This is a genomic window from Halioglobus maricola (genome assembly GCF_009388985.1).
Taxonomy (GTDB): domain Bacteria; phylum Pseudomonadota; class Gammaproteobacteria; order Pseudomonadales; family Halieaceae; genus Halioglobus; species Halioglobus maricola.
Map to the genome: position 1 here is coordinate 2,030,854 of NZ_CP036422.1, position 115,343 is coordinate 2,146,196.

Sequence of the window (115,343 nt, forward strand, 5' to 3'; positions counted from 1 at the left end):
GTCGGTGCTGATTTCGCCACAGGTGAGTGCGTAGTGTACGGTGTCGTCGATCAGGTCAAGGAATGTGTGCAGCTCGAATGTTCCGAACTCTGTCTCAACAGACTTGGAGTTACGCAACTCGATGGACTGCTCATGCATCGCCCGGTACTCAATCAGGTCGGCGATGGTCCCCATCTTCAGGCCGTGCTTCTCGGCAAAAACTTCAAGTTCGGGACGACGCGCCATGGTGCCGTCCTCATTCATAATCTCCACAATCAGCGCAGCGGGCTCGAAGCCTGCCATTCGTGCGAGGTCAACGCCGGCTTCCGTATGGCCCGCTCTGCGCAGCACTCCACCGGGTTTGGCGACCAGCGGGAAGATGTGCCCCGGCTGGATGATGTCGCTGGGGCCAGCTCCGGGTGCAACGGCTTTGAGTGCGGTATGGGCTCGCTGGACTGAACTGATGCCTGGGCCCTTTTTCTCGGAGGCATCGATAGAAACAGTGAAGTTTGTTTCATGCTGGGAACGGTTGTCACGCACCATCAGTGGGAGTTGCAACTGGCGGGCGCGCTCTTCAGTGATGGGCATGCAGATCAAACCGCAGGCTTCGCTGGAAAAGAAAGTGATGATCTCGGGTGTTGCTGCCTCGGCGGCGATGATCAGGTCGCCTTCATTCTCACGGTCTTCGTCATCCATCAGGATAACCATCTTACCGGCGCGAATATCGTCCAGGATGTCAGGTACGCTGGAGAGAGACATAGTTATTCCTCGATCAGTTCAATAGCGACAGCGGTGGCTTCACCGCCGCCAATACAGAGCGCGGCTACGCCACGCTTTTTGCCCAGCTTTTTCAGGGCGTACATCAGGCTGACCATGATGCGCGAGCCAGTGGAGCCGATAGGATGGCCCTGAGCGCATGCGCCGCCATGCACGTTGACCTTGCTGTGGTCCAGACCAAGGTCTTCGATAGCAAGCATGGTCACCATGGCGAACGCCTCATTGATTTCAAACAGGTCAATGTCGGCTATCTGCCAGCCGGTCTTGTCCATGAGCTTCTGGATTGCGCCAATAGGTGCAATTGTGAATTCACCCGGTGCCTGGCTGTGGCGAGCGTGCGCTACGATTCGTGCTAGCGGTTTGAGCCCGCGGGCCGTGGCCTCGGAACCTGCCATCAGCACGAGAGCGCTGGCCCCGTCTGAAATAGAGCTGGCGTTGGCGGCGGTGATGGTGCCGTCTTTGGCAAAGGCCGGCCGCAGCTTTGGAATTTTGTCGACGGCAGCCTTGTGCGGCTGTTCGTCATCTTCCACCAGGGTTTCGCCGCGCCGGGTTACCACGTTAACCGGTGCTATTTCTGCAGCCAGCGAGCCGTTTTCGATAGCCGCTTTGGCGCGTGAAAGAGACTCGACCGCGAAGGCGTCCATCTGCTCGCGGGTGATACCGCGTTCGTTGGCCGTCTCCTGAGCAAAACTGCCCATTGCGCGACCGGTATAGGCATCTTCCAGGCCGTCGAGAAACATGTGGTCAAAGAGTTGGCCGTGGCCTGTACGCAGCCCGCTGCGGCTGCCTGGAGGTAGCAGGTGAGGGGCATTGGACATGCTCTCCATACCGCCCGCGACAACCACTTTGTTGGTCCCTGCCATGATGCTGTCATAGCCGAAAATCGCCGCCTGCATGCCGCTGCCACAGGCCTTGTTCACGGTGACCGCGCCTGTGGCCACAGGAATGTCTGCGCCTATGGCCGCCTGACGAGCGGGGCACTGCTTCAGCCCGGCGGGCAGTACACAGCCCATAAACACTTCATCCACCGCCTCGCCGGATATGCCACTTTTGCTCAGCGCGGCGCGCACCGCGGTGCTGGCGAGCTCGGGTGCCGGAACAGCGCTGAGGCTGCCCTGCAGGCCGCCCATGGGTGTGCGGGCGCCATCGACAATGACTACTGATTCTTCACTCATTTGCGGGTCCGTTGATGCGTGCCGGGGTGGCGGCGAAAAAGGGCGCTAATTTAGCCACAAGCGTCGGGTTTACTCAAGGTACACCTGGTGTGAAAAGCTTGCCTCGCACGGCCTCGCGGTACTTCGCCGGGGTGATGCCCACCGCGCGTTTGAATACTTTGCCAAAGTGGCTGGCGTCGCTAATACCAACCTGCCAGGCAACTTCGTTGGTGGGAAGGTTGCTGTGGCGCAGGAGCTCTCGAGCCTGGGTTATGCGGAGATTTTCCAGCCATGCGCGTGGACTGGTGCCGCAAGCCTGGTGGAAGCGTCTGTTGAGGCTGCGGTCGCTGATGCCCAGCCGCGCGGCAATGTCCCTGAGGGTGACAGGGTGGCTGAGCTGTTCGCGCAGGATGTCCTGTGCCTGTGCGACTAGCTCGTCGTGGTGGCTGTCATCCGGGCCGGTCTGGTAGGCCGCGGCGCGAAATGGCTGTCTGATCTCTGGCGAGAACTGGTTCTCCACGGCCCGGGCGATGCTGTCTCCGTACCATTCCTCGATAAGGTGTACCGCCATGTCGGCAATCGAATTAACACTGCCCACACAATATATGGTGTCACTTTGGGTAATGAGGTGGCGGCTCTTAAGCTGCACCTTGGGGTAGCGCCTGGCGAACTCATCGCGGTAGTTCCAATGCGTCGTCGCGGGGCGCCCATCGAGCAATCCAGCCTCTGCCAGTAAGCAGGCGCCGGTTCCTACCGCGCACAGACGCGTGCCAGCATCGGCAAACTCCCTGAGCTTGGGCAGCCATGGCGCGGCAGCGGCGACGATGGGCTGAGGGTTGCGCCAGATTGCCGGAATGATCAGCAGGTCCAGTTCATCGAGATCCTGGTAGTGCGTTTCGGGCGTCAGCGTTAAACCGCCGAACAGAGTGATTGGCGTCAGTTCAGGTGCCGCGAGAACCGTGCTCACACTGGCACTGTGCCGCGAGCGCACCCGGGCGAGTTGTGCCGCAGCCTGTAGTATTTCAAGTGGCAGGGTGATGCTGGTGGCAAGAGCCTGAGGGTAGAGCAGGGCGCCTACACGGTACATGGCATATTTTCTCTCTGGCAGATAAGGCGCATTATATGACAGATTTGCCATATCTCGTACCCGAAGCTGACTTTACACTGCTTTCAGGTTTTTTCGCGCAAATAGCATAAGGGTTTCAGAAGCATGTCCAAAGAGCGGTTACCAGTTGTTGTCAGCCTTGGCGGTATCAATGGAGCGGGGCGGGCTTCAGGGCATCACGGTGTGGCGCGCATGGCCTACGATGCACTTGGGGCTGCTGAGCAGCAGCGAACGCTGGCGTCGCTCGCAAGCATGATGGGACTCGATGGCGTGAGTGGGAATGAGCAGTACATCCTCGAGCACACCCTGATCCGTAAAATCGAAGAGCAGCACTTCGACGCTGACGCGGTGCTGTGGAACCAGCGCTTTCCCACTGAGAGCAACGGCCACCCGGTGAATTTTGATATCGAGCGACGTCACCTGCCGGACGCTATTCCCCCCAGTTGGAAAGTCACAAACACCTCGGTGACCCATGTAAACGTCAATATCGTCGGTCATCAGGAATTTCTGTTGCCGACGGCCCGGGACTTCGAAGTCAAGGCAGCGGGGCAGTTACCGACCGGTTATGAACCGGGCACTTTGTATCCATCGCGCAGCCATCCTCGGGGCCTGCAAATGACTGTCTGCGCTGCATCAGATGCGCTCGGTAATCTCGGTCTGGACTGGGAAATGCTGCAGGGCAAGGTACCGGCCGACCAGATCAGCGTTTACGCCGGCAGTGCCATGGGCCAGCTCGACAGCGCGGGCGCGGGCGGTATGCTCAAGGCGCGCTATAACGGCAAACGCGTGACATCCAAGTACTGCCCATTGAGTCTGGCTGAGATGCCGTCGGATTTTATTAACGCCTATATTCTCGGCACCATGGGCGCCACCGGTGCGACCCTCGGCGCCTGCGCTTCCTTTTTGTATAACCTGCGTATGGGGATCGCTGATATCCGCGCCGGGCGTGCTCGGATAGCCTTTATCGGGTCGGCGGAGGCGCCGATCAATGCCGAAGTGATGGAGGGCTACGCCGCAATGGGTGCGCTGGCAACTGACAAGGAGCTGCGCGCTCTCGATGGCCTGGGTGAAGGAGCCTCCGCCGATCATCGCCGGGCATGTCGCCCCTTCGCAGATAACTGTGGTTTCACCATCGCTGAGTCGTCACAGATGATTGTGCTGTTTGACGATGCTCTGGCAATGGAGATGGGCGCCACAGTCTTCGGTGCTGCGACGGATGTTTTTGTCAATGCAGACGGTTACAAGAAGTCTATCTCCGGGCCGGGCGTGGGGAACTACATCACAATGGCCAAGGCCACCGCGTCTGCGCGCGCGATTGTAGGCGACGAAGCGTTGCGCAGTGGCGGAATTGTCCAGGCCCACGGGACAGGAACGCCGCAGAATCGCACCAGTGAATCTGAAATTCTTTCGCGCGTAGCGGGTGCCTTTGGCATAGAAAACTGGCCTGTCGCTGCGCTCAAGAGTTACCTGGGGCACTCTCTCGGGGCGGCATCGGGCGACCAGGTGACTTCTGCACTGGGTATCTGGCATCACGGCATCATCCCGGGCATTACGACCATTAATGATATAGCGGACGACGTTAAGCAGGAAAACCTGGCCTTCAGTCGCGAGCATCGTGAATTTGATCCAGCCGAATCAGCCTATGCAATCATTAATTCCAAGGGGTTTGGGGGCAACAATGCGTCAGCCACCATGCTCAGCCCGGTTGTGACAAGGCGGATGATGCAGGCCCGCTATTCGGCGGCGGAGTGGCAGGCGTACGAGGCCGCGAACCAGAAGGTTCTAGAGGCGCAGAGTTGCTACGATGAAGGCATGACCGCAGGGACAATAGATCCTGTGTATCGTTTCGACCATGGTGTACTTCAAGACGGCGACGTGGATCTGGATGATCGCAGAATCACGGTCGGTGGCTATGCCGTAGATCTCGATCTCGAGTCGCCTTTCGGGGATATGACGCCTGCCTAGCCGTGGCAATAGTGCCGTGATTGATGCTCCAGCGGGCGTCTGTATTGGGTTATTATTTGCGCCGTTCCCCTTCGTTGCAGAGTTGAAATAATCATGCGTACTTCTTCCGCCGCCATCGCGCTTTGCGCAGTGGCCTTCGCGAGTCATGCGAGTGCCTCCAGTTTGGCACAGTGTTCCGCGATAGGTGACAATCAGCAACGCCTCGCCTGTTATGACGCGCTTGCCACTGAAGCTGAGCAGATTTCGGTCGAGTCTATCGAGCCGGCGCCGGCTGTCGTGGAAGCGGAGAGTGAGCCGGGTCTTGTCGTGGCTCGACTGGATGCGGATGAGGAAAGTGGCGAAGAAGTCTGGGCGATAACCCCACACAAGCGCAATTACCTGCTGCCGGTTACGTACAATAGTACGCCCAATGAAGAGGCCTGGACCGACATTTATCCCGATGCAGAGATGGATAAACTGGAGGCTAAATTCCAGATCAGCTTCAAGGCAATGATGTGGAAAGACATATTGGGTGAGGGCACGAATCTCTGGGCCGCCTATACACAGGAAAACTGGTGGCAGGTGTATAACTCTGATGAGTCAGCACCTTTTCGCGAGACCAATTACCAGCCCGAACTGATTTTCACCGTGGAAAACGATTGGGAAATTCTGGGTTTCCAGAACACCCTTCTGGGGCTCAGCATTAATCACCAGTCCAATGGCCGTGGAGAGATCTTGTCTCGCAGTTGGAACCGGGCAATTGGTTCTGCAGCGTTTGAACGAAACAACTTCGCCCTGATAGCCCGTGCCTGGTACCGATTCCCGGAAGATGAAGAGGACGATGATAATCCTCGCATGTACAAGTACATGGGTTACGGTGACCTGAATGGCGTCTGGAAGTTGGGTGAGCACGAGCTCGGCTTCACTCTGCGCAATAATCTGAATACTGATGATAACAATGGCGCCATCCAGATCGACTGGACGTTCCCACTCTGGGGTACCGACCGCTTCCGTGGTTATGTGCAGTACTTTAATGGCTACGGTGAAAGCCTGATCGATTACGATGAATCAACCAATCGTATCGGTATCGGCTTCTCCATGAGCGATATTCTCTAGCATTTCCTGGCGATATACATCCCGTAGCTGAAGTCGCCGCTGTACTTTTCGTGCAGCGCGATCTCAGCGCGGTTCTCCGCGACAATTGCGCTGGCAGCCTCGCTGTCCTCGTGGCGCTTTAGAAAGGGTTCAAATTCAGCTGCAAGCGGCGCATAGTAGTGCTCGGTCCAGCATTCTTCCGGTAGCAAAAAGTAGCCGATTGGACTGTAGCCGTTTGCTTCCAATACCCTGATTTTATTGCCTGCAGTGTCCACTTCCGGGTACGCCCGCTGCCAGAATGCCCGCAGCTCATCCGCCGGAGCAGAGTGGCTCCACGTAATTTCAGAAACAACCAGCAGGCCGCCAGGTTTAAGAAAAGGATGCCAGGCCTTTACGCCACTGGCGAACCCCATGTTGTAGATCGCGCCTTCTGACCAGAGCATATCCATGCTGTTTGCGGCGAAGGGCAGAGCGCCCATTGAACAGCACAGGGTGTGTATTTTGCTGGCGAGGCCGGCATCCAATGCGGTGGCATCGAGGCGGGCAAGAAACCGTGGCAGGAAATCGACGGCGGTGATGCTGGCATTGAGTATTTGGGCGAGCTGGAGGGTCGAGGCGCCCGTGCCGCAGCCAATATCTGCTACCTGTAGCTCACTTGCGGCATCCAGCGCGCAGAGTTCCAGCGCGCGCCGCACAGTGTCGGGGCTGCCGGGTCCCTGTCGTGGTGTGCCCAGAAACAGGTCTTCCAATAGTGCGAGCTCGTCCATGGCAGATACGCCTAGAGCAGCGCGATCAGGACACCGTAAAACAGGATGAGAAAGCCGCCTATCTCTGCCGTAATCAGAGACCACATAAACACCCGGACCGCTGCCGATGCATTGTGCACCTGGTTGTCAGTGTTCTGTTTCAAACCCGCCAACATGTAAGTGAGTATGGCAATTGCGAAGTACGTCACCAGCATCAATGATGCAATCAGCTCAAGGGTCGCGCCTAGTTGGCTGATATTCACAAAGACGGCCAGCAGGATACAGGCGAAGGCGTACATCAGTGAGGCGCGGTGCGCGGTATCTACGTAAATGTGTGCGTGACCTGATTCGCTATCGACCATTTGCAGATACTTCCAGACACCGGTTAGCAGGGCATTCAGGAAAAAAACGCCGGAGGCAATAATCACTAGGTTGTGGGCATTCATCATTCGATCCTTATTATGTGTCTTAATCCTAGCGGTTTTTTCGCCGTCTTCCACCCAGGTCGTGTTTGCGTACCATGCCGCGTAACTGGTCATAGCTCAGTCCGAGAGCTTCAGCAGTTCGGCGCTGGTTGCCCGCGTTGTCTGCGAGTGCAGAGGCGAGTAGTTCTCGCTCAATCTGCTCCATGCGTGTACTAAAATCGGCTTCCGGTTTCGTCGCCGAGCTCGGCGCCTCAACGATAGTTGCTTCAGAAGCATCCTGGTACGGCGATTCAAAGGGATCCAGGACAACTTCGTCGATTTCTGCTTCAGCATTGCCCCAGCGATAAAGTGACCGCTCGACAACATTTTTGAGCTCCCGCACGTTGCCTGGCCAGCGGTGGCCAACGAGAGCGGCCATCGCCCGCTCGGAAAATCCGGGAAAGAGCTCCCAGCCCAGCTCCGAGCTCATGCCGATGGCGAAATGGGACGCCAGTTCCGGGATGTCTTCCTGCCTGTGTCGAAGCGGCGGTAAGTGCACGACATCGAAACTCAGGCGGTCGAGCAGGTCGGCGCGGAATTCTCCCTTTTCCGCCAGGGTCGGGAGGTCGGCGTTTGTTGCAGCTATCACGCGTACATCCACCTGCAGTGTTTGCTGCCCACCGAGGCGCTCGAATTCACCGTATTCAACCAGACGCAGCATTTTTTCTTGCAGGCGCAGCGACATGGTGCCCAGTTCGTCCAGGAATAATGTGCCACCATCTGCGCGTTCAAAGCGGCCCCGGTGGGTTTTGGTGGCACCCGTGAACGCGCCCGGTTCGTGGCCGAAGAGTTCAGATTCGAGTAATGATTCAGCGATGGCGCCGCAGTTGGTCTTGAGGAGTGGGGCGTCCCAGCGCGTCGACAAGTAGTGCAATCTGTCGGCCGCCAGCTCCTTACCGGTCCCTCGCTCGCCCAGAATCAGCACGGGACGATTGATGGGCGCCAGTAGCGATACCCGGTCCAGGGCGGCAGCAAGCGCGGCTGAGTTGCCGATCATACTTTCTTGAGGTCTATTCATAGGTCAAATATACCTATATAGGAGGCTTAATAAACCAAATATTTGGGTAAATTAAGCCTAATAGGAGTTCAAAATCTAGCGTGATTTCGATTAAAGCTGTTATTTATCAATAGCATACAGATTCTGGCACGGATTCTGTAATAGATTGCCCGTAAGACAAAAAAACACTAAACCAACGTAGGGAACAATCGATGAACAGATGGGGTGAGAGGTTTCTTATCTACATGGCACTTGCAGTGCTATGTGTGATGACAGCCGCTTTCGCCGGGACCGCAGCCGCTGTGTGGAGCTTTATGCAGGTGGTGGCGGTGATTGAACTGATTTACTGGATCGCCCGGCCTGTGGCAAAAACACAGGTCAAGGGTTGAGATTAAAGAAGCAGGAGACGTAAAAATGGGTATTTTTTCCCGCATGACCGACATTATCAACTCAAACCTAAATTCTTTGCTGGATCAGGCTGAGGACCCTGAAAAAATGATTCGTCTGATCATTCAGGAGATGGAGGACACCCTTGTAGAGGTCCGTTCTTCATCTGCCAAAGTACTGGCCGATCGCAAGGGGGCTGCCCGCCGCCTGGAGCAGGTCCAGGCCGAAGCTGAGACCTGGGAAGAAAAGGCAAAGCTGGCCATCAGTAAGGGCCGCGAAGACCTTGCTCGCGCTGCGCTGCAGGAGAAGCACACGATTGAGGACGAGGTCGTTGCTGTTGAGGCCGAACTGAAAGCCACCGACGAGCATATCGAACAGCTGAACACTGAGGTGGCCCAGTTGCAGCAGAAACTGTCCGATGCCAAGGCGAAGCAGAAAGCGCTCATGATGCGCACCAAGACGGTAGAGTCTCGTATCAAGGTGAAACGCCAGATGCACCGCGACGCACTGGACACTGCGTTCCAGCGTTTCGAGCACTTCGAGCGCCGCATGGACACCCTGGAAAGTCAGCTTGAGTCGATGGATGTCGGCCGCGATGTGCCGCCAGACCTGGCCGCTGAGATCAATGCACTGGCCGAGGATGATCGCATTAACGATGAGCTGAGCCGGCTCAAATCTGAAGTTGGCGGTGACAAGGAAGCGTGACCACACCGTTGAATTTGGCTCAACGAGGTAACAATGGCAGCATGGGCTCGTTGAGCCCCGCCCAAGGAATGCATTAATGGAATTTTGGCAATTCATGTTCGTCCCCACCATTTTGTTCATGGTGGTTGTAGCGCCGATCTGGATCAGCATGCACTACCGCAGCGTGAACCGTTCGGCGAAGGGCCTGTCCAGCGAGGACAGGGAAACTGTCGAGCACATGCTGGTGACAGTGGATAAATTGACGGATCGAATTGAGACCCTGGAGAAACTGCTGGACGCCGACCACGGTGGCTGGCGCAAGGGAGCTCAAGAAGAATCCCGGGAGGGTAAGTGATGAGTCGCAAGTATCACAATCGCCGCCGCAGGAGTGGTGGCCACGCTAGGAAGTTTTACAGTAACAAGCGCGGGGGCTGGAATATGGGGCTTTACCGCAACACACGGGAAGGCAAGGTTGCAGGTGTTTGCGCTGGCCTGGCAGACCACTGGGATATTGCCCATTGGGTGATGCGCCTGATCTGGATTGGCGGCTTTATTTTTACCGGCACTCTGGCGCTCTGGGTGTATCTCGGCGCCTGGATTCTCCTGGCGCCGCGGCCTACACGGCGCAGCGATGACGATGGTTATAGCTGGCAGGAGCCAGACTACGAGGACGTGGAAGTGGAGATGGAGTACGACGAGCGCTACCACGACTATCGGCCGCGCAAAGTCTTTCGCTATTCTGATTCCAGCAGTGTCCGCTTGAATCGCGCCAAGGACCGTCTCGATGCGGCTTTGCGCAGAGTTGAGGACATGGAATCTTATGTCACCTCCCGCAAATACAAGCTAAATCGAGAGTTCTCCAAGCTCTAACTGCCTGTCTGGGCTTATCGATCGGGCGCGCTCGCGCCCATCATCATTTTTTGGCGCGCGCTGTGCCATCACATTTTGTACACAAATACAGTGCCTGGACCCCTTGGGCGATGGCAAGCTTTGCTTTACGCTGACACTTGGTTAAGAGGGGTGGGCATGGAGCACGATTCAGAACTTCAACATTCAGTGCTTGGGAGCATGGTGTTGCCGCTCGCGCAGGCGATGCGTCTATACGGTATGTCGCCCCTGGACGTTTTTCAGCAAGTGGGTCTGGACAGCGCCAAGCTGGCCAATCCGGACTGGCGTGTGCCCCAGCAGGTGTTCAATGAGTTGCTGGCGTATTGCGTCGAAGAGACAGGCGAAGAGGCGTTTGGGTTGGTGGCTGCCGAGCAGCTCCAGGCGCAGGTGTTGCATGGTTTGGGTTTGGCGTGGCTGGCCAGCGATACTGTGTTTGAAGGACTACAGCGTCTTGTGCGGTTCGGTAAACTGCTTACCACCTCCGCCGATACTAGTCTGGTAGAGGAAGGGGAGATGGTGCGCCTCGACTTCGGTCGTATCCCTTTTAGCGAGAACTACCACCCTGCAGTGCGTGATTTTGGTGTAGGGATCGTGTCGCGTATGTGTAATCTCGCTCTCGGTGATTTTATTGCCCCGGTGGCCGTGATCATGGAGCGGCCTGCGCCCGACGATCCGTCGCGCTGGGAGTCGCTATTGAGTACTGCTGTCAGTTTCGATTCGGACGTGACCAGCATGTCCTGGTACGGCGCGGATATTCGCGAACCACTGATCACCGGTGACCCGGCCCTGGCGCGCGCCAACGACGAGCAAACCCAGGCTTATCTCGCGGGCTTCCTCAATCATTCAATGTCTCGTGATGTCGTCGACAAGATTGTCGAGTACCTGCCAGATGGCGCTCCCAGTCAGCAGCAGATCGCCGATGCAATGCATGTGAGTAATCGGACCCTGCAGCGCAAGTTAAAGGAGGAGGGCACGAGTTTTATGGACCTGGTGCAGGATACCCGTCTGCAACTAGCGCAGAAGTATCTCAGTACTCCGAATCGCTCGGTTGTAGAGACAGCGTATCTACTGGGGTTCTCGGAGCCAAGCACATTCTCTCGTGCCTTCAAGCGCTGGACAGGCGTGGCCCCGGCCGATTTTCGCGCGTCGGTTCAGCCGGAAACCTAGCCTGGCGCAATGGCGCCGTTAGTCATGCAGTTGGCGCGACTTGCCATGCGCACTCAGCCTGGACAGGCGTATCTTGCTCTTGTATTCACCAAGGAGCGAGCTATGAATAATCCAATCACTGTTATGACTGACAAGGTCATGCGCATGATCAAGTCCATGGTTTATATGGCAATGCGAGTATCTCATCGCGCTGGCGCTACCAGTGACGACATCGCGCGTTTTCTCTCCCAGTGGAATCCAGAGGGAGGCGACTTTTATCACCAGGGCATAGTGGAGCGTATGTTGGTCGACTTGCAAGGCGACGGCCTGGTGACACGCCAGGGCATGCGCTGGTACCCCGTTAATGCTGGCTAATTGATCTACACCACTTTCCACTGCGACCCAAAGCCCTATAATCTCAATGGCAAACTACCAGAGAGAAAAAGTATATGGGCAAACTTCTGATTGTCGCCGACCTCGAAGGCAAGGGTATCGCTACACGCCGCGGCCTCGACATTGCAGCACGGCACGGGTTTGACGCAGAAGTCGTATCTTTCGTCTATGCGCCCCTCAAGTCCATCAACGTTAGCGCAGAAGAACGCGTAAAAATTAAGCAGAAACTGATCGAGGACAAGCGCCTCGAGGTGCAGGGCCGGGTCGATGAAAGCGCGAAGCAAGGGCAGAAGGTCAAGCTGACCGTCGTGTGGGAGAAAGACCTCGCCGCCTGGGTTTCCCGCCGCTGCACCAGCACCCGCTATGAAATGGTTGTGAAAACCGGCCGTCGATCTGACACACTTGCGCACACTTCAACCGACTGGCAGCTTCTGCGGGAGTGCCCGGCTCCTGTGCTTGTTATCGCCGAGAACAAGTGGGCTCGAACCAAGCCAGTACTGGCTGCCTTGGATCTGCGCAGCAAGGTGGCGATCAAGAAAAAACTGAATGTTGAAATTCTGCAGCGCGCAGCGGCACTCGCCAGCGCAATGGATACCAGCGTCGAAATTGTCAGCGCTATCGAGGTTCCCGTACTGCTGGCAGATCTGGACCTGGTTGATCCGGCGACTTTCGCCGCGGATGCCAAGCGCGACATGCAGCCCCAGATCAAGGCATTGGCGAAGCAGTTTGGTATTCCCGAAAAGCGCTTTGTTGTTAAAAGAGGCCCAGTTGAAAAAGTCATCGCGAGCCAGGCAGCCGCCAAACGAGCGCAAATCGTGGTTATGGGCACGGTGGGGCGCAAGGGCGTGAAAGCTCGCCTTATGGGCAATACGGCAGAGCGCGTTCTGCGCCACCTCAGGACTGACGTACTGGCCCTCAAGCCGTGATTGGCGAAATTTTGAGCGAATAATTTGCTATTTGGCCAGAGCGGACTATTTTCTAATTAGCACGTTGCTCCCTGCACGTGCTAACACGTCCCCTGGCCGATGTTTCTGCCCCGAAACATACGGCTGTTAGCCCGCCCGTCATCTGACGTGCGGGCTTTTTTAATCCATTTCAAGTACTTAGGTTTATTACTTCAGTAATTTTCTAGAAGTATGCTGCGTGCGTTGTAGGGTTGGCGCGAATGGCCATGCCTTTGGCGTAGCCTGCCATGTGGTGAAACAGCCTGGGCCCCTAATATACCTCCCATGCACAGCGCACTGACGACAAGAGCGCAGAACTGATAGGGAGAACAGACATGCACGAACTAGTAGAACGAATCAAAGAACCTGAGCTCTGTTATGTGTTCGCCAAGAACGCCATTCAGCGGGGCCACCCTGAACTGGCTATCCAGGCCTACCGCAAAGCGGTTGATCTGAGGGCAGAACGGCACGAGACAACAAGCGAAGCGGAGTTCGCTGCGGTACGCGCCATTTACGCCTACGAAGAAGCCCTCAGCTACGCCAAGGGTAAGCGCACAAGAGCCACAGGCACCTGGCAGTTGGTAAACCGGCATGGCTTGATGGCTGCCATCGACAAACGAATCAGCTCCAAGGGCGGAGAAGAGGTAAAGCCAGTGCTCGCGGAGTTGGGCATGGAAGATTACAGCTTTGACGCGGTAGGCGCGGCCTACCCTGAAGACGTCCAACAGGCTGCGGCCTGAAGGATACAGCGGATTTAGAGATCCCTACCTTGGCTCGCCCCAGCGGTAACGGGGAATAAACGGGCCTTTTTTACACCGCAGCTGGCTTTTTGAGACGAAAAGCGCAGCCGCAACCAGACTATCCCTGTAGGTAATATCCCTACTTTAGCCCGGCCTTAGTGCCGGGCTTTTTTTGTCATATTCCCGCGCTATCGCTCTGCCTCAAAATGTACTAGATTCAACTGCTTAACCACGGCAGGAACATCATGGCGAATCCGATCAAAACTCGCGTAGCAGACTTGCGTGAGAGCGACCTCTTTTTCCCGCGCGAACTCAGCTGGCTAAGCTTCAATGCCCGTGTGCTGCAAGAGGCGGCCGATGAGACGGTGCCTATCATCGAGAGGCTGCGCTATCTCGGCATATTTTCCAACAATGCGGATGAGTTTTTCCGCGTGCGGGTCGCAGAAGTAAGGCGCCTGATTTCGGTGTCTTCCGGGGCAAATCGGCAGCACTTTAAAGATCTCCTGGCGGCTATCGTAGAGCGCGTCGCAGAGCTACAGAAAGAGTTTGACCGAATTTACAGCCTGATTATGGCGGAGTTGGCCCGGCGCAAGATTTACCTGGTTAACGAACGGCAACTTGATGAAGGCCAGGCAGCCTTCGTGCAAAGCTATTTCACGTCGACGGTACTACCGGAACTGGAACCGATACTTCTGCGCGATGATCGCGCGATTCCCGTCTTGAATGACGAGTCACTTTATCTGGCGATAGACATCAAGTCCGGTGATAGCTACGAGTATGCTGTGGTCGAAGTGCCCACTGACAGGTTGGATCGCTTCGTTGAAATTCCCCGGCGCAGGGGCAAGAGTGGCAAGGTTTTTATCGTACTCGACAACATGATGCGCGCCTGCCTGCCACAGATGTTTCGCGGCGTAATTTCGATAGATGAGGCCGCCGCTTACTGTTTTAAATTTTCCCGAGATGCCGAACTGGAAATAGATACCGGAATTTCCCAGAGCCTGATTGATAAGATGGCCAAGAGCCTGAAGCAGCGCAAAAAAGCTGATGCGGTGCGTATGGTGTACGACGGAAAGATGCCGGAGCGACTGCTCAGCCACATCAGTGCACGCTTCGGTTTCGGCAAATACGACAGCCTGATTGCCGGTGGCCGCTATCACAACTCGAAGGACTTCATGAGTTTTCCGAACGTTGGGCCCAAGTATCTGGAGTTCAAGCCGCTGGCGACGATTCGTGTGCCCAGACTAGACGAGGCGGGGAGTATTTTCGACAAAGTGCGGGAGAAGGATGTCTTTCTTTACTATCCCTACCACCCTTTCGATTACGTTGTTGATCTACTAAAAACGGCGGCGCTTGACCCTTATGTCACCGATATAAAAATATGCCTTTATCGCGTGGCCAAGAACTCGCGGGTGATTGATGCATTGGTCAATGCTGTCGACAACGGCAAGCGCGTTCTTGCGGTGGTGGAACTCGCGGCTCGTTTTGATGAAGAGGCAAATATCAGTTGGGCGCAGCGGCTAACCGAGAATGGCATCAATGTGATTTTTGGCATACCCGGTCTCAAGGTTCACAGTAAGCTGATTCTGATCGAGCGCAAAGAGGGCGGCGCGCGCCGCTACTACAGCCATATAGGTACGGGTAATTTCAACGAGAAGACGGCGCGTATTTACACTGATTTTACGCTTATTACGCATGATCAGAACGTGGGCAAGGATGTCTATCAGGTTTTCGATTTCCTCCAGTACACCTATCGTCGGCCTGACTATAAGCTGTTGCTGGTGTCGCCTCACAGTAGCAGGCCGGGATTGATCGGTTTGATTGAACAGGAGATCGAAAATGCCCGGGCGGGCTATCGGGCCGAGATGACGCTCAAGTGTAACAACCTGGTTGATGCCAAGCTGGTCAAGAAGCTCTACGAAGCCAGCGAAGCGGGCGTGCAGATTCATCTGATAGTACGCGGCATGTGTTCGCTATTGCCGGGTGTGAAGGGGCTCTCGGAGAACATTCATGCCATCAGCATTGTCGATCGCTACCTGGAACATCCTCGGGTGTATGTCTTTTATAACCGCGGAAATCCTCGCTACCTTATAGGTTCTGCCGATCTTATGACCCGCAATCTGGACTACCGGGTTGAGGTGATGGCTCCCATCTTCGACCAGGATGCGCAGGAGATGATTCAGTCCGTGCTAGACCAGCAGTGGCACGACAATATCAAGGCGCGTGTAATCGATGTTAACCAGGACAATCACTTCGTCCGTACAGCGAAGAAATCCGCCAGGATTCGATCGCAGGAGAGCATTCACCGCTTCCTTTCAAGCGGAAAGCTCCCGCGCTATCCAAGCTCCAGGATGAAAGTCCTGGCCAAGCGTCGGCGCAAGAAAATTTAGCGATACCGCATTAGCAGGGCGTTGCCGCCGTTTTCTGCCAGACCGTGGCCCTCTGGCAGGGGGATCGTTACCACATGGCCTGATCCGGGCGCTTCATTTACGGCCTGGCCACGCTTGTTGGTGATCTGTTGCAGGGTAAAACTTTGGTTCCCCGCAGGGCTTATCAGTTCCAGCGTGTCTCCCACCTCGAAGTAGTTCTTTACATCCACCGTCATTGTTTCAGCGTCGCATGCCACTGCTTCGCCAACAAACTGTTGATTCGGGTTGCTAGAGTTGCCCACTTCATAATTCTGGTACTCGTCGGGCACGTGACGTCGATAGAAACCCTCGGTATACCCCCGATTCGCTAGATGCTCCAGCTCAGACATCAGCCCCATATCAAAGGATTTACCCGCGACGGCGTTGTCGATCGCGCTGCGGTACACCTGTGCCGTGCGCGCGACATAGTAGTGGCTCTTGGTGCGGCCTTCGATCTTGAGCGAGTGAATGCCCATTTTTACCAGGCGCTCCACATGTTGCACAGCACGCAAGTCCTTGGAATTCATAATGTAGGTCCCGTGCTCGTCCTCGTAGGCGGGCATGTACTCGCCAGGACGGCTTTTTTCCTGCAACAGGACGGGCTCATTGGCGTCGGGATGGTGCTGCCTGACACCGGCGTCAACCGCGATGATGTCGCCAGTCTCTGTTTCCTTTGCCTCATGGGTATTGTATTCCCAGCGGCAGGAGTTGGTGCAGGCGCCCTGGTTGGAATCGCGGTGGGTCATATAGCCAGAGAGCAGGCAGCGGCCGGAGTAGGCGATGCACAACGCGCCGTGAACAAACACTTCGAGTTCCACCTCGGGGCACTGCTGACGGATCTCTTCGATTTCATCCAGCCCCAGCTCGCGGGAAAGAATGACGCGGCTGATGCCTTGCCTGTGCCAGAATTTAACGCTGGCCCAGTTTACTGCGTTGGCCTGTACCGAGAGATGCACCTCCTGTTCTGGCCAGCGTTCTTTTACCAGCATGATCAGGCCTGGGTCTGACATGATCAGCGCGTCCGGGCCCATTTCGATCACGGGCTCGAGGTCGCGAACATAAGAGCGAACCTTGTCGTTATGCGGTGAGATATTGGACGCCAGATAGAATTTTTTGCCGAGTTGATGTGCCTCATCGACGGCGGCGGCGAGGTTTTCCAGTTTGTTAAATTCATTGTTGCGCACGCGCAGGCTGTAGCGCGGCTGGCCTGCGTATACGGCGTCCGCGCCGTAGGCGAAGGCGTAGCGCATCGCCTTCAGGGTGCCGGCAGGAGAGAGCAGTTCTGTAGGGCCTTGGGTCGTCATAAGCGGGTTGAGCTGGTCAAAAAATAGGCGCGCATTGTACAAAGAACAACGCTGCGCAACTAGTGTTTTGCCAGTCAAAAAGGCACACTCCCTTGGTATCGAACCTTAGGGAGTACATCATGGCAGGATCCAGTCTGCTGGTTTTGATAGATGATATAGCGGCAGTACTCGATGACGTATCGCTTATGACCAAGGTCGCGGCGAAGAAGACCGCCGGCGTCCTTGGGGACGATCTCGCCGTCAATGCCGAGAAGGTCACAGGCGTCAGGGCAGAGCGCGAGCTGCCTGTCGTTTGGGCCGTCGCCAAGGGTTCGATGCTCAACAAGGCGATTCTGGTACCTGCGGCGCTCGTCATTTCCTTTATCGCGCCCTGGTTGATAACTCCGGCACTGATGGCTGGCGGGCTTTATCTCTGTTTTGAGGGGTTTGAAAAAGTCTCCCACAAGTTCCTGCACGGCGCTGAGCATGCAGAAGCGGAAACAGAGGCTTTGCTAAAGCAGGTTGCTGACCCGAATGTCGACCTGGTCGAGTTCGAGCGGCAAAAGATCAAAGGTGCCATACGGACGGACTTTATTCTGTCAGCAGAAATCATCGTGCTTACCCTTGGTATCGTTGCCGACGCGGACCTTTTGATTCGTGTGCTTACGCTGGTGGGTATCGCACTCATCATGACCGTCGGAGTCTACGGGCTAGTCGCAGGAATCGTAAAACTGGATGACGCGGGATTGTACCTGCACCAGAGCGAGGGCGATGGTGTGTGGGCACGTTTCAAGCGCTGGTTTGGCATGCGCCTGATTAACTTTGCACCCTGGCTGATGAAGGCGTTGGGCGTTATAGGCACGATCGCGATGTTTATGGTGGGTGGCGGAATCCTGTTGCACGGGATTCATCCGCTGGGAGTGGCGGTGGAACAGTTTGCCCTGGGTGTGGGGCCGCTCATGGCAGCGCTCACGCCAACCCTGGCAGGCCTTGCCATTGGCTTCGTGGCAGGCGCTATCGTCGTTGCCGTCGTGGAGATGGGCAAGAAGTTGCGCGGCAGCGCGCCCGGGTAACGGGCGCGTAGCCATTCAAGGTCGTCGTTAACCTGCGGGGCGCTCTGTGGCATTCCCAGCAAGAGAACGTTTCTCAGCAATATAGGCATTAACCTGCGCTTCGAGTACGTTCAGCGGGACAGCGCCATTGCGCAGCACGGCCTCGTGAAAATCGCGGATGTCAAAGTCTGAGGCCAGGGCGGCTTGTGCTTTGTTGCGCTCTTCGAGAATCTTGAGCATCCCGATTTTGTAAGCTGTAGCCTGTGCGGGCATCACTGCGTGGCGCTCGACCATCTTGACCGCATCGGCTTCTGCGTTCGGTGTGTTGCTCACGTAGAAATCGATGGAGACTTCTCGGCTCCATCCCCGGGTGTGCATGCCGGTGTCGACCACCAGACGCACGGCGCGCCACAATTCCATGGCCAGGCGGCCGAAGTCGGAGTAGGGGTCTTGATACAGGCCAATCTCCTTGGGCAGTAACTCAGAGTAGAGCCCCCAGCCCTCACTGTAGGCGATGACACTGCCGAAGCGGCGGAACTTGGGCAATTCGCTCAGCTCCTGCTTGATGGCAATTTGCATATGGTGGCCGGGTAAACCTTCATGGTACGCCAGAGCCTCCAATTGATAGGTCGGCATCTGGGTCATATCGTACAGGTTGGCGTAGTATTTGCCTGGACGACTGCCGTCCGCCGCAGGCATTTGGTAGAACGCCTTTCCGGCAGACTTCTCGCGGAACTCTTCTACCCGTTTTACCTCAAGCGAGGCTTTAGGTTGGGTAATAAACAATTCGTCCAGCCGTGATTGAATGTCTTCCAGCACGACACGAGCCTCGGAGAGATATTGATCGCGGCCCTCATCGGTGTTGGGTAGATAGAATTGCTTGTCGGTGCGCATGAACTGCATAAATTCCTGCAGCGTGCCTTCGAATCCGACTCGCTGTTGGATGGCGCGCATCTCGCCGTGGATACGTGCGACTTCTGCGAGGCCCAGCTCGTGCACTTCATCCGCCGTCAGATCGGTTGTGGTGATGCGGGCAAGGCGATTCTTGTAGAACGCGTCGCCCTCAGGCAGCTTCGCAACGCCTGCTTCGTGCGAGCTCTTGTCCTGTAGCTCCTCGAGATAGGCAATCAGCTTGCGGTAGCCTGGCTCGAAGCTTTCCAGCAGCGCCATCTCGGCTTCCCGGCTCAGCGTGTTGCGCTGGGTAGGCGTGATATCCAGGTCGCCTATTTTTTTGTTGAAGTCAGCCATCAGGGTGCTGGGCTCGGAGCCGTCAAAGGGAGCACCCTTAAGGAGGTTGCGAGAGTCGGAGATGACGTGTGGCAGAACGAAATCGGGGGCGATGATGCCCTTGCGTTCGCGGATCTCCAACTGCTCAATCAGCTGTGCCATCAATGGCGCAATGCCGTTCAGGCGCGCGATATAGGCGTGGGCGTCATCGATGGACCTGATGTTGTGCTGATTGATAAGAAAGGCGGGTATACCAGAATGTTTGCCGAACATCTGGTTTACAGGGTAGCTGTGGTGGCGCCAATGGTAGTCCGCAATGCGGTTTTTCAAGTCCTGTTCCATCAGGCGATAGCTGAGCAGCGTTTGTTCGTCCAGCTGGTCGACATTGATCGACTTGAGGGATTCCAGGTCCGCCTTATTGTGGGCTAGCTCGCTGGCGTAGCGCTCTTCGCTAAGGGGCGTCCATTTGTCGTAATCCGTTTTTATACCCAGGTAGCTCTGATACTCGGGGTCTCGGGCTACCCGGCGATCGAAGATGTCGTCGAACAGGCGTATCGCCCTGGTGGCTTCGTTGAGTGACTGGGCTTCAGATCGAGGAGATTCGGTATTTGCTTTGGCAAAAACGGAAAGGGTAGGCATAGTTGTGCCAAGCAGGGCGGCGAGAGCCGCTCCGATTACAATTCGGTTCATATTGTTGCTATCATTTTGCAGGAAACAGGGCCCGAAAACGCCTGGGTAAGGCGGCTTCCGAACGCGATTTCATATAAATTTTAGCCAGGGTCACTGGCCGTTCGCGCGCGGCACTATACACGTGCGTCAGCAAAAAAACCAGCGGGTTTCCGCGACGATAAAAAACCGAAATAGGGGTATTCAGATGGTGGTTTTACACCAGTTTCATATGTCGCCGTTCAACGAGAAGTTGCAGCGAATGATGCGCTTTAAAGGCGTCGCATTTGAAGAGAATTACTGGCGGCTGACAGAGCAGGGCAAACTCAAGAAAAAACATAACCCCACGGGCAAATTGCCAGCGCTGGAACACGATGGGCATTGGGTCTGCGACTCCACTGATGTGGCTCACTATATCGAGGAGAATTTCCCCGGACCCCGGCTCATTCCCGAAGACCCGGCGGCGGCAGGCCTGGTGCATGCGCTGGAGGATTGGGCGGATGAGAGCCTCTATTTCTATGAGATGCATATGCGCTTTACTACCGACCGCAACTGGGAGCGCAACCTGCCGCGGATGTTCGAGCGTGAGTGTTGGTTCATGAAGTCGGTGCTGGCGGGAAAAATGCCGGGGCAGATTCGTAAAGGCATCCGTAAAATCACTGGTACACAGGGTATCGGCCGCAAAACCGAGGCTCAGTTACTGGTGGACTGCCGCCGGCATATCTCGGCGGTCGCGGGAATGCTCAATGATTCCGATTTTCTTGTGGCCGGTCAGCTCACCCTCGCCGACCTGGCAGTATATGCAATGTTTCTCTGCTTTCTGGATACCGAAGAGCTTGCTTCGATAATGTCAGAATACGCTGCAGTGGGCGCCTGGATGAGCAGGGTGGAACAGCTGACTGACGGCTGACATCATTTCAGTAGTGAACCCAGGATACCCCTGAACAGCTCCCGTCCGGCGGTAGAACCAAGGCTGCGTGCGACACTCTTCAGAAAGGCCTCGCCCACACTCTGGCGATTACTGCTGCGGGCTTTGGGTTTACCTTGCGCTTTTGCTGCGCGTTCCTTCAGTTCCGCTTCCTGTTGTTGCTCGAGTCGAGCCTGAGTGCGCTCCGACAGCACCTCATGAGCTGAACGTGGGTCAATAGATTCGCCGTAGCGGCGCATATTCGGGTCGCGATCCATCAGGGCTTTACGTTCGGCGAGGGTCGCCTTGCCCATCCGCGAGCAGGGTGGTCTGACGAGTACGCGCTCTACGGGCGAGGGGACACCTTTTTTCTGCAGAGTGGATACAAGTGCCTCGCCGACGCCGAGCTCAGTGATCGCGGTCACAGTGTCGAGTTTTGGATTGGCCCGGAATGACTGGGCAGCCACCCGCACAGCTTTTTGCTCTTTGGGCGTATACGCGCGCAGGGCGTGTTGTATGCGATTGCCCAGCTGCCCCAGAACACTATCGGGAATGTCACTGGGGCTCTGGCTGATGAAGTAAACGCCTACGCCTTTGGAGCGAATAAGCCGAACCACCTGCTCAATTTTTTCCAGTAACGGCTTGGGAGCATCGCGAAACAGCAGGTGTGCTTCGTCGAAGAAGAACACCAGCACCGGTTGTTCCGGGTCGCCGAGTTCGGGCAGGGTCTCAAATAACTCCGAGAGCAACCATAACAAGAATGTCGAGTAGACTCGGGGGCTCATAATCAGTTGGTCGGCCGCCAGAATATTAATGATCCCGCGACCATCGCGGGCCACCTGCATGAAATCTTCGAGTTCCAGGGCCGGTTCGCCGAAAAACTTTTTTCCCCCTTCTCGTTCCAGCATCAACAGGCGACGCAGAATAGCGTTTATTGATGCCTTGGAAACACCGTAGCCGGTTCCCATTTGTTTGCCGTTTTCGCCGAGGAATTCCAGCGTAGTTCGCAGATCCTTGAGATCCACCAGCAGGATTCCCTCGTTGTCGGCGAATTCAAACACCAGGGTCATAATGCTTTCCTGGGTCTCGTTCAAATCCAGCAATCGCGACAGTAGTTGCGGCCCCATCTCTGATACAGTCGAGCGTACCGGTGTCCCTTTCTTGCCGAACAAATCCCAGAAAGCCACGGGGTAGGCATGCTGAGAGTAGCCCTCGATGCCGATGCTCTCGACGCGCTCGTCTACCTTGGGATGAGGTTTGCCTGGCTGACTCATGCCGGAAATGTCGCCTTTAACATCGGCGAGAAAGACAGGGACCCCCAGATCCGAAAAACCTTCAGCGAGGCATTGCAGTGTTACTGTCTTCCCTGTGCCTGTGGCGCCAGCCACCAGGCCGTGTCGATTGGCAAATTTTGGGTCCAGGGAAATTTGGCCGCTCTCGCTGCCGCCGATCAGTATGCTCATGCCGCTGTTCTCGTGGTGTCTGCAAAGACTTTCAGAGTATATTCATCGCACGGCCCTTGCCAGTTTTTTGCACCCTGCTAGATTGAATGAGGAAGGAGAGGAATTATGCGTTGGCAAGATCGCAGACGAAGTGACAATGTAGAAGACAGGCGCGGAAGTTCGCCCAGCTATGCGGCAGCGGGCGCGGCACCTCTGTTACTGCGGTTTCTGCCGGGGCTGCTGCGCAGCAAGACCGGGCGTTTCCTGTTGATTGGGGGGCTGCTGGCAATCTTTGGTGGTCGCATGCTGGGCATTGACGTACTGGGCCTGTTTCTTGGTGGCGCCCAGCCGACCACGCAGCAGGCGAGCTTTAGCCCGGAGGAGGAGCAACTCGCCCAATTCGTTTCGGTGGTGCTCGCAGAGACCGAGGACACCTGGAATGAGGTATTTGCCGCCAACGGGCAGCGCTACAGTGAGCCTACCCTGGTGTTGTTCAGCGGCAGGGTCAATTCCGCCTGCGGTATGGCGAGCTCGGCGGTCGGGCCGTTCTACTGCCCGGGTGATCAGAACCTCTATATTGATCTGAGTTTCTTCCACGATCTGGCCACGCGTCACGGCGCCCCGGGTGATTTTGCTCAGGCCTATGTTGTGGCTCATGAGGTGGGGCACCATGTTCAGACCCTGCTCGGTATCAGTCAGCAGGTGCGACAGGCCGGCAGCGGGCGCAGCAAGGAAGAGGTCAATGCGCTATCCGTGCGGCAGGAATTGCAGGCGGATTGTTTCGCGGGGATCTGGGGCTACCACGCCAATCGCAAGGAGCAGATTCTTGATCCAGGCGATCTCGAGGAGGCTTTACGCGCCGCTACAGCGATTGGCGACGATCGTCTGCAGCGAGAAGCGGGGCAGCGAGTGGTCCCTGACAGCTTTACCCACGGCAGCTCGAAGCAACGGGTGCGCTGGTTCAAAACCGGCTTCGAGGGCGGCTCGGTAGCCGCTTGCGACACCTTCAGCGCCAAGACAATTTAGTCGATTGCGTCTGGGCACCTGTCGCGTTTTCAAACGCATCCAAAAAGCGACAGATCGTCCTGCTTGAAGCGCTAGCGCACTATGGGCACTCATCTACAGGAGAGCCCCAATGACACTTGCCCGCGCTGTTGAATACCGCATTATTCGTGAACGAATCTCCCATCGTGACCTGGCACCCACGCCTGATGAAACTCGGCTGGCCGAGCGGATCATAAGCATTGTTGCTGTCACCATTGCGCTGTTGCTGGGTGGTAGCTACCTGCCGGAACTGGTAACTGCAGCCGTGGCGGCCAGCGGCCTGTGGGTGACTGCTGCCGGATGAGGGTTGCTAGCGCAGTAAGCGGTCCATACCGCGGATAAAGTCCTGCTTGCCGCCGTATGAGGGGTGGCGAATTGCGTAGAAGGTTTGCCCGGGTAGAGCGCGCTCCAGAGCCACTGCGGCTTTGCCACCGACCGCTGCAATTCGATCCGGCCGATACGCCGATACTAACTGACGCAGGAAGTCCTCCCCCAGGCGCAGGTCCGCGGCTGTCGGCGCCCGATTGCTGGCAACAGAGGAGGGCAGATGAGGATGAAAGGGCAGGCCATTCCAGCACAGCGGTATTCGCCGACGGGCGGCGAGGTAGTCCCAGACGATGCTGGCCGTGGCCTCTGATACATCGCTCTCAATCTGTAGTTCTTTGCGCAGATCGCGCCAGAATGGATGTCGCGACTGGCGCGCAAGGCGAGCACTGCTGAAAGGAATGCCCGTATGTACGCCTCCGCGGTAACCCAGGGCCTCGCCCACCAGCAAGACGCGCCTGCCAGGCTGGTTAAAGACCTTTTGCAGATACACCCGGAGGTTGTTGCAAAGGCGCTCATCGGCATAGGGATTGGCGATGATGTCAGACGGTGGGCATGCTGCTAGCGTGGCGATGTAATGGCTAATGAATTCCATTTAATTCATATATAACAATAATATAGGTCGACTTATTAAAGTCACTTATAGTGATAGGAAGTTGCGGTTGTGGCGTGTAGGATAAGTCAAACCCGAGCTCAGCTACAGCCATATGACTGACCCTGTAATTACCCTGTCCCTGCCGCGTCTGGCGCTGGCCTTCGTCCCCGTGGTCATTGCCCTGCTAATCCTGTTTCGTTGGTCATATGGCACCGGTAACGCACTTTATGCGCTCGGCCGGATGCTGGTGCAACTGCTGGCCATTGGCTATGTGCTGGCATGGATTTTCGGTGCCGATGATGGGCTGCTGATACTGCTGGTGCTGGCGATAATGATGACGGCCTCTGCCTGGATTGCTGTCGGCACCGTACCTGAGCACCGTTGGCAACTGCTCGGAGCGTCCTGGCTGGCTATAGTGCTGGGCGGCGGCTTGACCCTGATACTGATCACCCAGCTCGTGCTGCAAGTGGATCCGTGGTACATGCCGCGTTACGTGATTCCCCTCGCCGGGATGGCATTTGCCAATAGCATGACCGCGGTCAGCCTTGCGGCGGAGCGCTTGTACAGTGAACTGGAGCATGGGCTTTCGGTCGCGGAGGCACGCATGAAGGCCTATCAGGCAGCTATGATCCCGGTCGTCAATTCGCTGTTCGCTGTGGGCCTGGTGTCGTTGCCGGGTATGATGACAGGGCAGATCCTGTCCGGGGTTTCACCGTTGGTTGCTGCCCGCTATCAGATCATGGTGATGTGCCTGATTTTTGCTGCGGCCGGCATCTCCACCGCAGTTTTTCTCAGCCTGGTAATGCGCCGGCTGAAAAAAGTCTGATTTCTCAAGCTCGGGCATTTTCCTGCTCTACTTCCTGTTCCCAGTGATCCAGGCTCTTCTGCGCTGTCGTCTTTGCAGCCATTTTCTCCAGCATCCCGGGATAGTGTTTGCTGAATGTATCCATAAGTTCGGTAAAGGGAAGGTCCAGCGATTGGCCGCGATCCTTGAGATACTCCATGTGGCGGTTGCCGGTTTCGTCGAAGGCGTGAAAGATGCTGTCTTCGCGGCCATTGAACTCCAGGGGCTGCAAGCCAAAGCGCTCGCAGAGGCTCAGGTTGAACGCGGGCGTTGCCTTGACCCACTGGCCTTCGAGATAAATCGCCGTGTAGCCGTGGAAGTAAAATATATCGGTTGTCATCGCCGCGCGTAAATCAGCGGTAGAGAGATGATTGCGAACGTCGGCAAAGCCCAGGCGGGCGGGTATAGCCACAGCGCGGCACAGCGCCGCAAGTAGAATCGCCTTGGTGACGCACCAACCTTCGCGGGCCGCCAGTGTCTTTGAGGCGAGGTAATCATCGAGTTCTGCGCTCGCGGCGTATGGGTTGTAGCGAACCTCGTCCCGGCACCAGTAGTAGAGGGATATTGCGTTCTCGATGTCGCGGGCACCGGGTGACGTCAGGGACTGTGCCAATGCACAGATCTCCGGGTGGGTGCTGTCGATTGTCGTCGAGGCCTGGGTGTAGGGCAGCAGTTCTGCTGTCGTGGACATATAATCAATTCCTGCTTTTCTAGCGGCTGATGGATTTGGTCAGGCTGATCGCCCCGCGCACCTGGCCGGCAGTGTAGCCGGTGGCCATGTCATCCGGATAATACAACTCCAGGGCTTCATTGACGGTCGGTGCCAGATCTTTGCCGTGACACATGAGGCACAGGCCTTCTGCGCCCTGGGCCTGGAGGTGGCGGTAGTGCGAGGGCGTGGTCTCGCTGTAGTGAATCGTCACTGGACTTTCTCCGGCTGCGGCGCGGCGGTCAAAATCCTCCAGCACCGCGCGCTCCCATTGGTCCGGAACTGCTCGGCTGGCGTTGCGCGACTTGAGGCTGACACGTTTGATGATCCACCCGGACTCTGCACTCAATGTATCTGCAATAAGCGGCGCCTGGTGAGAGCAGACTTCGATAGCCATGCCTGGCCCACCTTCTTCCATGGCCTGCTTGAGTTGTGGTTGTAAACGCCCGACAAATTCCTGGGCCAGCGATGCCGCCTCGTCATCCAGGGCTGTGGTGTGGGCGAGGGCACTGCAGAGGGTAAGTGCCAGTGTGGACACGACCGCGAAGGCTCTGTACATCAGGGGGCTCCTGTACTTGAACTGACAGCATAGGCGAGGGCCGCCCCGGCCGTATTGACTGAGGTCACGCCGGGCATGAGTTTCACGCACCGCTCTGTTCGTCATCGGAGCCAAACCAGCTCTCCAGCTTTGCTGCCGTCTTGGTCCTGACGTCGTCGTTGATATAGCGGGTGACAGCGGCAATGGCGAGAGCCAGTACGCCAAGGTCGTCGGCATAGCCAACGGCGGGAGTCAGGTCGGCAATGGCGTCGAGAGGGACAATGAAGTAGCCCAGAGCACCAGCGATAGTGGCCTTGGCCCAGGCAGGGGCTTCTTCCTCTTGCATCGCGTAGTACAGGAGAAGTGCTTTCTCTACGACTTCCCGACCGGCTGTCTTGGCGTACTGTTTCAGCTTGCTCCAGAAACCCGTGTCAGAGAATGCATCTTCATATTCGTTGTGTTCGCTCATGGTCGTTAACCGAATAGCCAGGGTTCGAGTTCGTCCCGATTCGCCACCACAATCTGCTGGGCGGTCGGGTCTTCGAATTGTTCACGGGGATTAATGTGCAGCAGGCGCAGGGCATAGGGTACCAATTTACCCCGGGTGGCGATCCGGAGCTCGCCTTTCTCCATGCCGTAGTCAGTTTCAACCACCTCGCGTTGAGCCGGGCTCAGGCGGGGGTCCGCGATAATGCGGATATCTGCAGGCGTGTTCCACTCGGTGTCATCGCCAGCGCCCTGAGATGATGTGTCCATCAACTCAGGAGTATCGCGGAAACGGCTGAGAACGAAATCGCGGTATTCCTGGTTTTTCTCACACCAGGCTCTCACATGCCAACGCAAGCCGGTGTATACCAGAGTGTGAGGGACGATGATGCGACCCTCGCGGTCAGGATTGTTCAGAGAGACGTAGTCGCAGTCCAGGCGGCGTTGTTGTCGTGCGGCCTGCATAATAGGCCGGAGCACCTCAGGTTTTACATCGCGAACAGGATGGTGGAGTACCTCGACATTGCCGACATTCAGAGCCAGTGATTCGAACATGTTCATGAGTTCGTTGTTGCGCGCCATCAGATGCAGATACTCATCGGCGAGCCCCTGCGTCACCTGCGGGGCAAACTCGGGGGTAGGCTTGTAGCCTTTGAGATACTTGTCGTATTCGAGATTGCCCTTGCCGACTTCGCGCAGGTAGTTGTTGATATCCTTGCTCGCTTGCTGCCTGCCAATGCCGAAAGTGTCACATAGATGGCGGGTGGTGAGGCGGCCCTCCCACAGGGCAATAGTTTCAATGTAGCGATATCGGAGGAGGAGGTCCCAGCGAAAGGGCCATTTTGAAGCTGCCTGCGGCATCGGATACTCCGTGATCGTAAATGAGAATGTACATGTATATCACAGGTACATGTCGTTTTTGTGGTCCAGGGTATATTATTTGAACCTCGCCCCCATTCTACTGTCAGTTCCTGCATGCCTTATCGCACTGCCCATATCCTCAGGCGCCTGCCGGTGCTTGCCCTGTGTCTATTGCTATTGTCACCCGGCGCGGCAGCCGTTCGCCTGTCAGAATGCCAGGGCAACTTTGAGGCTATCCGCGGCCCTGCATACAGTTTCTCCCTGCAGTCTGAGCGAGACGTGCTGCCCGCGGCGCAACTCGGCGACATTGAGGCGAGCGCCAACGCAATTTATCAACACTGGGCGGCGCTAATCGCGGCACCGGTGCCGTTTGTGGTGGATGTGCGTCTGGCGTTGTTCTCTGGCCTCGCTGATTTCGAGCAGCGCAAGATGGCGCTGGCGCCAGAACTACCGGATGTCACCGGCTTTTATGCCTGGGATGAACGATTAGCGGTCGCCCTGACGCATCCTACTCGACCAGAGCAAACTCGACGCAGGGCGCTACACGAGATTTCCCACCTCATTACCGTGTCGCAGCTCGGCGGCGCACCTCACTGGCTTGCGGAAGGACTGGCCGAAGTGCATGAAATGGTGGTGGTGACTGCTGATGGCCCGGAGTTTCAAGTGAATGAACGGCACCGTTCCTGGTTGACAGCTACTGATCAACAAGCACTGGCGGAGCTATTCCTGGCGCAGCCTGAGGCCTGGTATGCGTCTGATAGCCAGCGGCTCTATGCCTTGTCCTGGTCGCTGGTGTATTTTTTGCTGCAGAGCACTGAAGGCAGGGGAGCGCTGGGGTTTACCTTACAGCAAGCGTCCACGCATTCCTGTGGCAGCTACGATGCCAGCGCATTCTTGATCCGTGCCTACCCAGGCGGTGGCTCTGCGCTCGCCCGCGACTGGGCGCGCTGGTTGAGAACTGTATAATGCGCCCCTCTTTCGGGCCGCGACCGTCAACTCAATGAAGTTCCTGTCACTCACCACCTTGCGCGAACTCGCGCGCCTGTCGCTGCCCATGGTGGTGTCGCAGGGGACGTTCGCGGTGATGATTTTCACCGACCGCTGGTTTCTTTCAAGCCTGAGTTCTGCACATATAGCAGCGGCTCTGGGCGGTGGCGTTGCGGCCATGTTCTGTATGTCATTTTTCTCTGGACTGATCAGCTACGCCAATGCGCTGGTGGCGCAGTATCACGGCGCCGGCAAGATGGAGCGTTGCACCAAAGTGGTGACCCAGGGCTTTTACCTGACGCTGGCGACCGTGCCTGTGTTCGCGACAGTGGCGCTGCTTGCTGGAGGGCTCTTTGCCCGGTTGGGGCACGACCCAAGCCTGGTGCCTCTCGAGCGAGCCTATTTCTACACGTTGATGGCCGGTGGGCCACTGATGGTCGGTAAGACACTACTTGCCTGCTATTTCGTGGGTATTGGCCGTTCTCGCGTTGTCATGCTGGTGGATGTGGTTGGCATAGTGGTGAATATTCCGCTCACCTGGGCGCTGATTTTCGGCAAGTTCGGCTTGCCTGAACTGGGAATCGTCGGTGCGGGTATCGGCACGGTAACGGCCCAGGGCCTGGCGATTGTGCTGTTCCTGTTCTTCTATTTCGAGCGCGCGCATGTTTCCCAGTTTGCGGTAAAACGTTCATGGGGTTATGAGCCAGGGGTGATGAAGCGCTTTCTGCGGCTGGGCCTCCCCTCGGCCATGGAAGCGTTTATGAACACGGCGACGTTTAACGTCTTCCTGTTGATGTTTCAGTCCTACGGCGTCGCTGAGGGCGCGGCCATGGCCATCGTATTTAACTGGGACATGCTGTCGTTTGTACCCATGATCGGGCTGAGCATCGGGGTGACCACCCTGATTGGGCGCTCGGTAGGCGCCGGAGAAATCGATCGAGCTAACCAGATGATTTCTTCGGGCTTCATTATGGCTCTCGGCTATTCGGGAACCCTCGCGGTGCTTTTCTTTATATTCCGGGTTGAACTTATCGACGTGTTCTCTACTCCCGACGACGATTTTCAGCGCGTGCGCGAGTTGGGCCAGGCCATGATTGTGGGTTTGTGTTCCTATATGTTGGCGGATGCCACGATCCTGATTTCAGGCGGTGCGCTGCGTGGTGCAGGAGATACCCGCTGGGTAATGATTACCTCCACGTCCCTGCATATGGCGATGTTGGTGGCTCAATACTTTGTCATCGTCCAATGGCAGATGTCGCCACTGGTTTCCTGGTGGGTGTTTGTCACCATGCTGATAAGTATTGCGATATGCTTTGTCGCACGCCTGGGGGGAGGCCGCTGGCGGCGGCCTGAGCGACTTGCGCGAGTGATGGCCGAGCACTGACGCGCGCTTGCAGCGGGAAGCTACAGCGTCAGCAGGCGCCGTATCAAACCATCCTTACCCTGATTCTGGGCGCGGGCAACCAGCAGCTCGCCCAACTGCGTATCAATATTGTCCGCAACTTCCGCACGAATTTTTTCCAGCTGCCGTTTGCCCGGAGTGCGTCCCTTGAAAGCCGATAGATCGACCGGATCACCAAAACCGATGTAGCAGCGCTGGGGGCGAGGAAATAACGTTCCGAGTGCACCTCTGGGGATAGGTGGCAGCATGTCGGAGCGCGTGTTTTCATCGAGCATACCCGCGCGCTTGAGCACCTGACCCAGCCGCGAGTCAGGTATGTCTTCACCCTCGATCATATGGGCATAGAACTCGTCGGGTCCGACCACGCCGAAAGGCATGATGGTGTAGCCATGCCGGGCGGCCAGCTTCACAAACCCGTAGCGTTCCTTCCACTGCAGTTCATACATCTGGCGCGCTGGCTTGACTGCCTCGTGAGCGCCGCCGGGGAATACCATCAAATCGTGGCCTTCTTCCATCAGGGCGGCGCAAACCTCGGGGTGGCCCATGACTGGGCCAAAACGGACCAATCGATCGCCGATGGCAGGCACGGTGAACAGAAATTTGTCACCCAGGCCGCGGATAAAGCGTCCCAGTTCCTTCATCATGACCGGCCCCAGGACCCAGCCATCAAGTGCGAAAAGTGAGTGGTTGCCGACGAATAGACAGGGCTTGTCGGGAATATTATCGCCACCCATCACCACTGGGTTGAATAGCGCCTTGACCACGCGGTAGGAGTTCTCCAGCATCGGACCGCTGGGTGGTTCGACAGCGAGCGCCGCCTCTATATGCTGGGCCAGCGCCTCCTCTGTGCCTAGAGGTTGATTGTCTTTGTCGAAGATGGCCATGAAACGATTTACCAGAGAGAGTGAGCTGCTAGTATAGCTGTTCATATTGCTTGCTGGCAGTGACAGATTTCACAGAGGGTTGTTTATGGTTCGCGTGGTGTTTTTTCTGCTTGGTTTGTTTGGCAGTGCGTCGGGATTAACTGCTGAAACAAGAGTGTTCGAATTCAACTATCGAATGCTGGCCAATGAATTCCTCAGCACAGAGGCTGTGGATATCTATATCCCGCTGCCACTGGAAGACGGCAGTCAACGCATTCTCGAACAGACGATCCGCTCATCTATTCCCGGCGAGAGTGGAGTTGAGGCGCGCTATGGCAATGGCTACTTCCATATACATCGCCCTGCCAATATCAATAACCCGATAGACGCCGATCTCAGCTGGACCGTGGAGCGCCGCGTAGCGGGTGATGTAGATGAACCGCTGACGGCGCAAGAGCGAGAACAATTCCTTGCGCCCAACCAGTTGGTGCCCGTAGGGCATGAAGTGCTCGAGCCCATTCTGGCCGAGGTGCATGCGATGCGAGTGGATGAGTCGCCGGCGGCAACCGCAAGGGCGATTTACGATTGGGTGGTGGACAATGTCGAATATAAAAAGGTCGGCACCGGCTGGGGCAATGGCGATACTTTCTGGGCTTGCAGTGAGCGCTATGGCAACTGCACGGACTTTCACGCCCTGTTTATTTCACTGGCGCGCTCCGAGGGTATTCCGGCCCGGTTCGAAATCGGCTTTCCAGTGCCAGACTCACGCGAGGAGGGTGAAATCGGAGGCTATCACTGCTGGGTTCGCTTCCACTTGCCCGACAGGGGCTGGGTGCCAATTGACGCCTCCGAGGCGGCTAAAAACCCTGCACAGCGGGAACTGTTCTACGGCACTCAGCCAGCGGACAGAATCCATTTCTCAACCGGGCGTGATCTGGTGTTGACCGAGGCGAGCAAACGCCAACCCCTCAACTATTTTATCTACCCCTATGTCGAGCTTGGTGGAATTCCCTGGCGTGCCAAAGTAGAGACGAGCTTTTCGTTCCGCGAAGTCACAGGTGGCTGAACGGCAGTAAGTTGATCTGGCGCAATTCATTATTTTTCCCCGGCGTTACATTTGACACTGGCAGATTGTGACTTCATGCGGGGAAGCTCATGGCGGCCTACGCCATCGTAGACGTCCACATTTTCGATATCGCTGACTACCTCGACTACCAGCAGGCTCTCGGCCCCTTGTTGCGTGAGGCGGGTGCGCGATATCTCGCGCGCGGTGGTGAGTTTGAAGTTTTCGCCGGGCACATGCAGCCTGAGCGTTTGATTATTCTTGAGTTCCCTTCCCACGACAGGCTGCGCCAGTTCTTTCAGGGCGACGACTATCAGGCGCTTTTGCCGCAGCAGGAGGCCTGCTGCAGGGCTTGTGTGATCGGCGTTAGCGGCCTTCCGGAACCGACTCTCCCTTAAGCCTGATTCGGATCAATATCCCCGGGGCGATAGGCGCTTATAGTCAAACCTGTGCCATTGCCGTGCGAGGAATGCGCTATGAGTTCAGATGTGAGTTCAGTATCGAAAGCCGTAATCGACGGCAACCAGGCTGCCGCCACCATTGCCCACCTGTGCAATGAGGTGATCGCGATATACCCGATTACGCCATCATCCAATATGGGTGAGTTGGCAGATGAATGGTCGGCCAGTGGCCGGGTGAATCTGTGGGGAAGTGTACCAACGGTAGTCGAGATGCAGAGCGAGGGCGGAGCAGCCGGGGCCATTCACGGCGCTCTGCAAGCGGGCGCATTGTCGACGACGTTTACAGCCTCGCAGGGCCTTCTGCTGATGATCCCCAATATGTACAAGATTGCCGGCGAGCTGACGCCCACGGTCTTCCACATTGCGGCGCGTTCACTGGCTTGTCAGGGCTTGTCGATCTTCGGTGATCACTCGGATGTGATGTCTACTCGACAGACGGGCTTCGCCATGCTGGCGTCCAATTGCCCGCAAGAGGTCATGGACCTGGCGCTGGTTGCCCAGGCTGTAACTCTCGAGAGTCGAGTGCCTTTTCTGCACTTCTTCGACGGATTTCGTACCTCTCACGAAGTGGCAAAGATCGACACGCTGCCGGAAGATATTGTCCGGCGAATGATTGACGACAGCTGGATTCAAAACCATCGCGAGCGCGCTTTGTCGCCGGCCCATCCGGTATTGCGCGGCAGCTCCCAGAATCCCGATGTCTATTTCCAGGCCAGGGAGACCGTCAACCCCTACTATCAAAAGTTGCCATCTATGGTGCAGGCAGCGATGGATAAACTCGCGGGACTCACCGGCCGGCGCTACGAATTATTTGAGTATGTCGGAGCAGCAGATGCGGAGGATGTTGTTATCCTCATGGGGTCGGGGGCTGAAGCTGCACACGAGACTGTGGATCATCTCAACGCCGCTGGCCAGAATCTGGGTCTGTTGAAGGTGCGCTTGTATCGACCTTTCTCAGCGGAGCATATGCTGGCGGCCTTACCTGCAAGTACGCGACGTATTGCCGTGTTGGACCGCACCAAGGAGCCCGGCTCGGACGGCGAACCGCTGTATAAGGATGTTGTGACAGCGATCGCCCAAAATGTCTGCGGCAATAACCCTCGATTTGCATCAATGCCGCGGATTATTGGTGGGCGCTATGGGCTCTCATCGAAGGAGTTCACGCCCGGAATGATCCAGGCCGTTTTCTCAGAATTGGGGCGGGAGCGACCAAAGAATCCGTTCACCATCGGTATCCACGATGATCTCAGTCACACCAGCCTCGACTGGGATGAGAGCTTTCGCACGTGTGCCCATGACGATACATTTCAGGCAGTTTTTTATGGGCTGGGCAGCGATGGGACCGTGTCTGCGAACAAGAATACCATAAAGATTATTGGTGAAAGCACGGAGCTGGAGGCTCAGGGCTATTTTGTCTATGACTCGAAAAAATCCGGCGCTGTTACGATTTCTCATCTGCGCTTTGGCCCGGACCATATTCGTTCCAGCTATCTGATCGGGGCAGGGGACGCTCGCTTCGTTGGCTGCCACCAGCCGACGTTCCTGGAGAAATATGACGTGCTGGAATATGCTGCAAACGAGGCGGTATTCCTGCTCAATTCTCCCGCTACAGCAGATCAGGTATGGGAAACCCTGACACCTGAAGTGCAACAGCAAATGCTTGATAAGAACATCCGGTTTTTTGCCATCGACGCGTACGGTGTGGCCGAGCGAAGCGGTATGGGTAAGCGCATCAACACGATCATGCAGACCTGTTTCTTCGCAATTTCAGGCATATTGCCGCGGGATCAGGCCATTGCTTCGATCAAGGAAGCAGTAGTAAAAACCTACGGGAGAAAGGGGCGCCGAATCGTCGAGCTTAACAATCGTGCGATCGACGAAACTCTGGCATGCTTGCATGAGATTCCGTTGGGACAACCGACAGCAACTGCCGTTGCGCAGCCCGATCGCTTTGTCGGTGCTTCTGCGTTTGTCAAAGACGTTACCGCAGAAATTATCGCCGGTCGTGGTGACATGATAGCCGTCAGCCAGATGCCGGACGATGGTAGTTTTCCGCTGGGCACTGGCGCCTATGAAAAACGAAATCTAGCACTGGAGATTCCCGTATGGGATACCGAGCTCTGTACCCAGTGTGGTAAATGTCCTTTTGTGTGCCCGCACAGCGCCATTCGATCAAAAGTATTTCCCGCATCAGCGCTACAGGATGCGCCAATCGGGTTCAAGTCCGCCCCGGTGAAAGCCAAGGGGTATCCTGAGGGATACCACATCAGTTATCAGGTGGCTCCAGAGGACTGTACCGGCTGTACGCTCTGTGTAGATATCTGTCCGATACGCGACAAGTCCAATGTAAGCCGCAAAGCGCTTAATATGGCAGAGCAGAAGCCTTTGCTGGATAACGAGAGAGAGAACTGGGCGTTTTTTGTAGGCTTGCCTGAGTTTGATCGCCGCCAGCTCAAGCGCAACACGATCGCCGGGTCCATGGTGATGCAGCCTCTGTTCGAGTTTTCCGGCGCCTGCGTAGGCTGTGGTGAAACACCCTATGTGAAGTTGGTTTCACAACTTTTCGGCGACCGCATGTTAGTAGCTAACGCAACGGGTTGTTCCTCGATCTACGGCGGTAACCTGCCCACGACCCCCTGGGCGACGACGCCGGATGGGCGGGGCCCCGCCTGGTGCAACTCGCTGTTTGAAGACAATGCCGAATTCGGTCTTGGCATGCGTCTCGCAGTTGACCAACAGCGCCTGGCAGCCCGCGAGCAGTTGCAGCGGTTCGCGGAGGAGCTGGACAGTGATCTAGTGCTCGAGATACTGCACGCAGAGGAACACAGCGAAGCGGATATTTATGAGCAGCGGCAACGCATCGCTCAGCTCGATAGCGCATTGCAGGCCCTGGGCACGCCTGAAGCTCTCCGCCTGCTCTCATTGACAGAGAACCTGTGTCGTAAGTCGGTGTGGATTGTCGGCGGTGATGGCTGGGCCTACGATATCGGCTACGGCGGTGTAGATCATGTGCTAGCCAGTGGCGCCGACGTCAATCTGTTGGTTCTGGACACGGAGGTCTATTCCAATACTGGCGGGCAAACCTCTAAGGCCACGCCCCGTGGAGCGGTCGCCAAGTTTTCCTCTGCTGGCAAGGCGACAGGTAAGAAGGATCTGGCGTTGCTGGCGATGGAATATGAGAACGTCTACGTCGCGCGTGTGGCCTACGGAGCCAAGGACACGCAGACGCTGAACGCTCTGCTCGAGGCTGAGGCCCACCCGGGCCCCAGCCTGGTTATCGCGCTGTCACCCTGTATCGCGCACGGAGTGGATATGTCCTTCAACCATCGCCAGCAGGGGATGGCGGTGAACAGCGGGCACTGGCCGTTGTTTCGCTTCAATCCTGCCCAGATCGAAAAAGGGCGGCCGCCGATGAAGATGGACTCCAGGGCGCCGAGCATTCCCTATCGCGATTATGTCCAGACCGAGACCCGATTCAGCATGCTGTGGCATACGCACCCTGAGGTGGCTGAGTCGCTCGTTGAAGAGGAGCAGCGTTTCGTTAATCACCGCTATCACTACTATAAGCAGCTGTCGGAACTGGATTGGAGCGATGGCGAGGCTGTTGCCACTGCCAAGGCGGAACGCAAGATATCACCCAGCTCGGAAAAAGAGGTATAGATATGGCTGATCTCACAACGGAATACATGGGTCTGGCGCTGAAAAACCCTTTGGTACCGTCTTCTTCGCCGCTGAGCCGACATCTGGATTCGGCCAGGCGTCTCGAAGATGCTGGCGCGTCAGCGTTGGTCCTCCACTCGCTGTTTGAGGAGAAAATTGAAGAAGAGGACGCTCACTTTGATCGTTTCTACAATCAACAATCCCTCGGACACGGGGAGGCAGACAGCTTTCATCCGGTACCGGACAATCACGTCAGTTACGAGGAGAAGTACCTCGAGCACCTGAGCAGTGTTAAGCAGGCACTGGATATACCTGTAGTCGCCAGCCTGAACGGCACGACCCCTGGGGGCTGGGTGAGCTATGCCTCGGAGCTGGAAAAGGCTGGGGCAGATGCGCTGGAGTTGAATGTCTTTTACGTGCCGGCGTCTCCGAACGAGGATTGCTGCGCCGTAGAACAGCGCTACCTTGATGTACTGACAGCCGTTCGTGCCGAAGTACAGATTCCTATCGCGATGAAACTCTCGCCTCAGTTCAGCGCACTGGTGCATTTTGCCACTCGACTGGAAGCTGCAGGTGCAAATGGGCTGGTACTGTTCAATCGATTTTACCAGCCGGATATCGAGCTTGAAACTCTGGAGGTGACACCACAGCTGGAGCTTTCGAGTTCAGAGGAGTCCTTGTTGCGGATTCGGTGGCTGGCGATTCTGCATGGGAGGCTGCAATCATCGTTGGCGATCACTGGTGGGGTGCACAACACACGCGATGTGATCAAGTCATTGCTGGCAGGTGCGGATGTCACGCATATGTGCAGTGCCCTGTTGCGAAGAGGACCAGGTCATCTTGCGGTGGTGCTCAAATCGCTGGAAGAATGGCTGGACGAGCATGAGTACACTTCAGTTGCACAGCTAAAAGGGAGTGTTAGTCAGCGCACGGCAACCGACTCTGCAGCCTTTCTACGCGCGAACTATGTGTCCGTGCTGGACAGCTATCAACCGCCGCCCGGCGTGCGGTGGTAGCTGTCAGGCGCTCGCACTGAAGGGTAGGGCAGCAACAGGCGAGTTGTCGAGAACCGCAGAGTAGGTTTGCTCCAATTCTGCGCAGCATTTACGTATGCCGCGCATGTCTTCGGGCGCGATAGGCGGTAGCACGCTCACTCGAATAGTCGCCGAACGAATCACCTTGCCCCCTTTAGGCAAAGCATCCTTGACGTTGTGCAATACGATAGGTACCAATGGCACGCCGGCTTTACGGGCCAGAATGAACGCTCCCATCTTGAACGGCTGGACCTTGCCCAGTGTGCTGCGGGTGCCTTCGGGTGCAATTACCAATGAGCGTCCACTGGCGAGAACTTCCAGAGCGCGATGAATGACATCGCTCTGGTCCCGGTCATCGCGATCCACGAAGATGGTATCGACCTGCTTGAGCAGGGGACCAATGAGTGGGTTTGAGGCCATTTCTTTCTTACACAGGGCGACCACGTCGTCGCGCAGGAGGTGGGCCATTACCATGGAGTCGAGCAGACTCTGGTGATTGAAGACGTACACCGCTGGTCGCTGGGAACGCAGGTGTTCACGCCCATCAACTTCGTATTCCAGCCCTGCAATGCCTGAACCAATGTCACCGAATAATCGGGTAAGGCGGTTGGCATTGTTCAGTCTCGAAGTTCCAAGTGCGAGTGAGGCCCGTCCGGCCAGTGTCGTTGTGAGCAGCGCCTGGGCGACTGCGCCTGTGCGCGCAATCTGCTCGATGCCCGGTTGTCCGCGGCTGGAAAATTCGAGCTGTGGCCACTTGTGATTGCGCGCGTGGACGGCGAGCTTGTCTGAGGCATTGACCGCGACAGGATGGCCCACAGCCTGCAAAAGTGGCAGGTCTGCACTTGAATCTGTGTAGAACCAGCTGCGCGACAGTGTTGCTTTCTGTTGCCGGACTACCCGGCGTGCTGAGAGACTTTTCCCCTCGCCATAACACAGCGGCGCAACGACCTCGCCTGTGAAGCAGCCGTTTTGTACCTCGAGTTGAGTACAGCAGATTTCATCCACGCCGAGGATATCTGCGAGCGGCTCGACCTGGTAACGCGTTGCAGCAGTGACAATAACAAGGTAGTCGCCAGCGTTGCGATGCGTTTCTATCAACTCGATGGCTTCGCGGTATAGGGTGCGCTCGAGGTGTCGGGAGCAGGCGCGTTGGCCGAGGTCGGTCAGGGTGGCCTCGGACAGGCCGGTGATCGCGCGAGCGACGCGTTTTACCACCCGGTGATAGTTGCCGCCGGCCGGGTCGACTTTTTGCCGAACCACATCTCTGATGAGCCTGGCCGACTGACGTAAGTCACCCGTGGAGGCTGCATGGCGAGCTGTTTCTTGAGCCAGAGCCATGATCGAGTAGCCACTGATCAGGGTACGATCGAGGTCAAAGAATGCAACGCGCCTCCCGGCGCCATGTTGCAGCGAGGGGATCTTGTCGAGGTGTTCACTGAACGGGGTCATTTGTTCCTCCTCGGAAGACATGAGTGCAGTGCAAAATTTGTACAGCAATAAGCTTGCCAGCCCCACAACTCTGGCCTGATTACGTGACAAGGCGATGACATGATCAAAAATCGTGCCGATATTCCCGAGCGATGCACCGAAATGGTGCGAACTGAGATTGAGTTCACGCTGCCGTGGCGGGCGATGCACCGCTTGGTTAAGATGACGGTATGACCATTCCCGCCGCTGACGACCTGCCTATCGGTAAGGTTCTGACTGAACTCATCCTGACTCTTGCAGGGCGCAATGAGGTTGTATTGCAGGCACCGCCCGGCGCAGGTAAAACAACGATAGTCCCGTTGGCTCTGCTCAACGAGCGCTGGCTGGCTGGGCGCAAAATCCTGATGCTGGAACCACGGCGCATGGCTGCCCGAGCCGCCGCCACACGCATGGCGCAGTTGCTCGGTGAGAAGGTCGGCCACACCGTTGGCTACCGCATCCGGCTGGATGCCTGTGTCTCTGCTGCCACCCGTATCGAAGTCATCACCGAAGGCATTCTCACCCGTCGGCTGCAAAGTGACCCAGGCCTTGAGGATGTCGGCCTTGTTATATTCGATGAATTTCACGAACGCAGTCTCGACTCAGACTTGTGCCTCGCCCTCTGTCAGCAGGGCAGGGAATTATTCAGGGAAGGTAGCGCCCTCAAGCTGTTGGTGATGTCAGCAACCCTGGATGGAGCGGCGGTGGCTGAGTTGCTCGATAACGCGCCGCTAATCACCTCAGAGGGTCGCCAGCATCCTGTGACCACCCATTTTGGTCGCACCCTGAAATTACAGGAGCCGATCGCCCCGCTGGTTGCCAATACAGTGGTGGAAGCGTTATTGGCGGCAGAAGGCAGTGCCCTGGTGTTTCTCCCCGGGCAACGGGAGATTCGCGCGGTAGCATTAGCCTTGGCTGAGCGGCTCCCACCCGCTGCGGGGCAGGTGGATATTTGTCCACTCTATGGCAGCCTGAAACTCGAGCAACAGCAGCGTGCCATTGAACCGGCTGCCACAGGCCGTCGCAAGGTGGTTCTGGCCACTAACGTCGCGGAAACCAGTCTCACGATCGAGGGCGTGAATATCGTGGTCGATTCGGGCCTCGCGCGCGAAGCGAGCTTTGACCCGGTCACGGGGACAAGCCGGCTAGTGACCCGGCGAATATCAAAGGCCTCGGCAGAACAGCGCCGGGGCCGGGCAGGGCGCCTGGGGCCGGGGCACTGCTATCGACTCTGGTCGCACGAGCAGCAGGATCGCATCGTCGGTCACAGCAGTCCTGAAATATTGCAGGCAGACCTGGCGCCTCTGGCGCTTCAACTGTTGGCCTGGGGGGCGAGTGCGCCCGGTGAATTGAACTGGCTTGATGAGCCGCCATTACCGGCGTGGGAGCAGGCCCTCGCGGTGCTGGAACAGTGTAGTGCCGTGTTTACCAATGCCCAGAGTGGCCTGCAATTAACGCCTCATGGGGTGCGCCTGGCGCAGGTGCCTCTGCACCCCCGGCTCGCGCATATGCTGCTGGTGGGTTGTGATATCAATGCGCGGGAAACAGCGTGCCTGCTGGCGGCCGTACTTTCCGAGCGTAATCCGATGGGTAGTGACGGCGCGGACATAGGTGATGTGGTTGCACTGCTGATGGGAGACCGAAAGTGTCCGCAGAAGCTGCAGGGTTGGTTTAAGCGTGTTTGGCAACTCGCGCGCCGTTACGCCCGTATTGCGACAGAAGTGCATGCCCCGCGGGGGCCCGGCATCGAAGTTCCCCCTGAAGATGTCTGTGGCATCCTGTTGGCCAGCGCCTACCCTGACCGTATCGCTCGGCGCCGCAGTGAGGGTGGCTTTCAACTGGCAAATGGGCGCAGTGCCAGAATCATCGCCTCGGATCCGCTGTCATCCGAACAGTGGCTCGCAGTTGCCGACATCGGCGGCGAGCGCGACAGCACTAGCGACAGGATTTTCAGCGCTACCCGGCTCAGCGCGAGGGCCTTCGAGGGCATTCTCTCCGATCTGGTGAGGCGCGAGGAGTTGGTTGAATGGAATCAACGTGCCGAACGTTTTACCGCTCAACGGCGGCAGATGATCGGGGCCATCGAGTTGACCTCGGAGCCGTTGCTGGAGGTGTCCGCCGAGGCGAGGACGAAAGCCTTGCTCGGTGTGGTGCGGCGCCGAGGCCTGCAAATGCTGCCCTGGGACAGTCAGACGGAGCAGTGGCGCGCGCGCGTCCAGCTCTTGCATGACAGTTTCAGTCAGGAAGAAAATTCGCCCTGGCCGGACTTGAGCGACGCAGCACTGCTCGCACAGCTGGAAGAGTGGCTGGGGCCCTGGCTGGACCCGATTCGCAAGTTGGATGATTTCGCCAGGCTCGATCTCAAGGCGATTTTAACCGGCATGCTGGCCTGGCCGCTGCCGTTGGATCTCGAGCGGCTCGCGCCCGAGCGGCTCTCCGTACCTTCCGGGTCCTCTATTCGTATCGACTATACCCAGACCCCGCCAGTATTGGCGGTAAAACTGCAGGAAATGTTTGGCTGCGAAGATACGCCCAGTGTCGCCGGTGGCAGGGTTCCATTGATGATTCACTTGCTGTCGCCCGCCCAGCGGCCGCTGCAGATTACCCAGGATCTAGCTGGATTCTGGCGCGGCAGTTATCAGGATGTGAAAAAGGATATGAAAGGGCGCTATCCCAAGCACCCCTGGCCGGAAAATCCACTCGAAGCCCCGGCCACTCGGTACACCAAGCAGCGCAGCGGTGTTTAGTCAGCCAGCTGTTTGACCGGTGGGCTTTTACGTTCTTTACCCAGCAGCTGCAGGATGTCTTCCTGAATCATATATAAACAGGGCACCAGGAACAGGGTGATGATGGTTCCCATCAGCACACCAAAGGCCAGTGAAGCCGACATCGGTCGGAACATAAGCAATGAAATACTCTTTTCGGCCATCAATGGCGCCAGTCCGATAAAGGTAGTGACACTGGTCAGGACAATCGGGCGAAACCGCACCGTGCCCGCGTGGGTAATCGCATAGTAAAGATCCTGCCCGGCGTCCCTTTGCTTGTTGATATAGTCGACGAGTACCAGGCTCGAATTCACCACGACACCGGAGAGCGCGATAATTCCCAGCAGTGAGAAAAATACCAGATCTATCCCCAGTATCAGGTGGCCGATAATCGCCCCTACAACGCCGAAGGGTATAACGCTCATGATAACCAGAGGCTGCAGATACGATTTCAATGGGATGGCGAGTAAGGCATAAATGATCAACATCGCAACTGCCGCCAACGAGATGAGCCCGCCTATGGATTCACTGCGTGACTCTGCTTCGCCAGCAAGCCCGTAGCTGACACCGGGATAGCGTTGCAGAATCTCTGTTAATTCAGACTGCTTTAACGACTCGAGCACAGCCTCAGGCGAAGTCACATTGCGATTCACATCAGCGATAACTCTTACAACGCGCTGACCATCCGTGCGCTGGATGGTGGTGTAGCCGCGGCCGAGAGTTACCTCTGCCACTGAACTGAAGGGGACCTCAGTTCCGTCCGCGGTGCGGATACGCATGCCCTCGAGATCGCCCAGCGATTTCCGCTGTTCCTCGGGGTAGCGCACCATCACCTTAATGTCGTCTTTGCCACGCTGAATTCGCTGGGCCTCGTAGCCGTAGAACGCCTGGCGTACTTGTGAACCCAGATCTTTCATCGTCAATCCCAGGCTGCGGGCCTCAGGCTTGAGCTTGAGCTGGACTTCCTGTTTGCCTGCACGGAAGGTGTCGGTGATGTCGATCACCCCTGCGTAGGTTTCCAGTGCCGCGCGTAACTCAGCAGCGACGGAGCGTAACTGGTCGAAATCAGGGCCAAATATTTCAATATCGATGGCATCGCCCGCGCCAAAAGCGGCAGCGTCGAAAGTCTGTTCGACGGCGTCGGGAATTGCGCCGGTCAACTCTCGCCAGCGGTTGGCGTAGGAGGCTGTTGATATGCCGTGGTAGTCCGGGGGTAGGTTGAGCTCAATGCCCACTTCTGCCACGTTGCTCTGGCCACTGCCGGAGGAGCCTATTGAACCCTTGGGGAGAGCGCCGCCCAATACAGAATAGATATGGTTGATCCCGCTAGCTTCACCCTGTTCATTGTCGGCATCGAGTTCACGCCGCAGCTTCTCGGCGGAAGCCTCCAGTTGTTTGACGGCCTCTTCGGTCCGCTCTATGGGGGTGCCCTCGGGCAGCGTAATCGATGCGTACAGCCTGGGGCCTTCTACCGGTGGGAAGAATTGCATTTCGAGGCGGCCGCTACTGAAACCCGCCATTGTCACCGCAAGCACTACGATACCTGCGGCAGCGGTGAGATAGCGCCATTCCAATGCGATGTTCACCGCAGGTTGATAGTAGCGTTTCGCGAACACAAGCAGGCTGCCGGAAATTTTGTCTTGCAGGCGCAGCCAGCGATCGACCAGCGGGTGATCCCCTGTTTCCTTTTCAGCTTTCCGGTGGGCCAGATGAACGGGAAGAATCATCTGGGACTCTACTACGCTGAAAAACAGCGCGATGATGACCGTCGCGCCGATCGACATGGCGAAACCGCTCATATCTCCAGGCACCAGTAGAATCGGGAGAAACGTGGTCATGGTCGTAAGAACGCCGAAAACCACAGGAATCGAGACTTCCTGGGTGCCGTCTATGGCTGCCGTATTGCGATCCTTGCCGAGTTGTTCGTGCGCATAAACCCTTTCGCCCACGACGATGGCGTCATCAACCAGAATACCCAACGCCAGAATAAAACCCATGATCGACATCGTGCTTATGGAGATACCAAAAGCCGGGAAGGTTGCGATGGTACCTAGCATCGCTACCGGAATGCCGGCGGCGACCCACAAAGCCAGGCGAAAGCGGAGGAAAAGGGTGAGTACCAGCAGCACGAGTAACAATCCGCTGCGGGCGTTTTTCAGCAATGTCTCCACGCGATTTTCGAGATCCTGCGATTCGTCCTGCCAGACCAGTAGTTCAATGCCTTCGGGGACTTCCAATCGCTTTCGTTCCAGATATGCCGTTACTTGTTCCGCAATTAGCAGAATATCTTCCTCGCCAATGCGGGACACCTTTATTGCGACGGAGGGTTCACCGTCCAGCCGTGAATAGAGGTCTGAATCTTGGAACCCATCAATGACAGTGGCGATATCGCCTACCGTCAGCAGAGTGCCGTCGGTTCTGGTCAGGACGACAATGTCTTCGAATTCCTGCGCCCGATAGGCCTGGCCAATAGTTCGCAACAATATTTCCCCGCCATCGGTTTTTAGCGAGCCGCCGGGTACGTCCAGTGAGCTGTTGCTGATAGCCTCGCCAACCTCTTTTAGCGTAAGGCCGTGTCGGCGCAAGGTCTGCTCGGATACCTCGATGGAGATTTCATACGGCCGGGAGTAGAGCAGATCTACCTGGGACACTTCCGGTAGCGCAGCAATGTCGTCACGAATTTGCTGGCCCAGTAAGCGCAAGGTGTGCTCGTCGGCGTGGCCGGCAACGGCGATCTGCAGCACTGTAGCTGTAATGGTGACTTCTGCGCTGATCGGTTTTTCAGTTTCCGAGGGGAAGGAGTCGATCGCATCGACCTTACTCTTGATGTCATTTGCGATTTTGTTTTTATCGACGCCATCAATGAGCTCGATCAAAACCGAGCAATAGCCTTCGGAGGCGGTGGATTTGATCGTGTCCACTCCCTCGCTGCCGCGCACAGCTTCTTCAATTCTGACGCAGACGGCTGTTTCGACTTCTTCCGGTGCCGCGCCGAGATAGGGCACTTGAACCCGCACAGCGTCGACTGCCATGTTCGGGAATTCTTCCTGGTGAATCCTCGGCAGTGCGAGCAAGCCACTGACGACAAGGATCAGCATTAGCAGGTTGGCCGCAACCGGGTTGTAGACGAACCAGGCAATAATTCTGTGCATGGTTAGCGACTACTCCTGAACCGGATCGATTTGCATGCCATCGACCACGGTCTGGATTGCAGAAATGCAGATTAGTTCGCCATCTTCCAGGCCTGAATTCACCAGCACCTCGTCATGTTCCAGGCGGAGAATGCTGATCTTGCGAAAACGCAGGCGATTCTCCTCGTCCACGACCAGTACCTGATCGTTGTCGCGCAGCGCCGAACGGGGCAGCCGCACGGCATTCTCTACCAGGGCGCCCTGTATTTCGGCGTGAACAAACAGGCCGACGGGTATCGACTCCGTGTGGCTGGTGGCGTCGAATTCCACCCTGGCGACGCCATATATCATGCGTGAGCGCTCGTCGATTTCTGCCTCGGTGCGCACCAACTCTCCTTCCCAGAGTAGTCGCGTGGTGCCGAATTCAGCCGATAGCAGAACAGGGAGGCGCGCACTCTCAGGGACAGGGCCACGATGAGCGACATCGAGCCCCAGGAACCGCAACTGGTCACCGGCGATAGGCAAGCGAACTTCTACAAAATCTGTCGCGTAGATCGTGGCAATACTGTTGCCGCGACTCACGAACTGCCCGACATCGACCTGCTCGTTGCGCACCAGCCCATCGAAAGGCGCAGTGATTTCTGTTCGCTGGAGATCTCGTGTGGCCTGATTCAGGGCCGCCTGGCTCTCGCTGAGATTGGCCTCGGCGATCCTGGCACTGCGCTGGGTGCCGTCCAGTTGGGATTGGCTGGCCAGGTTCTGGCGGTGCAGTTTTTCCATGCGTGCAAGCTCATCGCGGGTGAATTCATACTCCACCTGGGCTCGGTCACTCGCGGCCTGGGCTCGTTTCAATGCGGTGCGATAGTCGTCGCTGTTGACCCGCAGCAGCACATCGCCCTGAACAAAAGAGCCGCCACCGACGAGAGAGGGCGACATCCACTCAACGCGCCCGGAGACTTCTGGGATGAGCTCGCTCTGGCTGCGAGGTTGGACGCTGCCCTGGGAGGTGATGATCAGGTGCTCGTCTTCGGCCTGGACCGGCATGACGCGCACACTGCGCAGAGTGCGCTCCTGTGCGGCTAGTTCGCGCTCTGGGGAGCTGTTGGCTAGCAAGTAGGCGAGGGCGAGGCCCACGAGCAGGACGGCGCCAGTATAGATCGTTTTCTTGTTCATACAGTCTCCGGAGGAAGCAAACGCATGATACTTAAAAACGGCGGCTATATTTCTGATTATTAACGAATATTCAGAAAACTAAAGATGGGCGGAAGCGATGCGCCGCGTCACACACCAGAGAGGTGCGCTAGCGGCGGCGACCGGGCTTGCGTTTGGGGTTCCGTGGCAGGCCGTTGTGCTGCGTGGCAAAGGATTTTCCGCCTGGTTCCACCACAGCGTGCCGCTTGCCGGGTTGGCGGGGAGGAACAAGGTGCATCTTGCCACTGCCGATCAGATCGGTGCGGCCCAACTGTTTAAGCGCCTTGCGTAACACTGGCCAGTTTTCGGGGTCGTGGTAGCGTAAAAACGCTTTGTGCAGCCGGCGTTGGTTGAGGCCGCGCACGGTGGGCATTGTGTCGCCATTGCGAGAGATTCGCTGCAGCGGATTTTTACCGCTGTAGTACATGGCAGTCGCGCTGGCCATGGGTGAGGGATAAAACGTCTGCACCTGATCTGCGCGATACTTGTTGCGTTTGAGCCACAGAGCCAGATTCATCATATCGCGGTCGGACGTCCCGGGGTGGGCCGCAATGAAATAAGGAATCAGGTACTGTTCTTTACCGGCGGCCTTCGAGTACTTTTCGAACATTGCCTTGAAGCGGTCATAGGACCCGATGCCCGGTTTCATCATCTTGTTGAGCGGGCCTTCCTCGGTGTGCTCAGGAGCGATTTTCAGATAACCGCCCACGTGGTGGGTAACCAGTTCTTCAACGTACTCGGGCGTTTCTACCGCGATGTCGTAGCGCAGGCCTGAAGCGATCAGTACTTTCTTCACCCCGGGCAATTCGCGCGCTTTGCGGTACAGCTCAACCAGGGGTTTTTGATTAGTATCGAGGTTTTTGCAGATGCCTGGAAATACGCAGCTCAGTTTGCGGCACTTGGCCTCGATCTCCCGGCTCTTGCAGGCCAGGCGCCACATGTTTGCCGTAGGGCCGCCCAGATCGGAAATTACCCCGGTGAACGCGGGTGAAGTATCGCGTATGGCTTCTACCTCGCGCAGGATGGATCCCTCTGAGCGATTCTGGATGATTCGGCCCTCATGCTCGGTAATGGAGCAGAAAGTACAACCACCGAAGCATCCACGCATGATGTTCACGGAATGACGAATCATCTCGTAGGCGGGGATGCGCGCATCACCATAGCTGCTGTGGGGCAGACGGGTATAGGGTAGCTCGAACACCCAGTCCAGTTCGTCCGTCTCCAGAGGGATAGGCGGAGAGTTCAGCCATACTTCGCGGTCGCCGTGGGCCTGGATCAGGGGCCGAGCGTTGTGCGGGTTAGTCTCTTTGTGCAGCACGCGAGAGGCGTGCGCATACAGTACCGCATCGTCCTTTACTGTTTCGTAGGAAGGAATGCGGATAACGGCGGGGCGGTCGTCGTCGACGCGATCGAGGATACGAACAACGTCTTCCCCCTGTTGTACGGCGATTTCATCAGGTTCGCATTCGGGGCCCTGAGGTGTCTCATAGGGATTGGTTTTTGGCGCAGTTGCGCCGATGGCATCGATAGAGCTGGAATCGATCACGCGCCAACCTTCCGGTACCCGTTTGCGCACAAAACCGGTGCCGCGAAGGTCGCGAATATTGTGGACGCTTTCACCGGCGGCGAGGCGATGGGCGATATCGACAATAGCGCGTTCGGCATTGCCATAAAGGAGCAGGTCGGCGCGGCTATCGAGTAAGACAGAGCGCCGCACTTTGTCGCTCCAGTAATCGTAGTGAGCTATGCGCCGCAGGCTTGCCTCGATGCTGCCGATGATAAGCGGCACATCCTTGTAGGCCTCGCGTACCCGCTGGCTGTAGACAACAACCGCGCGATCAGGGCGTTTTCCGCCTTCATTGTTTGGCGTGTAGGCATCGTCGTTACGGCGTTTGCGATCAGCGGTATAGCGGTTGATCATCGAATCCATATTCCCGGCTGCGACGCCGAAAAACAGATTTGGTCGGCCCAGGCGCTTGAATTCTTCATCGCTGGTCCAGTCCGGTTGGGCGATGATGCCGACACGGAACCCCTGGGCTTCCAGTACGCGGCCGATCACGGCCATGCCGAAGGAGGGGTGGTCTACGTAGGCGTCGCCTGTCACCAGGATAATATCGCAGGAATCCCAGCCGAGCGCGTCCATCTCCGCCCGGGTCATGGGAAGCTCTGGGGCCGGGCCGAAACATTCGGCCCAGTATTTACGATAGGAGTGTACGGGGTTGGGCATACGCGCCACCGGGTTCAACGGGGCGCGCAGTATAGCAGAAACCGGCGCTAGAAATCCTTGCGTACGGTGAGGCCCCAGGTACGGGGTTCTTCGTAGTAGGCAATGAAGCGGCCAGTCTGGGCGGGAGTGTCTGCAATTGTGCCGGTGTAGTCCTCGTCCGTCAGGTTGCGACCCCACAGAGTGACGTAGGTATCCCAGGGCTCATAACGCACGCCAGCGCGCATGTTCAGCAGGTAATAATCGCCGTCATATTTGACCGGGTCGTTGTTCACGTCGGTCATACGGTCGTCGACCCAGGAATATTCGCCGTAGAGGAAACCGGTCATGGTGTCGCTGAGAATGAAGTCCTGATTGGCCGTGACGACTACGATATTCTCTGCGTTACCTGAGAGATCGCCGCCGGAGCGATCACAGCTGCCATCTTCATTCTGGCCGGGATCGGGCTCGCCTGTGTGGAAGGGGGTGCCGGTCCAGCAGGGGCCGTTCTCGAAGTCAGAATACTCGCCGTTGTTATAGGCGTAACCCAGCGTCAAGGTGGTGTTGTCCGTGGGCGCCCAGTAGAGATCGGCTTCAAGACCGTAAGTTTCCGCTACACCGGCGTTCGACAAGAAGAAACCGCCGCCCTGGAAGGAACTGGTCTGCAGGTCGTCGGTATCGGTACGGTGTACGGCCAGATTCAGGCGCATCGCCTGCTCCGGGAAGTCTGCCTTCATGCCGATTTCATAGGATTCGGATTCTTCAGCGTCAAACGCTACGGCGAATGCCGGATCGATCCTGTCGGCATTCACACCGCCGGATTTATAGCCGGTGCCGTAGGAGGCGTAGAACATGGTGTCGTCATTGAAGAACCAGCTGAGCTTGATCGCGCCGGTGATGCGGTCGTCGTCGAAGCTTTCACTGACGTCGGGTGTGGGGGTCAGAGGGGGGAAGAAGTAAAAGCCCCAGTTGTCCTGGGAAAAGTCCAGGCTCGGGGGCGCATCGTCGGTATAGATGTTTTCGAGATCCTTGTCTTCGTAAGTCCAACGCAGGCCAGTAGTCAGCACCAGATTGTCGCTGAGGTTAAAATCAACCTGGCCAAAGGCCGCGTAGCTGGTGTGCTCCTGGGTGTTGGTGTCGTGAGAGCCATCGCCGCCGACGAACGCGTTTGGTGGCAAGCCGAGCATGGCGGCAAGGTCGTCGCCAACGATAGTGTCGCGCTCGTTGTCCAGTTCCTGTTCGTAGTAGTAGAGGCCGGCAACGTAGCTGTAACGCTCTGCTTCGTTGGCAATACGCAGTTCCTGGGTGAACTGTGACTGCTCCGCATCGTTAATGCGGTAAGCGCCATCGAGATTGTTGAAGGCGATATCGGCATCGTCATATGAATCGTGTTCACGATAGGCGGTGATACTGGTCAGCGTGAAATTGTCAGTTTCCCAGTCTATTTGCATAGACAGGCCGGCATCTTCGTTCTGCGATACCGGGGCTCTGGCGACGCTGATTTCGCGGTCGTAGAAGTCGTCCTGATCAACCACAATGCCGCCTGCGGCGGTAATTGTCGTGTCTGTGCCAAAAACTGGCGGGGAACCCGGTGCCATGTCCTGGGCAACGAAGTTGTTCTTGAACGAGCCCGCGGCACAGCACTTTTCATCCACTTCGGAATAGTCTGCGATAAGTCGCACGGTGATGTCGTCTGTGGGCAGGTAGAGCGCCTGGAGGCGAGCGCCCCAGCGGTCGCGGTCGTTGATAACGTCATCTTCACCCTCGGCGATGGAGATATGGCCGTCTCGCTGCATACCAAAGCCCGTCACCCGAAAGGCGAGTTCGTCTTCAATCGCTGTGAAAGATTTCGCGCCGCTCACGCCGTACAGGTCGTAGTCACCTGCGGTGCCTTCGAGGAAGCCTGTGCCTTCGAAATCAGGCGCAGCGGTGGTCATCGTGATTGCACCCGCCGGGGTGTTGCGACCGAACAGGGTGCCCTGGGGGCCACGCAGTACTTCGATGCTGGCGATGTCTACGAGATTGTTGATCATGGAGCCCTGTCGCGCCCGGTAAACACCGTCCACGTAGAGGCCGACAGAGGGTTCAAGGCCAAAGTTCTGGCTGCTGGTAAATACACCGCGAATGGCGAAAGTCGTGGTGGTGGATGTCTGGCTGGCGCCGACTCGCAGGCTGGGGGCGTTAACCTGCAGATCGAACATGTCTTTGACGCCCGACTTCTCCAGCTGTTGGGCGGAAAAGGCCGTTACGGCGACGGGAACGTCCTGCATGCTCTGTTCGCGCTTCTGCGCTGTAACAATAACTTCTTCCAGCTGACCCTGGGCCTGGGCAAGGCTGGGGAGGAGCAGCAGTGATGCAGAAGCCACAGCGGTGGCTATGGCGGTTGGCTTAAACGCGGTCATGGATAGTGCCTTTATAGAGTCTTGTAGATGTTTTTGGTATGAAAGTGTTCAGTTAGTTCACTGGTTCGTGGCCGGGGGCGGGGAGCTCGCTGCCACAGTGCCTACAGTAGTGCGCCTTGGGGTCAGTTTCAACACTCGCGCAAGTGGAACAATTACGAGATTGACGGGTGATATTGTCGTTTTTTAGTGCCTGCGCCAGGGTGAGTTCTGCGGTGACGATCCCTGTCGGCACGGCGATCACCGCGTAACCGATCAGCATCCCGATAGAAGCAATAAACTGGCCCATTGGCGTCAGCGGGGTGACGTCACCATAGCCCACGGTGGTAATGGTAACGATGGCCCAGTAAATACTGTGCGGAATGCTGTGGAAGCCATTCTCATTACCTTCGATGACATACATAAGACAGCCGAAAATGGTGGCGAGAATGATCATCAGGCTGAAGAAGATGAATATTTTTCGCGCAGATCGCTGCAGGGCGCTCGCCAGTTCATTGGCTTCCCTGAGCAGCGGTAGCAGGCGCAGCACGCGAAAGATCCGCAGGATTCGCAGTAAACGGATGATCAGCAGCGGTGCGGCCTGAGGCAGCAACAGGGAGATATAGGTAGGGGCGAGGGCGAGGAGATCGACGACGCCATAGATGCTGCGGGCGTAGGCGCTGCGATTGGGAGAACACCAAAGACGGATGGCATACTCGATGGTAAAGAATATGGTGAAACCCCACTCGGCCTGAAGAAAAGCGGTGCCATGACGGGCGTGGTACTCCGGAATGGAATCGAACAGCACAACCATGACGCTGGCCAGGATGACGATAATCAGGAGGATGTCGAAGGTTTTTCCGGCAGCGCTCTCGGTGCCAAAAATGACATCGTAGACCTTCTTTTGTGCCGCTGTCTGTTCGCGTACAGCCATATTGTTATTTTTTACTTTCCCCGGGCTCTCAGCTGTCACTATATTTAACACCCAAACAATCACAAAGCTACGGGTGCGTAACGTGAATATCCCCATCTACCAGGTCGATGCATTTACCTCTTCTGTTTTCGGCGGCAACCCCGCTGCAGTCATGCCATTGGAGCAGTGGCTGGCCGACGAGCAATTGCAGGCAATTGCAGCGGAAAACAATCTGTCAGAAACGGCCTTCCTCGTAGCCAGTGATGCGGGCTGGGAGCTGCGCTGGTTTACGCCTTCAACGGAGGTGGACCTGTGCGGCCATGCGACACTGGCCAGCGCGCACGCTCTGGCTGCACATATGGGTGTTGATGCTGCCGAGATGAAGTTTGCTACGCGCAGTGGGGAACTGCTGGTGCGGCGCTCGGGTGATAGCTACACACTGGATTTCCCGGCCTATACGGTGACTGCTGACGCAGTGGATGTTGCCGTGTGTGATGCTCTCGGTGGCATGGCGAGTGAGGTGTGGTTTGCCGAGGGTACGCGCAAGAAACTCTTTGTGTTCGAGTTTGAGGAGGATGTGGCGAAGCTGACGCCGGATTTTGCCGCGCTTGCTGCAGCCTCAGAATTCAATGTCATCGCAACAGCTCCCGGTGATGAATGCGATTTTGTCTCTCGTTTCTTTGGCCCCCATGTGGGGATCAATGAAGATCCGGTAACAGGGTCAGCCCACTGTGCGCTGGTGCCATACTGGGCTCGACGGCTCGATGTGGCCAGCCTGTCTGCGCGGCAAATTTCAGCCCGCGGCGGTGAGCTCGAATGCGAGCTACTGGGTGACAGGGTGCTTATGACCGGCAGGGGCGTGACCTTTATGACAGGTGAAGTGGTGCTTTGAGCCTACTGTTTAAAGCCTGGAGACCACGTCGATCATGCCTGCAGTCACAGTCGCCACGTCGTCGCTGTTCATGACCAGCGGCGGCATGGTGTAGACCAGCTTGCCGAAAGGGCGTATCCAGATGCCGCGTTCTACAAACATAGGCTGCACCTCGCGCATGTTTACCGCCTCTCGAAGCTCGATAACGCCGATCGCGCCAAGCGTCCGTACGTCGGCGACCTGCGGTAGATCACGCGCGGGGGCGAGGCCAGTCGCGAGTTCATCGTGAATGCGTTGCACCGTGCGTTGCCAGGGCTGGGACAGCAATAGTTCGATGCTGGCAATCGCAGTAGCGCAGGCCAGGGGGTTGGCCATGAATGTAGGCCCGTGCATAAATGCGCCAGCGTCGCCGCTATCGATACCCTCACTTACGCGTTTATTGGCAAGCGTAGCGGCCAGTGTCATGTAGCCGCCGGTCAGGGATTTGCCCAGACAGAGCAGGTCGGGCTCTACATCCGCGTGTTCGAGCGCAAACAACTTGCCTGTGCGGCCAAACCCGGTTGCGATCTCATCGAAGATCAGCAGTACATCGAAAGCATCACATAAGGCGCGCAACTTACGCAGGTAGTCTGGCGAGTAGAATCGCATGCCGCCCGCTCCCTGTACCACAGGTTCGACAATGACCGCCGCGATCTCGTTGTGATGTTGCGCCAGGATGTCGCTGATCTCCGCCATGTCGCTTTCCGGGCAAGGGCCGTCGAAAGGGCTCTGGGGCGCGGGTGCAAAAAATTGTTTGTTTAGCACCTCGCCAAACAAGTGATGCATGCCTGTGACGGGATCACACACAGACATAGTGGCCAGTGTGTCGCCGTGATAGCCGCTGCGCAGCGCCACCATTTTCTGCTTGCTCTGACGGCCGATGGCCTGCCAGTACTGAATGGCCATTTTCATGGCGACTTCTACGGCAACCGAACCCGAATCGCTGAAGAAGACCCGGTCGAGTGAGGCGGGGGTGAGGTCGGCTAACATTTTTGCCAGCTTCACCGCCGGCGGGTGAGTGATGCCGCCGAACATGACGTGCGACATCGTCTCAAGCTGTGCAGTGACAGCGCGGTTCATCACCGGGTGATTGTAGCCGTGAATTGCGCACCACCAGGACGCCATGCCATCGATCAATTCGCGGCCGTCAGCCAGTTGCAGACGCACACCGCTGGCCGCAACGACCGGGGCGATGTAACCGGGGTCGGCTGCCTGTGCATAGGGATGCCAGACGTGGGCGCCATCGCCCTCCAGCAACTCCGCCCATGTATCGCTGGCCAGTGTCATGGCAGAGCCTCCAGAATGGCCGGGTAGACAGCGTCGAGCATGGTTTGTTGCGCACTGGCCTTGGGATGGATGCCGTCGTCCTGCATCAGCTCTGGGTGGACGGCGACGTCCTCCAGGATAAAGGGTGCCAGCTGGCTCCCCGATGTCTCGGCGACGAGGGTGAAACTCTCGCGAAATCCACGGGTGTAGCGGGATCCATAGTTTGGCGGTATTTCCATGGGGAGGAACAGGACCGCGGCACCCGCGCCCTGCGACACACGGGCGAGTTCACTGAGATTGTCGCGGAACGCGCTGAGTGGGAAACCGCGCAAGCCGTCGTTTCCGCCCAGCTCTACAATGACCAGTGTCGGTTCATGTTCCTCCAGCAGTGCCGGCAGACGACGCAGGGCTCCGCCGGTGGTTTCCCCGCTGATACTGCTGTTGACCACCACGGTACCGGGGTGGTCCTGGGCAATTTGTCGCTCGAGCAGGGCAACCCATCCCTCCTGTAAAGACATGCCATAGGCCGCACTGATACTATCACCGAGCACCAAAATGCTGTTGCCGGTTTGCTGGGCGGTGGCCAAAGAAGGTGCGAGAAGGAATCCAAGCACAGCAACAATACGTAACAGGCGGTAAAGGGAACACTGCATGATAAAGGCCGAAAATCTCCAGAAGTCTGTCCCCGTGGCCGGGGGCGAGCTGGAGATACTGAAAGGGATCACACTGGAAATCAAGTCGGGGGAGAGTGTCGCTATCGTCGGCGCCTCCGGTTCGGGCAAGTCGACCTTGCTCGGGCTGCTTGCTGGGCTGGACGAAGCCAGCGGCGGTAGCGTGGAAATCGCCGGGGTGGCCCTCAATGACCTGGACGAGGATGGCAGGGCGCTGCTGCGCGGCCAAAAAGTTGGCTTTGTGTTCCAGTCATTCCAGCTGCTCCCCGCGCTCACAGCGCTTGAGAATGTCATGCTGCCGCTGGAACTCGCCGGTCACGCGAATGCTCGTGCAGAGGCCGAGGAATTTCTCAGCAGAGTAGGGCTCAGCGAGCGTATCACGCACTATCCTCGCCAGATGTCCGGCGGAGAGCAGCAGCGGGTAGCGATCGCCCGGGCATTTGCCAGTCGTCCGGCACTGCTGTTTGCAGACGAGCCGACCGGCAATCTCGATACGACCACCGGCGATCATGTGATAGAGCTGTTGTTCGAGCTGAACGCACAGGAAGACACCACCCTGGTGCTGGTCACCCACGACATGGGGCTTGCCCAGCGCTGTGAGCGCAGACTGGTGATGGAAGCCGGCAGCCTGGTTGAGGAAACCTGAGGTGTCGATTACCGCGACTCGTATGTTGGCCAGAGACTGGCGAGGTGGTGAACTCGGGGTTTTGATCCTTGCCCTCGTCCTGGCTGTGGGGGTTGTCTCGGGCATCAGCGCCTTCACTTCCCGTCTGCAGAATGCGCTCGAAATGGAGAGTCACCGATTTCTCGCGGCTGACCTGGTTGCGCGCAGCGGGCGTCAATTGCCGGCCGAATGGCTCGATGAAGCCAGCACAAGAGACCTGGATGTCGCCACTGTGTTGACCTTTCCATCGATGGTTTACGCCGGCGATGAAGCAATGCAACTCGCCTCGGTAAAAGCGGCGAGTGACGCCTATCCGCTGCGAGGGGAACTGGGGTTCAGCAATGATGCCTTTGCCGAGGTGCAGCAGCGCGAGCGTGGCCCCCTCGCCGGAGAAGTATGGCTTGATTCGCGACTGTTCCCTTTGTTGGGCGTTCGTGTTGGCGACATGGTCGACGTTGGAGACGCCAGTCTCAAGGTGAGCGGAGCTGTGCGCAGCGAACCTGATCAGGCTGTGGGAATGTATGGTTACGGCCCTCGGCTGTTGATGCACTACAGCGACATCAACGCCACGGGTGTCATCCAGCCAGGTAGCAGAGTGAGCTATCGCCAGTTGTATGCAGGTGATGCGGCAAGTCTCGCCAGTTACAAAACGTGGCTGGAAGCGCAGCTTGCGCCCGGCCAGCGACTGATTGATGTCAGTGATGGCCAGCCTGGGGTCGGCGAGGCACTCGCCCGGGCAGAGAGCTTTCTGCTATTGGCGGGCAGCCTCGGCGTTGTTCTCGCCGGAGTGGCAATCGCGCTTGCAGCGAGGCGTTTCAGCGAACGCCACAACGACTATGTTGCCGTAATGAAGAGTCTCGGTGCCACGTCCGGAGTCATTAATCGGCTCTATGGGAAGAGCTTGTTTCTGCTCGGAGCCCTCGCGACAGCGCTGGGCTGCCTCCTTGGGTGGTCAATACAGACACTTTTTTTCACCCTGTTCGCCGACCAGTTGCCGGTGCAGCCTGCTCCGAGTGGCGCGCGACCCTACCTGATAGGCGCAGCGACCTCCCTGACTTGCCTGTTAAGTTTTGCCTGGCCACCACTACGACGTCTCGGGCAGGCCAGCCCATTACGCGTGCTGCGCAAGGATATTCCGCTTCACAGTGGCAGAACCCTGGGCGATTACCTGCTCGGGCTCACCGCAGTGAGCCTGCTGATGCTCTGGTATAGCGGCGACTGGAAGCTGACCCTGGCGGTGCTGGCTGGCCTGGCTATTACTGTCGGCCTCGGCATGCTGTTGGCGCTGACTTTATTGCGTGGTGGGCGGCAGTTGGGCATGAGCGCTGGCAGCATCTGGCGCCTGGCCTTGGCAGGCCTACAACGTCGGGGCACTGCAAATGCGCTGCAAGTCGTGATTTTCGCGATGGCGATCATGCTGTTACTGATGCTGGTGCTGGTGCGCACATCTCTGGTGGATGAGTGGCAGATGCAATTGCCCGACGATGCGCCGAACCACTTTATGATTAACATTGGCCCTGACGACATGCAGGCCGTGGACCAGACACTGCGCCAGGCCGACATTCATAGCGAAGCGCTCTATGCCATGATTCGTGGCCGCATGATGGCTATTAACGAGGAGACACTGCCTACCTGGGAGGAAGCGGAAGCGGCTGGTCACGAGCGCCATCAGCGCGAGGCCAACTTTACCTGGTCGGAAAGCCTGCCTGCGGAAAACACCTTGCTGGAAGGTGTCTGGTGGGAGTCGGACTCAGACGAGGCTGTGGTCTCAGTGGAGTCGGGTTTTGCCGAACGATTTGAGCTATCTATAGGCGACGAATTGTCACTTCTCGTAGGCTCACAGCCACTCACGGCGAAGGTCACAAGTATCCGTGAGCTTGACTGGCAGTCCATGCGGCCCAACTTTTTCCTGATTTTTCCGCCCAAACTACTGGCCAACTATCCCGCCACTTTCATGACCAGCTTTCATCTTGCACCGGAGAATAAGTTGTTCCTGAATCAGTTTATCCGTGAATTTCCGACGGTGACGGTCATCGAGATGGATATGGTGATCGACCAGATTCGCAGCATCATAGACCAGGTGTCCGCAGCCATCGAGCTGGTGCTTTTTGTGATACTGGCCACCGGGGGCCTGGTACTTGTAGCCGGCGTGCAGGCGAGTGTAGATGCGCGCATGCATGAGAGTTCAATTCTGCGAGCGTTGGGGGCTAGCAGACGGCTGATCCTCGGCGGTTTGTGGATCGAATTTGCCGCGCTTGGTTTCTTCGCAGGACTACTGGCTGTGATAGCGGCCGAGATGTCAGTGGCTATCCTTCAGTTATGGGTAATGGATATGCACTATGTCCCGTCCCCGTGGCTTTGGCCGCTGGGGATTTTCGGGGGCGTCGCCTTAATCGCAGGTCTGGGAGTGTGGAGCTGTCGGCGCGTGGTGTCCCACCCGCCAGTGGCAGTGCTCAGGGAGCTCTAAGTCAGGCTTCCTTGTCGCCTATGCCGCGAAGGAACACGCGTGTACCCATCTCGACCTGACGGTGCAGGTCGATGTGACGCTCGAACAACTCAGGCGCATCGATGCGCAGGGTGGCGAGGCCGTAGATGCCTGACCAGCCAGCATTGGCGAGGTAGGTCAGGCTGGCATCGCTGTGGAACCGCCCCTGGTTAATACCCAGCTGGATGGTCTCCTGCACCAGCAGCAGGGTCTCGCGACTTGCTTCTCGCAGTTCAGGGTAGCGAGCGGCTGGCTGCACGGCGGGGCCGAACATCAGTTTGAACAATTGAGGATTGGCCGCAGCGTAATTGACGTAGGCATGCGCCACCGCCAGCATCTGATCAGAGGCTGATTCGCCTGCATCACCGCGAGCATCGCGCAAATCCACGAACAACTCTCGATAACCCCGGGTAGCCATTGCTGCCAGCAATTCGCTCTTGTCTGCGAAATGGCGATAGGGTGCCGTCTGGGAAACGCCGATAGCTCTGGCCAGAGCCCGCAGGCTCAAGTCTTCTGCGCCCGTTGTTTTAAGTTGATCGACGGCAGTGTCGAGCAATTCCGCTCGCAGGTTGCCGTGGTGATATGTCTTGGGGGTTACTGCTTCAGTCATATCCGCATTAAATCAGCATCGTTAACATTGGTGCAAACAAAAAAGGCGCCGTCCGTGAGGAGGGCGCCTTTTTATTCGAGCCTTGGACTACGGCAGCAAGTGCTGGACCGCGTCGCGCTCTTCAGTCAGTTCCTGCTCGGTGGCGGCCATTTTAGCCTGGCTGAACTCACCGACTTCCACGCCCTGGACAATGCTCCAGTCACCGCCTTCACAGCGGCAGGGGAAGGAGTAGATCAGACCCTCGGTGATGCCGTAGGAGCCGTCTGAGTAAACACCCATGGAGACCCAGTCATCGCCTTCGGTGCCAAGCGCCCAGGAGCGCATGTGGTCGATCGCGGCGTTGGCAGCAGAAGCAGCAGAAGATGCACCGCGAGCCTTGATGATGGCGGCGCCGCGCTGCTGCACGACAGGGATGAACTCACCCTCGTACCACGCCTGGTCAACCAGGTTGATAGCTGCTTCACCAGAGACCTTGCAGTTGAACAGGTCCGGGTACTGGGTGGCGGAGTGGTTGCCCCAGATCGTCATGTTGGTCACGTCGTTGACAGTCTTGCCTGTTTTCTGGGCAATCTGGGTCATGGCGCGGTTGTGGTCCAGACGAGTCATGGCTGTAAAGTTGCGCGGATCGATGTCCGGCGCGTTGCGCTGGGCGATCAGGGAGTTGGTGTTGGCCGGGTTGCCGACGACCAGAACCTTGATGTTCTTGCTGGCGTTGTCGTTGATTGCCTTACCCTGTACCGAGAAAATGGCAGCGTTAGCTTCCAACAGGTCCTTGCGCTCCATGCCTGGGCCGCGGGGGCGAGCGCCAACAAGCAGGGCGTAGTCAGTGTCTTTGAAGCCAACGTTTGGATCGTCGGTGCAGACGATGTCAGATAGCAGCGGGAACGCGCAGTCCTCCAGCTCCATCTTCACACCCTCGAGGGCTTCCATGGCGGGCGTAATGTCCAGCAGCTGCAGGATCACGGGCTGATCGTCGCCCAACATTGCGCCAGAGGCGATACGGAAGAGCAGGGCGTAGCCAATTTGGCCCGCGGCACCGGTGACGGTCACTCGAACAGGTGTTTTCATCTGAGATGGTCCTCACTATGGATAAGGGTGGGGTGTTTCGGAAGGCGCACATTGTCTGAGGAACGGGCTCAAAATTCAAGCTACCCCATACTATGGTCGATATCATCTTTGGAAATGCTGGCTGTGGTTGCTTTGATCTAGACGGATTGAGAGCGTCAGACGACCTTCCGAGACTCCGTTCGAGTGCATCCCTAAAGCACGCGTACCCCAGCCTCGCGCAGCATAGAGCAAAGCGCGATCAAGGGGAGCCCCTCCAGGGAGGTAGGGTCGTCCCCAATCATGCGCTCGAACAGCGCCACCCCCAGCCCCTCACATTTAAAGCTCCCGGCACAATCCCAGGGCTCTTCTTTGTTCAGGTAGTAAGTGATCTCAGCATCTGACAACTTGCGAAATTGCACGCTGAAACGTTCTACCTGCACCTTTTCGATGCCTGCATCGCGACCAACCAGCGCAAGGCCCGTGTAAAAGTCGACCCGACGCCCCGAGCTGGCACGGAGTTGCCCGGCAGCGTTCTCGAAGTTTCCCGGTTTGCCAATGCAGCTGCCGTCGATAGAAGCTACCTGATCACTGCCAATCACCAGGGCGGTTGGGTTCAGGGTGGCCACCGAGTTCGCTTTGGCCAGGCACAGGCGCTGGGCGAGGGCGGCGGGATGCTCGTCCAGCAGCGGCGTTTCGTCCACATCTGGTGCCTGGCATAAAAACGGTAGTTGCAGGCGTTCCAGCAACGCGCGGCGATAAGTCGAGGTGGAGGCGAGAATGAGGTGCATATCCGGGTAATCCAACGCTGTGAATAAGTGTGAGAACTGCTTGTATTCTATAGGAATTTTCTTTGACAAAGGGGGTGCTCATCACTATGATGCGCGCCTATGTTGACTGAGCCCCTCCCCAATGTGCTGGATGTACGCAAAGCATCCGCGCGTGGCGTGAGCATCAGTGGTACGCTGAAACCCCTGGATTTACCGCGTTTCAAGGCACTTTTAGCCGATGAAACAGGAGAGATTCGGGCGGATTTGGCGTTTTCTCGTGACGAGGAAAACCGCCCTGTGGTGCAGGTGGAAATAACGGCTGAAGTGGCCGTCATCTGCCAGCGCTGTCTCAAATCCATGCCCCTGGGCCTGGACGCAGAGAACACACTGGGTATTGTTTGGAATGATGATCAGGCCAAACACCTTCCGCGCCACCTGGACCCGCTGATCGTGCCAGAGGACGAGGGATGTAATTTGTGGGAACTGGTGGAGGATGAGCTCATGCTTGCCCTGCCATCCTTCAGTTACCACGATACACAAGATTGTAAAGAGATACTGTCTGGTTACACCGGGCAGGGCGAAGAAGAGGAGGCCGGCGCCGAGCGCCCCAATCCCTTCGATGTTCTGGCCCAGTTGAAGTCAGACGACTAGCACTAGGAGATAGTCATGGCTGTTCAGAAAAGTAAGAAAACCCGCTCTCGTCGCGGCATGCGTCGTTCCCACGATGCCCTGTCCGGTTCCACTCTGTCTGTGGACCAGACTTCCGGTGAAACTCACCTGCGTCACCACGTGAGCGCCGATGGTTTCTACCGCGGCAAGAAAGTCGTAGAAACTGGCTCAGACGACTAAGTCAGTTCGGGACCTGCTCACGGCTTTGTCCCCACGGTTTAACAGACCGTATCCATATCCGGCGCCGCGCCCAGCGGCCGCCACGCAGACAGCGCTCCCGAAAGGCAGCGCTGTCAACATTCCTGCCCCCCTAGAATTTTTATGGCCCAGCGCACCCGGTTTTCGGTTGGCGTCCTGTGCCTGCACGCATAAACTCAAACCAGAAACTTCAGGAATTGTTCATGTCTGAATCCAATATCGCGTTTGTCTTTCCCGGTCAGGGCTCACAGAAAGTGGGCATGCTGGCAGCTGCCTACGAGCAGTATGAGGCGGTGCGCGACACCTTTGCAGAAGCAAGTGAAGCGCTCGCCTACGATATGTGGGATCTCATCCAGAATGGTGAGCAAGAGGCGCTGAACCTCACTGAGACTACTCAGCCTGTACTACTTACCTCGAGTGTTGCGCTGTGGCGTGCATGGCTTGAGCAAGGCGGCGCCAAGCCCGCGCGCATGGCCGGCCATAGCCTGGGTGAGTTTTCCGCCCTGGTGGCCAGCGGGTCGCTGGCCTTTGCCGATGCCGTGCGTCTGGTGCGCCAGCGCGGACAGTTTATGCAGACCGCTGTGCCTGTAGGCGAGGGCGCGATGGCAGCTATTATCGGTGTTGACGACGCGCGTATTAATGAGATCTGCGCCGCGGTCGACGGTGTGGTCGCAGCAGTGAATTTTAATTCCCCGGGACAAGTGGTCATTGCAGGACATACCGCTGCAGTTGACGAAGCCATCGTCAAATTGAAGGAAGCCGGCGCCAAACGCGCTTTGCCGCTACCCGTAAGCGCACCTTTCCATACAGAACTGATGAAGCCCGCTGGAGAACGTCTCGAAGCGGCACTCGCAGAGATTTCCATCGCTGTGCCGGAGGTACCTGTTGTTCACAATGTGCACGCGGATACAGAGGCAGATCCCGAGAAAATACGCGCTTTGTTAGTGGAGCAGATATACAGCCCTGTGCAATGGACTCGTTGCGTCCAGCAAATGACGGGCAGTGGCATTGAGCGCATTGTCGAGTGCGGACCGGGTAAGGTGCTCAGCGGGCTGAACCGTCGTATTGATAAATCCCTCGCCAGTTTTTCACTCGAGGAGCCAGAGTCTCTTGCCAGCACGCTGGCGGAACTTGGCTGAATAACTGACATTATCTGTTGAATACAAGGAATATGAGTATGACTGAAGAGAGCAGGGTTGCCCTTGTCACAGGCGCGAGCCGCGGTATTGGTCGCGCGATTGCAGAGCGCCTGGCGGCCGACGGTTTCATTGTTGTAGGTACCGCGACGACGGAAAGCGGCGCTGAACGTATCAGCCAGTACCTGCAGGAGGCGGGCAATGCCGGCTGCGGTATGGCCCTGAACGTTGCCGACGACGAGAGCGTTACAACCGTGGTAAAGACGATCGCAGAGCGCTATTCAGCGCCCACCGTACTGGTTAACAATGCCGGTATTACGCGAGACAACATCCTGATGAGGATGAAGGCGGACGAGTGGGGCGATGTGATCGATACCAATCTGAACGCGCTGTACCGTGTGAGCAAGGCCTGTTTGCGTGGTATGACCAAAGCTCGCTGGGGCCGCATCGTCAATATCACGTCTGTTGTCGGTTCGATGGGCAACATCGGCCAGAGTAACTACGCGGCGACCAAGGCTGGCGCAGAGGGCTTTTCACGGGCCCTGGCTCGCGAGCTGGGTTCGCGTTCAGTAACGGTGAACGCCATTGCGCCAGGTTTTATTGATACAGATATGACTCGCGAGCTGAACGACGATCAGCGCGAGCTGATGCTGGGCCAGATCCCTCTCGGACGCCTCGGAGAGCCCGGTGAGATCGCAGCACTGACAGGCTTCTTGTGCAGTGACGCAGCAGGCTATATTACGGGCGAAACAGTCCATATAAACGGTGGTATGTACATGGGTTAAGCCCATGTAAACATTAAATAAAGTACCTTCGCGGGTTGGGCGCAAAAAAAAGTTTATTACTCTTGGACAAAACAGAGTAAAATGCGCGCTCAAGCCACTATAAGGTTTGCACAGCACTAATCTCAGGAGTGACAAATAATCATGAGCAGCATTGAAGAACGCGTTAAGAAGATCGTTGCAGAACAACTTGGCGTGAAAGAAGAAGAAGTTCAGACCGAGGCATCCTTTGTGGAAGACCTGGGCGCTGACTCACTGGACACCGTAGAATTGGTGATGGCGCTGGAAGAGGAATTCGAAACAGAGATTCCCGACGAGGAAGCTGAGAAGATCACCACTGTTAAGCTGGCGATCGACTATATCAACGAAAACCTCGCCTGATATACACCACAATTCCCGAGAAGCCGTTTCTATGTGTATAGAGCGGCTTTTCTTCTTTATGCTTCCCCGAATTTAATTCCAGAGGAGACAGAACCTTGAACGGCAGACGAGTTGCGGTAACGGGGCTGGGTATGGTGAGTCCGGTTGGCCATACTGTCGCTGAGACCTGGGCGAATATTCTTGCTGGCAAAAGTGGCGCAGCGCCCATCGATACCTTCGATGTCGAAGCGTACAGCACCCGGTTCAGCGCCAGCGTGCGTGATTTTGATATCTCGGCATACCTTCCACCCAAAGATGCCCGCAAGATGGATACTTTTGTCCAGTACGGCATGGCGGCGGGTATTCAGGCCTTCGAAGACTCAGGTTTTGAGGTCACTGATGAGAATGCGCCGCGTGTCGGCTGCGCCATAGGCTCAGGTATTGGCGGTATTGGCCAGATCGAAAAAAACACTGAGATCGTGGCCAACTCTGGACCTCGTCGGATATCACCATTCTTTGTTCCCGGATCTATCATCAACATGATTTCCGGCAACCTCTCTGTGAAATACAACATGCAGGGTCCGAACCTCGCTGTGGTAACGGCCTGTACGACAGGTACCCACAACATTGGTCTCGGCGCGCGCATGATCGCCCAGGGCGATGCCGACGCAATGCTGGTGGGCGGTGCCGAGATGGCAACTACACCTGTCGGCCTCGGTGGTTTTGCCGCGGCACGCGCACTGTCTACTCGCAATGACGACCCAGCCGCGGCTTCCAGGCCCTGGGACAGGGACCGCGACGGTTTTGTGCTGGGTGACGGCGCAGGTGTGATCATGCTCGAAGAATACGAGTCAGCAAAAGCGCGCGGCGCTAATATCTACGCTGAGCTGACCGGCTTTGGCATGAGTGGCGATGCTTACCATATGACGCTGCCTCCCGAAGATGGGCGCGGCGCAGCAGCCTCGATGGCCAACGCTATCCGGGACGCGGGTGTGGCGGTTGAGAATATCAACTACGTGAACGCCCACGGCACCTCAACGCCGGCCGGTGATGTGGCTGAGAGTAAGGCCGTTGAAACCGTGCTTGGCAGTGCCGCCGATCAGGTCGCCGTGAGTTCCACCAAATCGATGATCGGTCACCTGTTGGGCGCGGCCGGTGCCGTGGAAGCGATCTTTTCGATTCTGGCGATTCGCGACCAGGTGTGTCCTCCGACGATCAATCTGGACAATCCTGACGAAGGTGCGAATCTCAACTACGTTCCGCACACACCACAAGAGCGTGAGATCCACAGCGTGCTCTCTAATTCCTTTGGCTTTGGCGGCACCAACGGCACCCTGCTGTTCAGCCGTCTGGACTGATTTCCCGCTCGGTGGCCACAGGTCCCTCGATCTGGATTGACGGCAGCCCGGCAGAGGCGTTACCTCTGCCTGACCGGGGGCTCGATTTTGGCGATGGCCTGTTCGAGACGATGCTGGTGCACCAGGGCAGCCCCCTGTTGCTGGACTACCACTGGCAGCGGCTGACTGTCGGCCTGCAAACTCTCGGTTTCCCCGATACTTTCGACCATGCCAGAGCATGCCTGGAGGCGGCTTGCCATTCGTTGGCCAGCCACCCCTGGGTGGCTTTGCGACTGACGGTCACTCGCGGCGGCGCTCCTCGCGGTTATGCCCCCCCGGCAGACGCGGAGCCACGGGTTGTCATAACAGCAGCGCCTCTCTCTCAGGACCGCCGCGAGCTGGCGGCTCCTGCGCGCATTGACTGGGCGGAGCTTCGCTGGTCCAGCCAGCCTGCGCTTGCCGGCCTGAAGCACCTCAATCGTCTCGAGCAGGTCATGGCCGCTCGCGAAGCGCAGCGCCAGGGACTGGACGAGGTTCTGGTGATGGATCAGTCGGGCAACCCCTGTTCAGTCAGTGCTGGCAATATCTTCCTCGCCAGTGAAGGGCGGCTGCACACACCGGCGCTTGAGTTGTGTGGGGTGGCGGGAACCCGGCGGCGTTTTGTGCTTGAGCAAGTGGCGCCTGCACTTGGTATTCCGGCAGAAGAGGGTGTGGTCACGCGCGAGCAGATCCTCGGCGCCGATGAGTTGTTTTACTGTAACAGCCTGCGCGGTTTACAGTCTGTAGCGGCGCTGGGTTCAACAGAGTGGCAGAGCTTTCCCCTCTGTGAAGCACTGCATCAGCAATACTGGAAATCGCTGAAGTGCTGAAGCGTCTGTTGATTGTATGCCTGTTATTCGCCGCGTGTGCGGCGCTAGTTGCCTGGCAGATAAAAACCTACTGGGAGCAGCCACTCGAGATTCCAAGCGCTGGCTACGCATTGGAAATTGCCCCCGGCCAGACTCTAAAATCGGTCGCCTCCCAACTCGAGCAGGACGGCGTTTACGCCCACCCCTGGCTAATTAGGCTTTACGGCCGATACAGCGGCCTCGACCAGAGCATCAAACGCGGGGAGTACCTGGTGCCCGCCGGTACAACGCCACTGAGCTTGCTGCTGCTACTGGAAAGCGGCAAGGTTGTCAGCTATCAGGTAACGCTCCCGGAAGGAATAACGCTTGGCAGGGCCCTTGAAATTTTGCAGGCGCAGGCGTCGCTGCTACACGAACTTGATGGCGTGCTGGATCATCGCATTGCGAAGCTGACTGCTGCATTTCCCGGCAGCGAGGGATTGTTCTTCCCGGACAGTTACCGCTATGAAAAAGGCGATTCAGACTGGGATGTCCTGCAGCGGGCATACCGCGCGATGCAGGATGTGCTCGCCAGCGAGTGGCAGGGGCGAGAAGAAAATCTCCCTTATCAATCTCCCTACGAGGCCCTCGTGATGGCGTCCATCGTAGAGCGCGAAACCGGGGTAGCGCACGAGCGCGGAGAAATCGCCGGTGTCTTCGTGCGGCGCCTGAACAAGAACATGCGCCTACAGACAGATCCTACAGTGATCTATGGCCTGGGCAGCGACTACAGCGGCAATCTGCGCAGAGTGCATTTGCGTGATGATAGTAACCCTTACAATACCTACCGCCACAAAGGGCTGCCGCCGACACCAATAGCCCTGCCAGGCCGCGAGGCTATTCATGCTGCACTGCACCCGCTAGCAGGCAAAACACTTTATTTTGTCGCGCGCGGCGACGGCAGCCACTATTTCAGTGAGACGCTTGCCGAGCATCAGCAGGCCGTGCGTAAATACCAGCTCAATCGCAGATCAGACTATAGATCCAGTCCGGGGAAACGCTGAACACCATGGAGCCCAGAGGTTTATTCATTACAGTTGAAGGCGGCGAAGGCGTCGGCAAAACCACCAATATGCAGTTCCTCGAAGATCATCTCCGGGAGGCGGGTGTGGACATGGTCGTCACCCGTGAGCCCGGTGGTACAACGCTTGGCGAAGATGTTCGCGAACTCCTGCTCAAGCCCCGCGAAGAGGCTATGGCTGCTGATGCGGAGTTGTTGTTAGTGTTTGCGGCAAGGGCACAACATCTGGCTCAGCTGGTTGAGCCCGCGCTGGCGCGCGGCCAGTGGGTGCTGTGCGACCGTTTTACAGATGCCACCTATGCCTATCAGGGGGGAGGCAGGCAGCTGCCCATGTCCACAATTCGCGAGCTGGAGCAGCTCGTTCAGGGCGATTTGCGTCCGGACTACACGTTGCTGCTGGATTGTCCGGTCGATGTAGGCATGTCCCGCGCGAGTGCCAGAGGCGAGCTGGATCGTTTTGAGCAGGAGCAGGCCGAGTTTTTCCAACGGGTGCGAGACACGTATCTGCAGCTCGCTCGCGAGAGCAGTGGCCGCTACCACGTGGTGGACGCTTCGCGATCGTTGGAGGATGTTGAGAGCCAACTCGAGACCGTTTGCACTGAATTATTGGCGTGCTGGGGAGTGCGTCACCCGTGATCGAACTTTCCGGTTTGCCCGCGATAAGCCCGCCGCTGCCCTGGCATAATGAAGCCTGGGCTCAGCTGCACCAGCAGCTGGCGGACGACAGGTTGCCGCATGCTCTGATGCTCGCCGGGCTGCCTCATACCGGCGCGGATCGGCTGGCCCTGGCACTCAGTCGTTTACTGTTGTGTCACGCGCCATCAGGCGGCCTGAACTGTGGCAAATGTCATGGCTGCGAACTGAGCGCCAGTGGTACCCACGGCGATTTTCTTTGGCTGCAGCCCGAAGAAGGAAGCCGGGTTATCAAGATTGATCAGGTGCGCAAGGCTGTCGACCTTGCTCAGCAGACGGCGAATTTTGGCGCGCGTAAAGTGATTGTACTGGAGCCGGCTGACGCGATGAATGTGTCAGCGGCCAACGCCTTGCTCAAGTCGCTGGAGGAGCCTTCGGTGGGCACGCATCTGGTGCTGGTCTGTCACCGCCCCCACGCGGTGCCCGCTACAATTCGCTCGCGCTGCCAGATGCTTAAGTTGGCTACCCCCACGACTGACGAATCGCTGTCGTGGCTGGACCAGCTCACAGGTGATCGAGAGGGCAGTGCGCAGATACTGGACGCCGCTGATGGTAAGCCCCTGCTGGCGGAGTCCATCTACAGGCAGCCTGCAGACAAGGACCAGCACGTAGCGCGCTTGACTTGCCGCAGCTTGTACCAGGGCAGTGTGGCCCCGGCTGAAGCGACCAAACTCCTTGCCGCAACGACAGCCAGCGAGATAATCGAGCATTTGTTAGGGGCGACCCAGGTTTTTATCCGCAATCAGGTCGGCAATGCCTTGCAGCAAACCGCTACCCGAGAGGCCTTTGCGCTGCTCGACGAGCTTGGCAGGATGCGTCTTGCTGTAGAGGGGGGCGCCAACCCGAATCCACAGCTGCTGGCGGAGGTGGTGGTGGGAAAAGTAGATGAAATATTGGGCCTTGCCCACGCCGATGGTACTATCGGGTCGTAACCAAGGGGCGCGTAACGCATGGACGGAAGACAAAATAGCCGCAACGGAATCCTGTCGCTGACAATCAAGGACAAGGCAGTCCTGTATTCAGCATATATGCCATTTTTAGAAAACGGTGGCTTGTTCGTCCCAACCAACAAGCCTTATTCCATAGGCGACGAAGTGTTCATGCTGCTTACCCTTATGGATGAGCCTGAAAAAATCCCCATTGCAGGCAAGGTAGTCTGGGTGACGCCGAGAGGTGCCCAGGGCAATCGCACGGCAGGTATCGGCGTACAGTTCAGTGAGCAGGACGCTACCGCTAACGCCAAGATCGAGAACCATCTGGCCGGGGCACTCGATTCCGAGCGCCCGACACACACGATGTAAAATCTTAGATATTTCGCATTAAGTTTGGCACTCAAGTTATTGATTATTAAGAATTAATAGCAAAAAAATGGGCTCCAAAACTGGAGCCCAACAAGACCATTAGGAGTGAAACATAAAGGAATTGCTTCCCTTCAAGAGCATTGGGTATGCTCCCGCGACCACCCGACTAAACTAGGGGATAGGCAGCCACGTACTTAGTATCGCTCAATTCTGGTAATTTTCCACAGGCTTGCAGGCGGTTTCTTAACATATTTTGTAATAAGCAAAGCTGCTTAAATTATATTCAGTAATAAGACTGGCGTGATAACTCATCGAGCAACCGCCTGGAAGTCAGTCAGCTAACGGGTTTGCGGGCCACTTCGCCACTCGCAACGGAGTTCAAATGAGCCAGCATCAGATTAAGCAGCAATATCTCGATTATCAGCGTGGCGACCCGGTCGAGGCGTATGTGGCGTGGCGACAGGGTGACTGTGAAGGCCGCTTGCTGGTCGTTGATTTTGAATTTGCGTCCTGGTGGCTCGCCAATGAGCCGGTTGTACCCCTCACTGCGCTGTACCTGTGCTCGGACGGCCAGGTTCACTGCGCTGTAGTCAGTGCTGATTTGGATGCCAGCGAGAAAGACGCCGCAAGCCAAATGGGGCGCTGGGCTCAGCAGTATAAGCTGCTTGTCGTCCGGCTGGGCGCCATCTTGCCGCTAATGCAGACCGCCATCCCCAAGCCATGGGGCCAGGAGATCTGGTTTACCGGTGTTGAAGAGCGGGGAGTGTGCGCTTTCGGCGACGATCACGCGAGCGCTCTTATTCCTCAGCTGCAAGCCGTTCTCCCGGGGGATGCGTATGGTGCGGCCGGCTTGCCACTGGTGCTGCTCAAGATTCTCGACCCATCGGCCGACGATGTCACTGGCGACCTCTATTTTGAAATGCATGAAGAGAAGCGAGAAGTTTACGTGGTGACTCATGTGGACCGCACAGCCTGGCCAGATGGTGTAGGCGCAATCCGCTATGGTTTCGCCGAGGACAAGATAAAGGCCGCGGGTAACGAGCAAGCCTTTCGAGAGGCCTATCTCGAAGCCGTTCAGGCGTATGAAGCGGTGCGCCGCCAGATTGACGAGGGTGATTCCTCTGCACGACTGCTATCGCAGGAGCGGGAATTGCGTCTGGAAATGGACAGCTTCACCCATATGCGGCCACTGGCAACGGGCGATGTGGTCGTAGTGCCACTGCGTATGCCGCACTCGCTACAGCATGGCGTGCGCACAATTGAGTTCCAGACGCCGGTCTACGAACGCAAGATCCTGTCCTTTGCTCAGCGCGTTCTCACTCAGGATCACTGGGATACTGCACAGGCCTTGCCGGATATGCGCCTGACGCCGCCATCGGAACAAACATTTGAGCAGTTGGATGCCGCTGCCGGTATCCGCTGTGAACGTATTGTAGATTTCGAGGACTTCGAGGTTCGCCGGCTAGTGGTAGAGGCGGGGAGTGAATTCCTGCTAGAGGCGGCGCAGAGCTACAGCCTGGTGATACTGGTCGAGGGTGAAATCCATATAGAAGGCTTATCATTTGGCCCCGAGCAGGCCTTTATCCTGCCCGCAGGTGCGCTTCTGGCAGGCGCTTTTGGGCCGCTTGTTGCATTGCAGGCGCTGCCTCGCTCCTGAGCAGTTGAACCGGCATCGGCTTTGTGGCAGAATCTGCGCCCTTGCGACACCTCCAATCGCCGCCCGCGTGGCATTTTTCTTTCCTAATAATCAAATAGTTAGGCGCAGAAAGTTGCAGCGGATTCTAGGTACTGCCTGCCAGTATCTTCTCTTAATTGCGGCCCGGAGGCGCATATGCGGAAGTGGTGGAATTGGTAGACACGCTAGATTTAGGTTCTAGTGCAGCAATGTGTGGGGGTTCAAGTCCCCCCTTCCGCACCAATTTTTGACAGGTGTCGCGCCGCCTTGAGTTGTGGAGCGAGCACTACAGACTTATCGATTTATGAGGAAATACCATGCAGGTTTCTATTGAGACGACTTCTGGCCTGGAGCGTCGCCTGACCGTGGGCGTACCCGCCGACCGCGTTGACGCGGAAGTGGTTACTCGCCTTAAGAAGGCAGCTAAAAACGTACGTTTGCCCGGCTTCCGTCCTGGCAAGGTGCCCATGAAAGTGATGCAGCAGCGCTTCGGTGAAGGCGTGCGCCAGGAAGTGCTGGGCGAAGTGATGAGTCAGTCTTTCCAGGAAGCCGTGGTGCAAGAGAAACTGCGCCCTGCAGGCCAGCCCAGCATCGAGGCCAAGTCACTCGACGCCGGCAAGGATCTCGAATACATCGCCACCTTCGAAGTGTTCCCCGATGTAGAAGTTGTTGAATTCGACGGATTTGACGTCGAGCGTCCCGTTGCTGAAGTCAAAGATGAAGACGTAGAGAACATCATCGAAGTTTTCCGTAAGCAACAGGGCAGTTGGGAAGATGTGGAGCGCGCCGCAGCGCTGGAAGACAAGGTCGTGATTGATTTTGTCGGCACCAAGGACGGCGAAGAATTTGAAGGTGGTAGCGCGGAAGGGTCTGAGCTTGAGCTCGGTTCCGGTCGCATGATCCCCGGTTTCGAAGACGGCGTCGTCGGCATGTCTGCCGGAGACGAGAAGACACTGGAGTTGACGTTCCCTGAGGACTACCACAGCGAAGAGCTGAAAGGCGCCGCGGTCGAATTCAAGGTCACCGTAAAAAGCGTACAAGAAATGACCCCCGCAGCACTGGACGAAGAGCTCTTCGCCAAGTACGGCGTGGAAGAGGGCGGTGAAGAGCAGTTCCGCAAGGAAGTCGGCGAGAACATGGCCCGCGAATTGAAGAACGCTGTCGAATCCAAGGTCAAGCAGCAGGTTATGGACGCTGTGATTGACGCCCACGATGCTCTGGAAATTCCCCAGTCGCTGATCGCTCAGGAAGTCGACGTCCTGCGCAATCAAATGCTCCAGCAGTTCGGCGGCGCTGGCGGCCAGGATTTGGACCTCAAGTCACTGTTGCCAGACGACATGTTCACCGAAAATGCAGAAAAACGCGTGAAGCTGGGCCTGCTGCTGTCAGAGCTGATCAACAAGTTCGAGCTGAAGGCTGACGGCGACAAAGTCCGCTCCACCATTGAGGAAATGGCCTCTACGTACCAGGAGCCGGAAGAGGTAATCAACTGGTATTACTCCAACCAGGAGCAGCTTGCGACCGTAGAATCCAAAGTTCTTGAAGACCAGGTGGTTGAAAAACTCCTCGAGAGTGCCAAGATAGTGGATAAGGAGTGCAGTTATCAGGACGCTATCGCACCTGCAAAGCAGGACGAAGAGGAAGCCTGATACCGTATCTCCCTCCCGGGCGGCAGTCCATCTGACGCTGCCGCCCGTATATATCACAGAAGAAATACTAGGGACGATACGATATGCCATTTCAGCCAGACGGGCGCAATTCTCAAGACATCAATAACCTGGGCCTGGTGCCTATGGTGGTGGAGCAAACCTCCCGCGGGGAACGCTCTTTCGATATTTACTCCCGCCTGCTCAAAGAGCGCGTTATCTTCGCTGTCGGCCCCGTCGAGGACCAGATGGCCAACCTGATCGTTGCCCAGCTCCTGTTTCTGGAGTCTGAAAATCCCGACAAAGACATCCATCTCTACATCAATTCCCCCGGTGGCAGCGTAACCGCTGGCCTGTCGATCTATGACACCATGCAGTTCATCAAGCCGGATGTGTCCACCATGTGTATTGGCCAGGCAGCCTCAATGGGCGCGTTTCTGCTCTGCGGTGGCGCCAAGGGCAAGCGCTACTGTCTGCCCAACGCACGCACAATGATCCATCAGCCATCAGGTGGCGCGCAGGGTCAGGCTACAGACATAGAAATCCAGGCCAAGGAAATCCTCATTATCCGCAAGAAGCTCAACGAGCTGATGGCTGGTCACACCGGTCAGTCACTTGAGGTGATTGAGCGCGATACCGAGCGGGATCGCTTCATGAACGCCGAGGAGAGCAGGGAATACGGTCTGATTGACGAGGTTGTGAACAGCCGTAGCGGGGCTTCGGAATAGGCTCACAGAACCTGCCTATTCAGCCTATCGGGGCTTGCAATAAACTCGAAAAAACATCATCTTAGAGTCTCCGGAAACGGAGATTTTCCATATATTGTGTATAGGGCGTCTTAATGAGCGACGAAACCACCAGTTCTAGCGACGACGGCGGAAAGCTGTTGTACTGCTCCTTCTGCGGCAAAAGCCAGCATGAAGTGCGCAAGCTGATCGCTGGACCCTCGGTCTTTATCTGCGACGAGTGCGTCGATCTCTGCAACGATATCATTCGTGAGGAAGTGCAAGAGAGCAGCAGTGATGGCCAGCAGGACCATCTTCCCGTCCCCCAGGAAATCAAAGGGATCCTGGACGAATACGTCATCGGCCAGCAGCGCGCCAAGAAGGTGCTGTCGGTTGCGGTGTACAACCACTACAAGCGTCTGCGCCACGGTCAGAGCCGCAACGAAGACGTCGAACTCGGCAAGAGCAATATCCTGCTGGTAGGACCTACCGGCTCAGGAAAGACGCTTCTGGCAGAAACACTCGCACGCTTGCTTGATGTTCCCTTCACCATTGCCGACGCAACCACCCTTACTGAGGCGGGTTACGTGGGTGAAGATGTCGAGAACATTATCCAGAAGCTGCTGCAGAAGTGCGATTACGATGTGGAGAAGGCCCAGGTGGGTATCGTCTACATCGATGAAATCGACAAGATTTCACGCAAGTCTGACAATCCTTCCATCACCAGGGATGTCTCCGGTGAAGGTGTACAGCAGGCGCTACTCAAGCTGATCGAGGGCACGGTTGCATCTGTCCCGCCTCAGGGCGGCCGCAAGCATCCGCAGCAGGAATTCCTGCAGGTCGACACCTCGAATATCCTGTTTATCTGTGGCGGTGCGTTTGCTGGCCTCGATAAGGTGATTCGCAATCGGTCCGAGAAGGGCGGCATCGGCTTTAACGCCGAGGTCAAGAGCAAGGACGAATCCAGTAACGTCGGTGAGTTGTTGTTCGAACTGGAGCCAGAGGATCTGGTGCAGTACGGGCTTATTCCTGAGTTTGTTGGCCGTTTGCCGGTCATTGCAACGCTCGAGGAACTCGATTCCGATGCGCTGGTCCAAATCCTGACCGAGCCAAAGAACTCGCTCACCAAGCAGTACAGCAAGCTGTTTGAAATGGAAGGTGTTGAAGTAGATTTCCGTGAAGACGGCCTGCGGGCTGTGGCCGAGAGAGCCATGGAACGCAAAACCGGTGCTCGTGGTCTGCGCTCGATACTCGAAGGCATTTTGCTGGACTCTATGTACAACATCCCTTCTCGGGATGATGTCAGCAAAGTGGTGATTGACGAATCAGTGATTCGCGGTGATTCCGAACCTCTGCTGGTCTACCAGAACAGCGAACCTGCAGCTCGCGCTGCATCTACAGAAGATTAAGCAAGCGGGTAGCCCGGCGCTGCCGGGCTGCACTTGCAAGCGGGTGCTTGTATTTCCGGAGCCTGCCCCAATATCCGGTAAACAATGCCTTGAACCCCGCCCAACCCGGAGATAGTTATGGGTTTACCCTCAGCAATTGAACTGCCCCTGTTGCCACTGCGTGATGTCGTTGTGTATCCACACATGGTATTGCCACTGTTTGTGGGCAGGGAAAAGTCTATCGAGGCGCTTGAAGACGCCATGGCCAACGACAAGCAAGTGCTTCTCGTGGCCCAGCGCAATGCCGCAGACGACAACCCCGGTGCCGACGACATCTACCAGGTGGGCACGGTTTCCAACATTCTGCAGCTGCTCAAATTGCCTGATGGCACGATCAAGGTACTGGTGGAAGGCGGTTTCCGCGCCTCAGTGGACAGTGTTGATGATGGTGAAAACTTTGCCGTTGCAGCTGTGCGCGAGGTTATCAGCGACGACATTCCCGACGCAGAAGTCGAGGGCTTGCTGCGCTCGACCAATACCCAGTTTGAAAAATATGTGAACCTGAGTAAAAAGGTTCCCGCAGAGGTCCTCACCTCGCTGACCGGGATCGATGAACCAGGGCGACTGGCCGATACCATTGCCGCCCATATGAGTGTCGACCTGGAAGAAAAGCAGCGCATCCTCGAAATTGCCGACATCAAGTCTCGCCTCGAGCACCTGATGGGCCTTATGGAAGCCGAGATCGACCTGTTCCAGGTTGAGAAGCGCATCCGCGGCCGGGTCAAAAAGCAGATGGAGAAGAGCCAGCGCGAGTACTACCTCAACGAGCAGATGAAGGCCATCCAGAAAGAACTGGGTGAAATGGATGAGGCGCCCAATGAGTTGGACGAACTGCAGGCCCGCATTGAAGAAGCCAAGATGCCTGCTGAAGCCAAGGAAAAAGCCGAAGCTGAGCTGGGCAAGCTTAAAATGATGTCGCCCATGTCGGCGGAGGCGTCAGTGGTTCGCAGCTATATCGACTGGATGGTCAGCGTACCCTGGACGAAGCGCAGTAAGGTTAAGCACGATCTTAAGCGCGCCACCAAGATTCTGGACGAAGACCACTTTGGCCTGGATGAGGTCAAGGACCGCATTGTTGAATACCTGGCCGTGCAAAAGCGCGTACGCAAGGTAAAAGGCCCTGTACTGTGTCTGGTCGGCCCTCCCGGTGTGGGTAAGACGTCGCTGGGTGAGTCTATTGCCCGCGCTACCAATCGCAAGTTTGTCCGCATGGCGCTCGGCGGCGTGCGCGATGAGGCTGAGATTCGCGGCCACCGCCGGACCTATATTGGCTCCATGCCCGGTAAATTACTGCAGAAAATGGCAAAGTCCGGGGTGAAAAACCCCCTGTTCCTGCTCGATGAGATCGACAAAATGGGCATGGACCATCGCGGTGACCCGGCTTCCGCCATGCTCGAAGTACTGGACCCTGAGCAAAATCATGCCTTTAACGACCATTATCTGGAAGTCGACTACGATCTGTCGGATGTGATGTTCGTTTGCACCTCCAATACCATGAACATCCCGGGCCCGCTGCTGGACCGGATGGAAGTAATTCGCATCCCCGGTTATACCGAAGATGAGAAGCTGAGTATTGCGGAGCGCTATCTCATACCCAAGCAACTCAAGCTTAACGGTCTCAAGGTTGACGAGATCAGTATTGAAGCCGCCGCTGTTACCGATGTGATTCGCTACTACACGCGGGAAGCGGGTGTGCGTTCACTGGAACGCGAAATTGCCAAGGTGTGCCGCAAGATGGTCAAGGCCATTACTCTCGAGGAAATCGAAGGCGGCAGTACGGTCAATAGCGACATGCTCGCTGACCTGCTGGGTGTGCGTAAGTATAACTACGGTATCGCCGAGGAGCAGAACAAGATAGGGCAGGTTACTGGTCTCGCCTGGACCTCTGTCGGAGGCGAACTGCTCACGATCGAAGCGGTTGCTGTGACCGGCAAAGGACGTCATGTAAAAACTGGCTCGCTGGGTGATGTCATGCAGGAATCCATTCAGGCTGCCAATACCGTGGTCCGGAGCAGGTCTCAGTTGCTGGGTATTCCAGCGGATTACCACGAAAAACACGACGTACACATTCACGTCCCCGAGGGCGCGACTCCCAAGGACGGCCCCAGTGCAGGCATAGCTATGTGTACAGCACTGGTATCGGTGCTGACCGATATTCCGGTGCGCGCCGACGTTGCGATGACCGGTGAAATTACGCTGCGTGGAGAAGTGCTACCTATCGGCGGACTGAAGGAGAAACTCCTTGCAGCGCGTCGCGGTGGCATCAAAACCGTGATCATTCCGAAAGAGAACGAGCGCGACCTCAAAGAAGTGCCCGATAACATCAAGGAGCACCTCAATATCAAGGCTGTGAAATGGATCGACGAGGTGCTTTCGATGGCGCTGGAGACCATGCCAGAGCCGCTGAGTGACGAAGACTATCTCGCCAGTACGGCCGCTGTGGCCAAAGAAGTGTCCGACGAGGAAAAAAATCGCATAAATACGCACTAGGAGGGGGCTTTTTCGTTGACCGCGATTCCCGCTCTGGTATAAAGTCGTGCGTCTGATCAGTGACCCCGAAACCTAAGCACAGCAAGGGTTTCGGGCCATGACAGCGAAACTAATTCGAATGCCCACCCCCGGGCAACAAGACTAAAATTTCACCTGACTAAAAATCCAAGGGGATAAGTGTGAACAAGACTGAACTAATTGATGCAATTGCCGCTGCTGCGGACCTTCCTAAAGCTTCTGCCGGCCGTGCGCTGGACGCTGTTGTTGACAGCATTACTGAAGCGCTGGCCAAAGGTGACCAGGTTTCCCTGGTTGGTTTCGGCACTTTCGCAGTCAAGCACCGCGCAGCACGCACCGGTCGTAACCCGCAGACTGGCGCTACTATCGAGATCAAAGCTTCCAACGTCCCCAGCTTCAAAGCTGGCAAGGCGCTCAAGGATGCCGTTAACCAGTAAGTCCTGTTAGGCAACCCCGAGTTTACTGTTAAACAACGGGTTACTGACGAGACAAAAAGGCGCACTCAACGGTGCGCTTTTTTTTTAGTTCCGCGAGAGAGAAATCATGCTTCAAGACATCCGAGCCAATGCCCAGGGCACAGTCTCCAAAATCATTGTCGGCGTTATCGTGGCCGCTTTTGCGCTGTTTGGCGTAGAGTCGATCCTATTGAGCGGCGGCAGCGGCGGTGTAGCCGAAGTCAACGGTGAAGAGATCAGCCCCCAGGAATTGCAACAGGCGATGACCAACCAGAAACGCCGCCTGATTGCCATGATGGGCGATAACCTGGATCCTAGCTTACTGGATGACCAATTGATCCAGGGGCAGGTAATGGAAGGGCTTGTCCAACGCAAGCTGATGGTACAGGGCGCGAAGGGTATGGGACTTACTATCTCCGATCGCCAGCTTGGCGCCATTATCGGCGAAATGGAGCAGTTCCAGGTGGGAGGTCAGTTCTCGCCGGAGCTCTATCGCGGCACGCTGTCTGACGCTGGTTACACGCCGGCGTCATTCAAGGCAACGCTGGGCGACGATCTGATCGTCGGTCAGGCTCGCTCGGGTCTGGCGGGTAGTGAGTTTTCCACTCCTGCCGAGCTGTCTCTCAGCGCACGACTGGTAGGCGAGCAGCGCGATATTCGCTTCCTGACCATACCGATCGAGGGCTTCGCAGCGCAGACCGAGGTCAGCGAGGAGGACATTGCGGCCTACTACGAGGCCAACGCGAGCTCTTTCCTATCCGAAGAGACTGTGGATATCGATTATATAGCGTTGCGTGCTGAAGACTTCCGCGAGCCGGTTGACGAAAGCATGTTACAGAACGCCTACCAGGAAGAGCTGCAAGCCAGCCAATACCAGACCGAGAGCGCGGTATCCCATATTTTGTTCGAACTCCGCGATGAGGAGAGCGCTGACGAGTGGGCGGCTCGCGTGGCGGAAGCTCAGGCAAAACTGGATGCGGGTGCAGATTTCGCAGAACTCGCATCAACGGCTTCTGACGATATCGGTTCGAAAGGCTTTGGCGGCGAACTTGGTTATACCGCGGGCGAAGTATTTCCCGCCGAGATGGAACAGGCAATCGCCGCCCTGGAAGTAGGGCAGGTTTCCCAACCTGTACAGACCGAGGCCGGGATTCACCTGATTAAGGTGACTGATCGTCGCGAGGGCACGCCACCGACTTTCGAGGAGTTGCGAGCTGACCTGGAAGAACGCGAAGGCATGGCGCAGGCGCGCGTTGAACTGATGAGCACCGTAGAGGCCCTCAAGGACCTGGCATTCAACGCCGAAGATCTCTCTGGGCCGGCGAGCGAGATGTCGCTGGAGTTAAGCCAGGAGAAGGGTGTCTCGCGCTCTCAGCAAGAGGGACTGTTCAGCAATGCCATGCTGATTTCCGCGGCGTTTTCTGACGACGTTCTGAGCGCCGGATACAACAGCGAAGTGATCGAGCTGAGCCCGGATCTCTGGGTTGTACTGCGCGTCAATACTTACAACGAAGCGGCTGTATTGCCCCTGGAAGCGGTCAGGGACAGTATTGTAGCCTCCTTAACTGATCAACGTTCGCGTGAAGCCGTAGGGGAAGCAGCACAAGGCGTTGTCGCCAGTCTGCGCGCAGGGGCGAGCGTTGAAGCGCTGGCGAACGAACAGGGGTATGAATGGCAGGTTGAGCTGGGCGCTGATCGCCGCAACCTGGTCGTCCCTGGCGAAGTATTACAGAGCGCATTTGCGCTGGCCGCACCGGCAGAAGGCGAGAGCAGCGTCGACTACGTTATCAGTGCGACAGGTGATGCGCTGGTATTTGAACTCGACCGGGTGACGTCTGGCGACCTGCAGGCGATGGCCGAGGGTGAACAGGCCGCACTGCGCCAGCAAATGTCTGGTGAGGCCGGTCAATTGCTCGATTCAGAGATCCAACAACGCCAGCGTGACAGCGCTGAAATCAGTGTCATCTAAGGGATACCATGGCCAAGCAAATTCTCACACTCAACCAGATTTCCGTGAAAGGCCTAGAGCGTCTCTCGCGGGAGGATTACGAAGTCGCTAGTGAGTTCGCTCATCCCGATGCCATTCTGTTGCGCTCACACAAGCTGAAATCCGATGATATTCCCGATTCTGTCCTGGCTATAGGCCGCGCTGGGGCTGGTACCAATAATGTGCCAGTAGCCGATTGCAGTAAGCGCGGCATTCCCGTGTTCAATGCGCCAGGTGCGAATGCCAATGCAGTGAAAGAACTTGTAGCTGTTGGCCTGCTGCTGGGGTCCAGGGGCATCGTCGAGGGCATCGACTATGTAGCCACGCTCGCGGAGATGTCCGACAAGGCTGAAATGAACAAGGTTCTGGAAGCCCAGAAGAAGCAGTTCAAGGGCAGCGAGCTGGTGGGTAAGACCCTGGGCGTTGTGGGGCTGGGAGCCATCGGCTCGATGGTCGCAGAGATGGCGCTCACGCTCGGTATGGATGTGGTGGGTTATGACCCTGCGCTGTCAGTGGAAGCCGCCTGGCGCCTGTCCAGCCAGGTCCAGCGTGCTGACACGCTGTCTGCACTGTTCGCCAAGAGTGACTACATCACCCTGCATCTCCCCGTGTTCGATTCGACACGCGGCCTGGTCAATGCCGAGTTGCTCGCCGCGGTGCGTGATGGTGCCTGCCTGTTGAATTTCGCTCGCCAGGAAATTGTCGACGAAGAAGCTCTGCTCGACGCGCTGGAAAACGGCAAATTGCGCAAGTACATCGCAGATTTTCCATCCCCGGGTTTTATCGGGCGAGACGACGTTATCCTTATGCCGCACATCGGTGCGAGCACTGAAGAGGCAGAGGACAATTGCGCGATTATGGCTGCCGATCAGCTACGGGACTTCCTCGAGAATGGCAATATTCGCAACTCTGTGAATTTCCCCAACCTGACCCTGGAACGGGTGTCTGGATGTCGCTTGTCTGTCACCAATGAGAACGTTCCCAAGATTCTTGGCAGTGTACTTTCCATCCTGGCTGACGAAAATATCAACGTAATAGATATGCTCAACAAGAGCCGAGACGATATCGCCTACAATTTGATTGATATCGCGTGTCATGCATCCGACGAAGTACTCGATAAGATGCGCGAGCTCGAAGGCGTGATCAACGTTCGCCTGATCGGCGACTGCGACTAGGCCTGCGCCGGGCTGCTGCCGTGTCCAAGCCCCTGGACCATCTGGAACAGCAGCTCGGTTCCAAGAGAGATTTCACTTCACCACCGCTTGAGCGGTGGCATCCTCCGCTTTCCGGAGACATAGATATCTACATTCGCGCCGACGGCAGCTGGATTCATGAAGGAGACCCGATAACCCGTGACTCCCTTGTGCGTATGTTCGCCAGTATTCTGCGGCGGGAGGACGACGGTGATTACTACCTGGTGACACCCGTCGAGAAATGGCGCTTGCGTGTTGAGCTACACCCCTTGATCGTTACTGACGTGGCGCTGCGAGGTGGGGAATTGAGTTTGACCCTGAATACGGGGCGGGAGCTTAGCGCCGGGAAGGCGCATCCACTGTTTCTGGAGGCCCGCAAAGACAATGTCGCAGCGGTTGAGTTGTGGCACGGCCTGTCAGCACTGTTTTCTCGAAATGCGTGGTATCGGCTCGTGGAGCTCGCTGACGAGGATGGAGTGATACACACCGATGAGTACCACTTCAGCCTTGTCTAAGGTTAACCGGTAGGTTTATTCCTCCGGCGCGGGCGAGTGCGCGGCGTAGCGCTGTTGTTTCAAGACAAGCGCGTCAACGAGGACATTGCCGGCCTCGGTGAGCAGAACGTCGCTGTCATCTTCGTCTTCTTCCTCAGTAGCCGCCTCACTATCAGCATCGGCGACTTCGTCAGTCGAAGCTTCTTCTCCGTCTGAGGCTTCCTCGTCAGTTTCCTCGTCATCCAGAGAGGTCAAAGGCTCTTCACCCAGGGCCACTCGGCGCCTGTTCTCAATTGCCAGAGCCTTCTTTTCCTGTGATTCACGCAGGGCGATGCGAGCTTCCTCGTTGAGAGGAATCTCCTTCAAGTCGCGGGTGCCGGCGGCGAGGGCGATCTGGTCTTCGAGGTAAACGAAATCCGGATTAGTGACAGAGCGCTCCTCGAACAGTTCAGTAATGCGTGGCAGTACAGAATTGAGATCATCGTAGCGGCGATGGCGCACGCCATTGATCTGGTCCCAGTTGAGGGCGTGGTCCAGCGAGCTCTCGCCGATCTGCTCTGGATCGTATACCGAGGGGAAAGTGACATCAGGTACTACGCCGCGGTGTTGGGTAGAATCGCCCGAGATACGGTAGAACTTGCTCTCTGTGATCTTCAGCTGCCCTTCGGTGAGTGGCGTGAGGGTCTGCACGGTACCCTTACCAAAGGAGCGATCGCCGACAATGATGCCTCGCTCATAATCCTGGATCGCACCGGCAAAAATCTCCGATGCCGACGCACTCAAGCGGTTGATGAGGACCACGAGAGGGCCCTCGTAAAAGTCACTGCGTAAACGTTTGCCATCGCGCCACACCCTGCGTGAGGAGTGACGAATTTGTACGGTAGGGCCATACTCGATGAACAGTCCGGTGAGTTCATTGGCTTCCTGAAGTGAACCCCCGCCATTGTTGCGCAGGTCTACCACCAGGCCATCGATACCTTCTTCCTGGAGTTCCTCAAGCAATTTCTTAACGTCACGAGTGGTGCTCTTGTAGTCCTTGTCGCCGCGGCGCATCGCTTCAAAATCTATATAGAAGGCCGGAATGTCGATGACACCAACTCTAAGCGTCTGCTCACCATTGGGGATTTCCAGTATTTCCTTTTGCGCGGACTGCTCCTCCAGCTTCACCTTGTTGCGCACGATAGTGATCAGTTTGCGCTCGTCAGTGGATTTGGACTTGGCGGGTATGACTTCAAGGCGCACGGTGCTGTCTTTCGGGCCACGGATCAGCTCGACGACTTCGTCCAGGCGCCAGCCGATAACATCTTCAACCTCACCTTCTTCGCCCTGGCCAACCCCTACAATGCGATCGGAGGCCTGCAAGTCGCCCTGCTTGTCGGCGGGGCCTTTGGGCACCAGGCGAGAGACTTTGGTGTACTCGTCTTCCAGTTGCAGAACCGCGCCAATACCTTCAAGCGAGAGGCTCATATTGATATTGAAGTTCTCGGAGCGGCGCGGCGAGAAATAGTTTGTGTGAGGATCGTACAGCTCGGTAAGCGCGTTAGCGTAGATCTGGAACACGTCCTGGCTGTTGTACTGTTGCACGCGTTTGAGCTGGTTGCGGTAGCGACGAGACAGGGTCTCGGGAATTTCTTCTGCAGGCTTATCTGCCAGCTTGAGACCCAGCACCTGATTCTTCAGGTGTTTGCGCCAGCGATCATCCAGTTCTTCCTGGGTGTCGGCCCAGGGGCGATCGTCGGTGTTCAGCAGGTAGGTTTCATCGACGGTGAAGTCCATGGCCTCTGTCGTCGCAGGCAGCGTCTCGAGCACACTTTCCAGGCGTGTCTCAAGGCGCTCGTGGAAGCGGTTGAAAATCGCGTAGCCGGCACTGAGGTTGCCCTCGGGTAGTTGGTCGTCCATGACATCGCGGTACTGCTCGAATTCAGCAATGTCAGCAGCAGTGAAGAACATCTTGCTGCCGTCGAGGCTGTTGACGTAAGCGTCGAGGTGCTGAGACGAGAGTTCATCGTTGTACACCAACTTGGCGTAGTGGCGATCCTCTAACTGTTCTACCAGCTCGACGATGGTTTCACGTTGGGCGTCGCTGTATTCGATCAGGGCATGTGAGGGTAATGCCAGGGTTCCGAATGCCAGGGCAAAAAGGGATTTGCGACTCAGGGCCGCGATTGTGCGCATAGTGCTCAAAATGTAGGTACCAACTTGTGTACTGACTAGAGTTATTGAGGCCAAGTGTACCCGCACTACGGGCGGGTGCCTACCTCGACAAAAGCATTAACTATGATAGACCCGGGGTGGAAAAGTTCAGCGCCTTTGCTGGTCTTTTATCAGGCTTCTTAGGCATTCAATCCCCGCTGCACGCTGGGCCGCGTCTGAGTTGGCGAAACCGAGGGCAATGCCGCGGGGCTTTTCGCCCCCGATATAGTACGAACTGAGGGGCGTACCCCCGAAGCCTGCCGCGACGAACTCGCGGGTCAGTTCCACATCGTCGACCCCGGGGATGCGAAGTACAAGGTGCATTCCGGCACTCTCGGCCACCGGCTGTGCAAGGCCTGCGAGTCGCGACTCGATCAGGGCCGATAAATGTAACCATTTTTCCCGGTAGAGCACCCGCATCTGGCGTAAATGGCGCTGGAAATGCCCCTCTTCGATGAATTGAGCGACGGTGGCCTGCTGCAGAAGCGGCGATTCTCCATCCATATGCTGTTTGGCGTTCAGGAAGGGTGCGACCAGTGGCGTAGGCAATACGAGATAGCCTATGCGCAGCGCAGGAAACAGCGTTTTACTGAAACTGCCCATATAGAGTACCGGCGATTGGCTCGACATACCCTGAAGGGCCGCGATCGGATGGCCGTGAAAATGGAACTCGGAATCGTAGTCATCCTCGATCAGCCAGGTGCCGGTGCGTGCGGCCCAGTCCAGTAAGCGCAGCCGTTCAGGCGCACTCATTATGCCTCCCAGAGGATAGTGGTGACTGGGCGTGACGTACATCAGCTTCGCGTTGGTCTGTGCTGGAAGCGCACTGGAGGTCAGCCCCCCGGCGTCCACGTTTACCGCAGTCAGTTTTGCATCCAGTGCCTGCAGGGCGCGCCGCGCACCGCTGTAGCCCGGGTTTTCTACCAGCACTTCTTCGCCCCGATCCAGCAGAACCTGGGCGCAGAGAGAGATCGCCTGCTGGGCTCCCTGGGTAATGATGATCTGGCTCGCGCTGCAACGTACCTGCCGGGATACACGCAAATACCCCGCCAGTGCTTCCCGCAGCGGCTCAAACCCCTGGTAGCCGTCATAGCCGAGTAGTCGTCGCCGGTTTTGTTGCTGCCGTTGAAGACGGTTCCACGCCCGCAGCGGAAATGCCTTCAGGTCTGGAACACCGAGAGTGAAAGGTAGCTGCTTATCGCCTCCGGCCTGTGCCTCTCTGGCGAGGCTCAAGCCATAAGCAGACAGCTCGGGCAGTTCACAGGATTTGTCCCAGTGCACAGCGTCGGGATGTGCGCGATCGAAACCTGCACCCACGTAAATTCCACTGCCAGGCCTGCTGCTCAAGTAGCCCTCGGCGCACAATTGGCCCAGGGCGGCGGTAACGGTGTTGCGGCTGATACCCAACTCGCTGGCGATCTTACGTGATGCCGGCAGGCGCAGGCCTTCGCGCCAGATTCCCTCGCTGACGCGACCGCTGATATAGCGATACAACTGCCTCTGCAGGGCTTCTTCGCTGTTGAGTGCGATACCCTTGAGTTCCGCTATCTGCATATTGGCTCCATAAAAATATAATAATTGGCGCTTATCGTAGGTCCAATATTCTATAGCATAGCCATGTATTCCAAAAAAACTATGGGGGCAGGTTAGTGCAGTCAGAACTCGCACATCACGACAGGGCGCAGGTAAAGCGCTCCAGGGAGCGCGCAACGTACCATCGCGAAGCTGTCTACAGGCTGGTTGATGACCTCAAATTGGGGCATATCGGCTTTAGCTGGAAGGGGCAGTTACACGTCATTCCCATGACAGTGTGGCGCGTCGACGATCATCTCTACTTCCACACGATGAACAAGAGCCGTATGCAGAAGCTGCTGGAAGCTGGTGCAGAGGTCTGTATTTCGTTCGCAGAGTGCACTGAATGGGTGTTGGCCAAGTCGGCCTACCACCACAGCGCTAACTACCGCTCAGCGGTCGTCTACTGTACCGGCGAGCGAGTGACTGAGCCGGATGAATTTGACCGGGCCTTTGAGGTCTGTATCGAGCAGTTGGAGGCTGGCCGCTGGCAGCAGGTGCGGCCGCCGAATGCGCAGGAGCGCAAAGCCACCGCACTGATGAAACTAACGATCGTCGAAGGGGCAGGGAAGTCCCGTTCTGGTGGTCCCAATGAAGAGCCAGAGGATCTCGATCTACCGGTTTGGCATGGGACAGTGCCGGTCTGTCCGTTTCATTCACAGGAGGAATAACGCGACAACAGCGGCTAAATTGGCGCGAGATGTATCGACGCCGTAATCGGCACTCCCCGGATAATGCGGTTGTTATGAGCTACTGCCTGAGTTCAATCCACACCGAGCGCGAGTGGGCAACCACAGTGCCGTCTCCGCGAGCTACCGCGGTGCCGGCAAAATATTTTCTGCCTTCCTGCCCCAGAGGCCAGGCGTAGACCACAAGTTCCTCGCTTCCGGAGACTGGCTCGATAATCTCACCATCGAGCTGCCCGAGAACTGCATGGCGCAACTCGCCGCCCATAGCGGCAAAGTAGCCCGGGCAATCCAGAGCGCTCCAGAGTATTTCCTCGCGAACATTGCCGTCGCTATCCAGAAGATCGCTGCGCAGCCGCCAGGGGCAGGCTATAAGATGCCAGTCATCGACTGGCCCAGGAAACAGGTCCAGCCCATCATGTGCCGGGCGATGCGGGCCACAAACAAAGCAGGTGCCGAACACATGTTCGTGATAACAGGGGAAACCCTCGCTCGCGGATGTCGCCTGCTCGAGCGTCGGCGCGGGCGGGAAATCGCGGTCAATCGCGCAGGGCGTGCCGCTGCCTATGGGAGTTTCGCCGTCGAGGAGGACAACCTTGCCTGCTTCCTCCACACCTATGTGCAAAGGCTTGTCCAGCGGCGGCGGCTGCATCAGTCGCACCCGCGCAGGGCCGGAGATATGCGCGGCAATCACGCCACAGCTGTATCCGCCATTGCCTGACGTTGGAGGGCCATTGAAGCGCGAGCTGATCGTGGTTTCTATAGACATTGGCATTACCTCAACGATTGGCGGGAGGGATGTAGTCGAACCTGGACATAATCTCGCGGTGATCATCGACGAGACGCTGAACTTGCGTGGGCTCGAGGGTCTCAGACCATTGATTCTTGCGCCCAGCGCGAAAGAAACGACTTGAATTCGGGCTGCGCTCCACGAAGCCAGATTGCTCTTCGAAGTTTTTCAGTTTACTGAAGCTGCTGTGCTCGATGGCTCGATCCAGACGCTTTGGATCGTCAGGGAGGCCCAGGAATTGGGTCAACTTTGCAAAGTGCGTGTGGGGCTCATCGAGCAGGTCTTCGTAGCGTAGAACACAGGTGGCGCCACTCTGGTCACGGGTCCAGCTCTCAACATGCGTTGACCAGGACGCAAGTACGCTGGCGACATTGTTGTCGTCGGTAGGCGTCCCCGTGTTATCCGACCCCATAAACTCGATCGCCTGGTCGGTGTCCAGACCAAAGTGATCGGCTAGCGAAAGGACGACATCCAGTGGGTTGCGCACCACACTGATCGCTCCACTGGTAATGCTCATGTCGTGTAGCGGGACATCCTCGTAGGCGCCAAGGAAGTTGTGGGTCTTGACCATGATAGTGCCGCGCCGGCTTGCGGCTATATTTTGCTGCACCTTTGCGCGAAGCTGGCAGATCGTCTTTCGGTCAAGCTGTTGCAGGTCGTTATCTACAAGAGGCTTGTACCAGCTCGCGTTGGACTCGTTGGCGAAAAAATCACCGAGATTGTTGATGTCGGAGGGCGTTTCACTGTCGGCTATATAGTTGTGCAAAAAAGCGCGCACCCAGGTGTTCCCCGACTTGGGGTAGGAGGCCATCCACACAATGTTGCCCATTTTTGCTCTCGTATTTCTGCGCGTTCACAATGAAGATTGAGTATAACACCGTGTGAGCGGCAGCAAGTCCTGGAGTCCAAATTGCCAACGGTCTTGTAAGTAGCGATAAATGATATACCCATTGGGTTTGCGGGCGTGTATAAATACTCCCGGATTGCCCACCGCAAAAGGAACAGCATGAAATACCTGAACGCTTTCGCCTGCGCCCTGATGATGTTAACAACAGCGGCTTGCTCGAACCCGGTGCAAAAGGCGCCCGAGCCAGCCCCCTGGGCCTACGGTGCGATGGCCTCCGTGGCCAACCCACACGCAACTGCCGCGGCGATGGCCATGTTGGAGCAAGGTGGCCACGCGGTCGACGCTGCCATAGCAGCACACGCCGTGCTCGGCCTAGTTGAACCCCAGAGTTCCGGTATTGGTGGCGGCGCATTCATGGTGGTGCATGAACACGAAAGTGGCAGCCTGCTTTTCCACGATGGCCGCGAGACCGCACCGGCTGGCGCAACGGTGGATATGTTCATGCGCGATGGTGAGACCATGGGTTTTCTGTCCGCTTGGCAGAGCGGCACCGCTGTCGGTGTACCCGGTGCGATAAAACTCTACGAAGACACACATCGCAAGTATGGCAAGCTACCCTGGGCTGAACTTTTCCAGCCCGCGATCGATCTCGCCAATGAGGGCTTCGAAGTTTCACCACGTATGGCCGCTTTCCTCCCGCGCATCGCGGCAGTTTCGCGGTTGGATGAGAACCCGGGTGCGAAAGAGTATTTTTACCCCGGAGGCAAACCTCTGCTGGCGGGTACGCTGCTGAAAAATCCTGAGTATGGCGCCACGCTCAAGGCGGTAGCCGAGCAAGGGAGCCGTGCTTTCTACACTGGCCAGCTCGCCGAGGCCATGGCGGCGGCGGCGCAAATGGAACCTGCTCCCGGAACGCTTAGCACCGCAGACATTGAGGCTTACACCACTGTAGAACGTGACGTGGCCTGTGCGCCATTTCGCACCTTCACGATCTGTGGCGCCTCGCCACCATCCTCAGCGGCAGCGCCGATCATGATGATGGCGATATACGACCAACTGGTGGGCCCCAGTGCGTCTCATGAGGACAAGGTGGCCGCCTTCGTCGACGCCCAGCGGCTGGCCTATGCCGATCGCGATCACTATATAGCGGACCCTGACTTCGTATCCGTTCCGCTGGACGGATTGTTAAATGCCGCTTATCTCACTGAGCGCGCAGGGCAGCGTTTTGCGCCGGATGAACCGGCCGTTCAAGGCGATCCGAGTTCTTATATCGGCAGTGGGTCGGCGAGTGTCTTTGGCAACGACAGTACCGATGAAATAGCCGGCACCTCTCATCTGTCTATTGTTGATGGCGATGGCAACGCCGTGTCCATGACGGCAACCGTCGAAGCACCCTTTGGCTCCTCGCGCTGGGTGGGGGGCTTTCTCCTGAATAATCAGATGACGGACTTTGCTCGCGCCTATCAGCCAGATACACCACCCCAGGCAAATGCGATTGCACCAGGCAAGCGCCCGCGGTCCTCTATGTCGCCGATAGTCATCTTCGATGAAGCCGGCAGGCTTAAAATGGTCACGGGCTCGCCTGGTGGCAACTCCATTCCAGCTTATGTGTTCAAATCGATGGTGGCCGTGCTCGACTGGGGCATGACGCCGGAAACCGCTGTGGCTTACCCCAACATCATCGCCAGAGGCGACAAGGTGCGGGTGGAAATCGCGATGGAAGAGGGCAAAGCCCTCGCCAACGCGCTGAAAGCAAGAGGATATAATGTGGAAGAGCGGGAGGGTGAAAACTCAGGCCTGCATCTGATTCTAGTGGAGGACGGTGAACTCAAGGGTGCCGCCGACCCCCGGCGTGAAGGCACAGTAGGTGTACTATCAACAGCGCCCTAGGCCATCTTTGCTCTAGCCCAGCTGTGCCATTAGCGCATCGAAGTCCCAGTGCGCCTGCATTCGGGTGATGAGTCCCTCATCATTGACCTCGTAGACTGCGAGCATATCGCAGTCTGAGAATTTTCCTCCGCCCAGGTCGTTGCGTGCCACCTGGGCCACACAGCAACAGTATGCGCCACTGGTCCAGCGCTTGTTCGCCGTTATCTCGATTGAGGACGGGCCGATCACGGTGTCCCAGAAGGCCTCAATAGCGGCCCTGCCTACATGGCCATTGCCGGAGGGGTCCATGGGAGATTTTCCAACAGGATCCTGCACGATGGCATCGTCAGCATAGAGCGCCAGCCACGCTTCCTTGTCGCCAGCCGAGGCGTACTTGATTGAGTTCATGTTGGCTTTTACTGCCAGATGGTTTTCATCCGCCATTTTCTGCTCTCGTAAGTGATATCAGTCAATCAAGGATAGCAGCGAGTGCCTCCTTTGCTCGATCAGATTCTTATACCAAACGCGGTAACCGTGGCTTCGAGCGAGCGGAGCCATCCAGACTTGGATACCATAAGCGGCCAAACAATAACGAACACAAGGAAATCGCCATGTCAGACGCAGAACAAAAAGTGCTCGACGGCTCCGCCTGGGACGAATTCTGTGATGCCCTGAAAGAAGCCGGTAAGGTTGTTCGCAGCGAAAAAGCGCCCGGCGACGCATTCAGCCAGGCCGAGGGGTACCGCTATCTGACCCGCCTGTTGCGTGGAGGCCTGGAGAGCTATCTCGAATTTTCCGACCCCATGTTCCCTGTGTTGCGCTGCGGTGCACACGAGACAATCAAGTTGGGGGCAGACAATCCGGACAATCGCTATGAGAGCGCGTCCATCCGGCCCGAGTTCGATTACCGTATCTCGGGTAATCGCAATACCGTCGACTACTTGGGCATCAGCTCTATCGTCAATAAGTATGGCTCTGGCGGCACCATGGAAGTGACAGGGCATATCGACCATCGCGAACTCGATATCGCCAATGATGGCAGTTTTGAAATCATCATCAGTCGGACCGAAAAGCCGGGCAACTGGCTGCCGATGGGAGAGCACTCAAACTCCATAACCGTGCGCCAGACATTTCAGGACCGGATCAATGAGGTTGCGGCCGATCTGAAGATTGAGCGAATCGGCGCTGCAGATGATCGGCCACGTCCGTTATCCCCCGAGAAGTTGGTGCGAGGCCTACAGGGCGCAGGCATGTGGGTGCAGGGCGCCGCCACCATGTTTGAAAACTGGGCGGAGAGTTTCCTGCCGACGATGAATGATCTACCGGCAGCGGATCAGGACTATTGTCAGTCTATTGGCGGCGACCCCAATATTTTCTATTTCCACAGCGCCTGGGAACTGGCTGACGATGAGGTCATGGTGATTACAGCGCCAGAGATACCAGAGTGCCAGACCTGGAATTTTCAATTGAACAACTGGTGGATGGAGTCACTCGACTACCGCCATCATCGAATCCATTTCAATAAGCATACGGCACATTACGAGGACGACGGCTCGGTGCGTGTTGTCATCTCCCACGACAACCCGGGTGTCCCGAACTGGATAGAGACCGCCGGTCACAATATTGGCACTATGTGCTGGCGCTGGATCGGCGCTGAAAAACACCCGCTGCTGGACGTGAAAGTGATAAAGCGGAATGAGTTGGCATGAGTGATGCCGTGGTATTCGATGCCGATGCAGCCATTGCTGCGGCGCAGGAGCAAACTGGGTTCACCTCGCTTGGAGATGAGTTTTCCCGCGAAGGGTTGGCAATGCTGCTGGCAACCTACGATGCACACATTCGCGACCAGGGCGGACGAGAGCGCTGTTATCAGCGAGTTGTCTACCAGATTGCCACGCGACTGAAGCTGGAAAATGCTTTCGCTACCATCGACGGCTGGCAAGAGCAGGAAATCGTTGCGCCGATCTTTGTGACCGGGCTGCCCCGGTCAGGCACCTCGGCCCTGTTAAACCTGCTTGAAGTGGCTCCCGAAAACCGCTCGCCACTGCAGTGGGAAGTCCAATTTCCCGATCCCTGGCCTGGCAGTGCTCCAGGCGACAAGGACCCTCGCTACGACTACCTGGCCAAAGCGCTGGAGGAATCACGCAACTCTGAGTTTGCCAAGATTCACTTTGTCGATGCAGACACCCCCGAAGAATGTGTATTGCTGCATGCCTACGCGTTCCACGGCGTCCAACTGGGTTTTGAGATAATGCTCGAACCTTATCGCAGTTGGCTGCTCGGACAAGACCTGACGCCACTCTACGCGTTTCAGAAGAAAGTGATGCAATTGCTGAACTGGCGCAACCCTGGCCAACAGTGGCTGTTGAAGGCACCAGCTCATATGCTCGGGATAGAATCTATCATTGATGTATTTCCCGACGCGCGTTTCGTCTGGTGCCATCGCGACCCGCAGAAAGTCATTCCGTCTATCAACAGCCTCAACAAGGTAGTACTGGATATGTATCTGGGCGAATACTCACACATCGATATGGCTGAAATGGGCCAGGCTGTGATGGAATGGTATGCGATGTCATTGGAGCGCGGCCTCGCCAGCAGAGCCGCGCTGCCCCCAGAGATGTTTATCGATTGCTCCCAGCAAGAATTCGTCGACGATAATATGGCGCTGGTGCAAAAGGTGTACGACAGCTTTGAAATACCACTGCCAGGCGAAAGTCGCGCGGCAATGCAGGCACATGTCGACAACAACCCGAAAGGTAAACACGGCAGGCACGAGTACCGGCTAGAGGATTACGGCCTCAGTGAATCCATGATCGCTGACCGGTTTGCTTTTTATACGAAAGATACTCGCTGGCCCATCAGCGGTTAGCCACAGGAGATAGGTCATGCGAGCAGCTGTTCTACGTGAAGCACACAAGCCATTGGAAATCCTCGATGATGTGGAGGTCATTGAACCCCGCGCCGGCGAGGTGCAGGTGAGTATCCGTTTCTGCGGCCTCTGCAGCTCAGATCTCGGATTTATCGTGGGCAAGTCCCCGCTGATGGGGCCGATGGTGCTGGGGCATGAGGCTTCAGGAGAGGTGTCTGCGGTGGGCGAGGGCGTTAGCCATCTGGCCGTCGGCGACCATGTGGTACTCACACCCTGTGCGCCCTGTGGTGCCTGTTACTACTGCCAGCGAGATCAGCAGAACCTGTGCGTCAACTCAATGAGCATCTTGTCCGGCGTGTTGCCGGATGGTCAGAGTGGCCTGAGTTTAAATGGCCAGCAGATTTTGCGCGGAGCAGGAGTCGGAGCGCTAGCTGAGTACGTGACATTGCCGGCGACTGGCGCGATCAAAATAGATAAGGATATTCCCCTGGATCTCGCCTGCGTGATCGGCTGTGCTCTGCAAACCGGCGTGGGCGCAGTGCTCAATACCGCCGACGTTGAAGCCGGAGCGAGCTGCGTGATCACCGGCCTTGGCGGCGTGGGTATGGCCGCCGTACAGGGAGCTAGAATTGCTGGGGCTTCGCTCATAATTGCGTCGGACCCGGTTGCAGCGCGGCGCGACCTGGCGCTGCAGTTTGGCGCCACGCATGTCATAGATCCAACATCGGATGACCTGGCAGCGCTGGTGCAGGAATTGACTGCCGGGATCGGCGCTGACTACGTTATCGAGACGGCGGGCAAAGCAACGCTGATAGAGCAGGGCGTTCAGCTGAGTCGCATCGGAGGCACTACCGTGGCTGTTGGGTCGCCTGGATTTGAAGAACATCTGACGATTCCGAATGTCGTCCTGTTTCAGGCGCTGGAGAAAAAGCTTTGTGGCTGCCTGCTTGGTTCTTCCAATTCACTGTTCGAAATTCCCCGCCTTTTGCGCCTGTGGCGAGCGGGCGATCTCGATATGGCCGGGATGATAACCCACCGACGGCCGCTCGCGGAGGTCAACGAAGGTTTCGCAGACCTGGAGGCAGGCCGCGGAATACGCACAGTGATCGAGATCTAAGCAGGCGCATTTTCGACACAGCGAATACCGCCTGGAGCCTCGATGAGCGATGCGCACTTGTTGCAGTGGCTGCAATTGTTGCGATAGTTCGGGTTGCTCATCGCGTTGTTAACGTAGTGGGGATCTTTCACCAATGGGCGACCCATCTGGACGAAATCAAAACCCTCGCGCATGACTTTCTCAAGACTTTCCAGTTCTGTACAGCCACCGATATAGACCATCTGACAATTCACCCGGTCGCGTATTTTGCTGGCGTCGCTGAGAAAGAAATTCTCTTCGTAAGGATAGTGCCGAAACAGGCGCGGGCCATAGTACTTGAGCCCCAGGCGCGCGATGGGATTGGTTTCTACCTCGAGCATACCCTTGTCCAGTGTCTCTCCGCGAAAGTAGACCATAGGGTTAAAGCTGCTCGTGCCCCCAGAACAGATGAGGGCGTCAATGCCTGCATTGTCGAGCATGGCTGCTACTTCAATCGCTTCATCGAACTGTAAACCGTCTCGTACGCCGTCGGTCATGCCCATCTTGCCCAGGATCGGGAAATCGTCGCCGACTGCCTCGCGTACTGCGTCCAGTGCCCGCAGTGGCAGGCGCATTCGATTCTCCAGGCTGCCGCCATACTCGTCCGTCCGGCGATTACTTCGCGGGCTGATGAATTGGGAAAGACCATAGCCATGGCTGAAGTGGATTTCGATCGCGTCGAAGCCAACGCTCTTCATAAATAGGGCGGCGTCCCGATAGGTCTTAACAAGGTAGTCGATGTCTTCGAGCTTCATCGCGCCGGCAAAAGGCATGCCCGCTGAGATGCCGAGCATATTGAGCTGGCGCGAGGGACCGAGCGGTCTCTTCAGGCGCTGCAGCTTACGGTTCTTGGTGAAGTTACCGCAGTGCGTCATCTGCCCAGAGACCTTTACGTCCGGGGCAACTGACTTCAGCTCAGTAATCAGGTGCGTGTATTGCGGGCGAAACTGCTCATCCATCCAGGGCATCTGGTCGTTGATTCGGCCGTCAGCTTCCGTCGTGCAATAGCCGATTGTGGTCATCGCAGTACCGCCGGCGACAATTTCCCTGTGAAAATCGAGCAGCAACTCGCCGGGCACACCGTCAGGCGACTTGCCCTCATATGTGGCGGCTTTGAGAATGCGGTTTTTCAGTTGCAGCTTGCCGAGCTTGGCAGGGGAAAATGCTTTCTGCAGATGTTCACTCATGGGCTTGGTCTCGTATCAGGTGAGTATCTCTAAAGTATGTCGGCTCAAGCCATCGCGGTGGAATAGCCACCATCTACAGCCAGGGTCTGGCCGGTAATCCAACTCGCGGCGGGCGAGGTCAGGAAGAGTACCGCAGCGGCTATGTCTTCCGGTGTTCCCGCTCGTTTAAGCCCCTGACGAGGATACATCGCCTCAACCATCTCAGGCATATGCTCAAACACCGGGGCTGTCAGGTTGGTCCGTGTAAAGCCAGCCGCCACGGCATTGGCGCGTATGCCTGCCGGGCCCCAGCTGATCCCCAGTGTTTTCATTAACTGCGATAGGCCGGCCTTGGCCGCACCGTAGCCAGGGGTCCATTCATAACCGAAGTAAGTCGTCATCGAAGCGATACCAATTACGCTGGCACCGCCATCAATCTGGCTGTTCTCGAGTAGCGGTTTACAGGCTGAGCTGAGGTGAAATGCGCTGGCCAGGTTGATATTGAGAGAGGCGTCAAATCCCTCACTACCCCATTCGTCAGCCTGTGCGCCACCCGCATTGTTAATAAGAATGTCCAGTGCATCCAGGCTTTCTGCGAGATCGGACAACGCAGTGTGCGAGGAGACATCCAGGGCGCGATAGTCGAGGCCGGAGAGGTCGTGCTCGTAGTCAGTAGCACTGGCTTTTCTGCCGGTGATCACCACCTTCGCCCCAGCTTGCTGGAAAGCCTTGGCTGTCGCGAGGCCAATACCATTGGAGCCGCCTGTTACCAGTACATGGGCACCGCTGTAGTTGAATGTTACGCCTGTTTTCATCGTCCTGGACTCCCTTTTTCAGCCAAAGTCTGAATACTCAGCCGCCCCAATATATAAAACACTTGTATTAAAAATCCTAACTGAATAGCTTGTTAGGCCTGCCAAATGACGAGACGGACTAACAATATGAACGATAGCGATTCCGCTGCACTTTCACTGCCACCAGTATCTCAGATCGGCTTCGTTGTGCGCGACCTTGAACAGTCGATCGCCCGATACCAGCCCATCTTCGGCGAATTTGTGGAAATGTCGCCCGGTGAGATGGATTGGGAGTATCGGGGCAAGACTGAGCCAGCTGAACTGAAAATTGCTTTCGGCAAAAGTGGCGACGTGGAGATCGAGTTAATCGAGTGGGTTTCCGGCGAGTGTCCGCACAAGGAATTTATTGAGGCGGGCCATGAGGGGATGCAGCACCTCCGTTTCCTGGTCGATGATGTCGACGCCAAAGTAAAGGAAGCTGAAGCCCTCGGTTATCAGCAGATCTGGTACAAACGCTTCGCCGAAGGCCTGGCGGCGTCCTACCTCGAGAAGGAAGGCGACCCGCTGATAGTGGAACTTTTTGAGAACAGCCACGGCTGAGTCGCATTGTATGGCTGAGACTATCCGCATATCTGATCTGGCTGCCCCGCGTTATACCGAGTTGCAGCAGTCCATTCGCGATTATGGAGAGACCCTGTCGGTCACCCTTGATGCTCAGGAGATTCTTGCCGAGGCGTCGGACGCGCTCGGGCTCGAGGACTGGGGCGCTCAGGACTTCCGGGAACGTCTCGAACTGCTGTGCAGTGAGTGGAGCAGTGACAGCGGCCTGAATGCGCTTGGCCGTTCCAGTTTGCGAGCCAAACTTTTGTTGTATGCTCGCAACCGCCTGCTGATCCAGGACTTACTGAAACGACATCCGGAGATACACGATGTTGAAATCAAGGCGCCAATTATTGTCGCGGGCCTGCCGCGCTCGGGCACAACGCATCTGCTGAACCTGATGGCCGCAGACAGGCGCCTGCGCGCTCTGCCTCTGTGGGAGTCCTACGAGCCAGTGCCTGTTCCCGGTGAAGAAATTCTGCCGGACGGTACCGACCCGCGGTACCAGCGCTGTGCCGACGCCTGGGCGATGACCTCGCAAACCTTGCCTTATCTCGCGGCGATGCATCCGATGGATCCGGACCATATCCACGAAGAATTGGAGCTGATGGGCCCGGATTACGCCTCGTACAATTTCGAATGGTTGTGCCAGTGCCCCCGCTGGCGGGATCACTACTACAGCAGCGATCAGACGCCGCATTATGAGTACATGAAGACCGTGCTCAAGATACTTACCTGGCAAGACGGCGACAACGGTGGCAATACACGATGGGTGCTCAAGTGCCCCCAGCATCTGGAACAGTTGCCGGTATTACACAAGGTGTTTCCGGACGCCACCATCGCGATCACGCACAGAGACCCGGTGTCTGTGATCCAGTCGGCCGCTACGATGGTTGCCTATGGCCAGCGGATGTCACGTGATGACATCGATCCCGCAGCAATCATCGACTATTGGTCCGATCGCATCCATCACTTGCTGGCGGCTTGTGCCAGAGACCGCGCCGAGCTGCCAGCGGAGCAAAGTATCGATGTCCCGTTCCACGAATTCATGGCGGATGACCTGGCCATGGTGCGCAGGATCTACGAGATCGCGAAGCTACCAATGACCGCAGAGGCCGAGCGTGATCTGAAATCGTTCATCGAAAACCATCCAAGGGGTAAACACGGCCGCGTGGTTTACGATTTGGCCGAGGATTTCGGAGTCGATCCCGCAGCGCTGAGAGAACGCTTTAACTTCTACTATGCTGCCTTTCCTGCCGCACCAGAGTCCTGAGGACTACTATGAGAAACCCGATCTACAAATCGCGACCGGTAGAGCCTAATCCCGCTCGCTTTGGCGGTGAACGTATCAACGACTTTATCGTTCTATCGGAAGCATTTTCCAATGCGTATTTGATAGAAACAGGTGAGGGTGCTGTACAGATAAACGCTGGCATGGGAATGGAGGCACCCGTTATCGAGGCCAACTTCCGCACTTTCAGTGAAGAGTCTGTGCGCGCACTGATCCTTACCCAGGGTCATGTTGACCATGTCGGCGGGACAGCCTATTTTCGCGACAAGAATCCCGGGCTGCAGGTTATCGCGAGTGAGCACAACGCCGAACACCAGGCCTACGACGCTCGACTGGCGCCTTTCAGGGCAGGGCGCTCAGCATTTGCGTTTACCGAAAAATTCGCCGAGGCATTTCAATACTATGCAGAACAGGGTTACAGCGAGTTCCCGGCCCAGGACACGCCAACGCCGGATATTGGGGTACAGGATCGCTATGCATTCGAATTTGGCGGTATGCAGTTTGAAGTGCTTGCGGTTCCAGGTGCTGAGACCAACGACTCGGTAATCGTCTGGCTACCGCAGCACCGGATTTGTTTTACCGGAAACCTGTTCGGCTGCCCGTTTGGGCATTTCCCCAACCTCGTCACTATCCGCGGCGACCGCTACCGGGATGCCTTGGTTGTTGCAGAGGCTGTAAAAGTCGTACGTGATCTTGACCCAGAGATGATCTGCTACGGCCATCACGGGCCCATCATGGGACAAGAATTGATACGCAGTGAATTGGACGCTCTCCATGGCGCCATCATGTACGTTCATGACGAAACGGTGAAAGGCATGAATGCGGGGAAGGACGTACATACGCTGATGGCTGAAATATCGCTGCCCGAAGCGCTAGAAGTCGGGCAGGGCTACGGTAAGGTATCCTGGAGTGTGCGCGCAATTTGGGAAAACTACGCCGGCTGGTTTCAGCATTCGTCCACGACTGAGCTCTATGCCGTACCTCGCACCAGCATCCATGGCGATCTGGTGGAGCTGGCGGGCGGTGCCGGAGCACTGCTGGAACGCGCGCAACAAAAATTTGATGACGGCGAGTACGAGCAGGCTCTACATCTTCTGGACATTGTTCCTGCGACAGCAGATGGCGCCGAGGCTTTGCGCGTGGCCGTTCACAGGGAGCTCGGCAAGATGACAGACAACTTCTGGCTGCAATCATGGCTGAAAAAGCAACAAGGCTAGCGATATGAGTGAGAACCGTCAGCAGTGGCAGGCGTTACTGGATGAGTTAAATCAGCGACAAGCCACGGCCGAAGCCATGGGTGGCGAAGAAAGGGTCGCCAGACAGCATGCCAAAGGGCGGCTCACTGCAAGAGAGCGAATCGATGGCCTGTTTGACCCCGATACATTCAACGAAATAGGCGCGCTTGCCGGTAGCAATCACCCGGGCGGGGAAGCGCCGCTCGCGGGCGATGGCGTTGTCGGCGGAACCGGCATGATACAAGGGCAGACGGTAGTGGCCCTGGTAGAGGATTTTACCGTCAAGGGCGGCTCCATCGGCCACGTAAATGCTGCCAAGCGCGCTCGTCTGGTGAGGCTCGCAGCGGAGCAGCGCCTGCCTCTGGTCCTGGTCCTGGAGGGCGCTGGCGAGCGAGCCAGCAATAGTTTAGAGCGATACCCGAATACCCCCAATGATCTGCAACTGGTGGCCGACCTGAAAGGCAAGGTACCGGTAGTCACCATTGTTCTGGGCGCGTCAGCCGGTCATGGTGCGCTAACGGGGATGTTTGCCGACTTGATCATCATGCTTGAGGGAGCTGCCCTGTTTACCGCCGGGCCACCGGTGGTCTTCGCTTCCATGGGCGTCGAATGCACCCCGGAAGAGCTCGGCAGTGCACAGATGCACGCGACCGAGAGTGGCGTTGTCCATAATATCGCTACCAGCGAACAGGATGCGTTCGCCCAGGCCCGGTACTTCCTGACCATGACCAACCGGCAGGATGAAGACAATTCACGCGCTCAAGGCAGTGCCCGACGCTACATTGTTGACGAGCTGCTCGACATTATCCCTCCAGCCGGGCAAAAGGCCTATGATGTGCGTGCAGTTGTGCGCGCGATTGCCGACGATGAGACCGTATTTGAGCTGCAACCCGGCTATGGCAGTTCACTGGTCGTCGCATTGGCAAGGGTTGGCGGCGTTGCCACTATGCTCGTGGCAAACCAGCCGGCCGTGCAGGCAGGCGCAATTACCTGTGAGGCTGCGGAAAAGGCGACACACTTTATCGAGGTCGCCGAGCAATTCTCGCTGCCGCTGGTCTTTTTGCTGGATAACCCCGGCGCGATGCCCGGCCCTCAGTCTGAGCGAGCGGGCATTCTCAAAGCAGCTGGGAAAATGTTCGCCGCCCAGCGGCGCTATCGTGGGCAGAAGATTGCAGTAACTCTGCGCAAGGGCTTCGGTTTTGGTTCATCGGCCATGGGGATGAACCCCTGGGACAGCCAGGCAATGAGCCTGGCGCTGCCCTCCGTGTCTCTGGGAGGGGTGCCAGCGATTGGCGGCGATGTAGCGGCAAAAGCCAGCGCGGAAGAATCTGCAAAAATGCAGGACATCCAATCGGGGGCCTGGGTGCCTGCCGATTCCATGGCCTTTGACAAGATCGTGAATCCAGTCGATCTTCGCAACGAGATCATCGACGTCTTGCACCGCAGTCGCTATCGCAGTGTTTAATAGATCTGTAGCTGGCGGATCTTTTCGAAACTGGCGAGCTGGTCTGCGGCGCTAACGCCGGGTAAGCCACCGCGAAGAATCAAGTGAGTCATCCCAAGCTCTTCCTTGTAGCGCGTCAGCGTTTCGCTCACATAGGTGATAGAGCCCACGATCGCTGTCTCGTCTGTCGCCTGGCCGCGATGCAGTCCCGCTGAGCTGAGTTGTTCTATCAGTGCTGTCTTGATTCTCTCTGCCTCGGCCTGGCTTTCCACCGTGTAGACCGTTCTCATTATCGGCGTAGTGCTCTTAACAGCGCCCGCTATCGCTCGATAGGCTTCCAGGTTTGTGGCCAGAACATCATATGACTCCAACGGAGATGCCAGGTAGGGCAAACCGAGCTCTGCAATTTGTTGCAAAGCTTTTGGGCCAATGGCTGCCGCCCACAACCGTGGCTCAGGCTGCTGGAGAGGCAGAGGAGACAGCGCTATCGGTGTTTCACCGTGCCAAAGCGCTCGTATCTGCGCGAGACGCTCTGCGAACAGCTTGCGCTTGTCACCCGAGCGAATCTCAAAGGCCTCGAACATTTTGGGTTGAATCCCACGCCCAAGCCCGAGAATGAGCCGGCCATTGCATAAGCGGTCCAACACGGCAATCTCTTCTGCTGCCAGCATGGCGTTCCGTATCGGCAGGAGATAGGACACACAGCCCAGCGCAATGTCATTGGTGACCGCAGCGGCGGCAGCCAACAGGAGCAGGGGCGCGGGAACACTGCGCTGGCCACTGAAGTGGCTCTCTGGTACCCAGAACGAGTCAAAGCCCAGCGCCTCTGCTGTGCGCGCCTGCTCGGCCAGACGGGCTCCGCTACTGATCCCTGTCCAATCCCAGGGGGTAATGCCGAGATGAATGTTTCCTGATGCATGCATGGGCCTATAATACAGCCCCATGCGATCAAAACACGCCAGACTTGACCGATTTATCAGCTATCACAAGGGTATCAGCAGGAGGGCGGTGAAGCCGTTACTGGCCCAGGGCAGGGTGCGCGTTGATAACCTTTCTACTTGTAGTGCTGACACCGTTATCGGTGAATTCACGCGGGTCGAGATTGACGACGAAGTTTTACAAGCCAAACAACCGCGCTATCTGATGATGAACAAGCCCGCTGGTGTTGTCAGCGCGACTCACGATGCGCAGCACAAAACAGTCATCGATCTGTTCTCGGGTGAGGACGTCGGAGACCTGCATCTGGCCGGTCGTCTCGACTACAACTCAACCGGGTTACTGCTGCTGACCAATGACGGACGCTGGTCTCGATGGTTGAGCGATCCACGCGCGGGAATTGTGAAACGCTATCGTGTGACCCTGCGCGACCCAGTGACCCAGCCCATGATAGAGGCCTTTCAGACCGGCATACACTTCCCATACGAAGATCTTGTGACCCGACCTGCAGCGCTGAACGTTGTTTCTGCGAAGGCGCCCTATATAGCCGACGTGGCACTAGGCGAGGGGCGGTATCACCAGATAAAGCGTATGTTTGGCCGTTTCCGCAACGAGGTCCTGGCGCTGCACCGCTATGCCATCGGGCCCTACACTCTGCCCGTCGACCTCGAGCCGGGTCAGACACGAGACGTAGAGCCAAAACTACCGTCACACTGGTCATGAACTAACCGTTCTGTCTGGCGTCCAACAACAGCGCGGCTGGTGGCGTCTTTTCCTGCACTTCTACAGGAGTAATCCACAAGCTGTTCAAGTAAATTGTGGATTAAGCGGTATACTTGCCCACGAAGGAGAGAGACTTTTTATGAACGACACCGTCCGTGGCTTCTGGGCATTCTTGACAGATCTGATCAGGTCAAAGTGGTACTGGGCTGGTCTGGTAGTGTTAGGCCTTTTTATGGAAGGCGTAGCGCTCTACTACCAGTACGTAGTGGGCGATGATCCCTGTCAGGTGTGTATTCACACTCGGATATGGGTGGCGGCATTTACGCTGCTGGCCTTCGCCATGTGTCTATTGCCAGCTCGACGCTGGCTAAATGTCGCGGGCCACCTGCTCACCGTGGTGTGCATGGCAGGCCTGTGGGAGCGCTGCAAGTATCTCTGGGATGTGGAGAGGGGCAGGGGCGACGGCACCTGTGAGATCTACCTGAATTTTCCAGATTGGTTTGCCCTGGATGTGTGGTTTCCGGCCATGTTCGAAGTGCGCACGCTGTGCGGCTTTACGCCGGCCATGCCCTTTGGTTTCACGATGGCCGAGATGTTGATCACTGCGTCTTCCTTGTTGGTTGCGGCATCCGTGATTGCGCTGGGCGTTAATCTGGCGGGAAGCGGGCGGTGATGACCGCCGATAAAACCCAATGAGAGATTGTCCCGGCGTATAATGCTCGACCCCGCACTCAATAAGCTGTAGACATTGACCACTGCCCGTCGCGAATCCAACCTAAGATTCTTTCTCCGCTATGTCTTTCATCACAAGCGCTCATACACGCTTGGGGTCGTCTTCATTTTTCTGACGAACTACCTCGCGGTCAGTATCCCCGCTTATATCGGCACCAGTGTCGATTTGCTGAGCGGCGAGCTGGCGGCGAATGACAAGGCGATGACCCAGGCAATTGCCATGGTGATCATCCTTGCTTTGGTCATGGTAGTGACCCGTACCGTTTCCAGGATTCTCTTTTTCAATCCGGGCAGGGCGATTGAAAGGGAGCTGAAAGACGATGCTTTTGCACGATTGACCCGCATGCAGACCGGGTTCTATCGAGAGCATGAAACCGGCACCCTGATCTCCATTGTTAATAACGATATCAATGGCGTACGTGCGCTTGCGGGTATTGTCATGTTGCAAGTGTTCAATGTGATTTTCGCCTTGTCACTCACACCGCTCAAGATGTGGGCTATCTCGCCTCATCTCACCTTGTACTGTATTTTTCCTGTACTCATCACCTTCTTCATCGCGCACAAAGGCATCGCTTTCATGCGCAGAATGATGAAAATTCGGATGGTAGAGCTTCAGGAGATGTCCTCCAGCACGGTGGGATTCCTGACCGGCATCGAAGTGATCAAGTCGCATGGTATTCACCAATGGGCTGAAGACAAGTTCGATCGTGAAAACGTCAAGATACTGAGCCGGTCGCTATTGCTGGCTCGGGTGCGCACCCTGATACTTCCGCTTATCGGGTATACCGACCGAATTCTCAAGGTGATGATTTTGGCGATCGGGGGAGGGTACCTGCTGAATCAGGACCTGACACTGGGTGAACTCACGGCATTGCTTTCTTATGCCTCCCTGTTGGCAATGCCCTTTATTTCCCTCGGCATGATTTTCTCGGCCTGGCAGAACGGGATAGTCAGCCTGGAGAGCTTGCGCCGTATTCTGGATGAGCCCTTGATCGCCAAGGATGGTGAGCGGCTTGCCCCGGAGAGTCGGGATAAGTTGTTCAGCCAGGGGCTGCGAGTCGATGGGCTGACCTATACCTACCCGGGCGCAACAACACCGACGTTGAAAAATCTGTGCTTCGAAGTAAAGCCGGGGCAAACTGTCGGCATCCTCGGCAGGGTGGGTTCAGGAAAGACCACGCTGGTCAATTGTATCAATCGATATTTGGATGTTGACCCCGAACAGCTGTTTATCGACGACAACGACCTGACAGAGATATCTCGCGCGGACTTGCGCAGCGCCGTACGCACAATCACGCAGGAGCCATTTCTGTTCTCCGACACGGTGACCGAGAATGTTCGGTTCGGCTCTGAGTCTCTGCAGGAACCTCTGAGTCTCGATCAGGTGCTTAAACAAAGCGATATGCTGGATGAAGTTAGACAGTTTCCGGAGCAGGAAGAAACGCTGGTGGGAGAGAAAGGAATTCTCCTATCTGGCGGGCAAAAACAACGGCTGAGCCTCGCACGCGGTTTGTACACGCCGTCCAAGCTGATGATCCTGGATAACGTACTGTCCGCTGTCGATAACGAGACGGAGCGGTTCCTCCTCAACCAGATCTTCAATAACAGTCGTAGCCAGAGCACCTTGATCGTCTCTCATCGCGCGACAGTGCTGGAGCAAGTCGATCACATCCTCGTTCTTGAGGAAGGGCGTATTGTCGACCAGGGAACGCACGCCGAGCTACTACAGCGATCGGAGATTTATCGGCAGACCTGGGAGCTGCAACAGCACGACGGAGGCACCGCAGAATGAGTGAGACATCTGTCGACTGGCCCGTCGTGAAACGTTTCCTGAATCACTTCAAGCCCTATAAAACACAGGTGTTGATCGGCCTTGCCCTGATTCCTGTCTCCGTGGCCTTCAGTATTCTATTTCCCTGGCTGATCATGCAGGTCATCGATCAACAGCTGGTGCCGGGTGTTTACGATGGGCTCATGTGGTGGACCCTGGGCCTGGTGCTTGTGCTGATCGGCAACTATCTGGCTGACGCGATATTTAATTACTCACTGCAGTCTGCGGCGCAGCACGCGATCAGAGATATCCGGGCAGAAATGTTTGATCGAGTTCTGCACTTCCCTCGCCGGTATTTTGACAAGACGCCTATGGGCGTCACCCTGACTCGCTTGACCAGCGATCTGGAAGCGATCAGTGAGTCTTTTACTCAAGGCTTGCTCAGCATGGTCAGGGATGTACTGATAACGGTCGCGCTGCTTGTTTTCCTGGCGATCATAAGCTGGAAACTCACCCTGGTACTGATCCTGATTGGCCCTGTCATTTACTACATTACAGAGCTCCTCCGGCGAAGGCTGCGCGACGCCTACCTGAAATCTCGCGTCGTCTTGTCCCAGGGTACTGGCTATCTGCAGGAGTCGCTCAGCGGCATTAAAACGGTGCAGCTGTATAACGCCGAGCAGGAGGTGCTCTCCCGCTACCAGACCTATACCCGCGGTTTTTATAAAGCTCAGTCCAAGTCAAATCTGTATGATTCCGCGCTGTACTCAATCATTGAGGGTATTACCACCGTCAGTATGGGGCTGATCATCTGGTACGGTTCCCGGGAAATCCTCGCCGCGACAATATCCGTCGGTGTGCTTGTTGGTTTTATCAACACCCTGGACAAGATTTTTGTTCCTATTCGCGATTTCACTTCCCAGATGGCATCTATTCAGCGGGCATTTGCGGCCTTTGACCATATCGAGGAAATATTTCAGCAGGACAGCGAGCATGTCAGCACGCAAGGCGAACACCTTTCGGTATCAGAGCTCGGGGTGCTAGACAGCTTTGAGACACTGGTTTTTGACGAGGTCAGGTTTCGCTACACCGAGACAGGCCCCTGGGTGCTGAATGACGTGTCCTTTCGCCTTGGAAAAGGTGACAGAATTGCACTCGTGGGCAGTACAGGCTCAGGCAAATCGACCATCCTCCGCCTGCTAACCAAGACTTACGACAACTATCATGGGTCGATCAAACTCAACGGTATTGAGTTGAGCAGGATTCCCAAGGCCGAGGCCGGGAAGTTCTTTTCGCTGATGCAGCAAGAAGTCTTCCTGTTTAACGAGAGTATTGAATTCAATATTGGCTTGTCCCGGGAAGGTATCGACAGGGCGGACGTTGTTGAGGCTGCGCGCTATGTCTACGCTGATCACTTTATAGATGATCTTCCAGGTGGCTACGCATTTGAGCTGCAGGGCAATGGCGCTAACCTGTCAGCAGGTCAGGCTCAGCTCATTGCTTTCGCCAGGGCGATAGCCGGCGGGAGTGAAGTAGTTATGTTAGATGAGGCTACCAGCTCGGTGGACTCTGTGACTGAGCAGCTCATTCAGAAAGCCATCGACCATGTATTTATGGAAAAAACGGTTATCGCAATAGCTCATCGCCTCAGCACAATTCAGCATTCAGATCAGATACTGGTGCTCGACAAAGGCGAGATTATCGAGCGCGGATCCCACGGCGAACTAATGCGACAGCAAGGGTTCTATGCCAATCTTGTAGAGGAACTTGAAACCTAGGTTCGCTCTAGCCAGGCAGAATATAGTGTATTAGCACATAGCCGGTGAGTAATATCGCAATCCAGAGTGCGGTGGTGCCGATCGGCCAGGAACGGGCAAACAGTGCGCGCTCCTCGCTATCTGCAGTTTCCGGCTGTCCCAGATAGTTGGCGGTAAGATGGCGGAGCAAGCGCTGTCCAGCGCTGCCCACTACCTCGCCTATTTCTTTCACCGGTTGCACCATCACGGCGAGACGCTGTAAAGCCGCCGGCACGCCTCTGCGCCAGAGCCAATCCACGTCGAGACTGATGGTTTCCGTGCGCTTCATCAGCGGCAGCAGCAGGAAGAAGGCCAGCCCGGAGAACAGCAGCAGTTGCAAGTAGAAGACGACTTTACCCGGCGAGTAAGCCACATAGTCAACCGGGTAGGGCAGGAAGCGGTATAGCCACTCAGGAAAGATGCCGAGCAGCAGACAAAGCGCAGAGAAAATAATCATGGCCAGCGCCATATTCCATGGCGCGTCTTTGGGCCTCAGGCCTGAGTCTTTCTGGAAGAATACAAACCAGGGGAACTTGATCCCCGCGTGAAGGAATACGCCAGCAGAGGCAGCCGTAAGCAGCATGTAAACCCACACCAGACTCTCGTCAGCGGCAGCCTGGGAAATCATGCTCTTGGTGGTAAAGCCCGAGGTCAGTGGGAAACTTGAAATCGATAGGGCGCCGATGATGCAACAGATCGTAGTAAGAGGCATCGTGCGGAACAGTCCGCCCAACTCGGTGCAGCGGTTTTTGCCAGTGCGGTAGATGACCACCCCGGCACTCATAAACAGCAGCGCTTTGTAGATGATATGGGCAAAGGCATGCGCAGCCGCACCGTTCAGCGCCATGGTGGTTCCGATACCAATGGCGCAGACCATGAACCCTACCTGGTTCACGACCGAGTAGGCCAGAATACGGCGGATATCATTTTCCAGCAGGGCATAGATAATCCCGTACACCACCATAAACAGGCCGATACCAATCAACACTGGTTCCCCGGGGAACAAAAGCATCAGCGCCAGCACTGCGGTCTTCGTGGTGAAGGCGGAAAGGAATACAGAACCGGTGGGACTGGATTCCGGATAGGCATCTGCCAACCAGGCGGAGAGGGGCGGCGCTGCAGCGTTGATGAGGATGCCACAGAGAATCATCCAGCTGTTGAAGTCCTGTGCCAGCATGGGTGTAATCTGGATAGAGCCTGTACTCACCACAACGCCTTCGATACCTACCTTCAATATCACTCCACCGAGCAAATGCAGGATTGCGTAGCGAATGCCGGCCGCGCGAGATGCGGGCGTGCCACCACTCCACACCACGACTGTGGAGAACAGGGCCATGAGTTCCCAATAAATAAAGAGGGAAATCAGATCACCGGCAAAACTGACACCGATGGCGCCGGCGGCGTACAAAAATGCCGCAGCCAACTCATGCCATTTCGCTGCGCGAAAAGCGAAGAGGCCGCCCACGAAAGCCATGAGCGAGAAGATGGTAGCAAAGAGTCGCCTGAGTGGGCTGCCTTCTACTGGCTCGATATCGTAGGACAGGAATCGCACCGTATCCTGCACGCCATCAGGTACCTGCCATACGGCCCACAGGGTCAGTAGCGGCGCGAACAGTACGATGGCAGTGCGCAGGTGCCCGCGAGCCGGGCCGATGGCCAGGGCCGCCACCACCATGATTAGCGCGGGTGACAATACTTCAGGCATCGACATCGCGCTCCGCGTAGTAGTCGCGCGGTCGTTTTAGCAAGTAACCCAGACCTTTGGCGAACAACACCATCAGCAGGCAGCTAAGAAAACCGTATACAGCGCCGAAACCAAGCCAGCCGTCGACGGTAAAGTAGCCTTTTACGTACCACACCAGTTGCGCTAAAACAGTCAGGGCCAGTACTGCAGAGAACCCCCACCACAATTTACGTATGGTGGACGGCCTTACGAGCCAGTGGTCGTCGTTGTGGTTGCTCATCGCAGCATCTCCTGCACCAGCTGTTGTTCCAGCTGAATAACCGGCCCGTTGAAGAAGAAAAAGCCCAGAGTCAGTAAGGCCGTAAGGCTCAGCGCGAGCACTACCAATGGGGGCGCTTCGCCGTGCTCCTTGCCCCCTGGCGGCTCATCGACAAACCAGGCCATAAAGATGATAGGTAGAAAATAGGCCGCATTCAGTACCGTACTGATGATGATGGTGAATATGGCGACCAGATTATCCGCCTGGAAGGAGCCTGCCAGAATATACCACTTGGACACGAACCCTCCCGTGGGTGGCACGCCGATCATACTAAGCGCACCGATGGTAAAGGCCGCCATGGTCCAGGGCATGCGCCGGCCGATGCCGCGCAACTGGTGCAATTCGGTTTTCTTTGCTGCGGTGTAAATTGCGCCGGCGGCAAAGAACAGAGTGATCTTGCCGAAGGCGTGGGCCACCATGTGGATGGCGGCTCCAATTTCTGCCAGTGGTTTCAGTACCGCAGCGGCCATGACCACATAGGACAACTGCGCCACGGTGGAGTAGGCCAGCAAGCGCTTCAGGTTCTGTTGGCGCAGTGCCACCAGACTGGCGGCGATAATGGTAAAAGCCGCCGCATAAACCAGCCAGCCTGCGCTGGGTGTGGCGAACAGGAAATCCACTCCGAAGACGTAAACGATAACTTTGGTCACCGTGAATACGCCGGCTTTTACAACGGCGACCGCGTGCAACAAGGCACTGACCGGGGTTGGCGCCACCATGGCGGCTGGCAACCAGCGGTGGACGGGCATCACTGCGGCCTTGCCAACGCCGAACACAAACAGTGCCAATAGCAGGCCCACATCAGCACCCGAGATATTGCCTTCCAGAATACCGCCAGCGGTAAAGTCGCCGGTACCGGCTACGTGATATGTCCAGATGATTGCCGGAAGCAGCAGGCCGATCGAGGTGCAAAGCAGAATGCTCAGATAGACACGGGCAGATTTTACTGTCGCCTCGTCACCCTTGTGCGATACGAGAGGGAAGGTAGATAAAGTGAGCATCTCGTAGAACAGGAACAATGTCAGCAGGTTGCCGGCGAAGGCTATGCCCATCGTGGCAGCGAGGGCGAGGGCGAAGCAAGTATAGAAACGCGTCTGTTTCTTCTCTTTGTTGCCGCGCATATAGCCGATGCTATAGATCGAATTGATAATCCACAGCCCAGAGGCCAGGGCGGCAAACAACATTCCGAGGGGTTCCACCTCAAAGGCCAGGGTGACTCCCGGCATGAGTTCGCCAAGCATCAGTGCCGGGCGCTCGCCGGCGAACAGGTCTGGCAACATCCCCCAGACTACCCATGCCAGAGTAGCGGCCCCAACCAGGGTGACTGCCTCTCGCAGGTTGTCTGACCAGCGCGCCGCTAACTGTATACCCACGGCAGTGACCAGAGGCACGCAGATGGCCAGTGCTATGGCGCTCATAGTGTTTGCCTCAGGAGCAGTTGCGCCGCGGCGGATGACAGGGCCAGCGGAAACTGTGGGAACAAACCGAAAAAGATATTGGCGATGGCTACCAGCCAGGTGACCAGCAGCAACTGTAAGGGGGCTTCTCCATGCACTGCCTCCTCGTCAACCGGGGTTTTAAAGTACAGGGTCTCGATGATGCGCCAAACGTAAGCGAGCGCCATCAGCGAACTGACCAGGATAATAGCGACCAGCACCCAGGCCAAACGCCCCTCGTCGAGGGCTGCATTGATCAGCAGCCACTTGCTGATGAAGCCCGCAGTGCCAGGAATACCGATCAGGCTGAAACCACAGATCACCATGGCAGCGGCTGTCCAGGGCATGTTGCGGGCGGCCCCGGCGAGTTGGGCAAGACTTAAATCGCGATAGTGATAGCCCAGCCCGGCTATGGCCAGGAACAAACCACCCTTGGCCAAAGCGTGGTTAAACATGTGCGAAGAGGCCGCAGTAAGCCCGGACTCGGTCACGAAGCTGGCACCCAGCACGATATAGCCAATTTGCGCGACTGAAGACATTGCGAGCAAGCGCTTGATATGCCCCTCAAATACTGCCACTGCCGAGGCTACCAGTATGCCGAGCAAGGCCAGCGGCATCAGAAACAGGGAGAACTGCAAGGCATGCTGTTCGAGATTGGCCTGGAACACCCAGAAATCGAAGCGTATGAGCACGTAAATAGCGACCTTGGTAGCGCAGGCAGCCAGGAATACGGTCACCATGTGAGGCGCGTGGGCGTATGCGTTCGGCACCCATACGTGCAAGGGGAAAACAGCCGCCTTCAGTGCAAGGCCTATGGTGATAAAACCTGCCGCCACCAACAGCGGATTGATATCGGTGACGCCACCGATGCGAGCCGCCATATCAGCCAGATTGAGAGTGCCCGTCATCATATAGACAAGGCCCACACCGATCAGATAGAAGGTGGCGCCGATGGTGCCCATGATCAAGTATTTGAAGACGGCGGGAAGTGCCCGTCGATCCGGCCCGCCGGCAATGAGTACGTAGCTAGCCAGTGACGATATTTCCATAAAGACGAAGATATTGAACGCGTCCGCTGACACCACGATTCCCACCAGCCCCGCCAGCGCCAGCAGCCAGGCGGAATAAAATAGAGGCTGTCGCTCGAGTTCTATCTGTCGGTCTACACTTGGCCGGCTCGCGAGCAGGGCGGCCGCGGCGGCACCGGTTACGATCAGCAACAGCAGCGCGCTGAAAGCCCCGACTGACAGCTCGATGCCATAGGGGGCCTCCCAGCCTCCCATGTCGTACTTGAAATGGGCCCCATCAGCGACGGCGATGGCCATGTTCAGGGCAATGGCGAAGCTGAGAAGAGCGACAGCAGTCGCTCCCGCCCAGGCCAGCCCTCGGGGTTTTAGCAAAAGAACCAGCGGTGAAAAGAGCATCGGAACGATGACCTGCAGAGCCGGTAGGTGGGGAGTTAGATCCATGGTTTCAATCAGCGTCCAGAATCTCGTTTTCTTCGATGGTGCCGTAGGCTTCGTAAATGCGAACGACAATAGCCAAGCCGAGAGAGAGGGTAGATACCCCGACCACGATGGCGGTCAAGATCAATACTTGTGGCAGGGGATTTGAAAAAACCTGATTCTCTACACCTTTTTGAATAATTGGCGCAGTGCCGCCTTCTACCTTGTCCATGGTGATATACATCAGGAACACGGCAGACTGGAAGATCGACAGGCCAATCAGTTTCTTCACCAGGTTAACCTTGGCGATGACGGTATATAGTCCAACCGTGAGCACGATAGCGAATACCCAGTAGTTGAAGTAGCCCAGTAGTTCCAGCAGGTTCATGAGCGCATTGGCCTCGCGGCGAAAGCGTGGAAGATGGTGAGGAGGGCGCCACAGACTGCCATCCCCACACCAGCCTCAATTAGCAGTATGCCCAGTTGTTGCCCTTTGGCAGGGTCGGATGCCAATACCGAGTATTCCAGAAAATTGCCGCCCAGCAGAACGCACACAATGCCCACCGCGCCATAGAGGCAGGCGCCGCCAATTACCAGGCCCATGAGTACAGACTGGGGCACTGCTCGAAGGGCTGCTGCTTCTCCTTCGAGAAGAGCGTACAAAATGACGCCGGAGGCGATCAGAGCGCCTGCCTGGAACCCCCCTCCAGGTCCATACTCGCCGTGAAATTGAACATAGAGGCCGAACAGTACAATAAAGGGTATGAGCAATCGTCCTACCACCTGCGGTATCAGGTGGTGCCGCAAACCCGAGGCCTCAGGATCGTAGGAACTGCCCTCCGGTGGCTTGACGCCGAGAATAAACAGTACGCCGATACTGGCTGCAAAGACGACAAATACCTCCCCAAGCGTGTCATACCCACGGAAGCTACCCAGCACGGCAGTCACCACGTTAGGGAAATCCATTAGCACGGGAGTGTTCTCGAGGTACCAGGGGGCCAGATGTTGGTGCACCGGCGCCTCCGGGTCACCCAGGCGAGGCTTATCGAATGTCGCGTAAATCATGATGGTGGCCAATATTGCCACCACTACCATGGCCAGCCGCCGACCGGATCGCACCTTTTTTTCCCGCTCGACAGTGAGCGCCAGCGCAGAGAGAAAAATCACCGTGGTGATCCCGGCGCCGACAGCGGCTTCAGTAAGCGCCACGTCGGCCGCGTCGAGAATAAAGAAGTTGGCGGCCATCAATAGACTGAAAATCGAAGTCAGCATGACCGCGACGAACAGATTCTTGGTGCGAACAATAGCCAGCGCGGTGATAACCAACAGGGATAGTAAAAACAGTGCGAAGATGATGATCATGGCGTGTCGTTCTCGCGCTGTGTGGCGGTGGGGCGCATTCCCGCTTGCAGTGCCGCGTTTGCCAGAGCGTAGCTGGCTGTGGGGCCGGTGAGGAGCAGGAACAGCATAATGGCACCAAGCTTGAGCGCAGCCAGAGTAAAGCCGGCCTGAAGAATCATACCTATAAATATCATGATAGTGGCCATGGTTTCAGTCAGGCTAGCGGCGTGCAACCGAGTATAGAAATCCGGTAACCGCAGCGCGCCGATGCCGCCGATCACGACGAAGACAGCGCCCCCGCAGAGCAGGAACCAGCTAACGATATCCAGGGCCAGGTCAATCAAGATCTTTTACATCCGTTGCGCGAGGTTTCTTCTGACTGAATTCGAGAACCGCCAGTACACCTACCAGGTTGATCAGCGCATAGGCCAGTGCCAGGTCGAGGAAGTCCGGTCGCCCCATCAGGAACGCGATGACCGACAGTAGCAATACGGTTTTGGTGCCGAACATATTTACCGCCAGCACCCGGTCGTAAACAGTCGGCCCGCGCAAGGCGCGGACTAACGCGAGCACCATGGTCACCAGGATAGCCAGGGAGACAGCGATATACATTTCAGTCCAACCTCAGCCTGGCAGTGCGTCGTTCCGCTTCGCCGCTCTTAAGCCCGGCCGCGCTCGCGCTGGTTAGGCAGTGCACCAACAATCGATCTTCATCTACGTCGATGGTCACAGTCCCTGGCGAAAGGGTAATGGAATTGCCCAGTATGACTTTGCCGGAGTCGGTTTTTTCTTGAGTGGTGAGTTCGACCAACTCGGGCTCGATCGGCAGCGACGGAGACAGCACGACGCGTGCGACTTCTATACTGGACTGGATAACTTCACCGAGCACCCACCACCAAAGTGCAGGTAGCCGCACTAGCGAGCGCACCGGCATTGCATGGCGAAAGAAACCCATGCGCTGGGCGAGCCAAAGACTCAGCAGGCTTGAAAAAACGCCCAGCCCGATCAGTAAAGGCTTGTAGAGGCCGGACCATAGCAGCCAACAGGTGAACAAAATCGCCATGAAGCCCGCCAGCTGCGATGATTTGGCGCTGTAATCTGTGTTCATTTCCTTACTCTGAGCAGGGGTAATGCTGGCGCAGCGAATCGTCGACCGCAATACGCGCTGGAGACTCGGCAGTTTCATCTATGTCGAGAACGACCAGGTCATTGACGACAGTATCGACCACCTGGCGCAATGGCAGCGGGTCACCGAGGCAGAATCCCGCCAGGCTGCCTGGACGGTCATACATGTCACGCCGTGGCATGCGGGTACGCTTCGCTCGCTCTGTCAGGGAGTCAGCACTCCCGGTGACGACTTCTTTGGCGATACGTGCGTCTGTCTCGACAGCGCCATCGATAAAGCCCTGGATGTAGCGTGTGCAGTACTGCCCATCAGCTCCCTCGGGATCGGACTGCAAAAACGTACAGTGAGCAACCAGTTCGTGAACTGTCAGTACTTCCAGTGCACGGCTGCTGTTGGCAAAGCTCATAGCCAGGAGGAGGGGCAATAAAAATGCCACCCGGCTGGAGGGTCTGGCGTTAATCAATTCGGACATTATGTTCTCTATAGGATCAGGTGCATTAGACCAGAGCCCAGTATAGATGAAAACAGATACGACTCGGAAACTACAGTCGTCGTCACAAAGAAGTTTCGGTGTTAGCGCCTTGCCATCCCCAGGAATGAATCAATGGCGGCAAGGGCAGGGCGGTGCTCACGGTAATCGACAGGGATGGGATACAAGGCGTCGTCCACTTTCAAAACGAGAGATGGAAAAGAATTCACCCCAAGCTCACGCCGCAGCGATAGCTCCATTTGCAGCTTGCTCTCTGTTTCTGCGCTAAGTAGCTCTGCGGCAAACAGATCAACATCAAGCCCGAGTTCGCCTGCGAGAACGACCAGGGTGTCGTTATTTGAGGGATTCATGGCCCTTAGATAATAAGCTTGCTGAACAGCATCGATCATCGGCTGCTCAGCGTTCTGATTGGACGCGGCAAGCACAGCCCGGCATGCAGGGAAAGTTGACCTGCGTGGCTTACAAAGTCTCCAGAAATCAAAATTGAATTGCGCGCCTGTCGCTGCGGCGACGTCTTTCCAGTAACTCGCGATCGTGTGCTGCTGTGCCAGCGGCATCGGTGCGTCCGTGTCCGGCGCAAGACCTCCAAGCACATTAACAACATCAATCTCTGAATCAAGGTGGAGCCGCAGCTGGTCCCAGGTATTGCGATAACCCCAGCACCAGCTGCACATGGGATCGTGGATATGAAACAAGGTCGGCATGCGGAGAGGGTAACGTTGATCCATTAAATGCTTAAGTAAATCATGCACAGCTTTCAACAGAATATAACTAATAAATTCAGTAGCTTACAAAACCTTCTTTTCAAGTATTTTTAAGAATTGTGTATTCGAAATCAGTCACACGATCCTGGTGTAGGGTTTTCAAGTAAGTTCATGGCAGGTTCATCCGTGTCGCGGCGCCTGTCCCAATGATCTTAAGTAAATCACAGCATATATCAGTGATGAGCAATAATTTATTGCACTATGAAAGGTGAAATGACAGTAAAACATCGTTGAAATTATATTTACTGACAGTTAATATAATTCCAAGACCTGTTTATTGGAGAGGCAAAGTGGCACCTACGATAGAAATATCCAAAGAGCTGTATGCAAAGTTAGAAAAATTGGCTGTAGGTTTTGATACGCCAGAGGGCGTGATTGATCGATTAGCAACCAATTACGATTCGAGCAATGTAAGCACCGACACAGTGAACGTGCCCCAACCGGCGGCCAGCCGGCTTGATGCTGACGACCAAAAAAGTTTCATCGCAAAAGTTTTCGCAGATGTTTTCGGTGTCACACCTCGCCCTTTCGGGCAAAAGGCCGGACGGTGGGTTGGAGTTAGCGACGACAACGATGGGGTCCAGTGGAACGTGGCATTACCAAGAGACTCAGCGGAAGCTTATCTGGGCGTTAATTTGGAAGGCATGAAATACAGAGATTGGCCAATCGCGCGGTTGCTGCTGTCCGAGAAAGAAAACCTCACGCTAATAGAACTTCGAGACGTAATCTCTGCGGCAGACCTGATTACTGTGCATTTAACTAGAGATGCATGGCAAGCGGCTGCCAGGCCGCAGATTAAAGAGAAGCAAATCGGTGTCTCAGGTAAGGCGCTGGCCGCCCTTGCCGAGCAGGAGTGGAGAGCTATGGTAGATGAGGCTCTGGAATGCCTAGATGCTGCCCAGGGTTTTCTAGCGCGAGGCAAGCAGGAGGTTACGCTCGAAAAATCAGGCGAGTTAGTTGAGAGAGAGACATCGCCTCATTTGACGTTTAGAACGCTTATCTGGGATAGCCCCCCGACGTCTATGGAAGAGGCTATGGCATGTATTGAAGCCGCCCAGCAACGGTTACGGCCAGTGTATGACTGGGTAGAGGGTCACTTGCTAGGAGGAGTAAATTTGGGCTTATACGACGAGCATGAAAGCGGGTATTGGGCAGTAACTGAAGAAAAAGCGAAGGATTTAGTGGGCAAGAATATATATCTACACAAGAAGCAGGCGGGGCCGTCATGGCATGGAGGCTTAGTCACTGCTTACCGCGTCGTGAACTACGAGGACAAGCCCAGGGTGATCTTTACGTACAAACCGGCTTTGCCACAAAAGGGCGTAAAGGCTCCTAGTTTGAAGTGGGGGCCTTATGCTGAGAAGCTTCTCACCGAAGACGGCATTCACTTGCTGCACAAAGACCCTAAAGGTTTGGGTTTATGGGGGCCAGCGGGTAAGAACGCTGCAGAATAGCGAGTGATAGGCTTCAGAGCTGCATGATCGCCTGTACATCGAACATACGCTTAGAATGGGCACGAAAATGGCTGCAAGGAAAACAAAGAGAGACTACGAGGGAAAATACCGAATAGGAAAGGGGCCTTCGCGTCAGCTAAAGCCGCACAACCAAGTCTCATGGGACAAAGTGGTCAGGCTGGCGAACAGCCGTGCTGACGGTAAAGTAGACTTTGATGAGTTATCAGCTCTAGTTAAAGATCATGAGCACGGAACGCAGACGGCGGAGTACCCATACCAATTCATAACGTACTGCATCAAACAAGATTGGCTCGTCCGGGCAGACGACGGCTAGCTGCATTGGCTTGGAACTGATCTGAGAGACAGTGTCGCATTCTCGATGTCTGCTTTCGCCTAAAAGCGGACATTAGGGCGGAGGTGTGGGATTTGCATTTTTGCTACTGCCCGCGAATTGCGAATACTCTCGCGATGGCGATAAAACCAAGGATCAAACCCAATAACAAACCTACCGGCATTACCGGCACAGGCTGTGCAGGCGTAGTCGGAGTAGTCGGCG

The 115,343-nt window shown here is 56.7% G+C and carries 106 protein-coding genes and 1 tRNA gene (2 of these 107 only partly in view); 61 read left to right on the plus strand and 46 right to left on the minus strand.

Annotation, left to right across the window (positions count from 1 at the left end; translation table 11 throughout):
- From ribB to EY643_RS09220, 3 genes are all read right to left on the minus strand, one after another.
- A protein-coding gene (gene ribB, locus EY643_RS09210) for a 3,4-dihydroxy-2-butanone-4-phosphate synthase (RefSeq protein WP_152661929.1) crosses the window boundary here: on the minus strand, nt 1-738 show its 5' portion. It extends 378 nt beyond the left edge of the window; only the first 738 of its 1,116 coding nucleotides appear in the window; its start codon is at nt 736-738; its stop codon lies beyond the left edge, outside the window.
- Between the two features lie 2 nt (nt 739-740).
- The gene (locus EY643_RS09215; protein WP_152661930.1) at nt 741-1,931 is read right to left on the minus strand and encodes a thiolase family protein; all 1,191 of its coding nucleotides are present in this window, start codon (nt 1,929-1,931) and stop codon (nt 741-743) included.
- Between the two features lie 73 nt (nt 1,932-2,004).
- On the minus strand, nt 2,005-3,048 hold the full coding sequence (locus EY643_RS09220; protein ID WP_240732875.1) for a GlxA family transcriptional regulator: 1,044 nt from the start codon (nt 3,046-3,048) through the stop codon (nt 2,005-2,007).
- A 72-nt stretch (nt 3,049-3,120) separates the two neighbouring features.
- Here EY643_RS09220 and EY643_RS09225 point away from each other — a divergent pair, with 72 nt between their 5' ends.
- Entirely contained in the window at nt 3,121-4,980 is a 1,860-nt protein-coding gene (locus EY643_RS09225) for a beta-ketoacyl synthase (RefSeq protein ID WP_152661931.1), read from the plus strand.
- 93 nt (nt 4,981-5,073) lie between these two features.
- Entirely contained in the window at nt 5,074-6,075 is a 1,002-nt protein-coding gene (locus EY643_RS09230; RefSeq protein ID WP_152661932.1) for a phospholipase A, read from the plus strand.
- Here EY643_RS09230 and EY643_RS09235 read toward each other — a convergent pair.
- Genes EY643_RS09235 through pspF form a run of 3 tightly spaced genes read right to left on the minus strand, consistent with a single transcriptional unit; the run spans nt 6,072 to nt 8,282 of the window.
- Nucleotides 6,072-6,821: a class I SAM-dependent methyltransferase gene (locus EY643_RS09235; protein WP_152661933.1), complete on the minus strand. Its 750-nt coding sequence runs from the start codon at nt 6,819-6,821 to the stop codon at nt 6,072-6,074. The two genes, EY643_RS09230 and EY643_RS09235, sit on opposite strands and share 4 nt — an antisense overlap.
- A gap of 11 nt (nt 6,822-6,832) precedes the next feature.
- Nucleotides 6,833-7,246, minus strand: a complete 414-nt coding sequence (locus EY643_RS09240) for a hypothetical protein (protein ID WP_240732876.1) — start codon at nt 7,244-7,246, stop codon at nt 6,833-6,835.
- A gap of 28 nt (nt 7,247-7,274) precedes the next feature.
- Nucleotides 7,275-8,282 (minus strand): phage shock protein operon transcriptional activator, encoded by a 1,008-nt coding sequence (gene pspF, locus EY643_RS09245; RefSeq protein WP_152661935.1) that lies wholly within the window; start codon nt 8,280-8,282, stop codon nt 7,275-7,277.
- A 191-nt stretch (nt 8,283-8,473) separates the two neighbouring features.
- On the opposite strand from pspF, the gene EY643_RS09250 reads away from it, so the two are divergent.
- The 9 genes from EY643_RS09250 to ppk1 all read left to right on the plus strand — a co-directional run bounded on the left by EY643_RS09250 (nt 8,474) and on the right by ppk1 (nt 15,830).
- Complete coding sequence (locus EY643_RS09250) at nt 8,474-8,650, plus strand: hypothetical protein (protein WP_153239446.1); 177 nt, start codon at nt 8,474-8,476, stop codon at nt 8,648-8,650.
- 25 nt (nt 8,651-8,675) lie between these two features.
- On the plus strand, nt 8,676-9,353 hold the full coding sequence (pspA, locus tag EY643_RS09255; protein ID WP_152661936.1) for a phage shock protein PspA: 678 nt from the start codon (nt 8,676-8,678) through the stop codon (nt 9,351-9,353).
- Nucleotides 9,354-9,429: 76 nt separating this feature from the next.
- Nucleotides 9,430-9,687, plus strand: coding sequence for an envelope stress response membrane protein PspB (gene pspB, locus EY643_RS09260; RefSeq protein WP_152661937.1), 258 nt, complete (start codon nt 9,430-9,432; stop codon nt 9,685-9,687).
- The gene (locus tag EY643_RS09265; protein WP_152661938.1) at nt 9,687-10,202 is read left to right on the plus strand and encodes a PspC domain-containing protein; all 516 of its coding nucleotides are present in this window, start codon (nt 9,687-9,689) and stop codon (nt 10,200-10,202) included. The genes pspB and EY643_RS09265 overlap by 1 nt, the downstream gene beginning before the upstream one ends.
- 156 nt (nt 10,203-10,358) lie before the next feature.
- A complete protein-coding gene (locus tag EY643_RS09270; RefSeq protein ID WP_152661939.1) occupies nt 10,359-11,387 on the plus strand; it encodes an AraC family transcriptional regulator in 1,029 nt (342 codons plus the stop codon).
- Nucleotides 11,388-11,489: 102 nt separating this feature from the next.
- Nucleotides 11,490-11,741, plus strand: coding sequence for a hypothetical protein (locus EY643_RS09275; protein ID WP_152661940.1), 252 nt, complete (start codon nt 11,490-11,492; stop codon nt 11,739-11,741).
- A 74-nt stretch (nt 11,742-11,815) separates the two neighbouring features.
- Nucleotides 11,816-12,685 carry a universal stress protein gene (locus EY643_RS09280; RefSeq protein WP_152661941.1) on the plus strand — a complete coding sequence of 290 codons (870 nt, stop codon included), beginning with the start codon at nt 11,816-11,818 and terminating at the stop codon, nt 12,683-12,685.
- Between the two features lie 353 nt (nt 12,686-13,038).
- Nucleotides 13,039-13,443, plus strand: coding sequence for a hypothetical protein (locus EY643_RS09285; RefSeq protein WP_152661942.1), 405 nt, complete (start codon nt 13,039-13,041; stop codon nt 13,441-13,443).
- Nucleotides 13,444-13,688: 245 nt separating this feature from the next.
- Nucleotides 13,689-15,830, plus strand: coding sequence for a polyphosphate kinase 1 (ppk1, locus tag EY643_RS09290; protein WP_152661943.1), 2,142 nt, complete (start codon nt 13,689-13,691; stop codon nt 15,828-15,830).
- Here the strand turns inward: ppk1 and trhP are convergent.
- Nucleotides 15,827-17,152: a prephenate-dependent tRNA uridine(34) hydroxylase TrhP gene (trhP, locus tag EY643_RS09295; RefSeq protein WP_152661944.1), complete on the minus strand. Its 1,326-nt coding sequence runs from the start codon at nt 17,150-17,152 to the stop codon at nt 15,827-15,829. The two genes, ppk1 and trhP, sit on opposite strands and share 4 nt — an antisense overlap.
- Nucleotides 17,153-17,271: 119 nt before the next feature.
- On the opposite strand from trhP, the gene EY643_RS09300 reads away from it, so the two are divergent.
- The gene (locus EY643_RS09300) at nt 17,272-18,204 is read left to right on the plus strand and encodes a DUF808 domain-containing protein (RefSeq protein ID WP_152661945.1); all 933 of its coding nucleotides are present in this window, start codon (nt 17,272-17,274) and stop codon (nt 18,202-18,204) included.
- A gap of 27 nt (nt 18,205-18,231) precedes the next feature.
- On the opposite strand, the gene EY643_RS09305 is transcribed toward EY643_RS09300, so the two are convergent.
- A complete protein-coding gene (locus EY643_RS09305) occupies nt 18,232-20,100 on the minus strand; it encodes a DUF885 domain-containing protein (RefSeq protein ID WP_152661946.1) in 1,869 nt (622 codons plus the stop codon).
- A 184-nt stretch (nt 20,101-20,284) separates the two neighbouring features.
- Here EY643_RS09305 and EY643_RS09310 point away from each other — a divergent pair, with 184 nt between their 5' ends.
- Nucleotides 20,285-20,986, plus strand: a complete 702-nt coding sequence (locus EY643_RS09310) for a glutathione S-transferase family protein (protein WP_152661947.1) — start codon at nt 20,285-20,287, stop codon at nt 20,984-20,986.
- Between the two features lie 2 nt (nt 20,987-20,988).
- Here the strand turns inward: EY643_RS09310 and EY643_RS09315 are convergent, their stop codons facing one another.
- Nucleotides 20,989-22,446 (minus strand): helicase HerA-like domain-containing protein, encoded by a 1,458-nt coding sequence (locus tag EY643_RS09315; protein WP_152661948.1) that lies wholly within the window; start codon nt 22,444-22,446, stop codon nt 20,989-20,991.
- Between the two features lie 105 nt (nt 22,447-22,551).
- Here EY643_RS09315 and ypfJ point away from each other — a divergent pair, with 105 nt between their 5' ends.
- Nucleotides 22,552-23,451, plus strand: a complete 900-nt coding sequence (gene ypfJ, locus EY643_RS09320; RefSeq protein ID WP_152661949.1) for a KPN_02809 family neutral zinc metallopeptidase — start codon at nt 22,552-22,554, stop codon at nt 23,449-23,451.
- A 109-nt stretch (nt 23,452-23,560) separates the two neighbouring features.
- A complete protein-coding gene (locus EY643_RS09325) occupies nt 23,561-23,773 on the plus strand; it encodes a hypothetical protein (RefSeq protein ID WP_152661950.1) in 213 nt (70 codons plus the stop codon).
- A gap of 6 nt (nt 23,774-23,779) precedes the next feature.
- Here EY643_RS09325 and EY643_RS09330 read toward each other — a convergent pair whose 3' ends face one another.
- The gene (locus EY643_RS09330; RefSeq protein WP_152661951.1) at nt 23,780-24,388 is read right to left on the minus strand and encodes a uracil-DNA glycosylase; all 609 of its coding nucleotides are present in this window, start codon (nt 24,386-24,388) and stop codon (nt 23,780-23,782) included.
- A gap of 112 nt (nt 24,389-24,500) precedes the next feature.
- Here EY643_RS09330 and EY643_RS09335 point away from each other — a divergent pair, with 112 nt between their 5' ends.
- On the plus strand, nt 24,501-25,214 hold the full coding sequence (locus EY643_RS09335; protein ID WP_152661952.1) for an ABC transporter permease: 714 nt from the start codon (nt 24,501-24,503) through the stop codon (nt 25,212-25,214).
- 4 nt (nt 25,215-25,218) lie between these two features.
- Here EY643_RS09335 and EY643_RS09340 read toward each other — a convergent pair whose 3' ends face one another.
- From EY643_RS09340 to EY643_RS09355, 4 genes are all read right to left on the minus strand, one after another.
- Entirely contained in the window at nt 25,219-25,923 is a 705-nt protein-coding gene (locus EY643_RS09340; protein WP_152661953.1) for a transglutaminase-like domain-containing protein, read from the minus strand.
- A 19-nt stretch (nt 25,924-25,942) separates the two neighbouring features.
- Nucleotides 25,943-26,500, minus strand: a complete 558-nt coding sequence (locus EY643_RS09345) for a Tll0287-like domain-containing protein (RefSeq protein WP_152661954.1) — start codon at nt 26,498-26,500, stop codon at nt 25,943-25,945.
- A gap of 82 nt (nt 26,501-26,582) precedes the next feature.
- Nucleotides 26,583-26,948, minus strand: a complete 366-nt coding sequence (locus EY643_RS09350) for a YkvA family protein (RefSeq protein ID WP_152661955.1) — start codon at nt 26,946-26,948, stop codon at nt 26,583-26,585.
- 5 nt (nt 26,949-26,953) lie between these two features.
- Nucleotides 26,954-27,826 (minus strand): helix-turn-helix transcriptional regulator, encoded by an 873-nt coding sequence (locus EY643_RS09355; RefSeq protein ID WP_152661956.1) that lies wholly within the window; start codon nt 27,824-27,826, stop codon nt 26,954-26,956.
- Between the two features lie 114 nt (nt 27,827-27,940).
- On the opposite strand from EY643_RS09355, the gene EY643_RS09360 reads away from it, so the two are divergent.
- Nucleotides 27,941-28,792: a hypothetical protein gene (locus tag EY643_RS09360; RefSeq protein ID WP_152661957.1), complete on the plus strand. Its 852-nt coding sequence runs from the start codon at nt 27,941-27,943 to the stop codon at nt 28,790-28,792.
- Between the two features lie 34 nt (nt 28,793-28,826).
- Entirely contained in the window at nt 28,827-30,197 is a 1,371-nt protein-coding gene (locus EY643_RS09365) for an MATE family efflux transporter (protein WP_152661958.1), read from the plus strand.
- Nucleotides 30,198-30,217: 20 nt separating this feature from the next.
- Here the strand turns inward: EY643_RS09365 and EY643_RS09370 are convergent, their stop codons facing one another.
- Nucleotides 30,218-31,144, minus strand: coding sequence for a lysophospholipid acyltransferase family protein (locus EY643_RS09370; RefSeq protein WP_240732877.1), 927 nt, complete (start codon nt 31,142-31,144; stop codon nt 30,218-30,220).
- 109 nt (nt 31,145-31,253) lie between these two features.
- Between EY643_RS09370 and EY643_RS09375 the strand changes: the two genes are divergently transcribed.
- The 4 genes from EY643_RS09375 to EY643_RS09390 all read left to right on the plus strand — a co-directional run bounded on the left by EY643_RS09375 (nt 31,254) and on the right by EY643_RS09390 (nt 37,278).
- Complete coding sequence (locus tag EY643_RS09375; protein ID WP_205743192.1) at nt 31,254-32,144, plus strand: transglutaminase-like domain-containing protein; 891 nt, start codon at nt 31,254-31,256, stop codon at nt 32,142-32,144.
- An 89-nt stretch (nt 32,145-32,233) separates the two neighbouring features.
- The gene (locus tag EY643_RS09380; protein WP_152661960.1) at nt 32,234-32,539 is read left to right on the plus strand and encodes a DUF1330 domain-containing protein; all 306 of its coding nucleotides are present in this window, start codon (nt 32,234-32,236) and stop codon (nt 32,537-32,539) included.
- Between the two features lie 78 nt (nt 32,540-32,617).
- Complete coding sequence (gene nifJ, locus EY643_RS09385; protein WP_152661961.1) at nt 32,618-36,262, plus strand: pyruvate:ferredoxin (flavodoxin) oxidoreductase; 3,645 nt, start codon at nt 32,618-32,620, stop codon at nt 36,260-36,262.
- Between the two features lie 2 nt (nt 36,263-36,264).
- On the plus strand, nt 36,265-37,278 hold the full coding sequence (locus tag EY643_RS09390) for a dihydroorotate dehydrogenase-like protein (protein ID WP_152661962.1): 1,014 nt from the start codon (nt 36,265-36,267) through the stop codon (nt 37,276-37,278).
- A gap of 3 nt (nt 37,279-37,281) precedes the next feature.
- Here the strand turns inward: EY643_RS09390 and EY643_RS09395 are convergent, their stop codons facing one another.
- Nucleotides 37,282-38,934: an HAD-IB family hydrolase gene (locus tag EY643_RS09395; protein WP_205743193.1), complete on the minus strand. Its 1,653-nt coding sequence runs from the start codon at nt 38,932-38,934 to the stop codon at nt 37,282-37,284.
- A gap of 20 nt (nt 38,935-38,954) precedes the next feature.
- On the opposite strand from EY643_RS09395, the gene hrpB reads away from it, so the two are divergent.
- Nucleotides 38,955-41,510: an ATP-dependent helicase HrpB gene (hrpB, locus tag EY643_RS09400; protein WP_152661964.1), complete on the plus strand. Its 2,556-nt coding sequence runs from the start codon at nt 38,955-38,957 to the stop codon at nt 41,508-41,510.
- On the opposite strand, the gene EY643_RS09405 is transcribed toward hrpB, so the two are convergent.
- The 5 genes from EY643_RS09405 to EY643_RS09425 all read right to left on the minus strand — a co-directional run bounded on the left by EY643_RS09405 (nt 41,507) and on the right by EY643_RS09425 (nt 51,365).
- On the minus strand, nt 41,507-44,680 hold the full coding sequence (locus EY643_RS09405) for an efflux RND transporter permease subunit (protein WP_152661965.1): 3,174 nt from the start codon (nt 44,678-44,680) through the stop codon (nt 41,507-41,509). The two genes, hrpB and EY643_RS09405, sit on opposite strands and share 4 nt — an antisense overlap.
- Before the next feature lie 9 nt (nt 44,681-44,689).
- Nucleotides 44,690-45,832, minus strand: coding sequence for an efflux RND transporter periplasmic adaptor subunit (locus tag EY643_RS09410; protein ID WP_152661966.1), 1,143 nt, complete (start codon nt 45,830-45,832; stop codon nt 44,690-44,692).
- A gap of 127 nt (nt 45,833-45,959) precedes the next feature.
- Complete coding sequence (locus EY643_RS09415; RefSeq protein ID WP_152661967.1) at nt 45,960-48,077, minus strand: YgiQ family radical SAM protein; 2,118 nt, start codon at nt 48,075-48,077, stop codon at nt 45,960-45,962.
- Between the two features lie 47 nt (nt 48,078-48,124).
- A complete protein-coding gene (locus EY643_RS09420; RefSeq protein ID WP_152661968.1) occupies nt 48,125-50,455 on the minus strand; it encodes a TonB-dependent receptor in 2,331 nt (776 codons plus the stop codon).
- A gap of 52 nt (nt 50,456-50,507) precedes the next feature.
- Nucleotides 50,508-51,365 carry an ion transporter gene (locus tag EY643_RS09425; RefSeq protein ID WP_152661969.1) on the minus strand — a complete coding sequence of 286 codons (858 nt, stop codon included), beginning with the start codon at nt 51,363-51,365 and terminating at the stop codon, nt 50,508-50,510.
- Between the two features lie 82 nt (nt 51,366-51,447).
- On the opposite strand from EY643_RS09425, the gene EY643_RS09430 reads away from it, so the two are divergent.
- Complete coding sequence (locus EY643_RS09430; RefSeq protein WP_152661970.1) at nt 51,448-52,236, plus strand: PhzF family phenazine biosynthesis protein; 789 nt, start codon at nt 51,448-51,450, stop codon at nt 52,234-52,236.
- 9 nt (nt 52,237-52,245) lie between these two features.
- Here EY643_RS09430 and bioA read toward each other — a convergent pair whose 3' ends face one another.
- Both bioA and EY643_RS09440 read right to left on the minus strand, forming a co-directional pair.
- Nucleotides 52,246-53,541: an adenosylmethionine--8-amino-7-oxononanoate transaminase gene (bioA, locus tag EY643_RS09435; protein ID WP_152661971.1), complete on the minus strand. Its 1,296-nt coding sequence runs from the start codon at nt 53,539-53,541 to the stop codon at nt 52,246-52,248.
- Nucleotides 53,538-54,173: an arylesterase gene (locus EY643_RS09440; RefSeq protein ID WP_152661972.1), complete on the minus strand. Its 636-nt coding sequence runs from the start codon at nt 54,171-54,173 to the stop codon at nt 53,538-53,540. The genes bioA and EY643_RS09440 overlap by 4 nt, the downstream gene beginning before the upstream one ends.
- On the opposite strand from EY643_RS09440, the gene EY643_RS09445 reads away from it, so the two are divergent.
- Together EY643_RS09445 and EY643_RS09450 are read left to right on the plus strand one after the other, a co-directional pair.
- A complete protein-coding gene (locus tag EY643_RS09445; RefSeq protein ID WP_152661973.1) occupies nt 54,172-54,837 on the plus strand; it encodes an ABC transporter ATP-binding protein in 666 nt (221 codons plus the stop codon). The genes EY643_RS09440 and EY643_RS09445 overlap by 2 nt on opposite strands.
- 1 nt (nt 54,838) lies before the next feature.
- A complete protein-coding gene (locus EY643_RS09450) occupies nt 54,839-57,322 on the plus strand; it encodes an ABC transporter permease (protein WP_338035563.1) in 2,484 nt (827 codons plus the stop codon).
- 1 nt (nt 57,323) lies between these two features.
- Here EY643_RS09450 and EY643_RS09455 read toward each other — a convergent pair whose 3' ends face one another.
- From EY643_RS09455 to EY643_RS09465, 3 genes are all read right to left on the minus strand, one after another.
- Nucleotides 57,324-57,950, minus strand: coding sequence for a TetR/AcrR family transcriptional regulator (locus EY643_RS09455; protein ID WP_152661974.1), 627 nt, complete (start codon nt 57,948-57,950; stop codon nt 57,324-57,326).
- Between the two features lie 87 nt (nt 57,951-58,037).
- Nucleotides 58,038-59,018, minus strand: a complete 981-nt coding sequence (locus EY643_RS09460; protein WP_152661975.1) for a malate dehydrogenase — start codon at nt 59,016-59,018, stop codon at nt 58,038-58,040.
- A gap of 191 nt (nt 59,019-59,209) precedes the next feature.
- Entirely contained in the window at nt 59,210-59,785 is a 576-nt protein-coding gene (locus EY643_RS09465) for a Maf family protein (protein WP_152661976.1), read from the minus strand.
- A 99-nt stretch (nt 59,786-59,884) separates the two neighbouring features.
- Between EY643_RS09465 and EY643_RS09470 the strand changes: the two genes are divergently transcribed.
- The 21 genes from EY643_RS09470 (at nt 59,885) to EY643_RS09570 (ending at nt 80,300) form a co-directional block, all read left to right on the plus strand.
- Nucleotides 59,885-60,415, plus strand: coding sequence for a YceD family protein (locus tag EY643_RS09470; protein WP_152661977.1), 531 nt, complete (start codon nt 59,885-59,887; stop codon nt 60,413-60,415).
- A gap of 15 nt (nt 60,416-60,430) precedes the next feature.
- Nucleotides 60,431-60,613 carry a 50S ribosomal protein L32 gene (gene rpmF, locus EY643_RS09475; protein ID WP_152661978.1) on the plus strand — a complete coding sequence of 61 codons (183 nt, stop codon included), beginning with the start codon at nt 60,431-60,433 and terminating at the stop codon, nt 60,611-60,613.
- 221 nt (nt 60,614-60,834) lie between these two features.
- Entirely contained in the window at nt 60,835-61,770 is a 936-nt protein-coding gene (fabD, locus tag EY643_RS09480) for an ACP S-malonyltransferase (RefSeq protein ID WP_152661979.1), read from the plus strand.
- A 32-nt stretch (nt 61,771-61,802) separates the two neighbouring features.
- Nucleotides 61,803-62,552 carry a 3-oxoacyl-ACP reductase FabG gene (gene fabG / locus EY643_RS09485; RefSeq protein ID WP_420841647.1) on the plus strand — a complete coding sequence of 250 codons (750 nt, stop codon included), beginning with the start codon at nt 61,803-61,805 and terminating at the stop codon, nt 62,550-62,552.
- 141 nt (nt 62,553-62,693) lie between these two features.
- A complete protein-coding gene (gene acpP, locus EY643_RS09490; protein ID WP_066056577.1) occupies nt 62,694-62,930 on the plus strand; it encodes an acyl carrier protein in 237 nt (78 codons plus the stop codon).
- Between the two features lie 95 nt (nt 62,931-63,025).
- Entirely contained in the window at nt 63,026-64,267 is a 1,242-nt protein-coding gene (gene fabF / locus EY643_RS09495; RefSeq protein WP_152661981.1) for a beta-ketoacyl-ACP synthase II, read from the plus strand.
- An 11-nt stretch (nt 64,268-64,278) separates the two neighbouring features.
- Nucleotides 64,279-65,115 carry an aminodeoxychorismate lyase gene (gene pabC, locus EY643_RS09500; protein WP_170287345.1) on the plus strand — a complete coding sequence of 279 codons (837 nt, stop codon included), beginning with the start codon at nt 64,279-64,281 and terminating at the stop codon, nt 65,113-65,115.
- The gene (gene mltG / locus EY643_RS09505; RefSeq protein ID WP_205743194.1) at nt 65,109-66,137 is read left to right on the plus strand and encodes an endolytic transglycosylase MltG; all 1,029 of its coding nucleotides are present in this window, start codon (nt 65,109-65,111) and stop codon (nt 66,135-66,137) included. The genes pabC and mltG overlap by 7 nt, the downstream gene beginning before the upstream one ends.
- A gap of 5 nt (nt 66,138-66,142) precedes the next feature.
- Nucleotides 66,143-66,790: a dTMP kinase gene (gene tmk / locus EY643_RS09510; RefSeq protein ID WP_152661984.1), complete on the plus strand. Its 648-nt coding sequence runs from the start codon at nt 66,143-66,145 to the stop codon at nt 66,788-66,790.
- Nucleotides 66,787-67,779, plus strand: coding sequence for a DNA polymerase III subunit delta' (locus tag EY643_RS09515; RefSeq protein WP_170287346.1), 993 nt, complete (start codon nt 66,787-66,789; stop codon nt 67,777-67,779). Before tmk ends, EY643_RS09515 begins: the two co-directional genes overlap by 4 nt.
- 18 nt (nt 67,780-67,797) lie before the next feature.
- Entirely contained in the window at nt 67,798-68,148 is a 351-nt protein-coding gene (locus EY643_RS09520) for a PilZ domain-containing protein (protein WP_152661986.1), read from the plus strand.
- A gap of 382 nt (nt 68,149-68,530) precedes the next feature.
- The gene (locus EY643_RS09525; RefSeq protein WP_152661987.1) at nt 68,531-69,805 is read left to right on the plus strand and encodes a cupin domain-containing protein; all 1,275 of its coding nucleotides are present in this window, start codon (nt 68,531-68,533) and stop codon (nt 69,803-69,805) included.
- 176 nt (nt 69,806-69,981) lie between these two features.
- Nucleotides 69,982-70,066, plus strand: a tRNA-Leu gene (locus EY643_RS09530).
- A gap of 74 nt (nt 70,067-70,140) precedes the next feature.
- Nucleotides 70,141-71,472, plus strand: coding sequence for a trigger factor (gene tig, locus EY643_RS09535; RefSeq protein WP_152661988.1), 1,332 nt, complete (start codon nt 70,141-70,143; stop codon nt 71,470-71,472).
- Nucleotides 71,473-71,555: 83 nt separating this feature from the next.
- Entirely contained in the window at nt 71,556-72,197 is a 642-nt protein-coding gene (gene clpP / locus EY643_RS09540; protein ID WP_152661989.1) for an ATP-dependent Clp endopeptidase proteolytic subunit ClpP, read from the plus strand.
- Nucleotides 72,198-72,310: 113 nt separating this feature from the next.
- On the plus strand, nt 72,311-73,603 hold the full coding sequence (gene clpX, locus EY643_RS09545; protein WP_152661990.1) for an ATP-dependent Clp protease ATP-binding subunit ClpX: 1,293 nt from the start codon (nt 72,311-72,313) through the stop codon (nt 73,601-73,603).
- A 117-nt stretch (nt 73,604-73,720) separates the two neighbouring features.
- On the plus strand, nt 73,721-76,132 hold the full coding sequence (gene lon, locus EY643_RS09550; protein WP_152661991.1) for an endopeptidase La: 2,412 nt from the start codon (nt 73,721-73,723) through the stop codon (nt 76,130-76,132).
- Between the two features lie 179 nt (nt 76,133-76,311).
- A complete protein-coding gene (locus EY643_RS09555; RefSeq protein WP_152661992.1) occupies nt 76,312-76,587 on the plus strand; it encodes an HU family DNA-binding protein in 276 nt (91 codons plus the stop codon).
- 106 nt (nt 76,588-76,693) lie between these two features.
- Nucleotides 76,694-78,574, plus strand: coding sequence for a SurA N-terminal domain-containing protein (locus EY643_RS09560; protein WP_152661993.1), 1,881 nt, complete (start codon nt 76,694-76,696; stop codon nt 78,572-78,574).
- Between the two features lie 8 nt (nt 78,575-78,582).
- Entirely contained in the window at nt 78,583-79,767 is a 1,185-nt protein-coding gene (locus tag EY643_RS09565; RefSeq protein WP_152661994.1) for a phosphoglycerate dehydrogenase, read from the plus strand.
- Nucleotides 79,768-79,787: 20 nt separating this feature from the next.
- Nucleotides 79,788-80,300, plus strand: coding sequence for a DUF1285 domain-containing protein (locus tag EY643_RS09570; RefSeq protein WP_152661995.1), 513 nt, complete (start codon nt 79,788-79,790; stop codon nt 80,298-80,300).
- A 15-nt stretch (nt 80,301-80,315) separates the two neighbouring features.
- Here EY643_RS09570 and EY643_RS09575 read toward each other — a convergent pair whose 3' ends face one another.
- Nucleotides 80,316-82,454, minus strand: a complete 2,139-nt coding sequence (locus EY643_RS09575; RefSeq protein WP_152661996.1) for a carboxy terminal-processing peptidase — start codon at nt 82,452-82,454, stop codon at nt 80,316-80,318.
- A 126-nt stretch (nt 82,455-82,580) separates the two neighbouring features.
- The gene (pdxR, locus tag EY643_RS09580; RefSeq protein WP_152661997.1) at nt 82,581-84,026 is read right to left on the minus strand and encodes a MocR-like pyridoxine biosynthesis transcription factor PdxR; all 1,446 of its coding nucleotides are present in this window, start codon (nt 84,024-84,026) and stop codon (nt 82,581-82,583) included.
- A gap of 95 nt (nt 84,027-84,121) precedes the next feature.
- Between pdxR and EY643_RS09585 the strand changes: the two genes are divergently transcribed.
- On the plus strand, nt 84,122-84,715 hold the full coding sequence (locus EY643_RS09585; protein WP_152661998.1) for a pyridoxamine 5'-phosphate oxidase family protein: 594 nt from the start codon (nt 84,122-84,124) through the stop codon (nt 84,713-84,715).
- A gap of 79 nt (nt 84,716-84,794) precedes the next feature.
- Here the strand turns inward: EY643_RS09585 and EY643_RS09590 are convergent, their stop codons facing one another.
- Complete coding sequence (locus EY643_RS09590) at nt 84,795-85,499, minus strand: hypothetical protein (protein WP_152661999.1); 705 nt, start codon at nt 85,497-85,499, stop codon at nt 84,795-84,797.
- A 10-nt stretch (nt 85,500-85,509) separates the two neighbouring features.
- Entirely contained in the window at nt 85,510-86,349 is an 840-nt protein-coding gene (locus tag EY643_RS09595; RefSeq protein ID WP_152662000.1) for a sulfotransferase domain-containing protein, read from the minus strand.
- 177 nt (nt 86,350-86,526) lie between these two features.
- Between EY643_RS09595 and EY643_RS09600 the strand changes: the two genes are divergently transcribed.
- Entirely contained in the window at nt 86,527-88,257 is a 1,731-nt protein-coding gene (locus EY643_RS09600; RefSeq protein WP_152662001.1) for a gamma-glutamyltransferase family protein, read from the plus strand.
- 12 nt (nt 88,258-88,269) lie between these two features.
- Here the strand turns inward: EY643_RS09600 and EY643_RS09605 are convergent, their stop codons facing one another.
- Complete coding sequence (locus EY643_RS09605) at nt 88,270-88,680, minus strand: nuclear transport factor 2 family protein (protein WP_152662002.1); 411 nt, start codon at nt 88,678-88,680, stop codon at nt 88,270-88,272.
- A 167-nt stretch (nt 88,681-88,847) separates the two neighbouring features.
- On the opposite strand from EY643_RS09605, the gene EY643_RS09610 reads away from it, so the two are divergent.
- The 3 genes from EY643_RS09610 to EY643_RS09620 are packed head-to-tail and all read left to right on the plus strand — an operon-like array spanning nt 88,848 to nt 92,222.
- A complete protein-coding gene (locus EY643_RS09610; RefSeq protein WP_152662003.1) occupies nt 88,848-89,945 on the plus strand; it encodes a DUF1214 domain-containing protein in 1,098 nt (365 codons plus the stop codon).
- Nucleotides 89,942-91,105, plus strand: a complete 1,164-nt coding sequence (locus tag EY643_RS09615) for a sulfotransferase family protein (RefSeq protein WP_152662004.1) — start codon at nt 89,942-89,944, stop codon at nt 91,103-91,105. The genes EY643_RS09610 and EY643_RS09615 overlap by 4 nt, the downstream gene beginning before the upstream one ends.
- A gap of 16 nt (nt 91,106-91,121) precedes the next feature.
- Nucleotides 91,122-92,222 (plus strand): Zn-dependent alcohol dehydrogenase, encoded by a 1,101-nt coding sequence (locus EY643_RS09620; protein WP_152662005.1) that lies wholly within the window; start codon nt 91,122-91,124, stop codon nt 92,220-92,222.
- On the opposite strand, the gene EY643_RS09625 is transcribed toward EY643_RS09620, so the two are convergent.
- Both EY643_RS09625 and EY643_RS09630 read right to left on the minus strand, forming a co-directional pair.
- Nucleotides 92,219-93,427 carry an NADH:flavin oxidoreductase gene (locus EY643_RS09625; protein WP_152662006.1) on the minus strand — a complete coding sequence of 403 codons (1,209 nt, stop codon included), beginning with the start codon at nt 93,425-93,427 and terminating at the stop codon, nt 92,219-92,221. The two genes, EY643_RS09620 and EY643_RS09625, sit on opposite strands and share 4 nt — an antisense overlap.
- 44 nt (nt 93,428-93,471) lie before the next feature.
- Nucleotides 93,472-94,221: an SDR family NAD(P)-dependent oxidoreductase gene (locus EY643_RS09630; protein ID WP_152662007.1), complete on the minus strand. Its 750-nt coding sequence runs from the start codon at nt 94,219-94,221 to the stop codon at nt 93,472-93,474.
- Between the two features lie 126 nt (nt 94,222-94,347).
- Here EY643_RS09630 and EY643_RS09635 point away from each other — a divergent pair, with 126 nt between their 5' ends.
- The 4 genes from EY643_RS09635 to EY643_RS09650 are packed head-to-tail and all read left to right on the plus strand — an operon-like array spanning nt 94,348 to nt 98,791.
- On the plus strand, nt 94,348-94,800 hold the full coding sequence (locus EY643_RS09635) for a VOC family protein (RefSeq protein WP_170287347.1): 453 nt from the start codon (nt 94,348-94,350) through the stop codon (nt 94,798-94,800).
- Nucleotides 94,801-94,810: 10 nt separating this feature from the next.
- Nucleotides 94,811-96,073, plus strand: coding sequence for a sulfotransferase family protein (locus EY643_RS09640; RefSeq protein ID WP_152662009.1), 1,263 nt, complete (start codon nt 94,811-94,813; stop codon nt 96,071-96,073).
- Between the two features lie 8 nt (nt 96,074-96,081).
- The gene (locus tag EY643_RS09645; RefSeq protein WP_152662010.1) at nt 96,082-97,308 is read left to right on the plus strand and encodes an alkyl sulfatase dimerization domain-containing protein; all 1,227 of its coding nucleotides are present in this window, start codon (nt 96,082-96,084) and stop codon (nt 97,306-97,308) included.
- 4 nt (nt 97,309-97,312) lie between these two features.
- The gene (locus tag EY643_RS09650; RefSeq protein ID WP_152662011.1) at nt 97,313-98,791 is read left to right on the plus strand and encodes an acyl-CoA carboxylase subunit beta; all 1,479 of its coding nucleotides are present in this window, start codon (nt 97,313-97,315) and stop codon (nt 98,789-98,791) included.
- On the opposite strand, the gene EY643_RS09655 is transcribed toward EY643_RS09650, so the two are convergent.
- The gene (locus EY643_RS09655; protein ID WP_170287348.1) at nt 98,788-99,693 is read right to left on the minus strand and encodes an LLM class flavin-dependent oxidoreductase; all 906 of its coding nucleotides are present in this window, start codon (nt 99,691-99,693) and stop codon (nt 98,788-98,790) included. The genes EY643_RS09650 and EY643_RS09655 overlap by 4 nt on opposite strands.
- Nucleotides 99,694-99,712: 19 nt before the next feature.
- Here EY643_RS09655 and EY643_RS09660 point away from each other — a divergent pair, with 19 nt between their 5' ends.
- The 4 genes from EY643_RS09660 (at nt 99,713) to EY643_RS09675 (ending at nt 104,710) form a co-directional block, all read left to right on the plus strand.
- The gene (locus EY643_RS09660; protein WP_152662013.1) at nt 99,713-100,429 is read left to right on the plus strand and encodes a pseudouridine synthase; all 717 of its coding nucleotides are present in this window, start codon (nt 99,713-99,715) and stop codon (nt 100,427-100,429) included.
- Nucleotides 100,430-100,568: 139 nt separating this feature from the next.
- Nucleotides 100,569-101,102 carry a disulfide bond formation protein B gene (locus tag EY643_RS09665; protein ID WP_152662014.1) on the plus strand — a complete coding sequence of 178 codons (534 nt, stop codon included), beginning with the start codon at nt 100,569-100,571 and terminating at the stop codon, nt 101,100-101,102.
- 75 nt (nt 101,103-101,177) lie between these two features.
- Complete coding sequence (locus tag EY643_RS09670) at nt 101,178-102,953, plus strand: ABC transporter ATP-binding protein (protein ID WP_152662015.1); 1,776 nt, start codon at nt 101,178-101,180, stop codon at nt 102,951-102,953.
- The gene (locus EY643_RS09675) at nt 102,950-104,710 is read left to right on the plus strand and encodes an ABC transporter ATP-binding protein (RefSeq protein WP_152662016.1); all 1,761 of its coding nucleotides are present in this window, start codon (nt 102,950-102,952) and stop codon (nt 104,708-104,710) included. The genes EY643_RS09670 and EY643_RS09675 overlap by 4 nt, the downstream gene beginning before the upstream one ends.
- A gap of 7 nt (nt 104,711-104,717) precedes the next feature.
- Here the strand turns inward: EY643_RS09675 and EY643_RS09680 are convergent, their stop codons facing one another.
- The 11 genes from EY643_RS09680 to EY643_RS09730 form a co-directional block, all read right to left on the minus strand.
- Nucleotides 104,718-106,433, minus strand: a complete 1,716-nt coding sequence (locus EY643_RS09680; protein ID WP_205743195.1) for a Na(+)/H(+) antiporter subunit D — start codon at nt 106,431-106,433, stop codon at nt 104,718-104,720.
- Nucleotides 106,426-106,692 (minus strand): hypothetical protein, encoded by a 267-nt coding sequence (locus tag EY643_RS09685; RefSeq protein ID WP_152662018.1) that lies wholly within the window; start codon nt 106,690-106,692, stop codon nt 106,426-106,428. Before EY643_RS09685 ends, EY643_RS09680 begins: the two co-directional genes overlap by 8 nt.
- Nucleotides 106,689-108,149 carry a monovalent cation/H+ antiporter subunit D family protein gene (locus tag EY643_RS09690; protein ID WP_152662019.1) on the minus strand — a complete coding sequence of 487 codons (1,461 nt, stop codon included), beginning with the start codon at nt 108,147-108,149 and terminating at the stop codon, nt 106,689-106,691. Before EY643_RS09690 ends, EY643_RS09685 begins: the two co-directional genes overlap by 4 nt.
- On the minus strand, nt 108,146-109,636 hold the full coding sequence (locus EY643_RS09695; RefSeq protein WP_152662020.1) for a monovalent cation/H+ antiporter subunit D family protein: 1,491 nt from the start codon (nt 109,634-109,636) through the stop codon (nt 108,146-108,148). Before EY643_RS09695 ends, EY643_RS09690 begins: the two co-directional genes overlap by 4 nt.
- 4 nt (nt 109,637-109,640) lie before the next feature.
- The gene (locus tag EY643_RS09700) at nt 109,641-110,000 is read right to left on the minus strand and encodes a cation:proton antiporter subunit C (RefSeq protein WP_152662021.1); all 360 of its coding nucleotides are present in this window, start codon (nt 109,998-110,000) and stop codon (nt 109,641-109,643) included.
- Nucleotides 109,997-110,974 carry a DUF4040 domain-containing protein gene (locus tag EY643_RS09705; RefSeq protein WP_152662022.1) on the minus strand — a complete coding sequence of 326 codons (978 nt, stop codon included), beginning with the start codon at nt 110,972-110,974 and terminating at the stop codon, nt 109,997-109,999. Before EY643_RS09705 ends, EY643_RS09700 begins: the two co-directional genes overlap by 4 nt.
- On the minus strand, nt 110,971-111,297 hold the full coding sequence (gene mnhG, locus EY643_RS09710) for a monovalent cation/H(+) antiporter subunit G (protein WP_152662023.1): 327 nt from the start codon (nt 111,295-111,297) through the stop codon (nt 110,971-110,973). The genes EY643_RS09705 and mnhG overlap by 4 nt, the downstream gene beginning before the upstream one ends.
- Nucleotides 111,290-111,565 carry an MrpF/PhaF family protein gene (locus EY643_RS09715; protein WP_240732878.1) on the minus strand — a complete coding sequence of 92 codons (276 nt, stop codon included), beginning with the start codon at nt 111,563-111,565 and terminating at the stop codon, nt 111,290-111,292. The genes mnhG and EY643_RS09715 overlap by 8 nt, the downstream gene beginning before the upstream one ends.
- A 1-nt stretch (nt 111,566) precedes the next feature.
- Nucleotides 111,567-112,061 (minus strand): Na+/H+ antiporter subunit E, encoded by a 495-nt coding sequence (locus EY643_RS09720; RefSeq protein ID WP_205743196.1) that lies wholly within the window; start codon nt 112,059-112,061, stop codon nt 111,567-111,569.
- Between the two features lie 4 nt (nt 112,062-112,065).
- Nucleotides 112,066-112,551 carry a Rap1a/Tai family immunity protein gene (locus tag EY643_RS09725; protein ID WP_152662024.1) on the minus strand — a complete coding sequence of 162 codons (486 nt, stop codon included), beginning with the start codon at nt 112,549-112,551 and terminating at the stop codon, nt 112,066-112,068.
- 101 nt (nt 112,552-112,652) lie between these two features.
- On the minus strand, nt 112,653-113,297 hold the full coding sequence (locus EY643_RS09730; protein WP_240732879.1) for a DsbA family protein: 645 nt from the start codon (nt 113,295-113,297) through the stop codon (nt 112,653-112,655).
- A 326-nt stretch (nt 113,298-113,623) separates the two neighbouring features.
- Here EY643_RS09730 and EY643_RS09735 point away from each other — a divergent pair, with 326 nt between their 5' ends.
- The gene (locus EY643_RS09735; RefSeq protein ID WP_152662025.1) at nt 113,624-114,787 is read left to right on the plus strand and encodes a DNA-binding protein; all 1,164 of its coding nucleotides are present in this window, start codon (nt 113,624-113,626) and stop codon (nt 114,785-114,787) included.
- 437 nt (nt 114,788-115,224) lie between these two features.
- On the opposite strand, the gene EY643_RS09740 is transcribed toward EY643_RS09735, so the two are convergent.
- On the minus strand, nt 115,225-115,343 hold the end of the coding sequence (locus tag EY643_RS09740; protein ID WP_152662026.1) for a hypothetical protein. Its footprint extends 583 nt past the window's final position; only the last 119 of its 702 coding nucleotides appear in the window; its start codon lies beyond the right edge, outside the window — the gene reads right to left on this strand; its stop codon occupies nt 115,225-115,227.

Excerpts from the sequence above, each read along its gene's own strand:
- EY643_RS09215 (WP_152661930.1), bottom strand. The coding sequence starts at position 1,931 with ATGAGTGAAGAATCAGTAGTCATTGTCGATGGCGCCCGCACACCCATG.
- EY643_RS09220 (WP_240732875.1), bottom strand. The coding sequence starts at position 3,048 with ATGGCAAATCTGTCATATAATGCGCCTTATCTGCCAGAGAGAAAATAT.
- EY643_RS09225 (WP_152661931.1), top strand. The coding sequence starts at position 3,121 with ATGTCCAAAGAGCGGTTACCAGTTGTTGTCAGCCTTGGCGGTATCAAT.
- EY643_RS09230 (WP_152661932.1), top strand. The coding sequence starts at position 5,074 with ATGCGTACTTCTTCCGCCGCCATCGCGCTTTGCGCAGTGGCCTTCGCG.
- EY643_RS09235 (WP_152661933.1), bottom strand. The coding sequence starts at position 6,821 with ATGGACGAGCTCGCACTATTGGAAGACCTGTTTCTGGGCACACCACGA.
- EY643_RS09240 (WP_240732876.1), bottom strand. The coding sequence starts at position 7,246 with ATGAATGCCCACAACCTAGTGATTATTGCCTCCGGCGTTTTTTTCCTG.
- pspF (WP_152661935.1), bottom strand. The coding sequence starts at position 8,282 with ATGAATAGACCTCAAGAAAGTATGATCGGCAACTCAGCCGCGCTTGCT.
- EY643_RS09250 (WP_153239446.1), top strand. The coding sequence starts at position 8,474 with ATGAACAGATGGGGTGAGAGGTTTCTTATCTACATGGCACTTGCAGTG.
- pspA (WP_152661936.1), top strand. The coding sequence starts at position 8,676 with ATGGGTATTTTTTCCCGCATGACCGACATTATCAACTCAAACCTAAAT.
- pspB (WP_152661937.1), top strand. The coding sequence starts at position 9,430 with ATGGAATTTTGGCAATTCATGTTCGTCCCCACCATTTTGTTCATGGTG.
- EY643_RS09265 (WP_152661938.1), top strand. The coding sequence starts at position 9,687 with ATGAGTCGCAAGTATCACAATCGCCGCCGCAGGAGTGGTGGCCACGCT.
- EY643_RS09270 (WP_152661939.1), top strand. The coding sequence starts at position 10,359 with ATGGAGCACGATTCAGAACTTCAACATTCAGTGCTTGGGAGCATGGTG.
- EY643_RS09275 (WP_152661940.1), top strand. The coding sequence starts at position 11,490 with ATGAATAATCCAATCACTGTTATGACTGACAAGGTCATGCGCATGATC.
- EY643_RS09280 (WP_152661941.1), top strand. The coding sequence starts at position 11,816 with ATGGGCAAACTTCTGATTGTCGCCGACCTCGAAGGCAAGGGTATCGCT.
- EY643_RS09285 (WP_152661942.1), top strand. The coding sequence starts at position 13,039 with ATGCACGAACTAGTAGAACGAATCAAAGAACCTGAGCTCTGTTATGTG.
- ppk1 (WP_152661943.1), top strand. The coding sequence starts at position 13,689 with ATGGCGAATCCGATCAAAACTCGCGTAGCAGACTTGCGTGAGAGCGAC.
- trhP (WP_152661944.1), bottom strand. The coding sequence starts at position 17,152 with ATGACGACCCAAGGCCCTACAGAACTGCTCTCTCCTGCCGGCACCCTG.
- EY643_RS09300 (WP_152661945.1), top strand. The coding sequence starts at position 17,272 with ATGGCAGGATCCAGTCTGCTGGTTTTGATAGATGATATAGCGGCAGTA.
- EY643_RS09305 (WP_152661946.1), bottom strand. The coding sequence starts at position 20,100 with ATGAACCGAATTGTAATCGGAGCGGCTCTCGCCGCCCTGCTTGGCACA.
- EY643_RS09310 (WP_152661947.1), top strand. The coding sequence starts at position 20,285 with ATGGTGGTTTTACACCAGTTTCATATGTCGCCGTTCAACGAGAAGTTG.
- EY643_RS09315 (WP_152661948.1), bottom strand. The coding sequence starts at position 22,446 with ATGAGCATACTGATCGGCGGCAGCGAGAGCGGCCAAATTTCCCTGGAC.
- ypfJ (WP_152661949.1), top strand. The coding sequence starts at position 22,552 with ATGCGTTGGCAAGATCGCAGACGAAGTGACAATGTAGAAGACAGGCGC.
- EY643_RS09325 (WP_152661950.1), top strand. The coding sequence starts at position 23,561 with ATGACACTTGCCCGCGCTGTTGAATACCGCATTATTCGTGAACGAATC.
- EY643_RS09330 (WP_152661951.1), bottom strand. The coding sequence starts at position 24,388 with ATGGAATTCATTAGCCATTACATCGCCACGCTAGCAGCATGCCCACCG.
- EY643_RS09335 (WP_152661952.1), top strand. The coding sequence starts at position 24,501 with ATGACTGACCCTGTAATTACCCTGTCCCTGCCGCGTCTGGCGCTGGCC.
- EY643_RS09340 (WP_152661953.1), bottom strand. The coding sequence starts at position 25,923 with ATGTCCACGACAGCAGAACTGCTGCCCTACACCCAGGCCTCGACGACA.
- EY643_RS09345 (WP_152661954.1), bottom strand. The coding sequence starts at position 26,500 with ATGTACAGAGCCTTCGCGGTCGTGTCCACACTGGCACTTACCCTCTGC.
- EY643_RS09350 (WP_152661955.1), bottom strand. The coding sequence starts at position 26,948 with ATGAGCGAACACAACGAATATGAAGATGCATTCTCTGACACGGGTTTC.
- EY643_RS09355 (WP_152661956.1), bottom strand. The coding sequence starts at position 27,826 with ATGCCGCAGGCAGCTTCAAAATGGCCCTTTCGCTGGGACCTCCTCCTC.
- EY643_RS09360 (WP_152661957.1), top strand. The coding sequence starts at position 27,941 with ATGCCTTATCGCACTGCCCATATCCTCAGGCGCCTGCCGGTGCTTGCC.
- EY643_RS09365 (WP_152661958.1), top strand. The coding sequence starts at position 28,827 with ATGAAGTTCCTGTCACTCACCACCTTGCGCGAACTCGCGCGCCTGTCG.
- EY643_RS09370 (WP_240732877.1), bottom strand. The coding sequence starts at position 31,144 with ATGAACAGCTATACTAGCAGCTCACTCTCTCTGGTAAATCGTTTCATG.
- EY643_RS09380 (WP_152661960.1), top strand. The coding sequence starts at position 32,234 with ATGGCGGCCTACGCCATCGTAGACGTCCACATTTTCGATATCGCTGAC.
- nifJ (WP_152661961.1), top strand. The coding sequence starts at position 32,618 with ATGAGTTCAGATGTGAGTTCAGTATCGAAAGCCGTAATCGACGGCAAC.
- EY643_RS09390 (WP_152661962.1), top strand. The coding sequence starts at position 36,265 with ATGGCTGATCTCACAACGGAATACATGGGTCTGGCGCTGAAAAACCCT.
- hrpB (WP_152661964.1), top strand. The coding sequence starts at position 38,955 with ATGACCATTCCCGCCGCTGACGACCTGCCTATCGGTAAGGTTCTGACT.
- EY643_RS09405 (WP_152661965.1), bottom strand. The coding sequence starts at position 44,680 with ATGCACAGAATTATTGCCTGGTTCGTCTACAACCCGGTTGCGGCCAAC.
- EY643_RS09410 (WP_152661966.1), bottom strand. The coding sequence starts at position 45,832 with ATGAACAAGAAAACGATCTATACTGGCGCCGTCCTGCTCGTGGGCCTC.
- EY643_RS09415 (WP_152661967.1), bottom strand. The coding sequence starts at position 48,077 with ATGCCCAACCCCGTACACTCCTATCGTAAATACTGGGCCGAATGTTTC.
- EY643_RS09420 (WP_152661968.1), bottom strand. The coding sequence starts at position 50,455 with ATGACCGCGTTTAAGCCAACCGCCATAGCCACCGCTGTGGCTTCTGCA.
- EY643_RS09425 (WP_152661969.1), bottom strand. The coding sequence starts at position 51,365 with ATGGCTGTACGCGAACAGACAGCGGCACAAAAGAAGGTCTACGATGTC.
- bioA (WP_152661971.1), bottom strand. The coding sequence starts at position 53,541 with ATGACACTGGCCAGCGATACATGGGCGGAGTTGCTGGAGGGCGATGGC.
- EY643_RS09445 (WP_152661973.1), top strand. The coding sequence starts at position 54,172 with ATGATAAAGGCCGAAAATCTCCAGAAGTCTGTCCCCGTGGCCGGGGGC.
- EY643_RS09440 (WP_152661972.1), bottom strand. The coding sequence starts at position 54,173 with ATGCAGTGTTCCCTTTACCGCCTGTTACGTATTGTTGCTGTGCTTGGA.
- EY643_RS09455 (WP_152661974.1), bottom strand. The coding sequence starts at position 57,950 with ATGACTGAAGCAGTAACCCCCAAGACATATCACCACGGCAACCTGCGA.
- EY643_RS09460 (WP_152661975.1), bottom strand. The coding sequence starts at position 59,018 with ATGAAAACACCTGTTCGAGTGACCGTCACCGGTGCCGCGGGCCAAATT.
- EY643_RS09465 (WP_152661976.1), bottom strand. The coding sequence starts at position 59,785 with ATGCACCTCATTCTCGCCTCCACCTCGACTTATCGCCGCGCGTTGCTG.
- EY643_RS09470 (WP_152661977.1), top strand. The coding sequence starts at position 59,885 with ATGTTGACTGAGCCCCTCCCCAATGTGCTGGATGTACGCAAAGCATCC.
- rpmF (WP_152661978.1), top strand. The coding sequence starts at position 60,431 with ATGGCTGTTCAGAAAAGTAAGAAAACCCGCTCTCGTCGCGGCATGCGT.
- fabD (WP_152661979.1), top strand. The coding sequence starts at position 60,835 with ATGTCTGAATCCAATATCGCGTTTGTCTTTCCCGGTCAGGGCTCACAG.
- fabG (WP_420841647.1), top strand. The coding sequence starts at position 61,803 with ATGAGTATGACTGAAGAGAGCAGGGTTGCCCTTGTCACAGGCGCGAGC.
- acpP (WP_066056577.1), top strand. The coding sequence starts at position 62,694 with ATGAGCAGCATTGAAGAACGCGTTAAGAAGATCGTTGCAGAACAACTT.
- tmk (WP_152661984.1), top strand. The coding sequence starts at position 66,143 with ATGGAGCCCAGAGGTTTATTCATTACAGTTGAAGGCGGCGAAGGCGTC.
- EY643_RS09520 (WP_152661986.1), top strand. The coding sequence starts at position 67,798 with ATGGACGGAAGACAAAATAGCCGCAACGGAATCCTGTCGCTGACAATC.
- EY643_RS09525 (WP_152661987.1), top strand. The coding sequence starts at position 68,531 with ATGAGCCAGCATCAGATTAAGCAGCAATATCTCGATTATCAGCGTGGC.
- tig (WP_152661988.1), top strand. The coding sequence starts at position 70,141 with ATGCAGGTTTCTATTGAGACGACTTCTGGCCTGGAGCGTCGCCTGACC.
- clpP (WP_152661989.1), top strand. The coding sequence starts at position 71,556 with ATGCCATTTCAGCCAGACGGGCGCAATTCTCAAGACATCAATAACCTG.
- clpX (WP_152661990.1), top strand. The coding sequence starts at position 72,311 with ATGAGCGACGAAACCACCAGTTCTAGCGACGACGGCGGAAAGCTGTTG.
- lon (WP_152661991.1), top strand. The coding sequence starts at position 73,721 with ATGGGTTTACCCTCAGCAATTGAACTGCCCCTGTTGCCACTGCGTGAT.
- EY643_RS09560 (WP_152661993.1), top strand. The coding sequence starts at position 76,694 with ATGCTTCAAGACATCCGAGCCAATGCCCAGGGCACAGTCTCCAAAATC.
- EY643_RS09565 (WP_152661994.1), top strand. The coding sequence starts at position 78,583 with ATGGCCAAGCAAATTCTCACACTCAACCAGATTTCCGTGAAAGGCCTA.
- EY643_RS09575 (WP_152661996.1), bottom strand. The coding sequence starts at position 82,454 with ATGCGCACAATCGCGGCCCTGAGTCGCAAATCCCTTTTTGCCCTGGCA.
- pdxR (WP_152661997.1), bottom strand. The coding sequence starts at position 84,026 with ATGCAGATAGCGGAACTCAAGGGTATCGCACTCAACAGCGAAGAAGCC.
- EY643_RS09590 (WP_152661999.1), bottom strand. The coding sequence starts at position 85,499 with ATGTCTATAGAAACCACGATCAGCTCGCGCTTCAATGGCCCTCCAACG.
- EY643_RS09595 (WP_152662000.1), bottom strand. The coding sequence starts at position 86,349 with ATGGGCAACATTGTGTGGATGGCCTCCTACCCCAAGTCGGGGAACACC.
- EY643_RS09600 (WP_152662001.1), top strand. The coding sequence starts at position 86,527 with ATGAAATACCTGAACGCTTTCGCCTGCGCCCTGATGATGTTAACAACA.
- EY643_RS09605 (WP_152662002.1), bottom strand. The coding sequence starts at position 88,680 with ATGGCGGATGAAAACCATCTGGCAGTAAAAGCCAACATGAACTCAATC.
- EY643_RS09610 (WP_152662003.1), top strand. The coding sequence starts at position 88,848 with ATGTCAGACGCAGAACAAAAAGTGCTCGACGGCTCCGCCTGGGACGAA.
- EY643_RS09615 (WP_152662004.1), top strand. The coding sequence starts at position 89,942 with ATGAGTGATGCCGTGGTATTCGATGCCGATGCAGCCATTGCTGCGGCG.
- EY643_RS09620 (WP_152662005.1), top strand. The coding sequence starts at position 91,122 with ATGCGAGCAGCTGTTCTACGTGAAGCACACAAGCCATTGGAAATCCTC.
- EY643_RS09625 (WP_152662006.1), bottom strand. The coding sequence starts at position 93,427 with ATGAGTGAACATCTGCAGAAAGCATTTTCCCCTGCCAAGCTCGGCAAG.
- EY643_RS09630 (WP_152662007.1), bottom strand. The coding sequence starts at position 94,221 with ATGAAAACAGGCGTAACATTCAACTACAGCGGTGCCCATGTACTGGTA.
- EY643_RS09635 (WP_170287347.1), top strand. The coding sequence starts at position 94,348 with ATGAACGATAGCGATTCCGCTGCACTTTCACTGCCACCAGTATCTCAG.
- EY643_RS09640 (WP_152662009.1), top strand. The coding sequence starts at position 94,811 with ATGGCTGAGACTATCCGCATATCTGATCTGGCTGCCCCGCGTTATACC.
- EY643_RS09645 (WP_152662010.1), top strand. The coding sequence starts at position 96,082 with ATGAGAAACCCGATCTACAAATCGCGACCGGTAGAGCCTAATCCCGCT.
- EY643_RS09650 (WP_152662011.1), top strand. The coding sequence starts at position 97,313 with ATGAGTGAGAACCGTCAGCAGTGGCAGGCGTTACTGGATGAGTTAAAT.
- EY643_RS09655 (WP_170287348.1), bottom strand. The coding sequence starts at position 99,693 with ATGCATGCATCAGGAAACATTCATCTCGGCATTACCCCCTGGGATTGG.
- EY643_RS09660 (WP_152662013.1), top strand. The coding sequence starts at position 99,713 with ATGCGATCAAAACACGCCAGACTTGACCGATTTATCAGCTATCACAAG.
- EY643_RS09665 (WP_152662014.1), top strand. The coding sequence starts at position 100,569 with ATGAACGACACCGTCCGTGGCTTCTGGGCATTCTTGACAGATCTGATC.
- EY643_RS09675 (WP_152662016.1), top strand. The coding sequence starts at position 102,950 with ATGAGTGAGACATCTGTCGACTGGCCCGTCGTGAAACGTTTCCTGAAT.
- EY643_RS09680 (WP_205743195.1), bottom strand. The coding sequence starts at position 106,433 with ATGCCTGAAGTATTGTCACCCGCGCTAATCATGGTGGTGGCGGCCCTG.
- EY643_RS09685 (WP_152662018.1), bottom strand. The coding sequence starts at position 106,692 with ATGAGCAACCACAACGACGACCACTGGCTCGTAAGGCCGTCCACCATA.
- EY643_RS09690 (WP_152662019.1), bottom strand. The coding sequence starts at position 108,149 with ATGAGCGCCATAGCACTGGCCATCTGCGTGCCTCTGGTCACTGCCGTG.
- EY643_RS09695 (WP_152662020.1), bottom strand. The coding sequence starts at position 109,636 with ATGGATCTAACTCCCCACCTACCGGCTCTGCAGGTCATCGTTCCGATG.
- EY643_RS09700 (WP_152662021.1), bottom strand. The coding sequence starts at position 110,000 with ATGAACCTGCTGGAACTACTGGGCTACTTCAACTACTGGGTATTCGCT.
- EY643_RS09705 (WP_152662022.1), bottom strand. The coding sequence starts at position 110,974 with ATGATCATCATCTTCGCACTGTTTTTACTATCCCTGTTGGTTATCACC.
- EY643_RS09715 (WP_240732878.1), bottom strand. The coding sequence starts at position 111,565 with ATGTATATCGCTGTCTCCCTGGCTATCCTGGTGACCATGGTGCTCGCG.
- EY643_RS09720 (WP_205743196.1), bottom strand. The coding sequence starts at position 112,061 with ATGAACACAGATTACAGCGCCAAATCATCGCAGCTGGCGGGCTTCATG.
- EY643_RS09725 (WP_152662024.1), bottom strand. The coding sequence starts at position 112,551 with ATGTCCGAATTGATTAACGCCAGACCCTCCAGCCGGGTGGCATTTTTA.
- EY643_RS09730 (WP_240732879.1), bottom strand. The coding sequence starts at position 113,297 with ATGGATCAACGTTACCCTCTCCGCATGCCGACCTTGTTTCATATCCAC.